Consider the following 115343-nt stretch of genomic DNA (forward strand, 5'->3'; position numbering starts at 1 on the left):
ACGCCTCTTCCGCCAGCTTTTGCAAAACACCTTTCAAGATGAGCTTTCAAAACCTGTGTTTCCGAATGAACGCATTCTCTATTTATTAAAAAGGCTGCTATTAACCGATGATTATCTGAAACTGGAAGACTTGGCGGACGAGATGTATATCAGCAAGTCGACGGTTCAAAACGATATGAGAGATGTAAGAAAAAGGCTGAAACCTTACGGCATTGAGCTGGAGATCAAACCGAACTACGGCTTTAAGCTGAAAGGGGATGAAATGAAGCTGCGCTATTGTATAGCTGAGCACATTTTTCCTAAACGGGAAACGGATGTTGATATTATGAACGCTAGAATATCCATTCTTCCGAAAGAGGAATTGGGCCTTATCCGCCAGACCATTCTAGAAAAAATAAGCGAAGACCAAATCTCTCTTTCCGATATCGGCTTAAACAACCTCCTGATCCATATTGCCATCGCCTGCAGGCGGATCCGCAAGGGCAGGCATGTCTCTCTTTATTCCAAAGATATTCAAGAAATTATGAATCACAAAGAATATGAAGTGGCGCGCGCGATTGTTCGCACACTTGAACAAAAGCTGAACGTGACATTTCCGGAAAAAGAGACGGCTTATATCGCCATTCATTTGCTTGGAGCCAAAAGGACGGCGATGGCAGCTCTCAACTGCGATAAAATAGAAAGCTTCATCGATGAAAAAACCGACCGGCTGACACGATTGATCATGGAGACGATTGAAGACAAGTTCACGCTTGGCATCAAACACGACAAAGAGTTAAAAATCGGCCTCAGCCTCCACTTAAAACCTGCCTTGAATCGCTGCAGATATGGCATGAATATCAGAAATCCGATGCTTGATGCGATTAAGGCCAACTATCCTCTCGCATTTGAAGCCGGCATCCAGGCCGGTGAGGTGATCAAAAAAGAAACGGGGTTTGACATTCAGGAAAGTGAAGTCGGCTATCTCGCTTTACATATCGGCGCCGCAATGGAAAGGAGAAAGATGAATATCCCTTCAAAGCGCTGTATGATTGTCTGCGCTTCCGGAGCAGGCAGTGCCATGCTTCTGCAGGACAGACTGCGGGCAAAATTCGGCTCGAAGCTTGACATCCTTGGTACGGTTGACTACTACAAGCTCAACCAAATGCCGCTAAACACCCTCGACTTTGTGATCAGCACGATTCCTCTGCCTGAAGAGCTCCCCATTCCGGTTATCAAAGTAAATGCGATCCTGGGGGGAACCGATCTGGCGAAAGTTGAACAAATCCTTACGGCAGATCAGGAACTCGCCGCAAAATATACGAGGGAACAGCTCGTGTTCTTGCAAGAAAGCTTTCAATCAAGAGAGGACGTTCTCCGTTTTTTATGCGAAAAAGTAACACAGCTGGGGCTTGCAGACGAAGGGCTTGAAGGTTCCGTTTTTGAAAGGGAGGCCGTTGCGCCAACCTGTTTTGGCAATCTTGTGGCCATCCCTCATCCGATGGCGCCGCAAACAGCTGTGACATTTTGGGCGGTATGCACGCTGCAAAAACCGATCGATTGGGAGGATAAAAAGGTTCAGCTGATTTGCCTGCTCTGTGTTGAAAAGGATAATACATCAAATCTGCAAGGCATGTACAAGTTGCTGGGCAATGTTTTGGATGATCGGTCCATTGTCAGCGAGCTTTTAAAATGCAGATCATATCAGGAGTTTATGTCCGTTTTCCGAAAAAACAGCCCAAACCCGCCGGCGTTTGGATAAAAATGTTCCCTTGTCTTTTTTCCTCAGAGAAGAGGAAAATCATTAAGTTAATATGAAAGCGGTTTCATATTATGATGGAACTGTACAAGAAAACGAGAACTTATATGTAAAAGGGGGCCATATCAAAATGAATATCTTATTAGCGTGTGCTGCAGGGATGTCAACGAGTCTGCTCGTGACAAAAATGGAAAAAAGCGCAGAGGAACAAGGAAAAGATTATACCATTTGGGCTGTTTCCGGAGGGGAAGTCCAAAATCATATTGATAAAGCGGATGTTTTGCTGCTGGGCCCGCAGGTCCGCTATATGCTTCCGCAGCTGAAAAAATTAGGAGATTCCAAAGGAGTGCCTGTCGATGTCATCAACACGGTCCATTACGGAACTTGTAATGGAGCGGAAGTCCTAAAATCCGCAGAACAGCTTGCCGGTTCTTAAGGGAGGCGGGCGTGTGAATAAGATGAATGCCTTTTTAGAAGAGAAGGTTATGCCGGTTGCCGGCAGGATTGCCGCTCAGCGCCACTTGCAGGCTCTCAGGGACGGAATCATTCTCACCATGCCGCTCATCATCATCGGCTCGCTGTTTCTGATTTTAGCCAACTTGCCAATCCCCGGATATCCGGAATTCATGTCGGGAATCTTCGGAGACAAATGGGCTGAGAAATTAAGCTATCCGGTAGGCGTCAGCTTTGATATTATGGCGCTTATCGCGACATTTGGAATCGCATACCGCCTTGCCGAAAAATACGATATCGACGCTTTGTCATCAGGAGCGATAGCCGTGGCTGCATTCCTGCTTGCTACACCTTATCAGATTCCATTTACACCTGAAGGTTCCACTGAAGAGATTTTGGTGTCGGGCGGCATTCCGATTTCGCTGATGGGAAGCAAAGGCCTGTTTATCGGCATGCTCATCGCCATGCTGTCGACGGAAATTTACCGCTGGGTTGTGCAAAAAGACATTGTCGTTAAAATGCCTGACGGTGTGCCGCCGGCGGTCAGCAAATCATTCATCGCGCTGATTCCGGGATTCGCGGTGATTGGCCTGATCTGGATTGCCCGCCTCATTATTGAATTGACGCCGTTTGAAAGCCTCCATAATGTGGTCAATGTCATTTTGGGCACACCGCTTTCCATTCTTGGGGGAAGCCTTGGCGGGAGCCTTGTGGCGGAAACCGTCAAAATGCTGCTGTGGTCATGCGGACTGCACGGAGCAAATATTGTCGGCGGGGTTATGTCCCCCATCTGGTACAGCGCAATGGATGAGAACCGCCTTGCTTTCCAGGCTGGCGAAGCACTGCCGCACATTTTCACAACCCAGTTTTTCGAAATTTGGATCAATATCGGCGGAAGCGGTGCCACCCTGGCGCTGGTCATCACGATGTGTCTCAGGGCGCGGAGCAAGCAAATGAAGCAGCTTGGGAAACTGGCGATCGGGCCGGCTGTTTTTAACATCAATGAACCGATTATTTTCGGAATGCCGATCGTCATGAACCCGATGCTTTTAGTTCCATTCATCATATCACCGCTTTTAATGATTACGGCAACCTATATCGGAATGAGCACCGGTCTTGTCGCAAAACCGGCCGGCATCGCGGTTCCGTGGACGATGCCGCCGGGCTTCTCGGGGTATTTGGCGACGGGCGGGAAGTTTTCCGGGGCCGTCATGCAGCTGATCAACCTGACCATCTCATTCCTCGTATATTATCCGTTTTTTAGAATGTGGGATAAACAAAAATTCAAAGAGGAAAGCGAACTGGATAAGGGGACGTCTGCAAACGATAACCAGCAGGTCAGCGTATAGAAAAGAGGTGACTTAGATGTCCGCGGAATTGGAGCAAACAATTTTTCAAATTATCCTTCATGGCGGAAACGGCCGAAGCTGCTCTATGGAAGCCATTGCTGAGGCGAAGAAAGGCGATTTTTCGAAAGCGAAAGAAAAGATTCGTGCAGCTGACGAGGAATTGATTCAAGCACATCACTTTCAGACTGCGCTGATTCAAAATGAAGCGAAGGGAACAAAAACAGAGCTGTCATTATTAATGATTCATGCCCAAGATCATTTAATGAATGCGATGACCATGAAAGATTTGGCATCGGAAATCGTCGAGCTGTATGAAAAAATCAATCTTCACGGAGGTGTCAATTGATGAAGAAAGGCTTGAAAATCGTAACAATTGGCGGGGGATCAAGCTATACACCGGAGCTTGTGGAAGGACTGATCAAAAGACACGCTGAACTGCCGGTGAGCGAGCTGTGGCTCGTCGACATACCGGAAGGGCAAGAAAAGCTGAATATCGTCGGCACACTGGCAAAGCGCATGGTGGAAAAGGCCGGTGTTCCGATAGAGATCCATCTGACGCTTGACCGGAGGGCAGCCTTGAAAGACGCTGACTTCGTCACCACTCAATTCCGCGTCGGCTTGCTTGAAGCGAGGGCGAAAGATGAAAGAATTCCGTTAAAGTACGGTGTCATCGGCCAGGAGACAAATGGTCCGGGCGGTCTTTTTAAAGGGCTTCGCACCATTCCGGTCATACTGGAAATCGCAAAGGATATAGAAGAACTGTGCCCTGATGCATGGCTTGTCAATTTTACCAACCCGGCGGGCATGGTGACGGAAGCGCTTCTCCGCTATTCAAATCTGAAAAAAGTCGTCGGCCTTTGCAATGTGCCGATCGGTATGAAAATGGGGGTTGCCAAAGCGCTTGAGGTCGATGAAAGCCGCGTCGACATTCAATTTGCCGGTTTGAATCATATGGTGTTTGGCCTTGATGTCTTCCTTGACGGGATCAGTGTCAAAGACAAAGTGATCGAAGCGATGGCTGATCCGGCAAATGCGATGACCATGAAAAACATTTCCGGAGAGTCGTGGGAGCCTGACTTTATCCGCGGACTCGGCCTGATTCCGTGCGGATACCACCGCTACTATTATAAAACAAAAGAAATGCTTGAACACGAGCTTGAGGCTTCTCAAACGGAAGGAACCCGTGCAGAAGTCGTGCAGCAAGTCGAAAAAGAATTGTTCGAACTATACAAAGATCCGGATTTGGCTATCAAGCCGCCGCAGCTTGAAAAACGGGGAGGCGCATACTACAGTGATGCGGCCTGCAATCTGATCAGTTCGATCCACAATGACAAGCATGATATCCAGCCGGTCAATACGATGAACAATGGGGCGATTGCAAGCATTCCGGATGATTCCGCGGTGGAAGTCAACTGTGTCATAACGAAAAACGGGCCGAAACCGATCGCGGTTGGAGATTTGCCTGTCACCGTCAGAGGCCTCGTCCAGCAAATTAAATCATTTGAACGTGTCGCGGCCGAAGCGGCGGTAACAGGCGACCACAATACGGCGCTGGTGGCGATGACGATCAACCCGCTTGTACCATCTGACAAAGTCGCAAAACAACTCCTGGATGAAATGCTCGAAGCGCACCGGGCTCATCTTCCACAGTTTTTTAGATCAGTAGAAGCGTAAAACGATCATCAAGGCTCCGGCTATTCCCGCCGGAGCCTTCAGCCGTGAAGATACCAGAACGAAGTCTAGAGGAGGAAGGCCGGACCTCGGTAACATGGCATTCCGCGGAACGAGCCCGGCTTTCAGCGCACAGCGGTGCAGAACTGGAGTCTTACATGTTGGCGGTCGCCTCTTTTTCTTTTTTCAGATCTGATCGCTGCGCTTTGCCAAGCTGGGTAAACAGCAGGATGCCGATACCGGCGAGGACCTCTATAAAACCGCCGATTGCAATAACGTGTCCCGCGCTGAGTGCGTGTGCGGCATAGCCGCAGGCGATTGCACCCAAAGGGAGCGAAAGGTTTGTGATCGTATGTATAATGGCAAACACCTGCGGTTGATCATCCCCTTCGACAGATGTTTGAATGATCGTGAATTCCGGAACATTGATCGAGCTGATGGCTGCCCCAAATGCAAAAGCGGCGAGGAATACGAGCGGCAAAAATGTATTTAATCCCGTCATCAAATAGGCTGCACCTTCAAAAATGCCGGCCGCTATAAAAAGCAGACCATATTTGTTGATTTTGACTTTTGCGAGGATAAAGCCCAATAAAAACGCCCCTCCGGCCGTCGTCGCCTTCAATAGAGAATGGATGAACGGCGTGCCGTTTAAATCTTCGGCAACATAGACAGCCGACAGCGCCTCCCATGGAGATGCGGCCAGGTTCATGAATATGCAGTAAATGGCCAGCGGAAACAAAATTTTATGGTTTCTCACAAGTACAAACCCTCTTTTTAATCTTGCAACATATGTACCTCGTTGACCACTATCCGCGGAATTCGATGCTTTCTGTACGATTTTATACTTAATGCAAAGAACAAAGATGCCCGATATGATATAAAAGGCAAATGCCATGAACAGCGTCGTTGCGGGGCCGATAAATGTCAGAAGCACTCCGCACAGCGTCACAGCGCCGAGCCTTACGATTTCAGATGAGGATTGAAGGATCGCATTCGCTTTTTGAATCAGGTTTTCGTTTACGATTTGCGGAATCAGCGTAATGGAAGCCGGATTGTATGTGGCGCCTGTTGCTGAATGGATAATCATGAGTCCTAAAACAAACCACATCGGTGAAAAACCGTTAAAGTAACATATAGGCACAGTCACGACGACGGCAGCCCTCGTCAAATCCGAGAAATACATCCAGAATTTCAGAGCGCTTCTCTTCACCAAAGGTCCTGTCACCGGCGCTAAAAAGGCCTCGGGAAGAAAAGTGACGGCAATCAGCAGAGAGGTGCCGATAGCCCCTTTTCCATCAAAAATCAAAAACCATAAAATGGAATTGAAGGCGAAGCAGTCGCCCGAAATTTTGATCAGCCTGGAGAAGAAAAGGAATGTAAAGTTCTTTTTCCAGACGGACACGGGTTCAGTGGTCTTTTCCATTATTCAAGTCCTTTCTATATTTACGTGCTGAACATGGGGATGAGATCTTTTTTATAGATAATTTTAGCACAAAAGAAATAAAATGGTATATATTTAGTTGGCTGAAGGAAAGGGTGATGAAGAAGAGGATTGATGGACTGGAGGATATGCGGAAATCATCAGGCAAGGATTTCAGCCCCTTCTTTAAAAGGGGCTGAAAAACCGTTTTAACAGGACTGATGGACTGAATCGACTTCAACCGTCCAGCCGAACGTGTCTTGCAGTGCGCCTTTTTGAATGCCTGTGATCGTCTCGTAGAGCTTTTTGGCGATCTCTCCGGTTTTGCCGTTGTTAATCACAAGGCTTTCGTCTTTCCAGATCAGCTCGCCGACCGGGGAGATGACAGCCGCCGTTCCGGTGCCGAAGGCTTCTTCAAGCAGACCGTCTTTGTGGGCCTCGATCAGTTCGTCAACCGAAATTCTCTTTTCAGTCACGGAAAGCCCCCACTCTTTTAAAAGGTGAAGCACAGAATTTCTCGTAATGCCTTCCAGGATGCTGCCGTTTAGAGCAGGCGTGACGATTTCACCGTTGATTTTGAAAAAGATGTTCATGCTTCCCACTTCTTCAATGTATTTCTTTTCGACACCGTCAAGCCATAATACTTGTGAAAATCCTTTGCTTTCGGCGACTTCCTGAGCCTTCAGGCTTGCGGCGTAGTTTCCTGCCGTTTTGGCGTTTCCCGTACCGCCCGCAACAGCCCGGACAAATTCGTTTTCGACAGCGATTTTCACGGGATGAATGCCTTCTTTATAATAAGAGCCGACCGGCGATAAGATGATCATCATCTTATAGGTCTTGGACGGGGCGACCCCGAGGTATGGCTCAGTTGAAATGATGAACGGACGAATGTAAAGGGACGTTCCCTCCGCTTTCGGAATCCATTCCTTATCAATCTGAAGCAGCTTTTTCAGCCCTTCGAGTACCGTATCCGGATCGACCCGCGGAATGCAAAGGCGGTCGTTCGATTGATTCAGACGCTCAACGTTTTTCTCCGGCCTGAATAAAAGAACTTTTCCTTCATTTGATAAATAAGCCTTTAACCCCTCAAAAACAGATTGGCCGTAGTGGTAAACCATGGCGGCCGGATCCATTTCGACCGGCTGGTAAGGCACGATTCTCGGATCATGCCAGCCGCTTTCAACCGAATAATCCATGATAAACATATGGTCGGTGAACGTGCGGCCGAATTCGAGCTGATCGTCTGCGGGCTTTTGTTTCTTTGCTGTGCTGAGCTGTACGCTGATCGTTTGTTTTGTCATATTCATTCTCCCTGCCGTTTCTAGTCTTTTTCCAAAAAATATTTATCTTCTATTTTAAACCTTCTATTGATAATCGCAATAGATTTCAGAGAAATTTGTAAAATAGAATTTTTGGAAACTTTAAAAAATATTTTTTCGCAGTTTGCAAAACAAAAAAGGATTCCCGCTTGGGGGAATCCTTCTTACGATTTCTTATGATAAAACGCTTCGATTTCTTTATCTACATAAACCCAGCCTTTCCAGCCGAGGTGAAGGGTATCCTTCAGAAAATAAGGATCGTATTCATGGTTCGTTAAATCAGCGACTTGAAAGCCTTCTGCTTCGATTTGTTTTTTGATTTTCGCATAATAGTCCGTCCGTCCTTTTTTAGGAAATCCGGTGTAGTCGTAAAATTGGCCGTGCACCGGAACGGAGATGAACAGAGGATCTGCGCCGGATTCCTTCAGGACATCCAGCATCATTTGAAAATCGCCGAATTCCACCGATTTTGCATAGTTCATTTTTTTATTGTGGCCTTTCAGCTTGGCCAGCTTCGGCTTCATTTTTTTATAGACGCCATTTGTAATCTTAAACTTATTGTTACGGGATTCTTTTTTGCCAAGCTTTTCAGCCATATGCATTAATTCATCCCATGACTTGTTTTTGACGCTTTCTGAAATGGTGCGTTTTGGTCCTTCTCCTTCAACCATGGAATAATAGATATCCTTTTTTTCCAGAATGCTTTTGTAGCCTTTTGCAGCCGGTGTAAGCAGAGCCAGTGTCCCGCTGTCCTGATTGAGCTCAGCTCGGAAAAGAGCTGAAAGGAGGGCGTCGTTTTTGACCGCATTAAATTTCAGCATCCGCTTCATGATTTTCTTTTTCAGCCCTTGGTCGATGTCTTGGTTGAAATAGAGATCGTATGCCTGCAAGGCCGAGAAGTTCGGGGCAAAATGGGATTCATCAGACCCTTTTTTCTGAAACCATTGCGGGGAAATGATGAATACCAATTTCTTTCCCTTAAGATTTTTCGCATGGGCCGCAAAATTGATGGTGTGAATCAGGGATTGAGATCCGCCTTTACCGACGAGATAAGGCGTGAACCCCTGGTCGTTCACTTTGAAATAATTGGACGGATGAAATGGATCCAGCCGGGACAGCTCCGATGATCCGTAGATCGGCAGGTATTCCGGGTCTTCAAGCATTTTATCCTGAAGATATGTCCCCTGAAACATCATCGGATTCAATTCCGTGGCCGAAGTTGCGACCCGGTCTTTAGGAACGAACGCAGTCAGCCATGAAGCTGGAACCATGATCATCGTGAAAAAAAGTAAAAATGCCAAAATGATTGGCCCGAATAAAAAACGCTTTTTCATTATCTCAACTCATTCAGCTGCTTTATAATTTGATTTGGCGTGTTCCATGCGTCGCGGTCAAACTCGGTAATCGGAACAGTGATGTTAAAGCGGTTCTCGAACGCCAACAGCAGTTCTACAGTACCAAACGAATCAAGGATTCCTTCTTCAAAAATATCGATATCCGGATTTTCCATGACGATATCGTCCTGACATACCTCTGCTAAAACTGAAAGTACTTCCTGATTGAAATCCATATTTAAAAACTCCTTTTAGTGAAATAGTTTTCCTGAGAAAATCAAAAATCCAAAGCAGACGAAGTGGAAGGTCACCACAATGGAGACGGCTGTCGTCCACTTATTGTTCGGCCACCATTTATGCTTCTTATTCCATTTCTCAAAGAAATTGAAGCCGACCATGAGCAGTGCGTGATAGATTCCGTATATAATGTACTGAGGTGCGAGGCCGTGCCAGACACCCATCAGAAGAAACAGCAGCACATAGCCGATATTTGAAACCGCCATGCGGTTTTTGATCCATTTCTTCTTTGTCATCCAAAAGACAAAGCGCATGAACACGTAGTCTCTGAACCAAAATGAAAGCGACATGTGCCAGCGGTTCCAGAAGTCTTTAATATTGCGGCTGATAAACGGCATATTAAAGTTTTCCGGAGACTTGATCCCCATGATATAGCTGACGCCGACGGCAAAAGCCGTGTAGCCGGCGAAATCGAAGAACAAGTACAGGCTGTAGGCATACATGTATGCAAGCCCATGGGAAATGCTGCCGTGTGTGATAAACGGCAGTTTTAAAATGATATACGTGTTAATGCAATAGCCGATAATAAATTTGTATAAAAAGCCGAGAAAAATTTTGTTGATTCCCTTATACAGCAGCTCTTCATATTGCTCTTTCGTCCAGACGGTCTGCTCGTCTTTTTCAAAACGGCGGTACCTGTCAATCGGACCGGATGAAATGGTCGGAAAAAAGAGAATAAAGTACAGCAGCCTGCCGAGGGGAACCTGCTTTTTAATTAAGCCGTCCCGGGTTTCAATGATGAGCTGAACCCCTTTAAACGTCAGATATGAGATTCCAAGAAAGCTTGCCCAGTTGTCAACGGCAAAGAACGGCAGCAGCTTTGACAGCGCCAAAGGCAGAATCGACGCTGCCACCGCCAAACAAAAGACGACGCCGCTGTTGGCTTTTTGACGGTAAAAAATATAGGCTTTGATCAGCACCGTCTGCCAAAGCGTAAACAGGCACAGGGTGATGAGCCCGTGCAGGCTGTTGGAAAAAATGAGCGCCAGCACGACAACGGAAACGGCCATATTGTAAAAACGGAAACTTTTTCCGTTTAAGCCGAGGATGATCGTTGGTGCCAGCAGTATACCTAATATGATGAAGAAGAGAAATGAACCATACGGCGTCATACGGTTACCTCTTCTTTTAATCGTTTTCGGTCGATCTTACCGTTTGCTGTCATCGGAATCTCATTTTGATACATGAATTTTCTCGGAATCATATAGGCCGGCAGCTTGCTGCCAAGGTCTTTCTTAATGGCGCTCGTCAGCTGGTATTCCTTTTCAAAATCGTGTTCTTTAGGCACGATCATGGCGATCAGATACTCGATTTTCTCTTCTCTGTAGAATGGAATCACAACAGCCGACTGTACATAACGGGACTGATTGATTTGATATTCAATTTCCTCAAGCTCGATGCGATAGCCGTGCAGTTTGATTTGAAAATCAAGCCTTCCGAGGAAAAACAGCTGGCCGTTTTCGATGTAACCCGCATCCCCTGTGCGATAAGCCGGAGTTCCGTTGTAGGAGAAAAACACTTTTTCCGTCAGCGCCTTTTCGCCGAGATAGCCTTTGCTGACGCTTGCCCCGGTAATGATGATTTCTCCTTTTTCTCCTTCTTGAACGGCTTCTCCGTCTTCATTGATGATGACGATCTCAGTGTCCGGCTTTGCCGAACCGACGGGGAGGGAGGAATACCGGTCTAACACATCGTCTGTCACTTCAATCGAGGTCACGGCGACGGTTGCCTCTGTCGGACCATATGTGTTGAACACGCGCGCTTTTGGAAATCTTTCTTTCAATTGCCTTGCCACAGAAGCGGGAAGCGTTTCTCCGCAAAACATAAACACGGAGAGGCCCGGCAGCAGATCCTCTGAAAACGACGGATCCATTAAACACATCTGGGCAAACGAAGGTGTTGAAGTCCAGACATTGACATTCGATTGTTCCAGCGCTTCAAATAAAAGCTTCGGACGGTTAATCATATCTTTCGTGACGGTCCAAAGAGTGCTTCCGGTCTTCAGGCATGGATAAAGGTCCATGACCGACAAGTCAAAGGAGAACGGCGCCTGATTTAAAAACACTTGACCGTTTTCAACCGGAAAATCGTTTGTGATCCAGTCTGTAAAGCTCTGGAGATTATCGGCGGAAATTTGCACGCCTTTTGGATTTCCCGTACTTCCGGACGTGTAGATAATATAAAAGGTCTCCCCGTCCTTTACCCAATCGGCGGAATTTGTCTTAGATTCATCCCCCGGGTCAAGAGCGCCCGGTTCGATCACAGTGATCGCAGCATCTCCTGTATCGACATCAGCGCCTGAGTTGTTGAGCAAAAGCTCGGCCTTTGAGCTGCTGATGATTTTCAAAATCCGTTCTCTCGGAATGGAAACATCAACCGGGATATACGGATGTCCGGCTTTCACACAAGCGAGGAAAGAAACCGCCATAATCGGCTTCATATGACCGTAAACGATGATCGGAGAAGCATCTGTCAGCGCTTCTTTTTGCAGCTGAAGGGCAAGGCGCTCAGATTGCGACCACAGCTCTCCGTAAGTCAGCTTTTCCTCTTCATTCACAAAAGCAAGTGTATCGGGTTGTGTTTGTGCGTATTTTTGAATCGTTTCTATCAGTTTCATTGTTTTTTTCTCCATTAAAAGTCATTATAAATATATGAACCTGTATTTGCTGTATGGAATCCATAAATCAAAAACAACAGCAGCAGAATGAGAAAGTAATAGGAAGTGTTGAGCAGCCACTTCGTCGTTGTTTTTTCATACAACACTTTAAGCTTATTTAACATTGTTCTGTTCCTTTCCGTATTGAGAATTGCCTTAACAACAGTATAAGACGAATATGTTGTATAAAAGTTTCATTTGTGGAAAAGTTTTTGGAGGGACACCGCGCCAAAAAGGCCGGGAAGCCCATCAGCCTATTATAAACATTTTCCGCGGAATATCAATCTCTTGTGGAAAAAAATTCATTTATAAACGTTTGAATAGGTCAAGATCAAGCAATTTCTAGTAAATGCTGAACAATTTATGACTTTTAAAAGAAGAATAATTTTTAAAAATTGTAAATTGATATGATCGCCGCTTTTTGATCGTTCATCCTCATTCGAAACCTTACGTAAGATGTGCCCGTCTATTTTTCTGAAGAGAACGAAATCCTGGTATAAGGAGAAATCATAATGGATATTGCAATAGATAAAATGACAAGTATGCCCGCAGATCAAATCGAAGACTTAAGAAGTCTGATGGAAGACTGGAAAAACGAGCTTCTGGTTTATAAATTCGCTTTGGACCAAATGGATACAAAATTTTCGATTATCAGCCAGGAATACAATTTGATTCACGGCCATAATCCGATTGAACATACGAAATCAAGGGTGAAAAGCTTTGAAAGCTTAATCAACAAGCTGGTGAGAAAGGGATGCGATATTACGACAAGCGCGGCTAAGGAGCATATTCACGATATCGCAGGCCTGAGAATCATTTGTTCATTTTTGTCTGACATATACAACATGGTCGAAGTGCTGAAGGAGCATGAAGACATCAAAATTTTGAAAGTGAAGGACTATATCAAGAATCCGAAGCCGAACGGTTACCGGAGTCTCCACTTGATTGTTGAAGTTCCGGTGTATTTGACCAATCGCGTGGAACATGCCAAGGTGGAAATTCAAATCCGTACGATTGCCATGGATTTCTGGGCGAGTCTTGAGCATAAAATCTACTACAAGTTAAATAACGATGTCCCGAACCAGCTGACGGATGAACTGAAGGAAGCCGCGGACATTGCTCATTATTTGGATGAAAAAATGTTTAATATTAGATCAAAAGTGGATCAGTAATACAGCCGGAACGGGGCGGGCTCCGTCCGGCTTATTTTAAATACCAGCGGCCCTCAAATTCATTCTGCTTTGACATTTCCCCGCGCCTGTTCCACAATGACAATCCTGCCGAACAAGGATGGCTCGCGCGTGGTATCCGATACGAATGACATACAGGACATTTTCTAACCAATGCGTATCGAAAAAGGAGATCAAGAAAAAGATAATAGCCATGAGGAGGTCGTCGTCATATGAGCGGACTGCATATTGATTACAATAAAACCGCCTTTGTGCCCGAAATTCCTGGAGGAGATGGCGTTGTGAAACAGGCGTCCAATCGCGCTGAATTCAGTGTGTGCCATTTTACTGTGACGAAGCATCAATGGCACACTTCTTTCGGTGCGGATTTGGATCTCGAGCTTCGGCGCCGCGTTGTCGCGACAAATATCGGTGTTGAAAGCACGGCAAGGGAAGCCTGCCAGCATGGATATCAGCGGACTTTGATTTCAGATGTGATGACAACTTTCGGCGAGGAAGAGCTTCGGACGACGGAAGCGTTTAGATCACAGTTCTGATGAAAATATCTAAAAAAAGCAGGGCCTTGTTTTTAACAACCGTCGCATCCGGAACCATGCTGAATCCGCTGAACTCTTCCATGATCTCACTTGCGCTGCACAGCATTCAAAAAGAATTCCAGCTGTCGTTTTCAACCGTGTCATGGCTGATTTCATCGTTTTATTTGGCGAGTGCGGTTGCTCAGCCTGTGACGGGGAAGCTGGGGGATTTAATCGGCCGGAAAAAGATGTTTTTGTCCGGGCTGATTCTTGTGGCGATCTCAGCCATCGGCGCGCCGCTGGCCCCGGCATTTTTAGTTTTACTTGTGATGCGTTTATTTCAATCGATTGGCAGCAGTGCGATTTATCCGTCCGGAGTGGGGCTGATCAGGAGCCATATCCATGATCGCCAGGCCTCCGCGCTCGCTGTTCTTTCCATCTTTGCTTCCGCGATGACGGCTTTGGGCCCGACAGTGGGAGGGTTTTTAATCGTCTGGGGCGGGTGGCCGGCGATTTTCACCGTCAATTTCCCCTTTATCCTGTTCAGCTTTGTGTTTGGGATGTACATGTTTCCAAAGGATGAGAAAAAACCGGGTTTAAATGCCAGGACCGTCATCAAACAGCTTGATTTGACGGGAATCCTTTTATTTGCCGGCGGAATCGTCCTGTTGTTGTCTTTTTTGCTTTCTTTAAGCACCGCCCCCCATTATGCCGCAGGGATTGGCGGATTTGTTCTGCTGTTCATCTTCGTATGGTGGGAGCTGCGGACGGATCATCCGTTTATTGATATGCGGCTGTTTATATCCCACAGGACACTGTCATCGGTGTATGTCCAGTTTATTATGTTGAACATTTTTAATTACTGTCTGTTCTTCGGGCTTCCGAGTTATTTTCAGGATGAGATGGGGCTTTCCGTTCGCACAAGCGGACTGCTGATGCTGTTTATGTCAGGAATGAGCATCATCGTGTCTCCGCTTGCGGGAAGATGGATCGACCGCTCCGGGGAGACACAGCCTGTATTGATGGGGACTTGTTTGATGGTCATCGGCGCGGTTCTGATGACGCTCTTTTTCGTGGAGGCGCCGATGGTTTGGAAAGGCTTGATGCTTTCTTTATTGGGAATCAGCTACGGCCTCGGCAATGTAGCATTGCAGGCCGCCATGATCAGGACAAGCCCGGAAGATCTGGCCGGTACGACATCCGGGCTGTTTCAAACGTGCCGCTACTTGGGATCGATCTTATCATCGGTTGTTCTCGGATTGCTGTTCGGTCAAGAAATAACGTCCGGCCATTTTCAGGAGTTAGGGATGATCATGATCATCGTCGCCATCGGCAGCCTGATCTTGAGCTTCCGGTTTATCAAGCTGGTCAAGGGTTGAAAAAATGGAGCCGCATCTCGCGCTCCATTTTTTTGCTGATTGATCGGGAAAACGGTGTTGACTTGCATCTATTTATCATCTCGAACGTATCGCTTGACCAACCAGACGTTCTTATAGAAAATCAATGCTTGCGCTTTTTGGTCACAACTATTATCATCACGATGATAAAGATCAGGAAACATATCCATCATCTTCTAATAAATTTTTGAGAATATCATAAATAAAATGCTGACTGTTGCAATAATAAGCGCACCAAGGATTGCAATCATGGTCTGCGCACTCAAGTTTATCAAGTTATTTGCTAGTAAGATAAAAAAATAAACAGATATCCCATCAAAATAAAATAATGATAAAACATGGCTTTTTGTTTGATTAATTTATGGCGCTCATCATTTTTCTTAAATTGAGGATATAAATAACCTAATGTGAAAAACATGATAAATAAAGAAAAAGGCATAAAAGCCGTTTCGAAACCGAGTCTTCCATAAACCACACTACTAAAAAACTGATAGAGACTTAAAATCAACATCAAAAAACTCAATATGAAATAACCTAACCGTGAACTCATGATTTCCTCCATAAACATCTATATTTCGGCTGCTGTAGCTTCAAATTAGCTATTAGAGAACCGTTACATTCACCCGCTATTCTAGCGTAACGTAAAATGAGCTTTACGTAAAGGGAACTTTACAAAATAAGGCTCAAGGACCCAGACACCCTAGTGTCTGTGGAAAAGCCTCTCATCTTCTATGCGTAACCAGGACAAGCCTGTCTGGCTGGTGCCGCTATCCTCGGGTGGCGGAAATAAAAAATGGAACAGATCAATCCGATCTGCTCCATCCATAGATCAAAGAACTACTTTTCTTTTTTGACCAGGTCATAAATGGCCGTTCCGGCGATTTGCCCGGCTGTTTTCAGTCTGTCCTTGCTGATGTGTTCAATCGTGTCGAAAGGTGTGTGGTACCAGGGCTCCAATGCGCCGGTTCCCGGCTCTCGCCAAATATAATTGGCCGAGTCGATGCCCGCTTCATGGAATGGGACATGGTCGGATGAGCCGCCTTGGTTTAAATATAAAACATCTTTTCCAAGCTTCGCCTGAGCGGCGCGGCTTGATTGCCAGACGAGATTGGCCGAACCGTCAGGCGTGTTGATATAAAGCTGTGAGGCGTTTTCCCAGTTTGTTGCGACCATGTCGAGGTTGAAGTTGGCGGCGCTCCGTTCGATTTCCCGCTTTGACAGGTGCCCGACATAATAGCGCGATCCGACAAGCCCGATTTCTTCGGCTCCAAATGTAATAAAGCGGATTTCCTTATCAGCAGGCACATGTTTCATCAGCCGTGCGAGCTCCAGCACGGCTGATGTTCCCGACGCATTATCATTGGCTCCAGGCGCATCAGGCACACTGTCGTAATGTGAAGTCACATAGACGATCTCCGGGTTTTTCACTCCTTTTGGTTTGCGGACGCCGATGACGTTTTGCGAGGTTTGATTTGTAAAAGCCTTCAGCTGAAGTGTCGCTTCGCGTTCTGTGAGGAGCTTCTCACCGTCTTCCTTTTTGATACCGACAACCGGAATGTCAATTTGATTTCCGCTCAGGTTTGGCGTCAGCGGAACGAGGCTGTCGATGTTGTTATAAATAATAACCCCGGCCGCACCTGCATCAGCGGCGTTTTTTGCTTTCTCATAAAAAGTCAATTCTCCCCTTAAAATAACGGCAATTTTCCCTTTGGCATCCGCCGTGAAGTCACCCGGAAGACCGAGTCCCGCCTCATAGAGGGGAGCGGTCAAACCCTCGGACGCTGTCGGTGCGGAACCGGCTGCCGGCCGCGCTGCGACCTTATTTCCATTGACGGTAAGGGTTCCTTCTAATCTATCCGGAATGCTGAATGTTTGTTTGCTTACTTTCAGGCCTGATTTTTTCATCTGTTTCGCGATATATTGAGCGCTCTTTTTTTCTTGGTCGGTGCCTGTCACACGGGGCCCGATTGTTTCGCTTAAATGATGGATGGTTTGGTAAGCGCGGTTTTCATTAAACTTCTTGGCGATCTGGTCCTTATCTTTCGCACTAACGGCTTTCGGTGCCGCTTGAACCGCCTTTCCTATATCGCCGGCTGCCGGAACGGAAATTCCGCCAAGCAAAATAGCTGCAGCAGCTCCGAAAATCATCAGTTTTTTCTTCATCATCAAGCCCTCCCCAATGTTTTTGTTTGCCTTCTTGAGAAGATATTCGCACCGGGGAAAGCAAATCCTGCCACCGCAGGATAAATGAGGCGATAGACTGGTAGTTTCAAGATTGAGAAAAACAAGGTTGACTCAGGACCCTCTTTCTGTTTAGAATACGTCCGATTAATCAGAATCCTGATTTTGAATCACATATGTGAATAATGGAGGTTGTCATGTCCGTAAAATCCGCCGTACGTGTGGTGCGTATATTTGAATTGCTGTCAGTTCATCCGGAAGGGCTGACGGTAAAGGAAATCAGCAGAGAATTATCGATGCCGCAAAGCAGTACCTTTCACTTGGCCACGACTCTTTTGGATGAAGGGTATCTTCAGCAGGATGATGTAAAGCGGTACAGGCTTGGGGCGAAGCTGATTCAAATTGGAACCGCTGCCATGGAGTCGATCGATATTTCGTCCCAGGGTGTTCCTTTTTTAAAGCAGCTGATGGATGGGGTGCAGGAAACGGTATTTATGGCCGTTTTGTCCGATGATCAGCTTGTCTACATCGCCAAAATCGACAATAACAGGTCGATCAGAACAACTGCACAGCCAGGGTCGCGGAAACCGCTTTATTGCACCGGGCTCGGCAAGGCATTTTTGGCTTTTATGCCGGAAGAACAGAAGAATCGGCTTCTTGACCGCATCGAGTTCATCCGTTTTACAAGGAATACCATCACCAACAGAACTTCGTTGGAACATCAGCTGCAGCGGTTTTTCAAACAAGGGTATGCCGTTGATGATGAAGAGAATGAAGAAGGCTTGTTTTGCCTGGCGGCGCCGGTATACGGGCCTGAGGGAGAAATGAAGGCAGCGATCAGCACAGCGGGACCAAAGGATCGCATGCTCGAAAGAAAGACTGTCATTGCCGAGCAGCTGCTCTATACCGCCGCGAAAATTACAGAAAGCATTGGCGGAAAGAAGCCCGTGCACAAAGGGGGATGATTCTGATGGATGTGATAAGCATAGGAGAGACAATGGTGCTGTTTACACCCAATGAAGACGGCCCTCTCAGATATGCGAGAAATTATACGACAAGGATGGCAGGTGCAGAAACAAACACACTGATCGGACTAGCAAAGCTTGGAATGGACACCGGCTGGATAACAAGGCTCGGAAAAGACGAGTTCGGAGCGATGATTCTCTCTTCGGTCAGGGGAGAAGGAGTCGATGTCAGTCAAGTGATGTTTGATGAAGAAGCGCCGACAGGGTTGTTTTTTAAGGAGAGAAAAAGCGCGGCTAAAGTCAATGTCTTTTATTACCGGAACGCTTCAGCAGCAAGCTTTTTGCAAAAGAGCGATATCGATGAGACATACATTGAGAAAGCCGGTTTTTTATACATCACGGGCATTACTCCGGCTTTAAGTGAAAGCGCTTCAGAAGCTGTTTTTTACGCCGTGGAACTGGCCAAAAAGCACAATAAAACCGTTGTGTTTGATCCGAACTTGCGACAAAAGCTTTGGGACGGAGAGAGGGCGAGGCAGACCATGCTTGATCTGATCAAACAGTCTGATATCGTTCTTCCGGGCTTGGGCGAGGGCCGCTTTTTATTCGGAACCGATGATGAGCAAAAAATGGCCGAAGCCATTCACAGGCTTGGAGCTGAAACGGCGGTCATCAAGCTTGGCGCAAAGGGCGCCTATTACTCAAGAAGCAAAGAAAGCGGGTATGCGGCAGGCTTCGACATTCAAAAGGCCGTAGATCCGGTGGGGGCGGGAGACGGTTTTGCAGCCGGTGTGTTGTCCGGGTTGATTGAAGAGCTTCCGCTTTGTGACGCAGTCCGGCGGGGCTGTGCGATAGGCGCCATGGTAGTGGCGGTGAACGGTGATATCGAAGGCCTCCCTGACCGTGACGCACTGTTTGCCTTTATGAAGCGGTCTGAAGAAGACGATGTCAGCCGATAAAACGTGGTAACGAAAGGGTGGGAGATATGCGTGTATTATCACAAATCGAAGACGAAAAAATCATTGCGATCATCCGCGGCTACAATCCGGAGGAGGCCGTAGGCATCGCCGGAGCCTTAAAAGCGGGCGGGATCAGGCTTGTGGAGATGACATTGAATTCCCCTCAAGCGATCAAAGCAATTGAAACTGTTTCAGAACGCTTTGGAGATGACATGCTCGTCGGTGCGGGAACCGTTCTTGATCCTGAATCGGCAAGGGCGGCGCTTTTGGCTGGAGCCCGGTTTATCCTGTCACCCGTTGTCGATGAAGAGACGATCAAGATGACCAAACGGTATGGAGCGGTGAGCATTCCGGGCGCTTTTACCCCGACGGAAATTTTGGCGGCTTATGAAAACGGCGGAGACATCATTAAAGTGTTTCCGGGAACGCTGGGGCCGGGTTATATCAAGGATATTCACGGGCCGCTTCCACAGGTTCCGCTGCTGCCGACAGGAGGAGTCGGGTTGGACAATATCGGCGATTATTTGGATGCCGGGGCAATCGGAGCGGGAATCGGCGGGTCGCTTGTTCCTGCGAATGAAGAGGTCAATGACGTGTTTTTAGAAAAACTGGCCAAAAAAGCGAAGCGCTTTGTTGAGGCCGTAAAACGGCAAAAAGGGGATGAACAGACATGAAAATAACAGGGTTCGAATGTTTTCAAATACCGCCGCGCTGGCTGTTTTTGAAAATTGAAACGGATGAAGGCATCAGCGGCTGGGGAGAGCCTGTGATTGAGGGCAAAGCTGCGACGGTAAAAGCAGCCGTAGGCGAATTAATGGAATATTTAATCGGCAAAGACCCGATGAACATTGAAGACCACTGGAATGTGATGTACAGAGGCGGGTTTTATCGAGGCGGACCGATTTTGATGAGCGCGATTGCAGGCATCGATCAGGCGCTTTGGGATATCAAGGGCAAGTTTTACAATGCGCCCGTACACCAGCTGCTCGGAGGGAAGAGCAGGGAATCGATCAAAGTCTATTCATGGATTGGCGGAGACCGCCCTCAAGACGTCGGCCTCGCCGCAAAACAGGTGGTCGACAAAGGTTTTACAGCCGTCAAAATGAATGGCACAGAGGAGCTGCAATACATCGATTCGCATGAAAAAATCGATCAGGTGATCGAAAGGATCGCGGCTGTCAGAGAGGCGGTCGGACCTTATATCGGCATCGGCATCGATTTTCACGGCAGGGTGCATAAGCCGATGGCGAAAATGCTGGCAAAGGAGCTTGAGTCTTTTCGGCCGATGTTTATCGAAGAGCCCGTCTTGCCGGAAAACAACGAAGCGCTCCGCGATATCGCAAACCTCGTCTCGATTCCGATTGCAACCGGTGAACGGATGTTTTCAAAGTGGCAGTTTAAAAACCTTCTGACTGACGGTTTTGTGGATATCATTCAACCTGATTTGTCACACGCCGGCGGAATTACCGAATGTAAAAAAATCCTGTCGATGGCGGAAGCATTTGATGTCGCGGCTGCCCCTCATTGTCCGCTGGGCCCGATCGCCCTGGCGGCATGCCTCCAGGTTGATGCAACATGCCACAATGCGTTTATTCAGGAACAGAGCTTAGGGATTCATTACAACAAAGGCACGGATTTGCTCGATTATATTGTCGATCAAGAGGTGTTTTTCTATAAAGACGGCTATGTCCGGATTCCAGACGGCCCCGGCCTTGGCGTTGAAATCAATGAGAGACACGTCAGAAAAATGGCTGAAATCGGACACAGCTGGCGCAACCCCGTCTGGCGGCACAGAGACGGAAGCGTGGCAGAATGGTAAAAAATGATACCGTTTTCATATGTTCGTGAAACAAATGATTGAGAAGGAGAGGGGCCAATCATGAAAGCAGCAAATATGAAAGAGAAGCCGACAAAGGTTCGTGTGCAGGTATTATTGTTTATTTTCGTTTGTGTTGTGATCAATTATATGGATCGAAGCAATATCTCTGTGGCAGCCTCTGCGATCGGTGATGATTTGAATTTGTCCGCGGTTCAGCTGGGATTGATCTTTTCGGCATTCGGCTGGGCATATTGTGCGCTGCAAATTCCGGGCGGCGGGCTTGTCGACCGTTTTGGCCCGCGGCTTGTTTACAGCCTTAGTTTGATCACTTGGTCGCTTGCGACATTGCTGCAGGGCTTTGTCCGGGGGTTTGGTTCGTTATTCGGCCTGCGACTCGCGACAGGTGCGTTTGAGGCGCCCGCGTTTCCAACGAATAACCGGGTGGTCACTTCATGGTTTCCCGATCAGGAAAGAGCTTCCGCGATTGCTTTTTATACATCGGGGCAATTTGCCGGTCTTGCGTTTTTGACGCCGGCGCTCAGTGCGATTCAGCATGTCGTCGGCTGGCGCGGCTTGTTTATTGTCACGGGGGCGGTCGGTATCATTTGGGGTGTGGTATGGTACATCTTTTATCGAGATCCAGAGCGGCACCCTAAGGTAAACAAGGCTGAACTGGACCACATTGAAAAAGGCGGCGGGCTTGTCCGTCGGAGTCAGTCTGCCAAGGAGGAAAAAACGGCGTTGACCTGGGAGCATTTCAAACAAGTGACAAGCCGGCGGAAGCTGTGGGGGATTTATATCGGCCAGTTCGCCGTTAACTCGACGCTGTGGTTTTTCCTGACATGGTTTCCGACATACCTTGTGAAATACAGGGGGCTTGGCTTCCTGCAATCCGGTTTTCTTGCATCGCTTCCTTTTTTGGCGGCATTTATAGGAGTTCTGTTGTCCGGTTTTCTGTCCGATTTCCTGATCAAAAGAGGTGTGTCCGCCGGAGTTGCCCGTAAAACACCGATCATCACGGGGTTGTTTCTGTCCGTTTCGATCATCGGCGCCAATTATGTCAATCAAACATCCTTGGTCATTTTATTTATGACGCTTGCCTTTTTTGGGAATGGACTGGCCTCGATCACTTGGGTGCTGGTGTCGTCTCTGGCGCCCAAGCATCTGATCGGGCTGACGGGCGGAGTATTTAATTTTGTCGGCAGCCTCGCGTCGGTTATCGTTCCGATTGTGATCGGTTTCCTGGCTGATGGCGGCAGCTTTGCGCCCGCGCTTGTCTTTATCGGCATTCTTGCCTTTTGCGGCGCCCTGTCCTACATCTTTCTGGTTGGAAAAGTCGAGCGCATCGAAATCAAAGGGGATGCTGTTGAAAACCGTGATCTTTCAATATAACGTTCTTGTAAGGGTGGCCGGATTTTCGGCCACCTTTTTTAAGTTTTTGATGAATAATAATCGAGGCATGTCGCAAACTAACCATTAAAATATTTTGATGAAACAGGTGTTTGAGGATGGCGGCATATTTTCAAAAAGATTATCGGCTCGGGTCTTTTGAGCTTTTTTCAACTTCACATATTCTGACTTTACTGGTGATTGCGGCGCTTGGCGTTTGTCTGTTCGTATTTCGGAAGACGCTGCAAAAGCCCGAAATCAACCGGTTGATTCGCTATGGCTTTGTGACGGTTCTCGTGATTTCAGAAATCAGTTACCACTCCTGGTTCATTTTTGTGAGATCATGGACGCCTCGCTATTGTTTGCCGCTTCATTTAAGCGATCTTTCAGTTTATCTCATCATCATTCTGTTAATAACGAAAAACCTCAATTTGTTTAAATTTCTTTATTTTGCCGGTTTGGGCAGCGCTTTGCAGGCCATACTGACGCCTGACTTAGGAAGGTACGGATTTCCCCATTTCCGCTTTTTTGAATTTTTTATTTCCCACGGAATCGTCGTTCTCGCCTGCCTCCTGATGATAGCAGCCGAAAAGTATAAGCCGACGGTCCGCTCTCTCTGGGTCACGTTTCTTCTTGTCAATGTTTATGGCGCTCTCATTTTTTTGATCAACCGTTTGCTGAACTCGAACTATATGTACATGATGAAGAAGCCCGGCGGCGGAGCATCGCTGTTAGATGTGCTCGGGCCATGGCCATGGTATCTTTTATCAGCTGAAGCGGTCACGATTGTCTTCTTCTATCTTCTCTATTTGCCGTTTTGGATCGCCGGGAAGGTGAGAGAAAAAAAAGATCCTGCATGATCCTCAAGGTGAGGATATAATGCGCCTTTTCCATGGCTGATATTAGCGATAAACCTTTTCTATAAATAAACGTCCATATAGGGGTGGCCGTATCCCATTGGCCAAGTGAGACAAAATCGAAAGCATCAACTAATGATCATTCTAAAATTTGATCAATTTGAAACAAAATTCCATTCATATCGAAAATGAGTGATTGCGCCATAAGTGTCTCCTTTTTTACCTACCGACTTTATCTTCTAATTACGGCTATAGAATCGTTCACAGCATGATCAGGAATATGAAGCAAAAAAGCAGATCTCGTAAAAGATCTGCTTTCTATTACATACTGATTTGTTTCTTTTGTTCATAATCGATTTCTGGCTGTATTTCCTTCGTGAGTTGATGTCCTTCTATGTCTACATTCGGAATCATCTTGTCCAGCCATTTTGGCAAATACCAGGCTGCATTCCCCATCAGCTTCATCAGACTTGGAATCAGTGTCATTCGTACAATAAATGCATCAAAGAGCACACCAAAGGAAAGAGCCAACCCGTTGGCTTTAATAGAAGCTTCACCAGCAAAGATAAATCCTGCAAAAACGAATATCATGATCAGGCCGGCTGCGGTGACAACAGGACCGCTGTGTTTTAATCCAGCTTGAATCGCTTGTACTGGATTCTTTGTTCTCACATATTCTTCGCGCATTCTGCTTACAAGGAATACTTGATAATCCATCGCTAATCCGAACAGAATCCCAATGGATAAAATCGGCAGGAAGGCGAGTATCGGTCCTTTTTCAGGTATTTGGAACAAGTCGATGAGATTTCCGTCTTGTAAGACAAATACACAGACTCCAAGAGTGGCTGTCATCGTCAAAATGAAACCTGCAACCGCGACAAGAGGCACAAGCAACGAACGGAATACGATTGTCAGCAATACAAACGCAAAACCAACAATGAGTACAGCAAACACCGGTATCGCATCATTAAGGCGATCTGAAATATCAATATTCACTGCGGTCGATCCAGTGACGAGCAAATCTATCCCATTTTTATCTGATAAGCTGCGTACATCTTTTACCAAATCCTTCGTTGCTGCATCATTTGGACCTGTTTCAGGAACGACCGTAATGATGGCAAAGTTCCCTTTTTTATTAGGCATTGCAGGAGTGACACTCGCTACATGGTCTAGTTCCTTTATTTCTTTCACTGCGTCTGCGAAGGCTTCCGCTTTATTTTCTGTCACACTTCTGGCATCCGCTACGATTGTTAATTGACCATTAAATCCTTCTCCAAAACCGTCGGCAAGCAAGTCATAAGCCCGGCGATCTGGATTATCCTTCGCTTTCATCCCTGCATCAGGCAAGCCCAGCTCCAAATGCATAGATGGGATACTAATAACGAGCAAAATAAGAATGCTGCATACACTTAGCATGATAGGATTTTTTGTGACAAAGCGTCCCCAGCCATTTGTTTCAGCGCTTTGTTTTTCTTTGTTCTTGTTTGCTTTCGGAACCATCCGTTTCCCCGCTATCGACAAGACGGCAGGCACAAGCGTGATGGAAGCGAGAACAGCCATCAGTACACTAAGCCCTGCTGTCAGCCCCATTGCAGACATAAAAGGAATGTTAACGACAGTCAATCCGCAAAGTGCGACGATAACAGTAAGTCCGGCAAAAACGACTGCACTCCCAGCTGTTCCTGCAGCTCTCGCAATGGATTCATTTTTTTGTATACCTTCGCCTAAAAACTGGCGGTGCTTCGTAAAAATAAATAAAGCATAATCAATCCCAACTGCAAGGCCGATCATTCCGGCCAATGAAAGACTGACGGAAGCAATATCGAATACTTGTGTCCCAATCAAAACGAGTCCAATACTTACACCTAATCCAATCAGTGCTGTTAAAATCGGCAAACCTGCTATTAATAAAGAGCCAAACGTAATGGCCAAAACGACAAAGGCCAAAATAATGCCGACAATTTCAGAGATACCGCCTATCTCCATCTCAGCTCCCGGTACATCTCCGCTTAGCTCCGTTTGCAATCCCTCATCATCAGCCACTTTCAAACTGTCTTTTAAGTGTTTGATAGAGTCATCTTTTATATCATCTGCTGATGTTTTATACTTGATATCAGCATAGGCAACTGTGCCATCTTTCGCGATTGTTCCTGTCACAAAAGGACTTGCAATCGAGTCAACAGAACCATCTTTATCGATTTCCTTTAACGTATTTTCGATTGCTTTTTTGGCTGACTCTGCAGTCAGTTTCTCTCCATCTTCAGCACCGAAAATCACCCGTATGCTCCCTTTATCAGGGCCGTGAGGAAATTCTTTTTGAATGACATCCATCGCTTTTTCCGAAGGTGTGTCAGGTATGGACATATCCTCAGAAAAACTTGGTTTTAATGTGGTTGCAAGGCCTATCGATGCAACTAACACAACGATCCACGCGCATATAACTTTTAAGCGATTGCGAGCAACCCATCCTCCTAATTTATATAACATTTTTGACATGATAATCTCCTTTCAACACATTGCTTGATCATATTCCTTCTCATTGTAGTGGACAATGAAATAAAAAAAACGTACATTCGGACATGTACGTTTGGGCAAATTTCAAATTTGATATTATTAGTCTAATGTCAGAATACCTCTTTGCATGGCAATCGTCACTGCTTCAGTTCTTGAATTCGCGCCTAATTTATTGTAAATGGACGTTAGTCTAGACTTTACTGTTCGCTCAGAGACACCCAAATCAAAGGCAATCGCTTTGCTTTTAAGCCCTTTGGCAATGGCTTTTAGAACAATGACTTCCTTTTCTGTCAGCTGCGTATCACTGTGCTGCTTCTTCATCCGCTCTAATTGGATTTCTTGCAGACGTTTTAAGATATCAGGCTGCAATAGCACGTTTCCTCTTATTGCTGCATCCATCGTATGAAAAAGGGTTTCTGAACTTGTATCCTTCAATAGATATCCTTTCGCCCCTAATTCAATTCCTTCGATCATTAAGTGATCTTCATTATACGTAGTCAAAATAATGATGGGGATGTCGTGTTTTTCTTTTATTAGTTTAATGGCTTCTAACCCGCTCATCTCTGGCATATACAAATCCATGAGAATAATATCCGGTTTTAATTCATCTGCAAGGCGGACTGCTGATTTGCCATTTTCTGCCTCTCCTATGATGATGTAGTGATCATTCGTTTCAATTAAAAGCTTCAGACCTTCCCTCACGACAAGATGGTCATCAACGATTAAAACCTTATTCATTTTGCATCTCTCCCTGAATTGGTACAGTAATCTCAATTTGTGTTCCTATAGATTTTTTACTCTTTATATTGAATTGGCCTTTCATTGCTCTGACGCGTTCTTCTATGCCGAGAAGCCCATAATGTCCTCTCTTTTTCTTGCCCTTTTCAACATCAAATCCTTTGCCATTGTCCTTGACAGTTAAATGGAGCCTCTGCTTATCATCGTCCCAAATGGATACCGAGATTGTTTCTGCTTCAGCATGCTTTGCTGCATTCGCTATGCATTCTCCAATGATGTAATAACAGTTTTCAGCTGTTCGAACGTCCGGCACTTGATCTAATCTGTAGTCTAAAAAACAAGCCATGCCTGTCGACTCTTGAAAATGATCCATTAATGAGGTAATTCTTTCTTTTAAAAAACCGATTTCTTCTGATTTGCTGCGCAGATCGTCAATCGCTGAACGTGCATCAGCTAATGTGCTTTTCACTCTATTCATAGATTGTTGAACGATTTCTTTTGCTCTCTCTGTGTTGTCTTTGGCGAGATGAACATGAATAGCGTCCAGCTGCATATTTAAACTGACCAGCCCTTGAGCAAGCGTATCGTGTAAGTCCCGGGCCATACGCTGTCTCTCGTTTTGCAGCGTCAGCTGTTCTACCTGCTGATGAGCCAACTCCAGCCTTTCAAGAGTCAGCTGCGCTTTTATCTTTTCATCGACTTGGGAAAAAAATGTAGCGGCATATGTGATAGTCACGATCATAATAGGTACTGCTATGACAAGAAAATGCAAATATTCACCTTTGTGAATCTGATATACTACATTGATTGACAGCAGAAGCAATAAATAAAGGATGAGGAACGTCTTTCTTCTGTCTGCCATTCCTATAATCTGTCCAATCAAAAATGCATAAAGGCCAATGATGATCAGCACTAAGAAGCCAGGCATGATATTAGCAAGTGTAAAAGTGATCAGACCTTGTACTATGAAGTACAGAATCACCCTTTTCTTAACCCAGCGATATGAGTGCCAATGCAGCAAAACAAAGATGGCGGTCAATACTGTAAACACATTAAGCGATAAAATGGACCAGCTCCCATTCAGAAATTGCAGCACGATAGAGGCTACATAGATCATGAGAATAAAAGCCAGGCCCGGCACTCTGAGCGCAAGCATATTTAATGCCCGCCTATCATGTGAGTAGTACTTTTCTTTGAAAGGATTCCTTATCAGCAAACCTCATCCACTTCCTTTAACAGTTTAACCGAAAAGAGACTAATGAAAATCGATCCCATTTCATTGAACGTGCAACATACATTTATCCAATCATTTTATAGGAAGAAAAGGAACACAACAATACCAAGGTGCATTGAACCATTAGATGTTCCCAACATATGATCATTGCCCAAACGTACATATACATTCTGCCTTTATGTACGTATTATCTTTCCAAATTTACATTTAAAATAATGAGGAACTCACTATTCATTGAAGGAATGATCAACATTGAAATCGATTGATCTCATCATTTTATCATTAAAAAGAAAAGGAATCAGAACTGAGAAAGTGTTAAAAAATCAGTGCCCTGATCGATTAAGCAATGCGAACGAAAAAACAGACAAGCATAGAAACAAAAATAGTCAATCCAAGAACACGTGTAAAGAAAAAGAGGAATGAATATGTATTGGTTTTTAGGTGCTTTATTATATTTTCTCATCGGTACTTGTATATTCATTGGAGTCATTAGAGACAGTCACTCAGGCTCATGGATACTCCTTGCGTTAGCAGCCCCGCTCATTATTGTTGGCTATCCTTACTTTTATTTAAAGCAGCTTCTTGTCAAAAGATAGCCAAAATAGACGCCATACAATCTGAGGATCTTGCATGATCCTTTTTTTTTCGGCCTATCGACGGTGTTTATTTTTTGAAGAAAGGGAATAGAACAAAAAAAGAAAAGGAGATGGAAGACATATGAAAAGCGACCGAACCATGCATATTATTTCTTGTACAGACAATAACTACGCACAGCATTTAAGCGTGTTGTTCGCATCATTGCTGACGAATATGGATCAGAGGCGCGATGTGAAACTGTATGTCATCGACGGAGGGATTGAACCGGAGAATAAAAAGCGGCTGGAAGAGACGACCCTCCGATTCGGGGCTCCTATTACATTTCTTAATGTGGAAAAAAGCCAGTATGACAAAGCGGTCGAAAGCAGCCATATTACAAAAGCGGCTTACTATCGAATTTCCATTCCCGATCTGATTGATGACGAATCCGTTAAACGAATGATCTATGTCGACTGCGACGCCTTAGTGTTAGAGGATATATCGAAGTTGTGGGACAAGGACATTTCACCTTATTTCGCGGCGGCGGTTGAAGATGCAGGCCAGCATGAACGGCTGAAAAAGATGAACATCAGCGATGAAGCAAAATATTTTAACTCGGGCTTAATGATCATCGATATGGAAGCTTGGAGAAAAAACGACATTTCGAAAAAAGTCATCGAGTTTATCAATAACAACGATGAAGACATGTTTGTGTTTCATGACCAGGACGCGCTGAACGCGATTCTTTATGATCAGTGGCTCGAACTTCATCCGAGGTGGAACGCCCAAACACACATTATGTTAAAAGAAAAAACACCGGCTTCTCTCATCGATCAAAAGCGCTATATGGAAACAAGGGCAAATCCCGCAATCGTTCATTTCTGCGGCGGAAACAAGCCTTGGAATTCACAAACCTCACACCCGTACACCCGTCAATATTTTAAATATTTGCAGTCCACGGCCTTTAACCAGACGGACAAGTTGTCTAAAAACCATGTCAGCTAACATGCCAATCTTCTTTTTAAATCCCAGGATGAATCGATATAATGACAACAAACCCTGACGTATCCCCATATTCGCTTGTTTCCTTTCATCGGAAACAAGCATTTTTCTGGTCGGGAAAATTCCTGATGAATGGAGGAGAGCTTTTGCTTAAAGTGCTGTTGACGCTTAACGGACTGTTTTACCGCGCAGCGCCGCGGTTGAAAGAAAGGATCGAACAGCTCGGCGCCGAATTTATGTTTTTGGATTCAAATCGGTTGATGAGACAGGATTTACTGACTCATATCAAGGATGTCCATATTTATATCGCCGGCGTTGAAAAAGCGGACCGGGAGCTGATCGACGCCGCTCCGGGACTCCGGTATATCATGAAATTCGGCGCGGGAATCGACAATATTGATGTGGAATATGCAAACGAAAAAGGAATTCTCGTCACGAATGCACCCGGCCAAAATGCCTCGGCAGTCGCCGATTTGGCATTCGGTCTTCTGCTGTCTGGCGCCCGTTCGATCCCGCAGTCAAACGCCGCAGTCAAAGCCGGCTTATGGCAATCGGCGATGGGTTATGAGCTCGATGGAAAAACGCTGGGGCTTATCGGTTTTGGGGAAATCGGCAAAAAGGTTGCAAGGCGGGCTTCCGGGTTTAATATGAACGTTTTGGCGTACGGCACATACAAAGACTACAATGCAGCCAAACGGCTGAATGTACGGTTCGCCGAGCTTGACGATCTCCTGGCAAAATCGGACTTTGTATGTATCAGCACATCATTGAGACCTGCCACCTATCATTTGATCAATCAAGAAAAACTGGCAAAAATGAAGAAAACCGCGTACCTGATCAACATTGCCCGCGGAGAAGTGGTGGACGAAAGCGCGCTTATTCAAGCGCTTGAACAAAAACAGATCAGGGGCGCAGCATTGGACGTCTTTGAAACCGAACCGCCGGCTGCCCGGATCACCGGTCTCGGCAATGTCATTTGCACGGCGCATATCGGCGGCGCTACGTTTGAGAGCATCAGGCGTATCGAAGAGGTGACCTATCAAAACATCAAAAGGTTTATCGAAAAACAGCAGCCGGCTTTCCGCGTTCGATAAAGACCGGAAACGGCGATAAGCCGCGTCCCGGTTATGTTCTTTGAAAAAACTCAACCATTTCTCCTTCGGGGCCAAAAAGAAAAAAATAGCGGAAGCCGTTCGGCAATACGGTGATCTCATCTTCCATCAGCTTGATGCCGGCGCCTTTTACGCGAGCGAATTCAGCCTCGATATCATCGGTCGAGACGGCAAAATGATGAACTTTTCCTTCCTGGGGAAGGTTGTCGTTATATCCCTCGATCAGTTCAAGCTCTGTCTCGTCTCTGTTCTCAAAGCCTAAAAAAGCGAGTTTCATGACGCCGTTTGTGTGCGTCATTCTCCCTTTCAATGTCATACCGATCATATCTTGGTAAAAAGCGATCGATGCCTCAATGTCCTTCACCATCAGTCCTATGTGGTCGATTCTTGCCACCTTTAGGATACCTCCTTTTTTCTTATCATCATAGAAGAGTCTGAAATATCCGTCAATTTTTTCGGGAGGGAAATTCCGCTATCATGTATAGGAAGATGAACAAAGCGTTATGGTAGGATAGAACAAGACTTTAATAGAAGGACTGAACACAATGAAGACGCTAAAAATAAAACACAGCTACGCGGCGAAGATGAAAAAAGGCTATCCCTTGATTTCAAAAGATGCCGTCCTTTCGGAAGTCGGCCATTTGACAGAAGGAGAGCTGATTGAAATTTTCGATGAAAATGGAGCTTTCCTGGGGAAAGGCTATTACGGAGAACAAAACAAAGGGATCGGATGGGTGCTGACGCAAAATCGGAACGAGCCGGTCGATAAAAGCTTCTTTCTCGGCAGACTGGCAAAGGCTTTTCAGGAAAGAGAGCCGCTCTTTCAGGATCCGGAAACGACGGCCTTTCGTTTATTTAACGGTGAAGGAGACGGAATCGGCGGCTTCACGATCGATTACTATGATGGATATTATTTGCTTCAGTGGTACAGCAAGGGGATTTATACGTTTAAGGAAATGATCATCTCCGCACTTGACGAGCTTGTCGACTATAAAGCCGTCTATGAGAAAAAGCGGTTTGATGAAGCCGGGCAGTATCTCGAAGATGACGATTTTGTCAAAGGAACGCGAGGAGAATTTCCGATTATCGTGAAGGAAAACGGCATCCATTTTGCCGTTTATCTCAATGACGGCGCCATGACGGGCGTGTTCCTTGACCAGCGTCATGTCCGCAAATCGATAAGGGACCGGTATGCCGAAGGGAAAACCGTGCTGAACACATTCTCATATACCGGTGCTTTTTCCGTCGCCGCAGCCCTCGGAGGCGCCGAAAAAACAACAAGTGTCGATGTGGCCAACCGGAGCTTAAACCGGACGATCGAGCAGTTCAGCGTCAACGGTCTGGATTTTGAAGCTCATGACATCAAAGTAATGGATGTGTTTCGCTACTTTCAATACGCCGCGAAAAAACAAATCAGTTTTGACCTGGTGATTCTTGACCCTCCATCTTTTGCAAGAACGAAAAAGCATACGTTCAGCGCGGCAAAGGATTATAAAAATCTGTTAAAAGAAACGATCCAAATTACAAAAAACCAAGGGGTTATTGTCGCTTCAACAAACAGCAGCGCATTCGGAATGAAAAAGTTCAAAAGCTTCATTGATTCGGCATGCAAAGAAACGGGGACGAGCTACACGATTCTGGAAGAACATTCCTTGCCTGAGGACTTTAAGACGTTGAAAAGCTATCCCGAAGGCAATTATTTAAAAGTTGTCTTTTTGCGGATTCGCCGCTGGTGAATGACATGAAATTTTCTCGGCGATCATCATGGGGGATTTGCTATGCCTTTTGCGATCGTCCCGGTGATTGGAGAATAGAATTCGGAAAAAATAAGACAAAAGCCCGCTCCGGCGGGCTTTTTTCATTGCGCTTACCACGAAATTTCAAAAGAATCGTGATAAAAAACGATACCTGTTGGCGGATGAATCATGTATATTGATAATACGAAAAACTGAATAGGGGGAAGTTATGGATTACGGAGTTTTGATATCGATAGGTATTTACATGGCTGGAATGCTGTTCATCGGATATTTTGCCTATCGGAGAACAGCAAATTTGAATGATTATATGCTCGGGGGGAGAAATCTCGGCCCCGCCGTCACCGCTTTAAGCGCAGGAGCGTCGGATATGAGCGGCTGGCTTTTGATGGGGCTTCCGGGAGCGATGTTTGTCAACGGGCTCAGCAGCGGCTGGATTGTCGTCGGCCTGGCGATCGGAGCCTATTTGAATTGGCTGTATGTAGCCCCGAGGCTGAGAACATATACGGAAGTGGCCGGCAACAGCATCACGATACCCGATTATTTTGAAAATCGTTTTAAAGATCGCTCAAGGATTTTAAGGGTGACCTCAGCTTTTGTGATTCTTATCTTTTTTACGTTTTATACATCTTCAGGAATGGTCGCGGGAGGAGAACTGTTTAAAACCGCCTTCCATCTCGATTACCGGATCGGCATCTGGCTGACGGCCGGCGTGGTTATCCTCTATACGCTTTTCGGCGGTTTTTTGGCGGTCAGTTGGACGGATTTTGTCCAAGGAACCATTATGTTTATCGCGCTCATCTTAATGCCGATTGTCGTTTTTGTTCAATTGGGCGGAGTCGCACCCGCGTTTTCGGAAGTTCGTTCTGTGGACCCCGGCCTGCTGCAGCCGTTCAAGGGAACGACCGCGGTCGGGATCCTGTCGCTGTTGGCATGGGGGCTCGGTTATTTCGGACAGCCCCATATCATTGTCAGGTTCATGGCGATTTCAAGTGTGAAAGAGATGAAAAGAGCGCGGAGAATCGGGATGGGCTGGATGATATTTCCAATCTGCGGAGCGATGTTTACGGGACTCGTCGGCATCGCTTATTTCAGTGCGAACCATTTAACATTAAAGAATCCCGAAACGATCTTTATCGTACTTTCCGAGCTTTTGTTTCCTTCAATGATCACCGGGTTTTTGCTGGCATCGATTTTGGCGGCCGTCATGAGCACGATTTCATCACAGCTTCTTGTGACATCAAGCGCCCTGACAGAAGACTTCTATAAAGCATTTATCCGGAAAGGTGCATCTGATAAAGAACTCGTTCTTGTCGGAAGGCTGTCTGTTCTCGCGATTTCGCTGATCGCCCTCATTATGGCGCTCAACCCGAATGAAACGATACTGAACCTTGTCGGCTATGCATGGGCCGGCTTCGGCGCTGCATTCGGTCCGGTCGTCCTGTTGAGCCTGTATTGGAAGAGGATGACAAAATGGGGCGCGCTTCTAGGAATGCTCTCCGGCGCGCTGACCGTGATCGCCTGGGAACAAGTGGACGCTTTTGCCCCTGTCTATGAAATAATTCCAGGGTTCATTGTTTGTACGGCGGTCATTATTGCCGTCAGCCTGTTGACGAAAAAACCGGCGGCAGTGATTGAAGAAGAGTTTGATAGGGCAGTTAGAAAAGTTAAATAGTAATCAAAAAAGCCATTTCAAACAATAAAATGGCTTTTTACTAGTAAATTGGGAGAAAACTGAAATGATTTTCACCCAATTTACGATTTAACGATCTGGAAAAATATTTATGATATTTTGTCTTCGATAAACAATTCCCCTAAATTGATATATGACGGGTTCAAACTGTAATAAGCGAAATCAAAAACGGTGCCGCGCAAAGCGTAATGATCGCCGCCAAAATCATGGATACGCTGGAGATGGTTCCGGACACTGAACTCAGCTCAAACGCTTTTGACGTGCCGGCTCCGTGGGCGCTTGTTCCAAGGAGAACGCCTCTTGCGATTTCATTGTCGATCCGGAAATAGCGGATGACCATCGGTCCGATCACTGAGCCGAACAAAGCGGTCAAAATGACAAATACGGCGGTGACCGGAGGCATGCCGCCGATCATTTCCGACACGCTCATCGCGATCGGAGTCGTCACCGATCTTGGCACGAGGCTCTCGATCAGGTCTCCATTCAGCTTGAACAGCTTTGCGATGAAGGCTGTTGACAGGATCGCGATGCAGCAGCCGATGGTTACATTAATCATGATTTCAACAGCGTATTTTTTTAGGATCGGAAAGTATTTGTAGAGCGGAATCGCAAAAGCCACGGTAGCAGGCTGCAGCATATCGGTCAACAGCCGTCCGCCGGCGTTGTATGCTTCAAAAGGTACATTAATCAAAAGCAGAAGGCCGACCAAGATCAGCGGCGTGATCAATAAAGGTGAAGCATATACCTTTGGATGCCGGGTATATACCGCCTTCGCCCCCATATAAATCAAGACTGTAGCAATCAGGCTTATGCATCCGATGAGCATGTTTTTTTCCTTTCCTTTCTTTTAGCAATCATTTGGGTCAGCATTCCTGTCGATACCATGACGACAAAAGTGCTGAGAAGAACGACGAGCATAATGCTTGTTCCAAATTCCTTGAGAATATCTCCGTAATTTATGATCCCCACAGCGGAAGGGACAAAGAACAGAAGAAGCTCCGCAAGAAGCCACAATGCGCCGATTTCAATCCATTCGAGCTTAATAACCTTGAAATGGAGAAGCGCAAAGATCACGACGATACCAATTATACTTCCGGGTATTTTTATATGAAGAACCTCGACAATCAGATTCATCAAACGCGCAAATAAAAATAAAAGAGCGACCTGACCTAATCCTTTAATGAATGTTTTCATGTCATTATCCCCCTTTCTAAACAAGAGTGTACAGGAGAATGAGGTATAGGTAAAATACATATACAGAATAGTCATTATTCATTTTGTCTATATGAAAAAAGCAAAAACCAGGGCGAAAGAAACAGTTTATTTACTAAAATTAGAAAACGGCTGTCTGAATGGACCGGGATGATTTCTGTGACAATCAAACCTCTCAGTCCCCATGCCATTGGACTTGTCCCGACAAGCGGAGCCCTCTGATTGACTCAGGAAAGAACGGTCATAATCCATTGAATCCTCAAAAGGGTGGGCGAGATGCTGTGTACAAATCCCTAAAAACAGTATTTAAAGCCTATTCAACATCCATGCTTTTCGACTTAAACTATAAATATTGGAAATGTGCGCAAAGTCAAGTAAAAGATGTGAATCTATGTAAAAGATGGTTTAACAGCCCGAAAATCAATACTGCAATTTCAGAGGTGACAAACAATGGACTACTCAGGCACGCTGGAAAAAATACACGGTGTCCTCTCGCATAAAGCGGCCGAGCTGGAAGAACAAATTTCCCGGCTTAAGAAGGCAAAGCGGGAAGTTGAAAAGGAACAAAACCTCGGCATTGAAGAAATCAGACAGATTTTGCGTCCGAGCCTTGACAAATCGTGGACCGGAAGCCGGGCAGCCGATTTCGATGAAGCACGTCATGAAGCGCACACGGTGATGTACAGAATATTTAACGATGATTATGAACGGTATATTCATAAAATCGATTTAAAGATATTTGCTTTGGACGCTGAAAAAGGAGCGGTTGATGCCGCGAGCTGGTCGGCGGACCGGGCGGACTTTCTGCTTGAAAAGGGAGAGGAAGCCGTCGATGCGCTGCACAGTACAATCAATGGTTTAAAAGGGTGGTTGAAATGAGTAAGACAATTAAACTGAATCATGCAGCGGTCATGAAACAGCTGGATCAAGTGAAAAGCGCGCTTGACTCCCTTTCTCTAAAAGGCCCGTCAGCCGGGGATCTCGGCCAAAACAACCTTGACTTTACAAAAAAATGGCTTGAACGGGAAGGCACCATACACGACATGATCAAGCAATACAAAGAGGCTGTCGATAAAAATATTGAAGACACCCGCTCAAATGTGGATAGCTTGAAGGAACAAGATCAAGCGATTGCCAGAAAATAAGCGCTGCCGGTTTGCCGGCGGCGTTTTTTTATATGGCAGTGGCAAGGGGACGGGGGTGCAGAAAATATGAAATTTGGTTTAAAATATGAGATAAATGAAAAACAAGCATCGAAAAGCTCTGAAAGGATGTCAAACGAATGGACATACGCCACCTAACCTACTTTTTAGAGGTCGCCCGTCTGAAAAGCTTTACAAAAGCCGCTCAGTCCTTATACATCTCACAGCCGACGATTTCAAAAATGATCAAAAATCTTGAAGAAGAGCTCGGAATTGAGCTGTTTTACAGGCGCGGACGGCAGATCGAACTGACGGATGCCGGCCAAAGCATGTATGTGCAGGCCCAGGAGATCACCAAGTCGTTTCAAAATTTAACTTCAGAGCTGAATGATTTAATGGATGTCAAAAAAGGACATGTGCGAATCGGGTTGCCGCCGATGATCGGCTCCGGTTTTTTCCCGAAAGTCATCGGGGATTTCAGAGACAAATATCCGAATGTCACCTTTCAGCTTGTCGAGCACGGGTCTGTGAAAGTGCAGGAAGGTGTGGAAGATGGCTCGCTTGACATCGGCGTCGTTGTCCTGCCGGCAAAGGAAGAAATTTTTCATTCATTTACAATTGTAAAAGAAAACCTGATGCTGATCGTTCATCCTTCACACCGTTTTGCTGATGCAAAAGAAATCGAGCTTCAACAATTGAGCGAAGAACCGTTTATTTTTTTTCGGGAAGACTTTGTCCTTCATGAACGGATCATTACAGCATGTTTGAAAGCGGGCTTTCAGCCGAATGTGATTTATGAAACATCACAATGGGATTTTATCAGTGAAATGGTCTCGGCGAATCTTGGAATCGGGCTTCTGCCTGAAAGAATCTGCCGGGATCTTGATCCGGAAAGGGTGAAGATCATTCCCCTGATCAGGCCTTCCATTCCGTGGCACGTCGCTGTCATCTGGAGAAAGGACCGCTACCTTTCATTCGCGGCCAGGGCTTGGATTGACCATACAAAATCGTATATATGGAGTCATTCAGAAGCAGAAAGGGATGAAGCAAAATGAATCAACAAGATGCCGCAAAAGGAATAGAACGAGTCAGAAAACAAAAGCCGCTCGTTCACAACATGACCAACAATGTCGTCACAAACTTTACAGCAAACGGCCTGCTGTCTCTCGGCGCCTCACCGGTGATGGCTTATGCGAGGGAAGAGGCGGCGGACATGGCGAAGATCGCCGGCGCTCTTGTGCTGAATATCGGTACGCTCAGCCTGGAGTCTGTCGAATCGATGATCATTGCGGGCCAATCTGCAAATGAACATGGGGTTCCCGTCATTCTTGATCCTGTCGGAGCGGGGGCGACGCCGTTCCGAACGTCATCTGCTCAGCGGATCATGCGCAAGGTAAACGTTTCTCTCATCAGGGGCAACGCTGCGGAAATCGCCAATACACTTGGTGAAGACTGGGCGATAAAAGGAGTGGACGCCGGAGAAGATGGCGGCGACAGGATCGGCCTGGCAAAAAAGGCGGCTAAAGCCTGGAACACGGTCGTAGTGATTACCGGTGCGGAGGATGTCGTGACCGACGGGGCAAGGGTCTATACAGTGGGCAATGGCCATGAGCTTCTGACAAAGGTAACAGGAACAGGGTGTCTGTTCACCTCTGTCATTGGTGCCTTTTGCGCGGTTGAAAAGGATCATTGCAAGGCCGCTGTAGCAGCTGCCGCTTTCTATGGCCTGGCCGCGGAGTTGGCGGCGGAAAAAACCGCTCATCAAGGGCCGGGAAGCTTCCAGATTGAATTTTTAAACCAGCTTGCTGCTGTAGTCTCGAAAGACATCGAGCAGCGGGCGATCATCAGAGAGGTGAAATCGTGATGGCACAAGTGGCAAGGCAAACGATGAAAGATCTTCTTTCTGTCTATTTTATAATGGGCTCCAATAATACGGAGAAGGACCCTTTAACAGTGATCGAATCTGCTTTAAAAGGCGGGGCCACTCTTTTTCAATTTCGAGAAAAAGGAAAAGGAGCGCTGCAAGGCGAAGATCGAAAGGCTTTTGCCCGACAAGTCCAGGCGATTTGCCGCAAGGCCGGCGTCCCGTTTATCATCAACGATGATGTCGATCTCGCCCTTGAGCTTGGTGCCGATGGTGTGCACATCGGCCAGGATGACGAAAAGGCCGCCGACGTCCGCGCCCGCATCGGGGACAAAATTCTCGGCGTGTCCGCTCATACCATCGAAGAAGTCATCAAAGCCGAACAAGACGGCGCCGATTACATCGGTGCAGGGCCGGTTTATCAGACGGAAACGAAGCTTGACGCCAAAGCCGTTCAGGGCGTCAAGCTGATCAGCGAAATCCAGAGACAAGGCATTGAAATTCCTGTGGTCGCTATCGGCGGCATCACGATAGAAAACTGTGCACCAGTTATAGAAGCCGGCGCCGACGGCATCAGCATCATCAGCGCCATCAGCAAGGCCGCCGATCCAAAAGCGGCTGCCGAAGCGTTGCATGCAAAAGTGAAATCCGTCAAAAAAAGCGCAAATTCCTAGCCGGGGATTTGCGCTTTTTGCATGAAGCCGCCGTCAAAAGCTTTCATTCATAAACCGTTTCCAGAAAGCGTTCGATAACAATCGATGATACGCCCAGGGAGGAGGCGATGCGGCCGAGTGAGGAGATTTGTAAGCGATAGCCGGTCAGCGCCTCTTTTTTGCTTCGAGATGAAATGGTTTTCTTAATCGAGTCGACAATCTCCGGATGGGATTCAACAATCGTATTTCGCAAAATAATGGTGTCGGGATTCAGCGTTTTGATGATATTGAGCAGTCCCACACCGATATAGAACCCGAAGGTTTCGAACGTCTTCAGGATGTTCGGGTCCCGGCGCCCGGCGAGCTCTTTGACCGTTTGATAGAGCGGTGTCTCTCCATTTTTGAGGTAGGGTGAAAAAACGGCTTTTTCTGACGCGTATAACTCCCAGCAGCCTTTGTTTCCACATCGGCACGCCGGACCATTAAAGTCGATCGACATGTGCCCCGCTTCTCCGGAAAACCCTTCAACACCTCGAAAGAGCCTGCCGTTCATCAAAATCCCCAGCCCGATGCCGGCATTGATACTCACAAAAATCGCATGTTTCAAATCTCCTGCTTCACCATACTCTTTTTCACCAACGGCTCCCGCGTTTGCTTCATTTTCGATCAAAACAGGAACATCGAAATGTTCTTCCAGCAGCCTCTTCAATTCAATCAGATGTATCGGTTTATTTGGCGTGAACACCACACGCTCGTCATTGTCAACCAAGCCGGGAACACAGACGCCGATCCCCGTCAGGCCGTATGGGGAGGGCGGCATCTTGTCAATGGCCAAACCGATCAGTTCGATCAGCGCCTGTTCTGTCGCCGTTATGTCTTCTTCATCGAGAACCCGTTCATACTGTTCGATAATGTTACCTTCAAGGTCAGTTAATACGACGATGATGTAGTCCGTGCCGATATCGACGCCGACCGCAAACCCCGCTTTGCGGTTGAATTTCAGCATCACAGGCCGTCTGCCGCCGCTCGATTCTCCGCGGCCGGTTTCAAAAATGATGTCCTTTTGCAGCAGGGAAGATACCTGGGAGGAAACGGTTGCCTTATTTAACCCCGTTATTTCCGAAAGCTTTGCCCTTGAGATGGGGGCATTGGCGATGATCTGTTCAAGAATCAGCGCTTTATTCATTTTTTTGACAAGGGCTTGGTCCGCGGTATTCAATGACGATCACTCTCTTTTGCAATGGTATGTATCTTTTTTATTATAGTATAACAAATTTTAAAAACTCAATTTTTTCTAACATTACCAATTGAAAGCGTTTAATTTATCTTGTAAGATAAAAGTATAAAAGTTAGTTTAGTGGTTAAACAAACTTCCAGAGGAAAAATAAGGGGGAGATCGGACATGTTTTTTAAAGAGGTAGGCAAGGTCAAATATGAAGGCGCAGATTCGGAGCATCCATACGCGTATAAGTATTACAATCCTGAAGAACGTGTCGGCGGCAAAACGATGGAAGAACATCTCCGTTTTGCTGTTGCCTATTGGCATACGTTTGCTGCGGACGGGAAGGACCCTTTCGGCGATGCGACGATGAGCCGTTCGTGGAACCGGCTGACACATCCTTTAGATAAAGCAAAGGCCCGGGCTGAAGCGGCTTTTGAATTTTTTGAGAAGCTCGGCGTTCCCTATTTCTGTTTTCATGATGTGGATGTCGTTGATGAAGGCGATTCCTTGCGGGAAACGTTTATATACTTGGATAAAATGACTTCCTTTTTAAAAGAAATGATGGAGTCAACCGGTGTTAAATTGTTGTGGAATACAGCCAATATGTTTACACATCCAAGGTATGTCCATGGCGCGGCAACCTCCTGCAATGCGGATGTTTATGCACGCGCCGCGGCAATGGTGAAAAAAGGGCTGGAGATCGCCAAAGAGCTCGGCGCGGAAAATTATGTGTTCTGGGGCGGCAGGGAAGGCTATGAAACATTACTCAATACAGATATGAAGCGTGAGCTGGATCATTTGGCGCACTTTTACAGAATGGCGGTTGATTATGCTGAAGAAATCGGTTTTAACGGCCAATTTTTGATTGAGCCAAAGCCGAAAGAGCCGACAAAGCATCAATACGATTTTGACGCGGCAACATCGATTGCTTTTCTGGAAACGTATGATTTAAAAGACCATTTCAAATTGAATTTGGAAGCGAATCACGCCACATTGGCAGGACATACGTTTGAGCATGAGCTCAGAGTGGCTGCGCTTCACGACATGCTCGGCTCGATTGATGCGAATCAGGGGGATCTGCTTTTGGGCTGGGATACTGATGAATTCCCGACGGATTTGTACTCTGCTGTTTTGGCGATGTATGAAATACTGAAAGCGGGAGGCTTCAAAACAGGGGGCATCAATTTTGACGCCAAGGTAAGGCGGGCCTCATTTGCGGATGAAGATCTATTTCTCGGCCACATTGCCGGGATGGATACGTATGCGATCGGACTGAAAGTCGCTCACCGGCTTTTGGAGGACAAAGTTCTCGAACGGATGGTCGAAAAGCGCTACAACAGTTATACGGATGGCATCGGTCTGGACATTGCAGAAGGACGGGCCGATCTAAAAAAGCTTGCCGCATATGCGCTTGAGAATGATCGGATTGAAAACCTATCCGGCCGCCAGGAACATTTGAAAGCGACAGTTAACCGCTATTTATTAAACGTTTTGCGCGAAACGCCGGCAGGAAAGGAGAAACAGTAGTGGAATATGTCATCGGGGCCGATCTTGGCACAAGCGCGGTAAAAGTCATACTTGTCAATCAAATCGGAGAATTGTGTGGAGAGGCCTCAAGGCCGTTTTCAATCATACAGCCGCATTCAGGCTGCTCTGAACAGGACCCAAACGAATGGACGGAAAAAACGAAGGAAGCCATTAAGGAATTGGTCGAAAAGTCCAGCGTTGAAGCAGAGCAGATTAAAGGCATCAGCTTTTCCGGACAGATGCACGGTTTGGTCCTTTTAAACCGGGAAGGAAAAGTATTGCGAAACGCGATTTTATGGAATGACACCCGGACGACAGAGCAATGCCGGCAGATTGAAGATGTGATCGGAAAAGAGCGGCTGCTGAAGCTTGTCAAAAATCCGGCCCTTGAAGGATTCACCCTTCCGAAGCTCTTGTGGGTAAAGGAACACGAAAAGGAACTGTTTGAAAAGGCAGCCGTCTTTTTGTTGCCGAAGGATTATGTCAGATTCAGAATGACGGGCCGCATTCACAGCGAATATTCAGATGCTGCCGGGACGCTTCTGCTTGATGTAAAGCATAAAACATGGAGCAAAGAGATTTGCAGCGGGCTTGGAATACCCGAATCCATTTGTCCCGAGCTGGTGGAATCGGGCGCCTTCGTCGGCTGTCTCACTCCTGAATTTGCAGCGGAGACCGGGCTTTCAAGCCATACTAAAGTGTTCGCCGGCGGGGCGGACAATGCCTGCGGAGCCGTTGGCGCCGGAATTTTAAAGGAAGGTGATGCTTTGTGCAGCATCGGCACATCAGGGGTCGTCCTCACCTATGAAAGTGACCCGGTGCAAGAGTTTAACGGGAATATACACTTTTTTAATCACGCTGCTCCCAAGGCGTATTATTCAATGGGAGTGACGCTTTCAGCCGGTCAGAGCCTCAGCTGGTTCAAGGATGTATTCGCTGAACACCTGTCATTTGATTCCTTAATCAGCGAACTGGATGACTCACAACCGGGAGCAGGGGGACTATTGTTTACGCCATATCTTTCCGGAGAAAGAACTCCTCATGCAGACGCTGATATTCGCGCCAGCTTCATCGGGATGGACAGTTCTCATAAGAGGGCAGATTTTGTCAGGGCCGTCATTGAAGGGATTACATTTTCCCTCCATGAGAGCATTGAGCAATTTCGTGCAGGCGGTAAAGAAATCAGCCGCATCATTTCCATCGGCGGAGGCGCGAAAAGCGAAAAATGGCTGCAAATTCAAGCCGACATTTTTAATGCCGAGATCATCAGACTGACAAGCGAACAAGGACCGGCTTTTGGGGCGGCGATGCTCGCCTCGGTCGGGTGCGGCTGGTTTCCGACACTTGAATCATGCGCCGGACAATTTGTTCATGTCAAAGAGACGTTTACCCCCCGCAGAGCATTCAGCGGGCGGTATCAGGAGCTGTTTCAAATTTACCGGGATGTCTATCGAAAGACAAAATCATTGAATGAGCGGCTGGCGCGCTTTCGGATGTAGCCGAAAACCTGCGGCCGGGCCGCTCAAATGTTTACGACCGGTCCATATGGATACCAGTATGCGCTTTAACCTTGATCTCTTCAAATGCATCCTGATCAGAGGCTTTGGAAGATAAAACGGTTCCGAGATAAGCTCCTAAAAAGCCGAGCGGAATCGAGATAATTCCCGGATTTGAAATCGGGATCAGCGGGTCGCCGATAAAGATGGCATTTCCGGCCGGATCCCAAACACTCGGGCTGATGGAGACGAGAATCAGCGCGCTCAGAAGACCGGTCAAACTTCCAGTTAAAGCACCGGCCGTATTGAATCGCTTCCAGAAAACAGTGAAAACAATCAGCGGGAGGTTGGCGCTTGCCGCCACCGCGAACGCCAGTGATACAAGAAACGCGACATTCAGCGACTGAGCAAAGACAGCCAGCAGGATCGAAAGCACAGATACACCGATGGAGGCCCACCTTGCGGCGATCATTTGCTCTTTTTCCGTCGCTGCCCCTTTTCTAATAATCTGGCTGTAGATATCATGGGCAAAGGCGGACGCCGCCGAAAGCACCAATCCTGTGACAACCGCTAAAATCGTGGCGAAGGCGATCGCTGAGATAAAGGCGAACAAGAAATCTCCTCCAAGCGCCTGAGCCAAGAGCGGCGCAGCCATATTCCCCGCTTTATCCGCAGCTAAAATGTTTTCAAAACCGACAAATGCGGCAGCACCAAAACCGAGAAACACCGTCATAATATAAAATATACCGATAATCCATGTAGCGGAAATAACCGATTTTCTTGCCGTTTTGGCATCTTTCACCGTATAAAACCGGATGAGGATGTGGGGAAGCCCCGCCGTGCCGAGAACGAGCGCCAAGTTGAGAGAAAGCGTTTCAAGAGGAACCTTGTATTTATTCCCCGGATTTAAGAAATCCGCACCGAGCGGCGTGGCCGTTTTCATGTGCTCAAACATGTTTGTGAGGCTGAATCCGAATTTTGAGAAAACGAGTATCGATATGATGAGTGTTCCGGCCATTAAAAGGACCGCTTTAATGATCTGCACCCAGCTTGTCGCGATCATTCCTCCGAATACAACGTATATCGTCATTAAAACGCCGACAATGCAGACGGCCAGCGTATAGTCGATGCCAAGCAGAAGCTTGATGAGTGCTCCGGCGCCGACAAGCTGTGCGATCATATAGAATGTTGAGATGGCAATCGTGTTCAATGCTGCGACACCCCGGATTTTCTTTTGCTTGAACCGGGAGGCGATCATATCAGCCATCGTAAATTTCCCGAGGTTTCTAAGCGGCTCGGCCACGATATAAAGAACAACTAGATAAGCGACAAGAAATCCGATGCTGTAAAAAAATCCGTCAAAGCCGTTCAGCGCAATCATTCCCGCGATTCCAAGAAAAGAAGCCGCCGACATATAATCTCCAGCAATGGCCAGTCCGTTTTGAAGACCGGTCAGTCCCCCTCCTGCTGTATAAAACTCATTTGCCGTTTTGGTCCGCTTCGCCGCAAAATATGTGATGACAAGGGTGAGGCCTACAATCGCAAGAAACAAAATAAAGGCCGTGCTGCTCATGATTCAACTCCTCCAAATTCCTTTTTAAAGTCTTCAGCCATCTTGTCAAACCGATCGGCTTTTTTCATGTAGAGAGTACAGAGCGTCCAGGTCATGGCAAACTGGGCAATCGCAAACACCCACGCCCAGGTAATGGCACCCACCGCAGGACGATTCAAAAATGTAAAATAGGATGTCATGATCGGCAGAAGAAAATAAAAGAGCAGAAAGAAAATCGTCATCGGCACGATAAAAGCCCGCTTTTGCTTTAACAGCTGCTGGAACGCGGGAGAAGCCGCAGCTCTGCTGTAATCTATTTCGGCTTTTTTCATTGTTGCATCCTCCTTCATAATTGTCTGAAAAGATACAACAAAGGTATGTAACAAGCTCTGGTTTTATTCTTCGAATTTCACATGCCCCTTATTTATATAAGATGAAAGACCTGACGATTTCCATGAAATATTTCCTCCATAAAGCGCGGCGGCTCTTCGGTTGTTCTCTTTTCATTCCATCTCCCTCTTTGTTGTTTCCATCAGCTTTTGCCGAAGCTCGTTTGCGGAAAAAAGTGCGGCAGAATCGTTCAAAACGGAGCCGGGGCGATTTCCTTTGCCGATGATATAACCGCCAAATGCCATGCCCACAAAATCAAAGATATATTGAAATTGCTGAATGAGAGGAAGCACTTTGATGTGAGGCTCATCATCACCGACAGCAATGACATATGCCGTTTTCGCCGACATTTGCTGTTTGAACTGATCTCTTCCCATTTCAATTAATGTTTGTGACCAGCGGTCAATGAAATATTTCATCCGCCCTGACATGCCGAACCAGTAGATTGGAGTGGCGAAAACGACGATGTCATTTTCCAAAACTTTGTTGATCAGCTCTCTGTAGTCGTCGTCAGGATAAAACGGCCGCGCTTCAACATGCCTGTAATCCTGTACACTCTCGATATGGTAGTCGTGCAAACAGATCTTGTCGGCATCAAGGCCATCTATTAACAGATCAACAAGCGCTTCGGTATTTCCGCCTTTACGCGAACTTCCGCAGATGACTGCAATCCCCATATAAACTTACCTCCTGTTGTGAATTCTATTTCAGTTTATAATGAGGACTTACAATCAGTAAAATTGATATTTTAGATTTTTATCATCGAAAAATCCGATTTTAATGTGTGATTAAGGATTTCTCCAAAACTCTGGGTCCGGTTTAGGGAGATTGCTTTTTCGGCAATGTGGAGAATACAATCGGTGAGGTGCAGCAAGAGCGGGCATGCCGCATGTTACAGAGGGCAGTAAGAGCTGCGGCCTCCCGGCATCCCTTTAGAATGTAGAGGGCCAGCATTGACAGTGAGTGCCCTTTGAGGCGTACTATCAATGCTTTAATGAAGTGCAGCTGAAAAAGCCAGCTGTTCTTTTTTATATCAAATACAAACTGATGCACATGCATCAGTTGTGCTTGTAAACATACGTCGTTATCAAATTTTTAAACACTCTTTGAAAACAGCCGGCTGGATCATCTCGAAAATTTCAAGATTCTACAGAACCGCCTGTTTTGTGGATTGGTAAAGCCCTACTGTCTCAGCTTTCTGTCAGCTTCTCCTTGTTTGCGCTGAGCGCGAAGAAAATCTTTAACATCTTCGACATGCAGCCCCAGTTTTTTCGCCTCCTTCATCAAAATCACCCAATCTTTGTCCAGCTTGTGTTTCGTTTGAGTATTCATAGATTCCTCCAATATGATAAGACGTTGTTCATCCCAAGGAAAACCTTATTTTTGCCTTGAGATGTATCAAAGTTATAAAACAACACCCATGTGAAAACAATGACAAATTTCATAAAAAGTTCACAAAGGCAGATCGATTCAACCTACCTATTCCCTAAATAACTGACTAAAAAAACCAAAAAATCTTAGATTCTTACTTATAATAATAAACAATCAATTACTGACTGGATAGTATTCAAATAAAAATGATTACTTTTCCCTATTAAGAATTTCTCAATTGCAGCCGAGTATCCTTTGAATATTCAAAAAATAATAGTGAAAAAAGAGCTGAAAAAGATCAATTTAATAGAGGTAAATCCACAAGCAGCAAGGGATTAAGAGATTCAGGCAGCGATTTGGCGAAAGGGTTCTTTTTGCTTATATGAGAAGTGGGATCAAAAGAGGGTAATCCGATCATACTACTTTAAATGATCATTAAGTGGAAAAAAAGAACTTTGTTTTCAAAACGAGAGAGAAAAGTATAGAATTTGGACAAAAACAAGCTTCTTTTCCAAGGGTGTTACTCGATTTTGGAGGAAAATCCGAACTATTCTAACAGAGTAATAAATTGGAACACGCGAAGACGGGTGTTGTTTTTGTGAAAATATTTTGACAACAAAGGCTGGAAAAGCTGGAAAATGGTAAAATGAAGTCGCCTGGTTTTTAACGATATGTATATGTTTGCTTGGAAATCGAATTCTCTGAAAATGAAGTGTTTGATCTATTGCGGGGAGAATCATAGGCATGCCATATTTAAGACAAAGTTTGAACTGAAAAGGAGAGAGAGAAGTTGGCAATTTTAGTATGCGGAGGTGCGGGCTACATCGGCAGTCATGCTGTGGCAGAGCTGTTGGAGCGCGGTGAGGAAGTCGTCATTATCGATAATCTGCAAACAGGGCATGAGGAGGCGGCGCTTTCCGGAGCCGCTTTTTATAAAGGAGATTTGCGTGATAAAGCGTTTCTGAAAAACGTGTTTCAGGAAAACGAGATCGAAGCGGTCATGCATTTTGCCGCCGACTCATTGGTTGGGGAAAGCGTGACAGAACCGCTCAAATATTACGATAACAATGTTTACGGAGCTGTCTGCCTGCTTGAGGTGATGAGGGCGTTTGATGTGAAGAAAATCGTCTTTTCATCAACTGCCGCTACATACGGGGAGCCTGACCGGGTTCCCATTATGGAGACGGACGTGACAGATCCGACAAATCCGTATGGAGAAACAAAGCTCGCCATTGAAAAAATGCTCAAGTGGTCGGAAAAAGCGTACGGCATCCGTCATGTTGTACTGCGCTATTTCAACGTAGCCGGGGCCCATCTCAAGGGGCTGATTGGAGAAGACCATCAGCCTGAAACACACCTCATCCCGATCATTCTTCAGGTTGCACTGGGCAAACGGGACAAAATCATGATCTTCGGGGACGACTATCCGACGCCGGACGGGACGTGTATCAGGGATTATATCCATGTGATGGATCTGGTCGATGCGCATATCCTTGCGGTGGAAAGGCTCCGTGACGGCGGCGAAAGCGCTGTTTACAACCTGGGAAACGGCACGGGCTTTTCGGTCAAAGAAGTCGTCGAGACGGCCCGCAAAGTAACAGGCTGCCGGATTCCGGCCGAGATTGCCGAACGGCGCGCTGGCGATCCGGCACAGCTTATCGCCTCTTCAGAGAAAGCGATGGACGAACTTGAATGGAAGCCGAAGTACGCCGATTTGGAAACGATTATTGAAAGCGCGTGGAATTGGTTTAAAGAACACCCCGACGGCTACCGGTCCAAAAAAGAAGCGGTGTCGGACGGCAAGTAAGCGGTTTTTAAATCTAGGGCAAAAAGTGCTCTGCAATTCTTGCATTTGTTGAAGAGTCAATCAGTTTTAAGAGCTTTCAAACTTGAAAGCTCTTTTTTGTTTGTGGAAATGAACATGCGGGAATGTGAAAGAAGGATGGTCATGAATCCAGAAATGGTTTAACATGATTAAATCAATGATAAACCAAACTTTTTTATTTTGATAAACCTAAATTTGACAGATCGCCCCCGTTGGAAACCAATTACCAATGCTTGCTTTCTATGTAAAAAGAACTAAAAAATTACCAACAAATTTCCTCCGTTATTCATATTATTATGGACAAAATTTGACGATTTTATGACATTTGGGTGAAAAAAAGGTGAACTTTCGAAAAAAATAAGGCTAATTGGTGAAGATTTTGATAGCATAGCAAGGTAGAAGAAAAAGTTTCAGAATCCTTTTATTTAGATATTCTGACCAAATTTTATGCATCATTAAGGAAGGATGGTGATCCTCTTGTTCAGAGCATTCAAGCCACTGATTCTGCTTGCACTGCTTTCATCTGTATTTTTATTGGGTGGCTGCAGTCAAATTGCGGTATTAGATCCTAAGGGGCCGGTTGCTTCACAGCAAAGAGATCTTATTTTATTATCGATTGGATTTATGCTGTTTATCGTAGCGGTCGTTTTTGTCCTTTTTACGGTCATGATCGTCAAATACCGTGAACGCAAAGACCGAAAGTCACCATACAGTCCGGAAGTGGAAGGCAATACGTTTTTAGAAATTGTCTGGACAGTGGTTCCGATTTTAATTGTCATTGCGCTGTCTGTGCCGACAGTTCAAACAATTTATTCTCTAGAAGAGGCTCCAAAAGCATCAAAGGATAAAGAACCTTTGGTTGTTTATGCTACATCTGTCGATTGGAAATGGGTATTCAGCTATCCTGAACAGGATATTGAAACGGTCAACTACTTGAATATCCCGACAGACCGACCGATTTTGTTTAAAATTTCATCTGCCGATTCTATGGCATCACTATGGATTCCGCAGCTTGGCGGACAGAAATATGCGATGTCCGGAATGGAAATGGAGCAATACCTGCAGGCAGATCATGAAGGAACATATAAAGGCCGCAACGCAAACTTCACAGGCGAAGGGTTTGCGGAACAGACATTTGACGTCAAAGCGGTATCTCAAAGCGACTTCAATGAGTGGGTGCAGAAAACGCAAAAAGAAGCTCCAAAGCTGACGAAGAGCAAGTATGATGAACTGATGCTTCCTCAGAATGTGGATGAGATGACGTTTTCATCTACGCATCTGAAATACGTCAATCATGGAAATGATGCGGAATACGCCGTAAAAGCACGCGAAAGATTAGGCTGGGAGCCGAAATCTCCGCACTCCAAATCAGATCCGTTTGAAAATGTGAAGACAGAAGACAATCAAAAACAATCTGAGCACTCTAATGATTCTCACTAGGAAAGGAGGAAGCTTGCATGCATTTGAAATGGGACGAATTCATAATTACAGGTGACCCATTAATTCTCGGCGCGCAGATTTCCATTTTGCTAACATCTCTTGCAATCGTATTTGTGCTGACATATTTTAAAAAGTGGAAATGGCTTTGGAGAGAATGGATTACCACCGTCGACCATAAACGACTAGGGATTATGTACATTCTTGCCGCAGTGATTATGTTTTTCCGCGGCGGTGTCGATGGATTAATGATGCGTGCCCAGCTCACGCTTCCTAATAACAGCTTTTTAGATTCAAATCACTACAATGAAGTATTTACGACTCACGGTACGATCATGATCATCTTCATGGCGATGCCGTTTCTTATTGGATTAATGAACGTTGTCGTACCTCTTCAAATCGGTGCACGCGATGTTGCATTTCCGTATTTGAACAACTTAAGCTTCTGGACCTTCATGGTCGGAGCGATGCTGTTTAATATTTCGTTCGTGATCGGCGGATCACCGAATGCAGGATGGACCGCATACATGCCTCTTGCAGGCAATGAGCTGAGTCCTGGACCTGGGCAGAACTATTACTTGCTCGGTCTTCAGATCGCCGGTATCGGTACGCTGCTCACCGGGATCAACTTTATGGTCACCATCCTGAAAATGCGCACAAAAGGCATGACCCTCTGGCGGATGCCGATGTTCACTTGGACAACGCTGATCACTTGTGTAATTATCATTTTCGCCTTCCCTGTCTTGACAGTGGCTTTGGCGCTGATGACATTTGACCGCTTGTTCGGAACAGCCTTTTTCACGTTGGCAAACGGCGGTATGCCGATGCTTTGGGCGAACCTTTTCTGGATTTGGGGACACCCTGAGGTTTATATCGTTATTTTGCCCGCTTTCGGTATTTTTTCAGAAATTATTGCGACATTTGCAAGAAAGCAGCTGTTCGGCTATAAAGCAATGGTTTATTCGATTGTTGCCATTTCGGTTCTCAGCTTCGTCGTTTGGCTGCACCACTTTTTCACAATGGGCAACAGCGCGGCGGTCAACTCGTTCTTCTCGATTACGACGATGGCGATATCCGTACCGACCGGTGTTAAAATCTTTAACTGGCTGTTGACGCTGCATCGAGGCAGAATCAAAATCACAACTCCGATGCTGTGGTCGCTCGCATTTATTCCTAACTTCGTCATCGGCGGGGTTACGGGCGTTATGCTGGCGATGGCTGCTGCGGATTATCAATATCACAACACATACTTCCTCGTATCGCACTTTCACTATGTGCTGATTGCGGGTACTGTGTTTGCTTGTTTTGCCGGATTTATCTTCTGGTATCCGAAAATGTTCGGCCACAAACTGAACGAACGCATCGGAAAATGGTTCTTCTGGCTGTTTATGACCGGCTTTAACATCTGTTTCTTCCCGATGTATTTCCTGGGATTGCAGGGAATGCCGCGCCGTATTTACACATACGGAGCAGAAGACGGCTGGACTGCATTGAACATGATTGCGACATTTGGCGCATTGCTGATGGCCGCAGGGTTCATCGTTCTCTGCTACAACATTTTCTACAGCTTCCGTCATGCAAAACGCGAGGAATCAGGAGATGCTTGGGGAATGGGTCGTACGCTTGAATGGGCTACGTCATCTGCGATCCCGCCGCACTACAACTTTGCGGTTCTGCCTGAAGTTACATCACCTGATGCTTTTGCGCAAATGAAGGAAGACAAAGTCGATATTCATCCTGAAAGCAAGTTTAAAAAGATTCATATGCCGAGCAATTCAGGACGTCCGTTTATCATGTCGCTATGCTTCGGTTTTGCAGGATTCGGACTTGTCTTTGAATGGTATTGGATGGGAATCGTCGGTCTGATCGGTGTATTCCTCTGTATGATTCTTCGTTCATTTGAATATGACGACGGCTACTATGTAAGTGTTGAGGAAATAAAAGAGACTGAACGAAAGAATGCCAAGTAAAGGAGGCGTGACTGATGGAACATGCAGAACATAGCAATTCAAACGCTCCTATGGAATATCGGTCTGAGATAGGAAGATTGAACATCCTTGGCTTTTGGATCTTTCTTGGAGCGGAAATTGCGTTATTCTCTACGCTGTTTTCGACCTATGCTGTTCTTCATAACCGGACAGCAGGAGGCGTATTGCCGGCAGAGCTGTTTGACGCCAAGCTTGTCTTAATCATGACGTTCCTGCTGTTAACGAGCAGTTTTACATGCGGTATTGCCGTTCATGAAATGAGACGCGGAAGCTTAAAAGGTGTGATGATTTGGATGATCATTACACTCCTGCTTGGTGCAGGCTTTGTATTCTATGAGATTACGGAGTTCACACATTATGTGCATGAAGGTGCCACTTTATCAACAAGTGCTTTCTGGTCGGCGTTCTTCGTCCTGCTTGGAACGCACGGACTGCACGTGTCGATCGGTATCTTCTGGATCATCGGTATTTTACTGCAGACGAAAAAGCGCGGTCTGACGCCGCAAACTTCTGCTAAATTGTTTATTTCAAGCTTATATTGGCACTTTTTAGACGTGGTATGGATCTTCATCTTTACCGGAGTCTATTTGATAGGGTTGGTGAATGTATAATGGCGGCAAAACAATCGGCTGAACACAGCCACTTTCCTTGGAAGCATATTGTCGGGTTCGTAATGTCCATTGTGCTCACCTTATTGGCCCTATGGGTGATCTATACCGATTTAAGCATGACTGCAAAGCTGTGGATTATTTTTGGCTTTGCTATCATCCAGGCTGCACTTCAGCTCTTGATGTTTATGCATATGACTGAAAGTGACAGCGGAAATATCCAAGTCGGAAACACGCTCTTTGCTGCATTTATTGCAATTGCGATTGTAGCCGGTTCTATTTGGATCTTCGCGGCTCATACTCATCACGGAGACAATCCTGAAGGCGGATCTCCGGGTGAACATCATTCTGAGCATAGCGGACATTAATCAAATCAAGCAAAACCCTCTTGGAAACAAGAGGGTTTTTTCGTATTATCGGCTCATGTGTTTTCGAATCAATGGAAGTCCGTAAATCAAGAAGGCGGCGACATGGGCAATGATGACGTTGAGAATGAAGAGTGCGATCATGAGAGAGTGTCCTGTAGGAGAAAGACTGCTTGTCATGTAGAAAAAGAAGAATACCCACATTAAAATGATTGGCGGTATAGACGAAAGTGCGACCTTTTTGTTATCCAGCCATAAAAACAGTGGAGTGGCGCTTGCGATCAGCAAGTAAGCGAAAAACATATCCATACGTTTTCAGCCCCTTTCAATAATGATAACGCTGTCAAAACAAGCGGGTTAAATATGAATTTGTGTCTAACTGAAGAATATTTTGTGAACATTCTGTTACATTTATTATACCACGTTATTCGAAAAATGATACATAATGGAAAACATTTTCCGCTCCAACTAACGGCTCAATTTTTGCGTCAGCTCAGTAGGAAATAAAGGGCAGAAAAGAGAATATATTGTGGAATAAATATACCTTAGGAGGCTGATGATGCGAAGGTTGGCCGAATTGACGTCAGAGGCGGATATTCTGGAAGCGATCAGCCTTTCAGAATATGCTTTTCAGAGAAAGCTTTCCGAAAAAGAACTGGCAAAAGCAAAACAACTTTATCAAAAGCATGAAGTGATTGGCATCAAAGAGGGCGGAAAACTTCTTTCAAAGCTGAATATCATTCCGTTTAAAGCTCAAATCGAGCATCTCGATATGGATATGGGAGGGATTGCAGGTGTCGCGGCTTGGCCTGAGGAACGCCGAAAGGGAACGGTCAGACAGCTATTGGTGGAGTCTTTGAAAAGAATGAGGGAGAATCAGCAGACCATCAGCTTTTTACACCCTTTTAAAATCGCTTTTTACCGCAAGTTTGGCTGGGAATTGGCGTTTTATCAAAAGGTTTATCGGCTGAAGCGTGAACATCTCACACCTTTTGAACAAACGGACGGCTTTGTCAGAAGGCTGGAAAAAGCCGAAGGACAGGCTGCAGCGGGACTGCTATATGATCAGTTCCGAAGCCGCCATAATGGTTTGTTAAGGCGGGAGGCAGACTATTGGATGACAGATATTTTGGAAGATTCCGTGGTAACTGCTGTATATTATTCAAAGGAAGGCGTCCCGCTCGGCTATATGCTCTACACAATCGAAAATCGCAAAATGACGATTGATGAGCTGATTTGCATTCGGCATGAAGCGCGGATGGGACTATGGAATTTCATTTGCCAGCATGACTCGATGATCGAAGAGCTTGAAATGACAGTCCAGCCTGAAGATGGTCTCGATTATCACCTTGATGAGCCAAAAATCAAGCAGGAAATTCAGCCCTACGCGATGGCGAGAATCACCGATATCGGTTCTTTTCTGGAGCAATACCCGCTCAGACGGCGAATTGAAGAGCCGTTCATTTTTCAGGTCAAGGACAACGCGGCTCCATGGAATAACCGAACATTCAAGGTTGATAAACAGGGTGTTGAAGCCGCAGATGAAAAAAGAGATGCGGGTTGTCTCACCGGCGATATCGCGGCTCTCACGGCGTTTTTCCTTGGTGCGCGAAGCGCCCGGTTTTTATATGAGTCCGGCAGACTGACGGGAAGCGAAAAGGAAGTGATGCGGCTGGATGACACGATCAGGCCGCGGAGTCCTTGGATCAATGACTTTTTCTGAATGAAAAAGCCCTTGGAATGGAAACCAAGGGCCGTTTACTTTAAAAAATAAAGTGGGCGCACAAGACAATGATAGGCAGTGTAATCAGCGTTCGAACGATAAAAATCAAGACCAGGTCGATAAATGTCACCGGGATTTTCGAACCGAGCAGAAGGCCGCCGACTTCAGACATATAGATTAATTGAGTGACGGATACACAGGCGATGATGAAACGCGTCATATCGCTCTCAATGCCGCTTCCAAGCACAGACGGAAGGAACATGTCGGCAAAGCCGACGACAAGCGTCTGTGAGGCTTCTGCGGCTTCAGGGACCTGCAGCAGCTGAAGCAGCGGGATAAACGGCAGACCAAGCCACTTGAATACAGGCGTGTACTCGGCGACAATCAGTGCAGCCGTGCCGAGCGCCATGACGACGGGAGCCACGCCCATCCACATATCGAGTACATTTTTGGTCCCATCCTGCAAAAATTCTTTGACGCTTGAATTCTGCTTCGCCTTGGCGACAGCCTGGGTGAGACCCCATTTGAACGGTGTGAACCCTTCCGGAATCTGCTCATGGTCCTGATCTTTCTGATCTGTAATATACGTATCAGCCTTTCTTGATAAAGGCGGAATACGAGGACTGACCACGGCCGCAACGGCTCCGGCCAGCAGTATGGTCAAATAAAATGGAACAAACATATGGCCCAAGCCCACCTGCGAAATAATCACGAGGCAGAATGTGATGGAGACGACGGAGAAAGTCGTGCCGATGATGGCGGCCTCACGCTTTGTATAAAATCCGTCTTCGTATTGTTTGCTTGTGAGGAGAACGCCGATCGTTCCGTCTCCAAGCCATGAGGCCATACAATCAATGGAAGACCGCCCGGGCAGCCTGAAGACAGGCCTCATCAGTTTTTTCATCAGCGCCCCGCACAATTCCAACAGACCGAAATTCAGCAGAAAAGGCAGGAAAAGACCTGCGAAAAAAAAGACGGAAAAGAGAACCGGAAGCAGATCAAACAATAATGTTCCACCCGTGCTGTCGGCATACACGGCTTCAGGTCCAAACTTAAAATATGTCATCACTGCGAAAATCATCCCGAACAAACGGACGATGTACCAGAATAAAGATACATTCAGCAGCTTATAGAAAAATTCGCTTTTCTTGATGAAAGACGGATGGAAGGTTTTCGTGATAAAGGTTAAGATAAATGTTACGGTGACGATCAATATCATAATGAACGGCAGCTGCCGGTGAAGCAGTTCCTGCAGTGCATTAGAAAAAATCGCAATTGGAATCGTTAAATCTCCTGCAATCTGAACGGGAATCATAAATAAAATAATTCCGATAAGCGAAGGGATCAAAAACTTTATCAGATCAAGCCGTTTACGCTTTTGAAGTGCTTTATCCAAATTAAAAACTCCTTATGGTTATGCTTTCGTCAGCCCATGAATATTTGCCGACAAAAATTTAATTTTATGCAACATTACTCATTTTAATACAAATCAATCAAAAATCAATGACTTTATCAAATTCGACAATAGTTGGAAGAATCCTTTAAAATGAAGAAGGAATTTTTTTGTGTATGTTTCATTCGAAACATTTTGGTTTTTTGTACGTCATATCATTTGTGAGGAAGTTGATACTGTCTTCACTATATTGCATTGTGTCAGAAATAAGGGCGGGATTTTGAATGAGTCAGAGAAAAAACATATCAAATCCCTTTTATCAAGGCGATTTGATCTTCGTATTTATAGTCTTTTTTATCATCAGCATTGTGGCGGTATACGCCGCTCAGCAATTTAACCAATACAATGAGCCGTTTGCGATGAAGCAGTCCCTGTACTATTTGCTGGGAGCGCTCATCGTCATTCTGTTTCTATACTTTGATTTGGAGCAGCTTGAAAAGCTCAGCTTTTATTTTTACATACTCGGCATCCTGATGCTGATTGTGTTAAAATTCAGCCCCTCTTATATAGGGTCTTACAGGTTTGCTCCGGTTATCAATGGCGCAAAAAGCTGGTTTATGCTTCCCGGCTTTACATTGCAGCCGTCTGAGTTTATGAAAATCGGCTTGATCATGTATTTAGCATCGTTTATGTCCAAACATAGTCCAACCGGAAAGCGGACGTTAAAAGAGGATTGGATCTTTTTATTGAAAATCTTCGGCATCGTCATTTTGCCGGCGGGGCTGATTTTAGAACAGGACACCGGTACGGCCGGGATCGTCATGTTTGTGATTCTTGTGATGATCTTCCTTTCAGGTGTCAACTGGAAGCTCATTTCACTGATCTTCTTATCAGGCCTCAGCGTAGCCGTTTTAATATTGTATGTCATCATCAAATTCCCGGATGTTGCGGGTGCGGTCGGAATTGAGAAATACCAGATTAACCGGGTTATGACCTGGGTTAATCCGAGCGAACAAACTGCAGATGACAAAATGCAGGTCGACAGGGCGCAAATGGCGATCGGTTCAGGAAAAGTGTTCGGCAACGGTGTAAACGATCTGCAAGTATATGTCCCCGAAGCCCAAACAGACTTTATTTTTGCCGTCATTGGCGAGAGCTTCGGTTTTACCGGCTGCACCTTTGTCGTCATCATGTTTTTCTTTTTCATTTACCGGCTTGTCGTTTTAATAGACCGAATACATCCGTTCAGCAAATTTGCCTCATTTTTCTGTGCAGGTTTTACGGCGTTGATCGTCATCCATACCTTTCAAAACATCGGCATGAACATTGGAATTATGCCTGTCACAGGTGTTCCCCTGCTGTTGGTCAGCTATGGGGGGAGCTCCATCGTCGCTACTTTAATCGGGTTTGCGATCGTCTATAATGCAAGCTGCCAATTAACGAGATACCAAAGCTATATGTTTAAATAACAGCCTGTACATTCAGGCTGTTATTTTTATGGGAAGCACCCCCTTTTCGTGTATTCTTCGATACTGTTCATGTATAATGAAAGATAGTGTTTTTGATGAAGGAATAAGGCGGGGTATCATGGGTCATAAGAAAAATGAGACAAGTCCCTATTATCAGGGTGATTTGATTTTTATATTAAGTGTGTTCTTTATCATCAGCGTGATTGCTGTTTATGCAGCACAGCCGTCATTCGCTTTAAACGGCTATCCGGCAAAGCAGCTGATCTATTATTTGCTCGGCATTGCCGTGGTCGTCGGTTTTCTTTATTTTGATTTGGAGCAGCTCGAAAAGTTCAGCGTGTATATATTTGTATTTGGCATCCTGTCATTGATCATTTTGAAATTCAGTCCCGAGTCGATTGCACCGGTTAAAAAAGGGGCGAAGAGCTGGTTTCAATTTGGAACGGTGACATTGCAGCCGTCTGAGTTTATGAAAATCGGTTTGATCATGATGCTGGCTTCCGTGATTTCAAAAGCGAGTCCAAAGGGTTCTCGCACCTTGCGGGAGGATGTTCACCTTTTGCTGAAAATCGCGGCTGTATCAGCGGTTCCGATCGGCTTGATTTTGATGCAGGACGCGGGGACGGCTGGAATCTGCATGTTCTTTGTCGCCGTCATGGTGTTTTTGTCGGGAATCAATTGGAAACTGATTTTTATCATCGTCGGCAGCGGCGTTTCGCTTGTTTTGCTCGTTTTATTTCTGGTGATCCATTTTCCCGAGTTTTCGCAGAATACACTGCATATTAAGGAGTACCAGATCAACAGGGTGATGACATGGGTTGATTCTGACCAGCAGACCGCCAATGACACTTATCAGACAGAAAAAGCCGTTATGGCGATTGGATCAGGAGAAATATTCGGCACTGGTATGAACAATATGAAAGTCCATGTTCCTGAAGGCCAAACCGACTTTATCTTCGCCGTCATCGGCGAAAGCTTTGGCTTTATCGGCTGTACTTTTGTCGTGCTGATATTTTTCTTTCTCATTTACCGGCTTGTCGTTCTGATCGATAAAATACATCGGTATAATCGGTTTGCCGCTTTTTTCTGTGTCGGGTATACCGCGCTGATTGTGATTCACACGTTCCAAAACATCGGGATGAACATCGGGCTGATGCCGGTCACAGGTGTTCCTCTGCTGTTGGTCAGCTATGGGGGCAGCTCTATTTTGTCGGCCCTTATCGGCTATGCCATCGTCTATAATGCAAGCTGCCAGCTAAGCAAATATCAAGGCTATATGTTTAAATAAACGCCAAAAAAAGACAGCCGATCCGGCTGTCTTTAATTTGTATTCGGCAGCGGCCGCCACATGGAGGGTGTGAACTTCTTCTCCAAACAAAACTGTCCGGTGTTCCATCAGCACAAAAGCCCGCTGTATGCGCGTCATCTTTCTTTCGATTCAATTTATACCGCTTCCTTTCCCCGGAGAAACCGTTTCGCTTTAGAGATCATCAGATTTTGGATATGATAAAGTCATGAGGAGGTATAGCAATGAATCAAACGATTGAAACCATTTTAAATCACCGTTCGATCCGGTCCTTTACGGACCAGCCGCTGACAAAAGAAGAGGTGCATTTGCTTGTAGAAAGCGCGCAAAGCGCATCAACTTCCAGCTATATTCAAGCTTATTCGATTATCGGAGTAACCGACCAAACGAAGAAGCGCGAGCTTGCTGCTTTGGCTGGCGATCAGCCGTATGTTGAAAAAAACGGCCATTTGTTTGTGTTCTGTGCAGATCTTTACCGGCATCAGAAAATGGCCGGAGAAAAAGGGGAAGACATCCAGGGCTCTCTTGAAAGCACTGAAACGTTTATGGTCAGTGTCATCGATGCCGCTCTTGCCGCACAAAACATGTCGATTGCCGCTGAATCGATGGGGCTGGGCATCTGCTATATCGGCGGCATTCGCAACGCTCTGAACAAGGTGGCAGAGGTACTGGGTACACCTGAATATGTCCTTCCGCTGTTCGGGCTTGTCGTCGGTCATCCGGCCAATCCGTCCGCTCAAAAGCCAAGATTGCCGCTTGAGCATATTTACCACGAAAATACTTATGATATAGATGACGAAAGGTTTCACAAACAATTGCACGCGTATGACGAAACCATTTCAAATTACTATCAAAACAGAACAAACGGCAAAAGGAAAGACAAATGGACAGAGCAGATCGTCCAAAGCCTGAAGGAGCCGAAGCGAACGTATATGCATGATTTCGTAAAAGAAAAAGGGTTTAATAAAAGGTAAAGAAAAGCCCCTTCCAACAGGGGCTTCTTTCATGTTTATATCGACATGACGTGTTTCAGGAAAAAATAAAACAAGATCCAGAATGGAAGGCTGAAAAGGATTCCGAATAAACAGCCTTTGGCAAAGTTTTCTTGTACGGCTGGAGGATGCGGTTTTTGTTTCGGCTTTTGCTCATTCATCAATCCTGGTGCTCCTTTAATGATTACATGATACTATTATTTCTTTTTACGGCTAAAAAGTAAACGAAGAAATTGGAGGGAAGACGATGTTGTCGTTAAGTATACTGGATCAGTCGCCTGTTTCCGAAGGGAGCACTCCTGAAACAGCTCTCAGACAGACGGCCGAGCTTGCTCAAATGGCAGAGAAGCTTGGGTACAGGAGATTTTGGGTGTCTGAGCACCATTTTTCGAGAAATCTGGCGGGGTCAAGCCCTGAGGTTTTGCTTGGGTTTATCGCCGCGAAAACAGCAAAGATTCGTCTGGGGTCAGGAGGGGTTATGCTCCCCCACTACAGCGCTTATAAGGTGGCTGAAAACTTTCGCGTTCTGGAAGGACTTGCACCAGGCAGGATTGACGCGGGGATCGGCCGGGCGCCCGGGGGTATGCCGATCGCTTCAATGGCTCTTCAAAACGGCGGCAGGCGTCAGACGGATCAATATCCGGATCAGATTCATGATCTTGTCACATATCTGTACGATCTGGCCGATGAACACCACCGCTTTCCGCATTTAACCGCATCACCGACTGTCAGTTCCGCTCCGGAGGTGTGGCTGCTTGGTTCCTCTGGGGAAAGCGCCAGACTGGCTGCGCAAATCGGTGCGGCCTATACCTTTGCCCAATTTATCAATGGAGAGGGAGGAGCTGAAGCGGCCAGGCAATATAAGGAACGATTCCAACCTTCGGTGCTGGGCGACAAACCGAAAGTGATTGTCGCTGTATTTGTGATTTGCGCGGACACTGAAGAAGAGGCAGAACACCTCGCCAAGAGCCTTGATTTTTCTTTATTGGCAAATGAACAGGGGCTGGTAACAGACGGCTTCCCATCTTTTGAAACGGCGCAGTCATATGAATATTCATCATATGAAAAGAGAAGAATCAACGATAATCGAAATCGCATGGTGATCGGTACACAACGACAGGTGAAACAACAGCTGCTTGCTTTGGCGGACGCTTATGGAACGGATGAAGTCATGGCGGTCACAATCACACACAATTTCCAGGATAAGCTGAAATCATACCGCCTTTTAGCGGAGGCGTTTGCAGACCATCAGCGTTTTTGCTGAAAAACATTCATTAGACTGCGGATGGGGAGAAGGATGAGCAGGACCCCTATGTATACGGCGGTAAACAGCCAGCTGAGCGGCACGAGAATGATCGTGTCTACCGTATGCTCCGCCGCTTTCTGAAAAGGGTGTCGTTCGTTTGTTTGCAGGTTGAGGGTGAAATACAATACCGTGAAAAAGATAAAGCAGACCGACATGAAGGATAAGCCGAATAATACGAGAAATGAAAGCATATAAGCGAAATCCTCCGATTGGATTTTTTCGCGTTTTAAAGAGAAGGGCTTCTCCTGTGAACGCGAGGGGGTTTGATTATCCGTATTTTAACATAAAAAAGCCTTGTTGAGTGACTCTCAACAAGGCTTCCCATTATTCGACGATAAACGGCTCCTCTGTCAGCACATAGCTTGATTTTCCTTTAGAAGAGGCGTAAGCGAGCATATGATATTTGCCCGGTTTAAGGGCGGTTGTATCATTGATCTTTCCGTTCCATTGATATGTTTGATACCCTTTTCCTTGGTTTTTATAAACCCCTGCCTGTCCGATGAATTCAAGGTTTTCGTCATACACAAGAAATGCCAGTTCTTCTGCCCCTCCTGGAAGATAAGCTTCGACCGTATATGTCCCCTCTTTTGTTCCCGGTTCAACGGTTACGGATGTGACGCGCGGGTAGTCGGGCTCTTTGACAATCAAAAGGGTCGGAATTTCGGCCACTTTTCTGCTGCCGTCGCGGACATACACTGTGCCCTCATATGTTCCGGCTTTTGTTTTCGCAGCGTTGACGGTCACCTTCACATTCGCTTTACCGGTTTTCTTGGCAGGAATGACGACCCGCTGTGTTCCTTTTACAGATATGCCTTGCCCTTTGAAAGAGTACTCAAGCTGATAGGCTTTTCTGTACGATGAAAGGTTTTCGATCGTAAGTGCTTGTTTTTTCGTTTGCTTTCCTTTGTTTTTCATATAGGTGCCGAATGAATGGCTGCCAGGGCTCACAATAGATGAAGCTTTGAGAGCGTCCATGATCCGGATGCTGCCTGCGCCTTGCGTATTGTGCGGATAGGGTTTGCCGTTTTCATCCGTTAGTTTTTCGGCCGTGTTCATAAGGACGGCCTTGATTTGCTCAGGCGCCCAGTCGGGCTTGGCCTGTTTTAAAATGGCAGCGGTTCCTGCAACGTGTGGCGAAGCCATGCTGGTTCCTTGCATAGAGGCATAGCCGTAAGGGTTTTGCGGATCATGTGTAGGAACCGTACTGACAATATTGACGCCTGGTGCTGAAACGTCAGGCTTGATCATCCAAGTATCCATGACAGGGCCCCGGGATGAGAAGGATGCGATGGTTTCACCGAGCTTTTTATCCAACTTAAAAGAAAAGACAGCAGTGTGCTTCCCTTCTTTCATCTGCTGGACAAGCTTTTCTCCCTCTTCTTTCGACAGTTTGACGGTCGGTACGGCCATACCCGTCACGTTGGGCTCGATTTCTCCGGATACATTATTGTAGATCACAGCTCCAATCGCACCGGCTTTTTTCGCATTTTCGGCTTTATCCACAAACGGGAGGACACCTCTTTGGATCACCGCGACTTTTCCTTTCACATCTTTTCCTGCAAAATCGTCAGCTTGCCCAATTCCTGCTTCAACAAGCTCAACCTCTTGATTGTTCAAGGTCTGAATGTCTTTTTCTTCGTCATAGCCCATCACTTTGGCGGTCGAATAAGAGTCAAACGTTACGGAATACTCGTTATAAGGGAGCTGTGAAGCACCGACGGAAATCGCTTCCCTTGAGGTTCCGGGCGATCCGACGGTCCAGTTCTCAGGTCCGCTGTTGCCGTTGGATGTCACCGCGGTTACACCTTCTGACATCGCCCAGTCAAGCGCAATGCTCGTCGCATAGTCAGGGCTGTTGAGTGAATTTCCGAGGGAGAGGTTCATAACGTCCGCTCCGTCGGCGACGGCTTTTTCTATCCCTGCGATGACGTTTTCAGTCGTACCCGATCCGCCTGGTCCGAGTACACGGTAGGCGAGAAGTGTCGCATCAGGCGCAACCCCTTTGATCTGTCCATTTGCGGCGACTGTGCCTGCAACATGTGTACCATGTTCAGTTGCTTCTCCGCGCGGGTCGCCGGCAGGTGTTTCCTGAGGATCATAGTCGTTGTCCACAAAGTCATATCCTTTGTATGGCCCGAAGTTTTTCTTTAAGTCAGGATGTGTGTAATCAACACCTGTGTCAATGACGGCCACCTTGATGCCTTTACCGGTATAGCCCGATTTCCAGGCCTGGTCCGCTCCGATGTAAGGCGCGCTTTTATCCATCTGTGGATGAAACGCGTCTGCGGCAATTGTCACGTCTTTACCTTTTACACGGTCAGGTTTGTATGTCACATTTGGATAAACCGCTTTAACTTCTTTAACGGCAAGGAGCTTTGGAATTTCACTCGCCGGCAGCTTCATGGAAAATCCCGAAAAAACACGATCATACTCCCGTTTGATTTTCGCCTTTTTGATTGTTTTTTTCGCTTTATTTTTCGCTTTGCTGCGTTCGGCTTTTAATGAAGCTTTTGTTTGTTTTTTTCCTTCCGCTTTTGCCTCTGCCAATGATTCCTCTTTCAATTCAACGATGACTGTTGTCTGTTTATCTGATGTTACATCAATATCTCCGTAAACTTCCGCCTTCTTCAGTTCCGGAGATTGTTTTTCAGCAGCTGTTTTTGCCTGCACTCCGGAAAGGCATGTGGATAATGTGAATAATAAAATAAATACAAAAACGGCAGAACGCATAAGACGTTTTTTCAATATGTCTTCCCCCTTATGGATCAGTATTGTTTAGAGTTTCGAACTTTTAAAATATTCTCTCATTTAAAAAGAAATCCTTCTAAATATAGAAATAATTTTCAAAGATTCAATGTATTGGCCCCATCGATACATACTTATACACAATTTTCTGTGCATAAGTTGATAAAATTGTGTATAGATATAGTGGGGAATATGTGTTCTTATACTAAATATTGAATGATTATGTGGATATGTGGATATACGCTGTGGGTAATATGTGTTTATCCTTAGGATAAGCTGTGAATAAACCTCTGATACTTTATTTTGTCCACATTTGTGGCCTGTTTCCAGCAGTATTCAACAAAACTTCTAAAAACTAGAATCATTTTTCACACACATTGTGACAAACATTTTCATTTTGCCGCGATAAGATAGAGCCAGAAAGTTTAATAGAGTTGCTAGGATTCAAAATTGAAATCAGGAGGGATTGTTGTGAAAAGCTTTGTTTCATTTTTGAAATTATGGGCAGTGATGCTGTTGAATGGGCTGATGCCCGTACGGCAGAGCCAGGTCACCGTTTTAACTTCGGCCGGTGCTACATATCAACAAGCTGAACGGTTTTTAGACGGCTTTTCTGACACAGCTGTGGAGAAAAAAGAACGGACTTCAAAAGATCAGAGAGTGATTGCCGGCGCGTGGCGGAAAGAGAGGAACCTGGACGTCTATAAAAAAGCGGTGAAAAGGGTGAGAGCCGGACCTGAACTTTACATGTGCGCATAAACAAGGTAAAATCCCACACATAACGGGAAGTGGGTGACAGCCTTGAAAATATACAAAGTATTAAACAACAATGCGGCAATTATAAAGGAGGATGGTCAAGAGAAAATTGTCATGGGGCCGGGAATCGCTTTTCAAAAAGGTAAAAATGACACCATTTTGAGACAGAAGGTAGAAAAGATTTTTACCATTCATGAAGAAAATGAGAAATTTAAACAAATCCTCGAAACACTTCCGGAAGAACATATTGAAGCTGCCGAAGAGATTATCAGCTATGCGGAAGGGCAGCTGTCCGCACCGCTGAGCGACCATATCCACATCGCCCTTGTGGATCATTTATCATTTGCAATTGAACGAATCCGTAAAGGATTTGTCATTCAAAATAAATTATTAAACGAAATTAAAGCGCTTTATAAAAAAGAATATGAGATCGGTCTCTGGGCAATCGATTTGATCAAAGAGAAATTGGACATCGATTTGCCGGACGATGAAGCGGGTTATATTGCACTGCATATTCACACAGCCAAAATGGATGCGGAGAACATGCAGAAAACCCTTAAATACACGACGATCATCAAAGAGATGATCGAAAAGATCGAATGTTGCTTCAATCGGACGATCGATGAGAACAGCATCTCTTATCAACGTCTTGTCACACATCTGAGGTATGCGATTAATCGGCTGGAATCAGATGAAGCGTTTCACGTGATGGACGATGACATGCTTTATTTCATCCAGCAAAAGTATCCTGAAAGCTACCGGTGTGCGGCAGGGCTGGCGGATTACGTAAAAACCGAATATGATCTTCATCTCCCGGAATCGGAGATTGGCTATATTACGCTGCATGTCCAGCGTTTAAACGATTCCCATATATAAAACCGCCTGATACTCCCGCGATCAGGCTTTTTTAGGTCAAATTTCATATAAATATAAAAAACTAGTTGACGAAAGCGTTATCACATAATAAAATGAAAGCGTGTTAAAAAATAAATACTGGGGATTGTGACTGGTAAAGCAGGCAAGACCTAAAATTTGCTCAGATGAATGGGGAGAATGTGTCCTTTATTCGTTGGCGAATTTTAGGTCTTTTCTGCTTTTTTTAAAAAAAAAGGAGGAGTCATCATGAATCACAAAGAAATTGCCGAACGACTCATTCAGCTGCTCGGCGGAGAAGATAATATCATCAGTGCGGCTCATTGCGCTACACGGCTGCGGTTGGTCATTCAAGATGAAGCGAAAATCGACCAGGAAAAGGTTGAAGAGCTTGATGGTGTAAAAGGGGCATTTTCCAGCTCCGGACAGTATCAAATTATTTTTGGTACAGGACTCGTCAACAAAGTGTATGAACAATTTGCTAATACACTTCAGCTTGATCAAAAAGAAACAGTTCAGCACAGTGAGGCAGCGAAGCAAAAAATGAACCCTTTGGCGCGTTTTGCGAAAACGCTGTCAAATATATTTGTGCCGATTATTCCGGCGATTGTTGCAAGCGGTTTACTAATGGGACTCTTGGGAATGATGAAAGCGTTCCAATGGGTCAGTCCTGATACAGCGCTGTTTAAACTTCTTGATATGTTTTCAAGCGCCGCCTTTATCATTCTCCCGATTCTGATCGGTATCAGCGCGGCGAAGGAATTTGGTGGAAACCCGTATCTTGGGGCTGTCATCGGGGGGATTTTGATTCACCCGAGCCTGCTGAATCCTTGGGGACTCACTGAAGCAAAACCTGAGGTTATGGATTTCTTCGGCCTTCCGATTGAACTGCTGGGCTATCAGGGAACAGTCATTCCGATTCTTTTGGCCGTCTATGTGATGAGTAAAATTGAGAAGTGGACGAGAAAATTTGTACCGAATGCGATCGACCTTTTGGTAACACCGTTTTTGACCATTATTTCAACAGGATTTATCGCGTTTATTGCAATCGGGCCATTAGGAAGAGCCCTCGGTTCCGGCATCACGAATGTTTTGACCTTTGTTTACGATCATGCAGGACCGGTTGCGGGATTGATTTTTGGCGGGACATACTCCCTTATCGTGTTAACCGGAGTTCATCACAGCTTTCATGCGATTGAGGCCGGTCTTATCGCCGATATCGGACGCAACTATCTGCTTCCAATCTGGTCGATGGCCAATGTCGCCCAAGGCGGCGCCGGACTCGCCGTATTCTTCCTGTCAAAACGGGCAAAGACAAAAGAGATCGCATTACCGGCGGCTTTCTCAGCGTTTCTCGGCATTACCGAGCCGGTTATTTTCGGAGTCAATCTTCGGTACCGCAAGCCGTTCATCGGTGCGATGGTCGGCGGAGCGCTCGGCGGAGCCTATGTCGTCTTTACCAATGTCGCCGCAAACGCTTACGGCCTGACAGGCATTCCGATGATCGCGATCGCCGCGCCATTCGGAACGGCCAACCTCATCAACTATTTAATCGGAATGGCTATCGCTGTTATTGCGGCATTTATCACAGCCTATTTCTTAGGGATTAAAGAAGATGAAAAGAAGAACTAAGGAGGCTAGCTTATGAATCTGCGGGACAAGGAACTTCGCGAACAAGCCATTGACCGGGTTGAAAAATATCAAACCGTTGTCAATCAGGATCCTTATCGTCTCCATTATCACATCATGCCGCCTGTCGGACTGCTGAACGATCCAAACGGGTTCATTCATTGGAAAGGGACATACCACCTCTTTTATCAATGGATGCCTTTTAAGACGGGGCACGGGGCCAAGTTTTGGGGGCATTATGCTTCCCGTGATCTTGTCCGCTGGCGTCATGAAGAGATCGCCCTTACACCGAGCGATTGGTATGACAAAAATGGATGCTACTCAGGAAGTGCGATTGTTGAGAATGATTTGCTCCATGTTTTCTATACGGGGAATGTCAGGAACGATGAAGGAGACCGCGAAACCTACCAATGCCTCGCCGTCTCAAAAGATGGCATTTCTTTTGAAAAACAGGGGGTTGTCGCAAGGCTTCCGAAAGGTTATACGGCTCATTTCCGCGATCCGAAAGTCTGGAAAAAGAACGGGCGCTGGTACATGGTACTCGGTGCCCAGACTGAGCGTCTTGAAGGAAGGGCTGTGCTCTTTACTTCAGACAATTTGAGGGATTGGTCGTTTCTCGGCGACATAACCGGCTCGAATACGGATCAGCTTGATGAGTTTGGATATATGTGGGAATGTCCGGATATGATATCGCTTGGCGGCAAAGATGTTTTAATCGTCTGCCCGCAAGGCTTAAAAGCAGATGGTTTCCGCTATCAAAACGTTTATCAGTCAGGTTATTTTGTCGGTGAACTAGATGAAGGGAAGCCGGAATTCAAGCATGGAGAATTTACAGAGCTTGATCAGGGCTTTGATTTTTATGCACCGCAGACGACATTAGATGAATCAGGGCGGCGGATTTTAATCGCCTGGATGGGGGTTCCCGACCAGGATGAACAGCAACATCCGACCATCCCGAATCAATGGGTTCACTGCATGACATTGCCAAGGGAATTGACATTAAAAGAAAACAAGCTCATTCAAAAACCGGTTCAAGAACTTAAAACGTTGCGAAGGGAACAAAAAACGGTTGAGGTTTCACTTCGCCAGGCCGCAGAACAATTGGACCTCGACCATCCCGACAGCGCTGAGCTGTACATTGAACCGTCGCATATTGAGGAAGGCTTTGAAATCTCATTCAGGGGAGCGGCTCGTCTTATATACAGCAAAGCGGACGGCGTCCTCACCCTGGAAAGAAACAGCTGTGTTGACGGAAGAGTGGAATCAAGGCATTGCAGTTTAAACGAACTCCGCGATTTAAACGTCTTTTTAGACTCGTCTTCAATCGAAATTTTCGTCAACGGCGGTGAAGAAGTATTTTCAGCGAGATACTTTCCTTACCCGGGAAATAATGATGTATCGATTAGCGGCAGAAAAGAAACCGTCATGAAAGTTACATCATGGACGATGTCCTGATCCTATTTTCTGTACAATCCCTTTATGATATGCTTTTTTTAGATACTGTGCAGTTGTAAAGGAGTTGTTTGCTTGGATCAGAACCAACAAAAGTCGACAGCCATGCGGTTGAAAAAAATAGCAGATCATATTGAGGATACGAGGGAAGAGTATCAACATTTGCTCCTTCAGGTGAAGCAAATGATCAGAGACATCGAAGATAAAACAATTTCGAATGATGAAGAAGCGCAAAAAAAGCTTTCAAGCACTTATGATCAAATGAAGGAATATGCGCTTTTTGTGGAATCGATCGAGTCTTTTTTAAAATCCTCGGCGAGAAATATCAAAACAAAGCGGGAAAGCTGATAAAACCCCTTTTACTTGTTTAAAAGTAAGAGGGGTTCTTTTTGTTTTATTTTCCGTTAAGCCGCCAGGCGGAGTGTTTTGTTGGACCGACGTATTGATTTAATCGGAAAGATCCGCGTATGGCTTCGGTAATGAAATCTTTTGCCGAGTAAATGGCATCCTTCACACCGGCTCCTTTTGCAAGCTCAGCCGTGACCGCCGCTGAGTAGGTGCAGCCCGCTCCGTGGGTGTACGGGGTGTCAATTCTCTCCCCTTCCAAAACTTCTGCTGTCTGACCGTCATATAAAACATCGACTGCTTTTTCGTGGGCCAGTTTGCCGCCTCCTGTAATGAGGACGTATTTGGCGCCAAGGTCATGAATAGCTTTGGCAGCATCCTTCATTTGTTCAACGGTTTTAATTTCTCCGAAACCGCTGAGCTGTCCGGCTTCAAAAAGGTTTGGCGTAATCACCGTTGCAAGGGGAGCAAGAAGTTCCCGCAATGCCTTGGCATGTTCCGGATACAGCACTTCATTCGCTCCTTTGCAGACCATGACGGGGTCGATGACGACGTTTTTCATGTTGTGCTCTTTGATCGTTTTCGCCGTCAGCTCTATAATCTCAACGGTCGGAAGCATGCCGGTTTTCATGGCGTCTACTCCGATCCCGTTTACGATCGTGGACAGCTGGGCGCGAATGACATTGGTCTCAATTGGGAATACCTGGTGATTCCAGCTGTTGTCGGGGTCCATGGCGACGACAACCGTAAGGGCCGTCATGCCGTATACATTCTTTTCCTGGAAGGTTTTTAAATCGGCTTGAATACCAGCTCCTCCGCTTGAATCTGAGCCGGCAATTGTGAGCGCTTTGTGCATTGTCATGTTCAGTCAATCCTCCACCTTAAAAAATTCCATCTATAGATTGGTTTAGTTTTTATTATAGACAGCTTTTCAAATGATCACAAATCATGGAGACCGGCGGTCATGCCCGCCTGGTTCTGGCGATGGAATGACTGATCAGCAAAAAATTATTTGAAAGTCTGCACAAAAAGTCCGTCACCTTCCAGCCACTCAGCTAAAAAAATATTTTTATAGTCAGTCGGAACGCCTTGAGATCTGATTTGCGTTTTTAACCAGGCTTCATTAAAACCCAGATCGTTTAATTCATCCCATAAGACTTTGCCGTCGCGTATGAGCGTGACAGGTACATAAACGGATTTTGCAGGCATATTGAAGTCTTCCTGGGTCGTTTTTTGATATTTTGCTTTTTTTAAGATGCTGATCGAACCGTTCGCCTCTAAATAACAAAAAGCAACTTCCCGAATGGAAAACGTTTCGCTTTGCCGAAGCAGGCTTTGCAGCTGATTGATATTCATGCGGTTTTTCTTCAATTCTTCGCGATCGACCTTCCCATTTTTGATAAGTGCGGACGGTTTTCCTTCAAATAATCCGCGAAAAGACAGGAACTTTTGTGTCAGAAATTCGGCCGCAAAAATCATTAATCCCCATAACGCCATGGAGTAAAGAATATATAAAACTCCTGTTTGCTTGTCATATAAAGCATTTCCCAGCAATTCTCCCAATACGATAGACGCGATAAAAGTGAAGGGTGTAATTTGATCGATGATCTTCTTACCGACAAATTTAACGATGAGAAAAAGAAAGATAAATCCTGTTAGCAGTTCAATCGTAAGATCGATGATGTTCATATGTAGAAATGCCCCTATCTGCTCATCTGTTATGATTAACTTTTATATTTCCAAATGCCCATCCTTTTCATGCATCATCATCTTCTGTGGGTCTGGGAGGAAATCGATCCTAAAGCCCATATGCAGGAAAAAAGAGGGAAATGGAAAAATGTCCGACTTTTGTTCATATCAAATCGTTCGTTTTGTGATTTATAATGGAAAAGTAAATTTGAAAAAGGAGCGCTCATAGCAAATCATGAACATTTCGATCGTTATCGTAACCCACAATCGGATTTCCCCATTGTGTGAGTTGCTTGAATCCATTGCAAAACAGTCCATCAAACCATTTGAAATCATTATTGTCAATGATGCGGGGGAGCCGGTCGACATTGTTCAGCGGCTCTATTCAGACCTGCCGATCAAGGTGCTTCACCTGACTGAGAATGTCAAGCATGTGAAAGCGAGAAACATAGGGGTGAAAGAAGCGTCAGGAGATGTTATCATGCTGTGTGATGACGATGATTTTTTCACTCCATGCCATATGGAAAGAATGGCAAAAGCGCTGGAAACGGCAGATTTTGTGTATTCCGATGCTGAGATTGTGTCCTTTAAAGAGGAAGAAGACACAAGAATCCCAAAAAACCGGCATCTTTTCGCTTATACGTTTGACTTAGAGGAGATGAGGAAATTTTCTACATATGTTCCTTCGGGAAGCATGTATAAACGTTCGCTTCACATTGAAATCGGTTATTTTGATCCCGGTGTTCATAATTATTGGGACTGGGACTTTTTTCTGCGTGCAGCCGAACAGTTTCGCGTGAAAAGAGTTCCTGCCGCAAGCGTGATCTACGCATTTTCAGAACAAGGCGACAATCAGTCCAGCAACCTTGACGGCAAGAGGCAGTACTATTTAGATGTCTTGAGTGAAAAGCATCAGCTTGGAAAGCTGCCGACGAAAAACTTTTTTGTGCTTCTTGAAGAACCTGCTATGAAGAAGAGGGAGGCCGAAAGCAAAATTGTATGGGACGGCGAACCTGTCGTTTCCAGGCTTGTTCGCGAAAGGCAATTTAGTTAAAGGAGGCTGAACCATTGAAACAGATTTTGAATGACAGCTGGTGGGAGCAGCTGAAAAATGAATTCGCAAAGCCCTATTATCAAGAGTTGAGAGAAATGCTGAAAAGAGAGTATGTCGAGCATACGGTGTATCCTGAACCCAACGATATTTACAATGCTTTTCACTACACTTCCTATGAAAAAGTCAAGGTCGTCATCCTTGGTCAGGATCCGTACCACGGACCGGGTCAGGCGCACGGCTTAAGCTTTTCCGTAAAGCCGGGGGTGAATCCGCCGCCATCTTTGAAAAATATTTTCATAGAATTGCAAAGTGACATTGGCGCAGACATCCCCAATCACGGTTCACTTGTCAGCTGGGCCAAGCAGGGGGTCCTCCTCTTAAACACCGTTTTGACCGTGCGTCGGGGACAGGCGAATTCACATAAAGGAAAGGGCTGGGAGCAGCTGACGGACAGTGTCATCGATGTTTTGAACAAAAGGGAGAAGCCGGTGGTCTTTATTCTTTGGGGCCGCCATGCCCAAGCGAAGAAAGAAAGGATCGACACTTCAAAGCATTTTATTATTCAGTCGCCTCACCCAAGTCCTTTCTCGGCAAGAAACGGATTTTTTGGAAGCAGGCCGTTTTCCAGAGCAAACCAATGTTTGCAAAAAATCAATGAAGAACCCATCGACTGGTCAATTCCCAATTTGGAAAATCTGGAGAACCGCTAAACTCAGGATGGCGGTTCTCGGTTTGTTTTTTCTTGCATTATGCGTGAACTCACGTTCGCCCGTCAACTCTTGAGGTGAAAGAAAAAAGGATTTTAGGCTGAGTTGATGCTCGCTTTTTGTTTTTTGAATTGGAAAACAAGGACCTGCTGTTTCGAAAAATATCCTTTTGGGATTGAAAAATCGGAAAGTGCTTTCAGCACGAGAGAATGTAATTTGTTAAAATGAAATGGAAAATCGAAACGGTTTGGAGGATCGAATGGATGAACATACATATATCAAGCTTGCTGGAAAAGATGGAGGATGAATTAAAAAAAGCGAAGGACAGCGCCCATGAGAACGAGTTAAAAATGCATGTGGCGGTCATTCGTTCCCTCTGCGACGTCATCGTTGAACAGCAGAGACCGACAGCTCAGCCGTCCCCATATCTTCAGCCGGCAAAAAAATCTTCGAGCGACCAGCTGATGCTGGAAAAAATGATGGGAGCCGCCGGAGCTGAACAGTATCAAAAAAAAGAGAAACAAAAACATGAGGAAGACGCTAACGGGGACTCAATTTTTGATTTCTAGGAGCCGTTTGCTTTTTTGAAAAAGAGAGGTTGATAAACTTGAAACTGCTTTTTGGGGCTTTACAATGGACGGCATTTATTATCGCTTCCGCCATCGTGGTGCCCATCGCGATCGGGCAGTCATTTGAGCTGAATCAGACGGAGACGGCGGGGCTGATTCAAAGCACGTTTTTCGTGTTGGGGACAACGGCATTCATCCAAACATTGCTGGGCCACCGTCTGCCGATTAATGAGAGCCCTGCCGGCCTTTGGTGGGGAGTATACACGATTTATGCGGGACTGACCGGAACCGTGTTCGCCGCTTATGGTGAAACGCTTCAGGCGCTTCAGGGGGCAATGCTTCTAAGTGCGGTCTTCTTTTTTATTTTTAGCCTATTTAAAGTCATCGACAAGCTGGCTGTCATGTTTACGCCTGTTGTGACGGGCGTTTATCTCTTGCTCTTGGTCATTCAGCTTTCCGAGCCGATTGTGAAAGGAGTCATGGGGATCGGCTACCGCCAAAACGATCTTGATGTTCCTGTCTTTTTGCTTGCGGCCGTCATTATGCTGACAACATTTCTGATGAGCAAATCGCATGTTCCGTTTCTTAAACAATACTCGATTTTGATAGCGCTTATTGGCGGCTGGATTCTGTTTGCCGTGTTTGGCGTCGCAAAGCCGCCGGAACATGCGGATAAGCTTTTTCATCTGCCCGATATCTTTCCGTTCGGCGTTCCGCTGTTTGACAGCGGTTTAATCGTCACATCCTTGTTTATTACGGTGTTATTGATTGTCAACATGCTGGCCAGCATCCGGGTGGTTGAAGGGGCCGTTAAACAGTTTGAAAAGCTTGAAGAAAGGAAGCGGGCCCGACCGGCGGGCTTCATCGCCTCAGTCAGCCATTTGCTGAGCGGTTTGCTCGGCGCTGTAGGGACGGTGCCGATTTCCGGAGCGGCCGGGTTTATTCAAACGACGCGGGTCTCTTCGAAGAAACCTTTTTTACTCGGAAGTCTGATTGTGATTTTCATCAGCTTTTTTCCGTATATCATGAACGTATTTGCGAGCCTCCCGTCTCCGGTTGGTTTTGCCGTTAATTTTGTCGTGTTTTCGACGATGGTCGGTATGGCTTTCGCTGAATTTGACGCTTATGGGAAGAACGAGGCCGGCCGCGTCCGCTTTGTTACAGGAATTGCACTTCTGGCGGGCGTCGGTGTGATGTTTGTTCCTGAAAGCGCCTTGGCGGGGATGCACCCTGTTGTTGTCTCCCTTTTAAGCAATGGTCTTGTACTGGGGACGGTCATAGCGATTGCGGTGGAACAGATCCAGCTTAGAAAAAAGAAATTTGACAATCTTGTGTCATGAGGTTCAGTCAGTTGAAATCTTGAGTTTGTACGCTATGATGAGAAGAGAAAGGCGGGCGAAAATATCATGAAATTATTCCTCATTTTAGGTTCGATAAACGCAATGATTGCGGTTGCTCTAGGGGCGTTTGGGGCTCATGGGCTTGAAGGGAAGATCCCTGAAAAATATCTTCAAATCTGGCAGACTGGTGTTCAATATCATATGTACCATGCACTTGGGCTGATCGCCGTCGCCCTGATTGCCGGAAAGCTTACAGGCGCGGGGAGCGTGACGGCTGCGGGCTGGCTGATGTTTGCCGGCATCGTCTTATTTTCCGGCAGCTTATATGTCCTCAGCCTCACGCAAATCAGCGTCCTCGGCGCCATCACTCCGCTCGGCGGCGTGGCTTTCATCGCAGCGTGGATCATGGTTGTTGTATCTGCGGTAAAATACCTCTAATCGTTAAAAATCCAATCCTTTAGAAGGATTGGATTTTTTTATTTTAACAGTCCCGTTTTCATGATAAATTAAATGGTATTAACCGGTTCGGCCTTTTTTATTAAAGAAGGGATGTGCACATGCGGAGAATCCGGTCTCCGTGTAAACAAAGCGATGAAAATAAAAGTGATCATAGCGGATGATAACTCATTTATAAGAGAAGGCATGAAAATTATTTTGAGCACTTACGATGAATTTGAAGTGATGGCAACTGTCGGGGACGGCCGCGAAGCTGTTGATTACTGCATGGCCCATCAAGTGGATGTTGCTTTGCTCGATGTCCGCATGCCGGATATGAACGGGGTTGAGGCTGCCAAGCTGATTTCCACACAAACGCAGGCTGCTCCGTTCATCTTAACGACGTTTGATGATGATGAATATATTTTGGCCTCCATCCAAAACGGAGCGAAGGGCTATTTGCTAAAAAACACTGAACCGGAACGGATCAGAGATGCGATTAAAAGTGTATACCACGGCCATACCGTCATGCAGGATGTTGTGCTTGACAAAATCAAGTCAAATTTAAAAAGCAATCAAGAGCCGGAACTCAAAATCGATAAGAGCCTGTTCACTGAAAGGGAGCTGCAAATTATGGCTTTAATCGCCAGAGGATGTTCAAATAAAGAGATTGCCAAAGAGCTGTTTATATCAGAAGGAACGATTGCCAATTATATATCTTCGATTTTAGGGAAGACGGGGCTTGAGCATCGAACGCAAATCGCCATCTATTATCTAACCGGAAAAACCGATTTGAGCTGAGGAATGATCATGGAACTTTGGGTCATTATCATCAAACTGATTCTGCTTGGATACATTTCGTTCAACTGCATCCTATCACCTGTCAGCAGCTTAAGCTGGGTTGTTTTTTATATCGTCCTTTATTTCTCCATCAATATCCTGGCTGCCATCTTACAGCAAGAAGCGCTTAAAAAGACAACTATCGCCGTATCGATCTTCATGACGCTTGTATTCTGCCGGCATGAGCCTTTATTTATTTTATTATTGCCATTAAACGTGTACGAATTGTTGTTTGATTATCTTCGTAACAAGTGGCTGATTTTGGCCGTTTCGCTTTTACCTGCTCTGTCTCTCGATACGTCATGGCTGCCTGTATACGGTCTCACTGTTTCCTTTACGTTTCTTATGTTTACGGTCGCCAAACAATATTCAGCGCGGATTAGATCGCTGGAAGACAAAATTGATGAAACAAGAAAAGCGATGCAGACATTAACGAAGGCGCTTCATAACAACAAGGAATATATCAGACAATCTGAATATACCTTTAAATTGGAGGAACGCAACAGGCTTTCCCAGGAAATACATGATAAAATCGGCCATTCGATGACTGGCGCGCTCATCCAGCTGGAAGCGGCGAAACGGCTGCTTGATATCGATAAAAACAAGGCGTCCGAGCTGCTGCAAAATGCGATCAATATTTCTAAAGACGGAATCGAAAAAATCAGACTGACATTGAAAAATATAAAACCGCCGAAAGAGCAGATGGGCATCCATAGGTTGAAGCTGTTTATCGATGAATGTTCGACACGTCATCAGATGAATATTTCTTTTCTGTATAAAGGCGATTTAGATGTAATTTCTCATATTCAATGGAAAATCATGTTTGAAAATATAACGGAGGCGCTGACCAATTCTGTGAAGTATGCCGAAGCGACGCACGCTTCGATCGAAATCCACGTCTTGAACAAACTCATTAAAGCCGAAGTGAAAGACAATGGAAAAGGACAGGAGAAGATCAAAAAAGGCATGGGAATCATCGGAATGGAAGAGCGGGCTGCTTCTGTCAACGGCAAGGTCATTGTCGACGGTTCAAATGGATTTTCGGTGACAACGCTGTTGCCGAAGCATGAATGAGTTCATCGTTAAAACGTGAATAATCTCATGTGAAAAAGGTGAATTGCTGCACTGCCGCGGCATTCATCTTTTTTTTATAATGACATCGTAAAGCAAAATGAGGTGAAAACATGAATGTATTGGAAATCAAAAATCTGACCAAAAAGTTTGGGGATTTTGTTGCTGTTGATCATATATCACTATCGATAGCCGAGGGTGAAATATTCGGACTTCTCGGGGCAAACGGCGCCGGCAAAAGCACAACCATCAATATGATCTCAAGTTTATTGAGAAGCAATGAGGGCGAGATTTTCATTCTTGGAAAAAACATCGCGAAAAACCGGAAAAACGCTAAAATGAACATCGGCATCGTTCCTCAGGATCTGGCGATTTATGAGGATTTAACCGCATATGAAAACGTGAAATTTTTTGCGGGACTCTACGGACTGCGAGGGGCCCATCTGCATGAGCGCGTTGAAGAGGCATTGCGCTTTGTCGGATTGAGCGATAAGCACAAAAGCTTTCCGAAAAACTTTTCCGGCGGGATGAAAAGAAGGCTCAACATCGCCTGTGCGATCGCACACAGGCCAAAGCTGATCATCATGGACGAACCGACGGTGGGAATTGATCCGCACTCCAGAAATTATATATTGGAGTCAGTCAAAAAGCTGAATGAGATGGGCTGTACGATTATTTATACGAGCCATTATATGGAGGAAGTGGAGGAAATCTGTTCGCGGATTGCCATCGTCGACCACGGAAAAATCATTGCGGAAGGGACAAAGGAGCAGCTAAAGGCGATCATCACGGATACGAAAGATATTTGGATTCATGTCAAATCAGCTGACAATATCGATATTGACGGGCTAAAAACGATCAGCGGAGTCGAGACGGTTTCGCTGGAAGAAAATATGATGAAAATCAACTCGGATGCGGGCGTCAATAATTTAAACCAGATCATTGAACGACTGCTGGCAGAAGGTGTTGAAATCCGTTCATTGGAAGAAAAAGCGCCGAACTTGGAGACCGTGTTTCTGACCTTGACCGGAAGAAATTTACGGGATTCGTAAGGGGGACATCAGCTTGAATACATTCATCATAGCAAAAAAAGAAATCATATCAGCTTTTCGGGATAAACGAACACTTGCCTTCATGCTGGCGTTTCCAATTGTGCTGATCATGATTTTGGGAACCGCGCTGACAAATGCTTTTGATCATGAAGTTTCCGTCGGTAAAATCCATGTTTTATACAAAGACAAGTCTGATGGGGAGTTCTCGCAAGGGTTTAAAACATTTGCGAAAGAAGCGAAAACGTCCGGTGTCTATTTTGAAAAAGTGTTAAGTGATATGGACGCAAAAACAGAAGTCAAAAAAGGACATTATGATGCTTATCTTGAGGTCACCGGCAGCGGAATGAAGTTTTATAAAATGGAGAAAAACAGTGTGAAAAACAGCATCATTCAAGGGATGCTGACAGCGTTTGCCAACCGGTATCATGCGGTGGCGGAGATTGTAAAAGTCAGCCCGAAGCAAGCAGGCGAGGCGTTTGTAAACAGCTCTCATGACGATTATATTAAAGAAACGTCTCTCAACTCTGATAAAAAACCGGGTTCCATGGACTATTACGCGGTGACGATGACCACGCTGATCGCGCTTTACTCGGCAATACACGCCAGTTATTTAATCCGCGGGGAAAGGCTTAGAAAGACGGCGGACCGGCTGGTTGCCGCCCCCGTTCATAAGGCTGAGATTTTTGCCGGAAAATTGATTGGCGGCCTTGGGGCAAATCTGCTTTGCATCTTGATCGTCATCGCCGTCAGCATGTTTTTATTCAAAGCCAACTGGGGAGAGCACCTTTGGCTTGTGCTTGTTGTGGTGCTCACCGTTGTGTTGTTTGCCGTCAGCTTTGGCCTTGGGATCAGCTATTTGACGAACACAGGAGAAGCTGGGGTTGCCATCATCAATGTGCTGATCCCGCTGGTCGCTTTTTTTGGCGGCGCTTATTTTCCCGTTGAGGATGTGCAAGGTGCTTTAGTTGTCATCAAAGATCTTTCCCCGCTCACTTGGACGAACGAAGCCATTATCAAAATCATATATACAAATGATTTAGCGGCGGGATGGCCCGCGATCTCTCTGAACGTAGGCTTATCTGTATTATTCCTGCTGATCGCCGTTGTCTCAATGAGAAGAAGGGAAGGGCTGTAAATGAAAGAAATGCTTTGGTTAGTCAAAAATACATTGAATGTCACGTTTCGAAAAAAGATCAATATTTTCTTGTTTATGATTCTTCCGCTGATTGGAATCTTTGTCTCGCTGTTAACCGGTACTGATGAACAGGGGGATTTGCGTATTGGGGTGGTCGATCATGACAAAGGGGAAATCGCGGCGGATACGGCCCGCTTTTTGAAAGGTATTGACGATATTAAGGTTGTGAATGTCAGCAAGTCAAAAGCGGACAGCCAAATCGCCTCGGGAGAGCTTGACGGCGCCATTACGTTTGATCAAGGATTTTCCCAAAGCGTGCGCGGCGGAAAACCCGGCCATATCGAAATCGCCTCTGTCAAAGGTGCTGAAATCACAGGCTTTGTGAAGTCATATTTATATCATTACATTGACAATATTGCGGCGCTCGGTCAATCTGCCAATGGAGATCAGCAATTTCAGACGATGTATAAAAACTACCAGAACTCAAAAGTTCCCCTTACGGCTCACAAGCTTGAAGATTCGGCGCAAAGCAAAAACATGACGGACCGGACGGTTGGTTTTCTGCTGATGGCCATGCTCTTTTCGGCGGGAAGTTTAACCGAACTACTGGTGAAAGAAAAGGAGAACAGAACCTATTTCAGGCTTTTGACAACACCGATTACCGCAAAGCAGTACGTCTTGGCAAATATTGTGGTAAGCATGCTTGTCATCACATTCCAAGTCTTTTTTACACTTGTGATGGCAACATATGTTTTTCATATTGAAACAGGCATTTCCTTTTGGGAAATGGCGGCGGTGTTGCTGATATTTGCGTTAAGCGCCGTCGGACTGGCGTTAATCACGGTTGTCTTTGCGAACAGTTCCAAAGCTGCGGGAGCATTGAAGAATTTAATCTTCATGCCGACGATTATGCTCTCCGGATGTTTTTGGCCGATTGAAATTATGCCGTCATTCGTGCAGAAAATCGCTGATTTTCTTCCGCAAACATGGGTTTTGGAAACATTGGCGAAACTTCAGGAAGGCCAGCATCTTCACAATCTGTATTTGAATATCTTGATATTGTTTGCTTTTGCGGCAGCCTTTTTCTTAATCGTCATTTATAAATTCAGCCGCAACAATGAGGCGAGAAATTTCGCCTAATTCTTTAGGAACAAAAAAAGGGTTCGGTTTCGCAAACCGAACCTTTTATCTTGGGGTATAGGAGGCCATTGAATACGGATAATCGTAAGCAATCGGTTCATCAAAGGTAATGTAATCAAGGTAGACCATCAAAAGCAAATAGCGGGTGCCCGTTTTTCTGTCGCTTAAAATGATATGATCGCGCCCGGCAGCTTCAATTTCTCCCCGAAAGACTTTTGCATTCCACTCCGGATTGTTTTCAAATGTCATGTAGACGGTCGCAACCTTTCCGCGGTTGAGACGCAAAATATTTTCAATATACGATTGCTCAAGCGGCAGCATGCCGGGAATGCTCGGGGAAGGCACCTGCGCTGTAGGCATTTGCGGAACCTGAACTCCCGCCGGCTGCGGCTGGGTCAGCTGTACGGAAGGCTGCTGATAGGTTTGCTGCCCGCCCATTTGCGTTTGTGTATACGGCTGCATTTGCTGCTGATACATGTGCCCGCCCATCTGTGGATAAGGGTTGGCGCTTGCCCGAAAATCCGGCATTTCAAGCTCTTGGAGCGGCTGAAATTGATTTTTTTTAGGTTTCATTTCGTTCCTCCTCATTTCTTAACGTCAAGAAATTATACTCCAATACATGTATGGCATTGAAAACACGATTGCTGGAAGATCTACATATACCTTATCCCTTTAACAGTATGTGGATGCCATGTTTAATATGACGAGAAAGAAAAAAACAGACCGCTCTATGGGAGCGGTCTTTCAGCCGTTTATCCTGTTATGACTTCATCTTCCGGATGACGGATCGGCGCTTTTTTAGGTTTTGCCAAGGTGAATGCCATGGTCAGCGGACCGACCCGGCCGATGAACATCATCACCATGATGACGGCTTTGCCGACGGTTGTTAAATCAGGCGTCAGTCCCATTGACAAGCCGACAGTCCCAAATGCGGAAACCACTTCAAAGACGATGTCCAAAAATGGAGCATTTTTTTCTGTAATAGTTAAAATAAACATTGTGACAAGCACAAATAAAAAGCTGATGACGATGATGGCCAACGCTCGCAAAATGGTTTTCATTTTAATGGCCCGATGAAACACGACCGTCTCGCTTTTTCCTCTTAAAAAGGTAATCGTTGCTAAAATCATCACAATAAAGGTTGTCAGTTTAATTCCGCTTCCCGTTGATGCACTGCCTGCGCCAATAAACATCAGTACGATGATGATGAGCAGGGAAGGGGTTGTCATATGTGCGATATCCAGTGTGTTAAAGCCGGCAGTTCTAGGTGTGACACCTTGAAAATAAGCGCCCCATATTTTGTCTGCCAAAGGCAGTCCTCCCAAGGTATCGGGGTTGGCATACTCCAATATAAAAATCATCAGTGCGGACACTATGTTGATGATCAATGTTCCGACAATCATTAATTTGGAGTGGAGCGACAATTTGTGAAAGTTTCGTTTGGTCCATAAATCCAAAAGAACGGTAAACCCGATTCCTCCGGTGATAAACAGACCTGTAATGACTAAATTGACGATCGGATCGCCCACATATTGCGACAAGCTGTCCGACCAAAGGGAAAAGCCTGCGTTATTGAAGGCTGAAATCGTGTTAAACAAACTATGAAACAAGCCTTTCTGCAAGCCGTATTCAGGCACCCATCTGATCGAGAGAATCAAAAAGGCGACAAACTCAATAACGATCGTGAAAATAAACAAGTGCTTGACTAAACGGACAAGCCCGCCCAAAGATGTCTGGTTAAAAGCCTCCTGAACGAGAATCCGCTGCTGCAGGCCGATTTTTTTGCCGATCATCATAACGACGAGAACGGCAAACGTCATCAAGCCCAATCCCCCGATCTGAATCAGGCACATGATGACGGTTTGTCCAAAAACCGTATAATCCGTTCCGGTATCGACGACAACCAATCCTGTTACAGTTGTTGCCGAGGTTGCTGTGAACAGAGCGTCCACCCACGAGATATAGGTGGTGGAGGCGATCGGCAGCTTTAATAAACAAGCGCCGGCCGCGATGATGATTAAAAAGCTGAGCGCCAGTGTCTGCGGCGGATTGATGTTGAGCATCTTTCCTTTTACAAGATTTGTAGAACCCAATTTAGGCATGTTTTCTATATCCTTTCTTCACATATGCAAAGCTATAGATTTCACCAGATTCTGATAGATGAAATAATGTCAATAATGTACTGTCATATGCCTGGTTTGTCAACATCAAAACATACGTTTTTCCGGGTGTTGGAAACCCGAAAGTAGGGCATTAGGCCTTTATTGGCTCTGATCGGAAAAAATCAAGAGGAACGGCGCATAGTTAAATTCTATTATTTTGAATTAAATTTAAAAATATCCCATGGAAAACATTTACTATCATTTTGAAAAATGGTAGTTTTTAAGAGAAATGATGTTGGAAGGAGGCGTTGCCTTTCTATTGCGTCTAATGTTGTCCGCTGCCGTGCTGTTTACAATTTGAAAATGATGAGTAGGGGGAATTGCTATGTTAAAAAGTGTGTTTCGTTTTAAATTCTCGGTCTTGACGGCCGCTCTCGTGATCATGGCTTCGGTTTTTCTGCCGTCGCTTCATGCCGATGCCCAAACGGTTAAAACGGAATCTGTGAACCGTCCGGCTGCAAAGGCCTCATTGTATTCGATCATCACAGGGGACAGCAAACAGGAGTGGTCATACTCCGACATTGAGCTTACATACAGACCAAATTCCATTTTGGCGCTGGGAACGGTTGAATTCACATTGCCGTCCGGGTTTTCCGCGACAACGACAGACACGGTTAATGGAAGGGCGTTGACAACCGGTCAAATCTTGAACAACGGAAGAACGGTCAGACTTCCGCTGACGATCGATTTATTGGGGATCGCGGAGTTCAAGCTGAAGTTGAATCATAAAACCTTGCCGGCCGCCGGAAAATATACATTCAGAGCGGAAAACAGAGTGCTGGGCCTTGGATCCACATTCTATGCCGAGTCCTCCATTGAGGTGCTGAAAAGACCGACTCCGCCTACACCGCCATGCGGCTGTAATTAAAAGCAGAAGCTCCAAAGATCGTCTTTGGAGCCTCTTTCTTTTATACGTATAAAAATGCGGGCAGCTGTTCATTGGAGAGACGGTTGCCGACAAAGAACGAACCGAATTCTCCGTAACGTGCGCTGACTTCGTCAAAGCGCATTTCATAGACAAGCTTTTTGAACTGGAGCACATCATCGGAGAAAAGTGTTACACCCCATTCGTAATCGTCAAAGCCGATGGAACCCGTAATGATCTGCTTGACTTTGCCTGCATAGCCGCGTCCGATCATGCCGTGGCTGCGCATTAAGTTTCGCCGCTCTTCCATGGACAGCATGTACCAGTTATCATTGCCCGATCTTCTTTTATCCATCGGATAGAAGCAGACATACTTGGCATCAGGCAGTTCCGGATAGAGGCGGGCGCGCACCTGCGGATTTTCATAAGGATCTCCGTCACCGCTTCCCATATAGTTGCTGAGCTCGACGACAGATACGTATGAATAAGCGGGAATGGTAAATTCCGCCAGCTTTGATTTATTGAATTCAAGTTCGATCTCGTTTAATTCCTCCATCGTCGGACGCAAAATCATCAGCATGAAATCGGCTTTCTGGCCGACGATGCTGTGCAATGTGTGGCTTCCGTTTCCTTCTTTTTGCACCGCGCCCCATTTTTCAAGGAGACCGGTAAATTCGCTGATGATGATCTGGCGTTCGTCGCTTGAAAGCAGCTTCCATGCAGACCAGTCCATCGTTCGGAAATCGTGAAGGGCATACCAGCCGTCAAGCGTTTGTGCGGCTTCATTCGTTTTCTGCTGTTCGCTCATTTTGCATTCACTCCCAATTTATATGTAATTGATTTCATCATATCATAGTTTGCCCTATTTCATCTGTTTCAAGGTCCTCGAATAAAAACTGCGGCACCCTGAGGCAGCCCCGTATAAGCGGAGAAGGCTGTTGCATAATAATAACGAATACGTACTAAGGCAAGGTACTGAATCTCCATTTTCCATTGACTACATGAAAATATTTCCGCTTAATTTAATTAAAAAAAAGCGTTTTTAATATGTAAGCGTTATAATTGAGGCTGAAGGATTGAATTTATATCTCAAAAGAGTATGCTAAATAGAGAAGTTTTTTGCAATCTTCAAGGAGGGTATATAGTGGCAGATTTATTTACAACAGTGCAGGAAAAAGTAGCAGGAAAAGGAGTTAAAATTGTATTTCCGGAAGGCTTGGATGAACGCATCCTGACAGCGGTCAACAATTTGGCCGGAAATAACGTCTTAAAGCCGATCCTCGTCGGAAACAAAGAGGACATTACGGAGAAAGCAAAAGGATTGAACTTAACACTTGATGGTGTTGATATATATGATCCTCATACATATGAAGGAATGGAAGAGCTTGTGCAGGCTTTCGTTGAGCGCCGTAAAGGAAAAGCGACGGAAGAGCAGGCGCGCCAAATTCTTTTAGATGAAAACTATTTTGGAACGATGCTTGTTTATAAAGGACTTGCCGACGGTCTTGTCAGCGGTGCGGCTCATTCAACAGCGGATACGGTCCGCCCGGCGCTGCAGATTATTAAAACAAAAGAAGGCGTCAAAAAAACATCCGGAGTTTTCATCATGGCTCGCGGCGAAGAGCAGTATGTGTTCGCAGACTGCGCGATCAACATTGCGCCTGACAGCGAGGATCTTGCCGAAATTGCAATCGAAAGCGCCAATACAGCGAAAATGTTCGACATTGAGCCGCGCGTGGCGATGCTCAGCTTCTCAACAAAAGGATCGGCTAAATCTGATGAGACTGAAAAGGTGGCCAACGCTGTAGCCATTGCCAAAGAAAAAGCGCCTGAGCTTACGCTTGACGGTGAATTCCAATTTGATGCGGCATTTGTTCCGTCTGTCGCTGAGAAAAAAGCGCCGGACTCCGTTATTAAAGGCGATGCAAATGTGTTTGTATTCCCAAGCCTGGAAGCAGGAAACATCGGCTACAAAATCGCGCAGCGCCTCGGCAATTTTGAGGCGGTCGGACCGATCTTGCAAGGTCTGAACATGCCTGTGAACGATCTGTCCAGAGGCTGCAACGCAGAAGATGTTTACAACCTTGCCCTTATTACGGCAGCACAAGCGCTATAATATTGCCAGAAAGGTGGACCTTATCCAAGGTCCACTTTTTTTATGCTTTCACTTTTACATTCAGCAAAGCTTCAGCACCTTTTTGCCCGATGTCGGCAGGCGGCCATTCGCAAAGGTCAAAAGGAAAGTCGGAACCTGGTACGATCCGTTCTTCTCCGACAAGCTTTATTAAATATGCCGCACTCTCTTTGTTCCATAGCACACTGTCAAACCAAAAGCTGGGCAAATATTCCTCCGGCGCGGCCGAGATCGAAGCGGAAACATCTGTCCACTTTTCATACCCTTTGTTCAGGCGGCCGATTTGATATGGCAGATAGCCCCCTCCATGAGCCAAAAGGATTTTTACATTTGGAAATCGGTCTGTAACACCGCTGAGCAGCAAGTCAGCCGCACAGACAGTCGTTTCCCAAGGAACACCGATTAAATTTGGCATCATTTTCCGGCGCAGCCGCGGATCTTCAGAAAGAAGGGGATGGATAAATATGATCGCTTTTCGTCTGTTGGCTTCTTCCCAAAGCGGTGTAAAAACTTCATCTGAGAGAAGCCTGCCGGATGCGCCCGGTCCGATGATCGCGCCTTTGAGCCCAAGATCCATCGCCTCACCTAAACGCTGGCAAGCCTTCAGCGGACTGTTGAGCGGAATGGTCCCGAGACCTGAAAGACGATGACTGTTGTGTTTTGTCCATATGGACAGCGCATTGTTATAGACAGAAGATAATTCATCTGTTATCTCCTCGGGAAGATCGTAAAGAAAAAGCTGGGGGACAGGAGATGCGAGCGAATGGGAGACACCGGCTTTTTTTTGCGCCTCCAAATATAAGGTTTCTTTAAAAAACAACTCTTTTAATTCAAATCCCCATTTGCGGTTGACTGTCAAAAACGCTGCTTGATCAGGCGATCTTTTTTCCCAGACGGCGCCGACCGCGTTTTGATTGTCTTTCAGCCATTGCAGGACATCGTCCGGGATGAAGTGTGTATGAAGATCAAACAAAGCGGATTCCCCCATTTCTTTGGCATCATTTCCAATATCCGAGTTTTTCTGAAATGTCGCGGGCAGCTTCTTTCACTTTATGTATGATTTTAGCTTGTGAGGCCTTCATGCGTTTGGTTGGGCCGACGACGCTGACGGCATACATGACATGACCGAGATAGTTTCTGACAGGAGCGGAAACCGATGTTACGCCATCGATGAATTCTCCGTGGCTGACGTCAAATCCGTCCGCTTTTACAGCTTCAAGCTTGCCCTTCAGCTTTTTTTCATCTGTAATCGTTTGCTTTGTCACGCTTTTCAAGCCATGTTTGAGATAGCATTCCAACAGCCCGTCCCTGTCATAAGCGAGCAGCACCTTTCCGGAGCTCGTACAGTGCATGGGATTTTGCCGGCCGATGTAAGACAGGATTTCAACAGGACGCGGGGATTCCGTCCGATTGATGTAGACGACGCTGAATCCCCTGCGCATGGCGATGTGGGATGTTTCACCGGTATCATCTGTCAGCCTTTCGAGTACCGGCTGGGATTCCTTGTTGATTTCAAGGGTGGAGTTGACAATGGTGTTTAACTGTAAGACGGACAATCCTAGCTTATATCTTTTCGATTCCGGATCCTTCATGACAAATCCTTCGCTCTCCAGTGTGTTCAGGAGCCTCCAGACCGTGCTTTTTCCAAGGCCGAGCGATAAGGCGAGCTCGGTTACCTTCTTTTCCGGTGAATCCAAGGTAAACGATTGAAGCAGCCGAAGCGCATTTTTAACCGAATTGAGCAGATCTGGCTGCTTTGTCTCAACAGTCATTGATTCCTCAACTCTTTCCATTGGATTTGTTTCCTTTTATTACATAATATAACACGAATTTGAATTAAAGAACGAAAAATATCAAATTTTCGGAAAAAATATCCGGTTTGTTCCGCATAGAGGAACAATGCTGTTTTCAAGTGATTGAAAATCCTTTAATTTAATGGAAAGGATTTGAAAAGGAGGCTGTTTATTGATATGAGTGTTCACACCCCGTCGGCTAAAATTGTAAAACCGTTTGACTGCCGTCATTTTATCAACGGCAGATCTTTCTCCTCGGAAAACGGGAGAACGTTTGACAACATCAATCCAGCTACACAGGAAGTGATCGGAAAAGTAGCCGAGGGAGGGCAAAAAGAGGTGGATCTGGCTGTCGCGGCTGCAAGGCGCGCACTAAATGGACGCTGGAAAAACATGACCGCTGATGAAAGAATTCATATCATCCGCAAGGTCGGCGACATCATTCTTCAGCGAAAGGATGAACTGGCAAGGCTTGAGACATTGGATACCGGAAAGCCGCTTTCACTCTCAAGCACTTTGGATATTCCCCGGTCTGCTTTCAACTTTCATTTCTTTGCCGATTTTATGAGGGGAGTCGGGACGGAAGCCTATCAGACGGATGATGCTGCAATCAATTATGCGATCCGCCGCCCGGTCGGTGTCGTCGGATTGATCAATCCCTGGAATTTGCCGCTTCTTTTACTGACGTGGAAATTAGCGCCATGCTTGGCAGCGGGGAATACCGCCGTCATCAAACCGGCCGAACTGACGCCGATGACGGCCACGCTTCTCGGGGAAATCTGCCGTGATGCAGGTGTTCCTGATGGTGTCGTCAATATCGTCCACGGATTTGGACCTGATTCCGCCGGTGCGGCACTATCTGCACATCCGGATGTTGATGCGATTTCCTTCACTGGAGAAACGGCAACCGGAAAAGTCATTATGGAAGCCGCCTCCAAAACATTAAAAAAGCTCTCATTTGAATTGGGAGGGAAAAACCCAAATATCATTTTTGCCGATGCCGACATGGATGAAGCGGTCAATACCACATTGAAATCAAGCTTTATCAACCAAGGCGAAGTATGTATGTGCGGTTCCCGCATCTATATTGAACGGGAAGCGTATGATGAGTTTTTGGACAAGTTTATTCATAAGACAAAGGAACTTAAGGTCGGCGACCCTTTTGATCCGAATACGAATATCGGAGCCTTGATTTCGGCGGAACATACTGAGCGGGTGCTGAACTACATCGCATTGGCGAAAACCGAAGGCGGCGATATTTTAACAGGAGGTAAGCGTTCTGAAGGCCAGGCTTCCGGATGTTATCTTGAACCGACAATCATCACGGGGATCTCCCGGAGCTCGAGGGTTGTCAAAGAAGAAATCTTCGGGCCGGTTGTGACGGTGATTCCATTTGATGATGAAGATGAAGTCATCGCACAAGCAAATGACACCCATTACGGGTTAAGTGCAACCGTATGGACGAACGACCTGCGCCGGGCACACCGTGTTGCCGGACAAATTGAATCGGGAATGGTTTGGGTCAACACCTGGTTTCTCCGCGATTTGCGGACGCCGTTCGGCGGCATGAAGCAAAGCGGGCTTGGCCGTGAAGGAGGCATTCACAGTTTCGAGTTTTTCAGTGAATTATCAAATATTTGCATCAAGCTGTAAGGGGGAAGAATGCGATGAACGCGACAGCACTCAAGGAAACGGCTCATCTGCTTTATCTCGCTGAAGTAGAAAAGCGGGAAATCGAAAGAATCACAAAAGACCATCCGGAGCTGACGGTTGAAGATGCCTATGAAATACAAAAAGAGTTGATTTTGCTGAAAGCAAAGCAGGGCAGCGGGATTATCGGTCCGAAAATGGGCTTGACGAGCCGGGCGAAAATGCAGCAAATGAATGTGGAAGAACCGATCTACGGATATATTTTTGAAGATATGCTCGTACCCAATGGCGGGGCGCTCCAAATGGAACAGCTGATCCACCCAAAAGTCGAAGCTGAGATTGCCTTTTTGCTGGGGGAGGATATAGAAGGTCCAGGTGTTACAGGTGAGCAAATCCTCGCCGCGACCGATTTTTTTCTTCCCGCTCTTGAAGTGATTGACAGCCGCTATGAAAATTTTTCTTTTACCCTGCCAGATGTTATAGCGGATAATGCGTCATCTTCCAGAGTCGTGTTTGGTGAAAAAATCAGAAAACCGGACGGTCTAAGGCTCGATTCGGTAAAAGTCTCATTAATGATCAACGGCGAGGTCAAAGAGCAGGGGACAGGCGCTGCAGTCGTGGGACACCCCGCCAATTCGGCAGCGATGCTCGCCGATATGCTCGCCCGGAAAAACGAAAAGCTGAAAGCGGGAAGCATCATTTTGACCGGCGGTGTTACGGGAGCTGTCATGCTGCATCGCGGGGACCGTGTTTCAGCACATGTTGAAGGTCTTGGCGATGTTTCGTTTACAGCCTGTTGAAAATGGAGGAGATAGGTTTGCCGATTATTCACATTCAAATATTAGAAGGCCGGCCGCCGGAAAAAGTGGAGGAAGTCATTCAGCATGTGACAGATGCGGTCAGCACCACGTTGGATGCGCCTAAAGAAAATGTCCGTGTTCTTGTTACAGAGATTCCGAAAACACACTGGGGCATAGGCGGCAAGCCGGCTTCAAAAGCGAAGCCGTAAAAATTAGGGTTGGGAGGAATATACATGTCGATTGAATTGGCGGCACTTGTTCCGCATACACCGAGAATGTGCTTTGAAGAAAGAACGCCTGAGTTTCAAAAGGAGCTTGTCAAAGGCATGAAGCGGCTTTCCGGAATGATTGAACGAATTCAGCCTGACGCGATTGTCATCATTTCCTGCCACTGGACGTCAAGCTTTGACCATCTTGTCGATGCGGCCCCGGAACATCGAGGTGTGTTGACGGCGCTGGAATGCCCGAATTTAATATCAGATGTTCCGTATTCCTATCCAGGAGATACCGAGTTGGCAATTGAATTGGCGGAAGCGGGCATCAATGGAGGGCTGCCCGTTATTCCCGTCAATGACCCGGTATATTGCTGGGATTACGGTACAGTCGTTCCACTTCGTTATCTCGTGCCAAACGGCGATATTCCGGTGATCGATTTATCGGTTACATTAGCCGCCAATTTAGAGGAAACGTATTTGTGGGGCCAGCTGGCCGGAAGAGTGCTGAAAGAAAGCGGGAAAAAAACCGTATTTATCGCCAGCGGGGCTCTCAGCCATCATTTGGTGAGGGGGCCGGAATGCATGCCAACCCTTGCAGAGCAGGCGCTTGACGGGCAGTTCTTAACGTATCTGACAGACAATGATTTGGTATCCGCAAAGCTCATGCTTCCTCAATACGCGAAAAACGCCGGTCTTGAAGCAGGCGGCCGGCATATTGCCATGCTGCTGGGCGTGCTGGAGGATGGCTGTAAAAGCACGTATTACGGATATGGCCAATCATCAGGCAGCTCCAATGTTGTCATGGCTTTTGAACCGATGTGTTCAGCGACCCGGTCCGCCAGGCTCACTGAAAAAAACACTGTGCGTTAATATCAATCGATCTGGAGGCGGAGGAATAAATGATAAATCGTTCAGTTGATCCCGGAGAAGTCATGGCGAGAAGCAAATGGAATAAAGTGCATATGACCGTTTTCTTCTGGTGTTTTTTCGCCGTCGCCTTTGATGGCTATGATATTGCCATGTACGGTGTCAGCCTTCCGTGGCTGATGGAGGAATGGAACTTAACAGCGATTCAGGCCGGAGCGATCGGCAGCTACACATTGGTCGGCATGATGCTGGGCGCGCTGATCTTGTCACCTTTCGCCGATAAGTTTGGCCGCAAAAAAATGCTTGGCCTTTGCATCCTTCTGTTCAGTCTGTTTACCGGCGCATCCGGAATGGTTGATGACCCCCTGCCGTTTGCAGTCATGCGTTTCATTGCGGCGCTCGGCATGGGGGGATTGATGCCCAATGCCATATCGCTGATGACCGAGTATTCACCGAAAAAAAACAGAGCGATGATTGTCGCAGCCATGTATTGCGGCTATTCCGCCGGCGGAGTGCTGGCTTCCCTCGTCGGCATGCTTGCGGTTCCGGGAGCGGGCTGGAGAGTGCTGTATTGGCTCGGCGCCATTCCTTTGATTGCGCTGCCTTTCTTTTTCAGGCAATGTCCCGAATCGCTATCATTTTACATGTTAAAAAAACAACCGAAAAAACTGGCCGGGATTCTCAACAAGGTGCATCCCGACGGACAATACAACGAACATGACGATTATCAGTTATCCGCTGCCGCAGAACAAACAAAGGGCTTTCCGGTCAAAAAATTGTTTGAACAAAAACGCGCCGCCAGCACATTTGCTTTTTGGCTGTCTGTATTCAGCTGTCTTTTAATGGTGTACGGGTTGAACACATGGCTGCCGAAAATGATGCAGGCTTCAGGTTACGGGTTGAAATCCAGCCTGTCCTTCAATCTCGCGCTGTGCATCGGACAAGCCGCCGGCGCTTTGATCGGCGGCAGCCTGGCCGATAGAGCCGGACATAAAAAAGTGCTCACCGGTATGTATGTCCTTGGAGCTGTCTGTTTTGCCGCCTTTGGACTAACAGTGAATCCGTATGTTTTGTACTTGCTGATTGCTTTGGGCGGGGCGTGCACCGTCGGTACGCAAAATATTGCGAACCCGTACATTTCCGAGTTTTATCCGAAAGAAATCAGAGCAACCGGCATCGGCTGGGCGCTTGGGATCGGCAGGATCGGCGCCATCATCGCTCCTTCCTTGTTCGGATTGATTCTCGCGGCCGGCATTGATCCGAAGCAGTCGTTTATCATCTTTGCCGTCCCAAGCCTTTTTGCCGCACTCGGCATCGTGCTCGTTCAGGAACACCATGCAAAATTTGACCTTGGATCGGCCGAAAAGCAACGGAATCAAGTGAGAAGCGAAATCAAAATCTAAACCAATGGGAGGAAAACGCATTGCGGACACAAGTGGGAATTATCGGTGCAGGTCCCGCGGGGCTTATGCTGGCACATCTGCTTCACCGCCAAGGGATCGAAGCGGCAGTCATCGAATGCCGTTCCCAGGAGGAGATCGAAAAGACCATCCGGGCTGGCGTCCTTGAACAGATGACCGTAGATTTGCTGAATGAAACAGGTGTCGGAGAAAGAATGATGAAAACGGGCATGTTTCATAAAGGAATTGAAATCCGCTTTCATGGCAAACGGCACAGAATTGATCTGCATCGCTTGACAGGCGGGAAATATATTACGATCTATCCCCAGCATGAAGTGATAAAAGATTTAATCACCGCCGGCATGAAAGCGGGCGGTGACATCCATTTTAATGTGTCTGATGTACGCCTATCCGATCTTGAGACATCCGCACCTGTCATTTCATATCGAAATGAAAACGGGGAGAGAAAAAAGCTGACCTGTGATTTTATTGCCGGATGCGACGGCTTTCACGGTCCAAGCAGACAAAGCATTCCGAAAGAGATCCGCAAAGAATATCAAAAAACATACCCTTACGGCTGGCTTGGCATTTTGGCTGAAGCGCCGCCGTCCGCTCCCGAGCTTGTCTATGCCCATCATGAAGATGGTTTTGCCCTTCTCAGCACCAGAACGCCGGATATACAGCGTCTTTATTTGCAGGTCGATCCGTCTGATTCGATCCGCGGCTGGACGGATGAGCGAATCTGGGAGAAGCTTCGTCTCAGGCTGTCGGCCGATGATGGCTGGCAGTTGATTGAAGGTAAGATTATTCAAAAAAACATTGTGTCGATGAGAAGCTTTATATGTGATCCGATGCAATACGGGCGGCTGTTTTTGGCGGGAGATGCCGCACATATCGTCCCGCCGACCGGAGCAAAGGGACTGAATCTCGCCATGGCGGATGTGCAGTTGCTTGCAAGGGCGCTGAAGGATTATTATGCCGCCGGCAATACAGAGCGGCTGACGCGATATTCAGCCGCATGTCTCCGCCGCGTTTGGAAAGCGGAGCGCTTTTCCTGGTATATGACTTCTCTGCTTCACCGCCGCCATGAAGACACGCCTTTTGATTACCAAATCCAGCTGGCGGAACTGGATCATGTGACGACATCAAAAGCGGCCGCACAAAGTCTGGCGGAAAATTATGTCGGACTGCCGCTGGAATTTGAAGAGCCGTCTAAAGGAACGCTTTTCGTATAAGAAGTTTTTGCGTGCGGAAAATGTCCGCATCGCTTTTCTCAAAATGGTATAATGGGTACTTGAGATGTATGACGAAAGGGTTTGCAATTAAAATGGCAAAGCAACTGATAGATCTACTGATCCAGCCGAAATGGAGAATCATTGACCAATCCAGTCTCGGCCCGTATTTTGACGCAAAACAATCATTTGCGATCGATGACACACTGTGCGCCTCTGTCGGAAAGGAAAAGTCTCCGGCGACGGCCCGTTCCTGGGTGCACCATGACACGATCGTGCTCGGAATTCAGGATACGAGGCTTCCGTATGTAGAGGAGGGCATTTCGTTTCTTGAGCAAGAGGGTTTCAAAGTCATCGTCCGCAATTCAGGCGGACTCGCCGTCGTTCTGGACAGCGGGGTATTAAATGTATCGCTGATTTTCCGGGACAAGAAAAACGGCATCGACATCGACCGCGGCTATGAGGCAATGTATGAGCTGATCAAAAGAATGCTGGCGCCTTACGATGCGGAAATCAAAGCCTATGAAATCGAAGGCTCCTATTGTCCGGGCAGCTATGATTTGAGCATAGGCGGAAGGAAATTCGCCGGCATTTCACAAAGGCGTTTGAGAGGCGGAGTGGCGGTGCAGATTTATCTGTGTGCCGATGGAAGCGGAAGCGAGCGCGCAGAGCTTATCAGACGCTTTTACAATATTGCTTTAAAAGAACAGCGCGGCCAGACGAAAGCCGTTTATCCGGATATCCGTCCGGAAACGATGGCGTCGCTCTCAGAGCTTCTCGCCCAAGAGGTCTCGGTACAGGACCTGATGCTTGCGCTTTTGACGGAGCTGAAAGAGCTCAGCGGAGATATTTTTCAGGCGCCGCTCTCCGCTGAAGAAGAGATCGAGTATGAGAAAAATCTGCTCCGCATGATCGAGCGGAATGAAAAGCTGGCACCGCGCTCTTAGCCGTTGAATAGAGCGGCAAGCGAACCGCTTCGGAGGGAATCCGAGGCGGTTTTATAGTGTGTGCAAAGACCTTTTTCGTTTGAGATATGTTTTGATGAGAAGATATGCTGCCAAGGCTGTGATATAAGCCAGGCTTACAGCCATTAAAATGATTGAGGCGGGCGCGTGTTTTGCCGCGTAAACGAAAAAATCAAGCTGTGAAATGTCGCTCGCGTCTTTGATCGAATCCGCTCCATGCAGCAGCTTTGTGAATCTTGCTGAATAATTCCATTCCCACCGGTCTCTTAAAAGCTCGCTGCCCTCATACCAGCTTGCCAATGCGGAAAATAAAAATAAAAGGGCTGCCGTTCCGAACTGGACGGCATATAAAACAAATCTCATCAGTCATACCGCCTTTAATGTTGGACTAGCTTTATTATGAAATTTTTCCCGGTTGAAATCAAGGTCTTAAAAAGGGGAAATCCCCCATTGAAAAGGGGGAGAATTCTGTTATTCAGCCATTTTTTCTAAATTCCCATTCCGGTCCATTTTGAATGCCGGAGCGGCGTGCTCGTCATCCTCGAATAAAACTAGTTTTCTTGCACGGTTCATGATTTTGACGAGCGTTTCGTAGTCTTCCTGGATGGTCGTTTGGTCTTTTTCCAGCTTTTTGACTTCCGCTTCAAGCTTTTCCACTTTTTTCGTCAATTCTTCATTTTCCCTTTTTAAACGCTCGTTTTCCATTTTTAATGCATCAGATTGTTCCTGGCTTCCCGTATATTGCTGCAAAAAGCGGATGACATCATCCATCGTCATCTTTGCGGCCGTTTCGGCAGGCTTGGCGGCCTGCGGCTGATTTGGCGATAGCAGGTGAGACAAACTAGCTAACTCTTCTTTAAAGCTTTCATCAACATAAGGCAGATTTTCGCTTGAGATCGGAGCTTGTTCTTTGCTTGCTTCCTCCTCTTTCGGCTTCTCTTGAACAACAGCTGTTTCGGCAGCCTCAATCGCCTCTGTTTCGACAGGCGGTTTGTAGAGCAGGCGCTTCTTCGCCGGCTGGCCTTTTCCGAGGGCGCGCATTCTCTGCTTGCGCTGTTTTTTCGCCAGCTGCAAGGCTTTTTCATATTGGTGGCGGACAACCGCGTTCCATCTAAAACCGCAGGCGGCTGAAGTCCGGTTCAGTCTGTCTCCGACTTCTTCAAAGGCGTTCAGCTGTGTGCTCCCTTCTCTGACATGCCGCAAAACGGTTTCAGCCAGCAATAAATCATTTTCCTCAGACCAGGCGTCTTGTCTTTGTTTCATCACTTCTCAACTCCCAATGTAAGTATTGGTATTAGATTGTCCAATTTGGAAAATATTTATACAAGTTTGCTAAAAGAATAGGAAGTGATTTTTTTAGCGCGCTTCTTGCAGGAATGAAAGAATCCTTGTAAAATGAAGGATGGTGTCATTTTTAAAGCTCGGCAAAATTGAATGCCTTCCATAGAGACAGATGAACAAAACGAAAGGAAGCGTATGAAATGGCTAATGAATTTCGAGTGTGCGACGATTGTCAGGCCACGAATTTAAAGACGCTTTTGCCCCGCCTGAAGGAAATTGATCCGGATGCGAAAGTGGAAATCGGCTGTCAGTCTTATTGCGGGCCGGGACGGAAAAAATCGTTTGCATTTGTCAATAATCGTCCGCTGTCAGCTCCTACCGAAGATGAGCTGATCGAAAAAGTGAAAAAGAAAGTCAAAAAATAACCGCCTCCCGCATGGGTCAGGCGTTTTTGCATTTTGGAACAAATTCGCCGGCAAATTCAAGAATGTTTTCAAAAAACAGACCCGATATAATAGAAACAGACCTTAAAGAAAACAGAAGATCGGGCAATACTTCCAATATAGAGATGCAGTTTTCCGAAAAAGAGACGTATTGGCAGCAATCTGTTTGCCTCACGTTTAAAAAAAGAGGGACAAAAATGGCGTATCCAAACGGAAAATTATCAGAAGAAAAAGTGTTTAAAGACCCTGTTCACCGCTATGTCCATGTGCGGGACAAGCTGATATGGGATTTGATCGGAACCCGTGAATTTCAAAGGCTTCGCAGAATCAAGCAGCTGGGAACGACCTATTTGACATTTCACGGAGCCGAACACAGCCGCTTCAACCATTCACTCGGTGTCTATGAGATTGTCAGAAGAATGGTTGACGACGTTTTTAAAGGCAGGAAGGAGTGGGATGACAGCGAACGCGATTTGTGCCTGTGCGCTGCATTGCTGCACGATTTGGGACACGGTCCGTTTTCCCACTCGTTTGAGAAAGTGTTCCGGCTTGACCATGAAGATTTTACGAGAGCGATCATTCTAGGCGATACAGAGGTGAATAAGGTGCTGGGAAAAGTGGGCCCGGGATTTGCCAAGGACGTCGCAGAGGTCATCGCCAAAACCTATCCAAACAAACAGGTCGTCAGCCTTATTTCAAGTCAGATCGATGCTGACCGGATGGACTATCTCCAGCGCGATGCCTACTATACCGGCGTCAGCTACGGCCATTTTGATATGGAGCGGATTCTCCGCGTCATGCGTCCGCGCGAAGAGCAAATCGTCATCAAGCAGACCGGCATGCACGCTGTCGAAGATTATATTATGAGCCGCTACCAGATGTACTGGCAAGTCTACTTTCATCCGGTGACAAGAAGCGCGGAAGTCATTTTGACGAAGATCCTCCACCGCGCGAAACAGCTTCATCAGGAAGGCTATATTTTCGCGCACGCTCCTGTCCACTTCTATTCGATTTTTGAAGGAAGCGTCACACTGGAGGATTATTTGAGCTTTGATGAATCGATTATTCTCTATTACTTCCAGGCATGGGAGCATGAAGAGGATGAGATTTTGTCCGATTTGTGCCGCCGTTTTATCAACCGCAGATTGTTCCAGTATGCGGAATTTAATCCGAATGAGGAGATGGCGACCTATTTTGAACTCACCGCTTTGTTTCAAGAATCAGGAATCGATCCCGATTATTATCTTGTGGTGGATTCCTCTTCAGACCTACCGTATGACTTCTACAGGCCGGGAGAGGAAGAAGAGCGCCTCCCGATCCAATTGCTGACCCATAACGGCCAGATTAAGGAGCTGTCGCGGCAGTCCGACATTGTCGACGCGATTTCCGGCAAGCGGAGAACGGACCATAAATTGTATTTCCCGCTTGACCTGATTGAAGAACTGCCGGACGGATTGAAAGCAAAAAGAATGAAAGAACTGCTCGGACTGACATAGATAGAAAAGGATGAAGGAGATGTCGGGGATTTGTTAAAAGAACACGCAAAACTGATGAAGGTCTTCTCAGATTCGGGAGAAATTATCGGGCGAAAAAAGCTGCAGAAAATCATTTATATTTTGAAGAAATTGGAGCTCCCCTTTTATGAGAAGTATGATTTTCATTTTTACGGGCCGTACTCAGAGGAACTGACGCTTCAGGTAGAAGAACTTTGCAATCTCGGATTTCTCCATGAAGTCAAAGAAAAAAAAGGCGGGTATTATCAATACCGTTATTCTCCAACTGAGGCGGGAAGTCAATTTCTTAAGCAATGCGAGCTGGACATGCGCGATATCAAACCGTATATAGAAGATGTCAACCGCCAATCTTCGCGGTTTCTGGAGCTGGTTTCCACCATTCTTTATTTTGAAGGATTGGACCAGAAAGAGATTAGGGAAAAAGTGTTTACGATCAAAAGCAAACAGCGGTATACAGACGAAGAATTTGATGAGGCTGTCGCCTACATAAAGAAACTTAGAGATCTTTGTTGAGAAGGCCTGTCCAAGGGACAGGTTTTTTGTTTTGCTTTTTTGTAAGAAAATTGGAATGGATAGGGGGATCGAAGGGCACGGGTAGAAAGAATATGTGTAATTTTTCCTCTTTTTGGATGAAATAAAGGGTTTTTTAGTTAACTAGAAGAATATTTATTTCGTTCATAAACAAGGAGGGGCTTCATATGAAAAAACGTTCTTTATTCTTAACTCTATTACTGTCTGCAAGTTTAATTCCCGGTGCGGCCGCCAGCGCTGTCGATAGCAGCGCCATGAACACAGAGCAGCGGGAACGAAGGTCGAAGCATTGCCGAGAGCAAAAGGCTTCAAAGATCTAAAAGGAAGCGTTCAAATCGAAAGAACGACTAAAACTAAGATATTGGATGAAAAAGGAAATGTCACAGGGGCAAAAACCTTTAAAAAGAATACAAGTACATTTTCTACCCAAGCGAGCACAGGAACGCAAAAGATCAGCGTGCTTGCCGTGGCTGACAAGCAATACCGGAAAAAACATAAAGATTGGAAGACGAGAATCGTTCAAACCGTCGAGCAGGCCGATGTGATGTTCAATCGCGATCATCAAATTGATTTTGTTGTCGAAGCCGTCGGGCCGTGGACGTCATCAGGAAAAAACAGCGAACAGATTCTCGACAATTTGGCCGAGAAGTACAGTGATGCAGATTATCAATTCGTTGTCGGCTTTACGGACAATCAAAACTTTGAAGCCGGAGGCATCGCATTCCAATACGGCAGCAAGCCGGCTGGCCCCGCGTTCAGCGTGACCTTTGATATGGGAACCGAATATACCGCACAAGCGGCTACACACGAATTATCCCATAATTTCGGGCTGGAGCACGATCCGCAGGGGAGCGGGATCCGCTGCATTATGAACTATGATTTCGCATACACCGTCGATGTTTGGGATGAAGAGCATAATCAACAGATCGAGAGAAACAAAGCTTGGTATCAATAATTGAAAAAGGCGTCCCCAGACGCCTTTTTTATTACATGTCGCTGATTCGTTTGCCTGCGACGCCATAGTGTTCTTTTTTCATTTCTTCAATCATGACCGCGATTTTTTCCGCCGGTGCCCCTGTCGTCTCAGAGACGGCTTCCGTTACTTTTTTCACAAGGTTTCTTTTCTGCTCGTCGGTGCGGCCTTCCAGCATTTTTACGGTTACGTATGGCATGTTGGTTCCTCCTTTTAAAAAATACTTGCTCACTTTAGGATCGGTTGCTCTTATAGTATACTGAAGTTAGTAAATCTTTGTATATGAGAAAGAGGGAAATTCCAATTTTAGAACGGTTTCTAATTTATCCGCTGGACATGATTCCATATGTTGTGTTGACGCTTGCCGCTGCGTTTACGGTGCATGAGGTCGCCCATGCGTATGTGGCGTACAAATTCGGTGATGAGACGGCCAAACGCCAGGGACGGCTGACTTTGAATCCTCTCAAACACCTTGATCCGTTTGGGACGATTTTAATTTTTTTGATGGGATTTGGCTGGGCGAAGCCTGTCCCCGTCAACCGCTTTTATTTTAAAAAGCCGAGGCTTGCCGGGTTTCTCGTTTCGATAGCCGGCCCGATCAGCAACCTGATTCTTGCTTTGCTCGGTTTTATTTTGTTACTGTTATCTGCAAAGCTGTCATCAGTGCTGCCCTTGAGTTTTTATACGGGGCTGCTTCAATTCTTTACGCTTTGGGTCAATTTAAATCTGCTTTTATTTCTTTTTAATCTGATGCCGTTTCCGCCGCTTGACGGATTTCGGATCATCCAGGACGTTGTCGCGCCTGATGTCCGGGCGAAGCTGACGAAGTATGAAGCTTACGGTGCGCTCGTTTTTCTGATTATCGTCATCACGCCGCTCGGTCAATACGTATTCTGGCCTTTTCTGAATGAGGGGCGGGAATTCATCATATTGATATTCAACAGCGTTTTCCGGCCGCTGATGTAGGAGGTATTTTTGATGGAACAAGGGAAAAAGAAGAAAACAATCGGTTTCAACATCATTAAAAAAACCGATCCGACGGACGGACACGGGGGATTTGGCGCAGGGGCTTTGAGCCTTGACAACATCTCTCCGGTCATCGTCGATGTTGAGGAGAAAGAAGCATTCGTCGATATCGGTGCCATGCACGCCCGCAGCACCGTGGAAAAAGGGATTAAATTTCTCCCGAATAAAGACGAAGTGCCAAACGGAAAGCCTTACTGGCTCGTCTGGGTGACGATCGACCGCAGGGAAGAAGGCCCTTATTATGCGGGTGTGACGGCTTGTGAAATGACCGTTGACAGAAGCATCCGCCGCGGTTATAAATCGCTTCCGGAGCATGTCAATTTAATGGATAAGTCGATGAAGCGGAAGATTATCGTCGAGCATATGGATGATGGCTCAAAGCGGGTCCTGGCCGACTTTCTGAAACATCATGATCAAGCGCTGTGGGAGCGTTCCTCAGAAGAACTGAAAAAAGGATTGCTGCAGGAATAGAAGAAATCCCCCGGACATATCGGTCCGGGGGATTTCAGCGTGTCGACAAACCCTCGCATTCGTTGTCAGGCCTGCTAAGTCGGTGCTCATGCAGAAAGTAAGACGGCGGCTAACTGCTCAGGCGTCCTGCCTGAACGCCGCCGTCATCACATCCTGTGAAAGTCCGCTCCGATGCTCGGCCTTCCTAGACTGCAAGGGTTGAGGGTCACGCTGAAAAGATGACAAAATCCCAAAACTAAAAGCTGTTTTGGGATTTTTGCTTCCGCCGTCTTTATTCTACTTTTTTAAGCCACTTTTCCCACCATTTCATCCGCTTGTGGGGTTTGGCCGGCTTTTCCGGTTCTTTCTTGTCTTGATAGGTTTCCTTTCCATAGCATACCTGGTCAGGCTCGGTTCCGTCGACAAAATAAGCGACATGTTTGGCCGGACAGCCGGGAGCGGCGGCATAGCCTGTAGCCGGGTCAATATTTATGGCTGTCACACCTTCAGGCGGCATCAGCGCCGCGTGAGGCTGGCCTTCAAGCGCTTTTTCCATAAATTTGGCCCAGATTTGTTTGGCGTAGTTTTTTTCGGCCACGGCGTCAATGGTCCGCGCTTTATCGTATCCGGTCCAAACACCTGAAGCAAGGCCCGGATAAAAGCCGATCATCCAGCTGTCTGTGCTGGTCGTCCCTGATTTTCCGGCATATGTGCGCGTCAGTTGATCGGCGATCGTCCGGCCGGTAACCGATGTATAGCCGTTAAGCGACTTGTCAAACATGCCGGTCATCATGTCTGCCGTAATAAAAGCGGCTTTTGGATCGAGCGCCTGCTTGTGCCGCTTCGGTTTTTCATAAAGCACTTTGCCGCTTGGGTCCGTGATTTTCGTAATGAAAGACGGTTCGATTTTTTTCCCGCCGTTGGCAAACATCGCGTATCCGTTCACCATTTCAATCGGTTTGACGGGAGACGTTCCGAGAGCGAGTGACGGCACTTTTTGCAGCGGGCTTTTGATGCCGAACTGTTTTGCCGCATCAATTAGTTTGTCCATGCCGAGAAAGAGGTGTGTTTTCACCGCGTAAATATTGTCGGACAGGGCCAAGGCCTGCAAAAGGGTAATGGGGCCGTCAGCGTAATAGCCGTGGTAATTGCCCGGGGAATAGGCGTTTCCCTGTCCAAGCTCAAATGTCGTTTCCGCGCTCCTCAGCCGTGTTGCCGGTGTAAAGCCGTTTTGTATGGCCGAATAGTAAAGGAAAGGCTTCATCGTTGAACCCGGCTGCCGCCTTGCTTGTGTGACGCGGTTGAATGGGCTTTTTTGATAGTCGCGTCCGCCTACAAGGGCAAGAACGCTGCCGTCATAAGGGTCGACCGCGGCAAACCCGATCTGGATGCCTGACTTTGAGTCGATCGTTTTCTTGATTGTGTTTTCGGCGATTTTTTGCAGGCGGGGGTTGAGCGTCGTGTAGACCTTGAAGCCGCCGGTTTCCGCCTCCTCCGGTGTCAGGTGCAGCAGCCGAGCCATTTCTTTTACGGCTTCGTCATAAAAGTATGGGGCTTTCTTTTCCGCTTCCTGCTCCGCTTGTTTTCGATATGTCAAAGGCTCCTTTTTCAAAGTTTCCGCCTGCTTTTTCGTCAGCTTTTGTTCTTTGGCCATCATCGTCAGGATCATTTCCTGCCGCTCTTTTGCTTTTTTTTCATTCACTAAAGGAGAATAAACAGACGGCCCCTTGGGGATGCCGGCGAGCATGGCGGCTTCCGCCGTGTTTAAATCTTTGGCCCGCTTGCCGAAATACAAGCGGGAAGCGGCCTCAATCCCGTAAGCTCCGTGTCCGTAATAAATGGTATTTAAATAGCCTTCCAGGATTTCTTTTTTTGAATAGTTTTGCTCGAGGCGTATCGTATAAAAAGCTTCATTCCACTTTCTTTTCCACGTTTTATCATGGCCGAGATAAAGGTTTCTTGCGTACTGCTGGGTAATGGTGCTCGCTCCCTGAACCTTGGACATCGCTTTCAGATCGGCGATGACGGCTCCGGCCATTCGCACAAAGTCAAAACCGTGATGTCGGAAGAAATTCCGGTCTTCAACAGTAAGCGTCGCATCAATGACTGCTGGATTTATATTGTCGAGTGAAACCCAATACCGTTTTTGCCCATAATGGGTTTCGCCCATCTGTTTTCCATTTCCGTCGTAAAGCACAGTGGATCTTGGCACCTGAACGGAAGGAGCCCCTTGCCATTTAGCGGCCAGTACCACCGTCATGACGATGATTGAAAGGAAGATCAGCAACAATGCTCCCATGAACAAAAAAGCCCGTATCGTCTTGATGGTTAAACGGACCCGCTTGTCCGTCATCATGTCCATGCCTAAATCTCCTCCCGGAAAAATAAAATGTTCTTATCATTATGAGGAAAAAGAGGAGGATTTAAACAAACGAAAAAAGAAAAAACGCATGAAATACATGCGTCTCAGCGTTCCCAGGCAGAAACTACGGTTTTAGTGCACGGCCGTCCTGTTTCCGCGCGCAATGACCGCGTATAATAGGCACCACAAGATCAAAACCGCGCCTTCATTTACTGACGTGATCAAGAAAGGCGAAGCCCCGTTTGCATGGACGGACAGCAGCATGCCTTCCGCAGGCAGCAGCCCTTTGAAGGAGATGTTGAATGTAGACAGGACGATTAAGCCGATCGTCCAGATCAGCGGCAGCCATACAAAGGCTCGGCTTTTTTTGACGGCCGCTGCCGCCGCCAGTCCCAGAAAGATCAGAAAACAAAGCGACCACCAGTCAATAAACAAGCGCGCAGCAACAAATAAAGAAGGAGAGTCTGCCAGTTCAAAAAAGGGATGAATATGTTCCGGACCATATCCGTTAAATTTAAACCAGCCGATGATCACGCTCCACAGCAAGATGCTGACCATAACAAAAGCGGCGACGGCCGTTCCGAGGATGATATAAGCAAAAAAGACGCCGCGCTCAGGAAGCGCAAACCCGGATGTCGACAGCCATTGGATGGCGCCAAAACATAAAAACATCGCAGCTGAAACGGCAATCACATGGTTCAAAAAGAGAGAGCCGCTGACTTCCAGCAGCCAATCGGGCAATGACGGGGCAGCTGAATCCCAGATATAGACCGGGCGAAAAAAACAAATGCTTGCGCCGATCAGCAGAAAGGCGATGAAAAACCTTTTGCGCCGGCCGGCTATGTACTGGGTTAACATTCGATTGATCATGAAAGCAATACCTCCAAGGCGCACGCGAATATAAGCTTAGCCATTATAATAGAAATGCCGACCTATGGGAATATTTTTATCTCAGAAACGGCACTTTTAAAATGGATCGATCTGTCTTTACAATTACCCTCAATTCCTCTATACTTTTTCCTTAGGCAAAAGCCGATTTTAACGGGCAGAATAATCGTCGCAACAGGCGAGAAAAATAGATGGGAATACAGCTCATAATGAAAGGAAGATGACGCTTTGAGCGGACTTTGGTATACAGAGAAGCAAACGAAAAATTTCGGCATTACAATGAAAATCAATAAGACTTTACATACAGAGCAGACAGATTTTCAAAAACTAGAAATGGCGGAAACCGAAGAATTCGGCAACATGCTGTTTTTGGACGGCATGGTGATGACATCTGAAAAAGATGAATTCGTTTACCACGAAATGGTGGCGCACGTGCCCCTGTTTACACATCCGAATCCTGAGCGGGTGCTCGTTGTCGGCGGCGGTGACGGCGGCGTCATCAGAGAAATTTTAAAACATCCAAGCGTAAAAAAGGCGACGCTTGTCGATATCGACGGCAAGGTCATTGAATACTCCAAAAAGTATTTGCCTTCCATTGCCGGCAAGCTTGACGATCCGCGCGTCGAAGTGAAGGTTGATGACGGCTTCATGCACATCGCCAAATCGGAAAACGAATACGATGTGATCATGGTTGATTCAACAGAGCCGGTAGGGCCTGCTGTTAACCTGTTTACAAAAGGATTTTACGCGGGGATTGCAAAAGCGCTGAAAGAAGACGGCATTTTCGTCGCTCAGACGGACAACCCTTGGTTTACACCGGAGCTGATCACAAACGTTCAGCGCGATGTAAAGGAAATCTTCCCGATCACCAAGCTGTATTTGGCCAACATTCCGACATACCCAAGCGGACTGTGGACGTTTACGATCGGTTCGAAAAAATACGATCCTCTCGAAGTGGAGGAGAGCCGTTTCTTTGATATCGAGACGAAATACTATACAAAAGAGATTCATAAAGCGGCATTTGTCCTTCCGAAATTCGTCAGCGATTTAATCAAATAAAACAGTTTGGCGCAGGATGAGATTCTGCGCTTTTTTTCAGGGAGGTTTTTGAAGATGAGATTTGATGAAGCATATTCCGGAAAAGTATTTATTGCAAGCCGTCCCGACTGGGAAAAGGCGGACGCCATTCTTTACGGCATGCCGATGGATTGGACGGTCAGCTACCGCCCCGGCTCCCGCTTCGGTCCGGCAAGAATCCGCGAGGTATCCATCGGACTTGAAGAATACAGTCCATATTTGGACAGGGAACTTGACGAGGTTCATTTCTTTGACGCAGGCGACATTCCCCTGCCTTTTGGAAATCCGCAGAAGAGCCTCGATATGATTGAACAATATGTGGACGGCATTTTGGAAAAAGGAAAATTTCCGCTCGGAATGGGTGGAGAGCATCTTGTTTCCTGGCCGGTCATAAAAGCGATGTACAAAAAATATCCGGACCTGGCCATCATCCATATGGATGCGCACACAGATCTGCGCGTCGAATACGAAGGTGAGCCGCTTTCCCATTCAACTCCGATTCGCAAGGCGGCGGAATTGATCGGGCCGGAAAATGTGTTTTCATTCGGAATCCGCTCCGGGATGAAAGAGGAATTTGAATGGGCAAAAGAAAACGGCATGCACATTTCCAAGTTCGAAGTGCTTGAGCCGCTCAAAACAATCCTTCCAAAGCTCGCCGGACGTCCGGTCTATGTAACGATTGACATCGATGTGTTGGATCCGGCCCATGCGCCTGGAACGGGAACGGTGGACGCCGGAGGCATCACTTCCAAAGAGCTGCTTGCTTCGATTCACGAAATCGCCCGTTCGGATGTTAAGGTCGCCGGCGCGGACCTGGTGGAAGTGGCGCCGATCTATGACCATTCGGAGCAAACGGCCAATACGGCAAGCAAGCTGATCCGCGAAATGCTGCTCGGCTGGGTAAAATAAGGCAGGCCCAGCGCGTCGACAAACCCTCGCATTCGTTATCAGGCCTCACCAAAGGCGGAGCTTGCGAATAGAAAAAGGAACGGCGGCTAATGGCTCAGGCGTCCTGCCTGAACGCACGCCTATCACATGGAACGACGGTTAAACGCGACCGGACGTCCTGTCCGAACACCGTCGTCATCACATCCTGTGAAAGTCCGCTGCTCGGCCTTCCCAGACTGCAAGGGGGTTCGGGTCTGCTAAAGGCTGACAAAAAACTTTGTCAACAATCTGAGCTGTCCCATAATGGGACGGCTTTTTTCTTAGAAAAATTGTTTATCTTCCGTGCCGTTCTGTTAAGATGGTATAAAGGGGCTGCGGTTGAACTTTTTTCTTTGAATGATTATACTAATCAAGTCAAATCGGATCAAAAAAGGAAGTGTCGGAATGGATCAGGAGACACCCGTAGACATTCATGTGAAATCTGTAATCCGCGAAGGATCGGAAACCGAAACGATTGAATTCCGGACAACGGGATTTTATTATACGAAAAAAGATAAAATCTATCTTTCCTATCATGAAGAGCATGAGGCGGGAAAGGTGAAAACGATTGTCAAAGCAAGCGACAGCGAAGTTCTGGTCATGCGTTCCGGCGCCATTGAAATGAAGCAGCGCTTCAGGCCGGGCAGACGAACCGTCACCCATTATAAAATGCCTTTCGGAGAGCTCGAGCTGGGTGTTGACACAAAGGATATATCAGTCAATCACGAGTCCCGGGAAGGAAAGATCAGCATAGAGTACGATATGATTGTAAGAGATGATCAAAAGCATTTACATAAGATGTCGATTTCGTATAGAGGAGGACAAGAGTCATGAACATAGTCGAACAGATGAAAGATGTGCTGAAGCAGGAAATCAAAGAGGCCGTCATCAAAGCAGGGCTCGCTGAGGAAAAGGATGTTCCTGAAGTCGTTTTGGAACTGCCGAAAGATAAAGCTCACGGGGACTATTCCACTAACATGGCGATGCAGCTGGCGCGAATCGCGAAAAAGGCGCCGCGCATGATTGCCGAGGATATTGTCTCATCATTCGATAAAGGAAAAGCATCGATTGATAAACTTGATATTGCGGGCCCTGGCTTCATCAATTTTTATATGGATAATCAATATTTAACAAAGCTGATTCCCGCTGTCATTGAAGCGGGGGAGGCTTATGGCGAAACGAATACCGGCGGCGGAGAACGCGTTCAGGTCGAATTCGTCTCTGCAAACCCGACGGGGAACCTCCATCTCGGTCACGCCCGCGGTGCGGCGGTCGGCGACTCGCTTTGCAATGTGCTTGAAAAAGCCGGCTATGAAGTAAGCCGCGAATATTACATTAATGATGCCGGCAATCAAATCAACAACCTTGCCTTATCTGTCGAAGCCCGCTATTTTGAAGCGCTCGGTCAGGAAAAGCCGATGCCTGAAGATGGATACCGCGGCGAGGATATTAAAGAAATCGGCAAAAAGCTCGCCGAAGAGTACGGCGACCGTTTTATCCATGATGAAGAGAGCGAACGCCTTGCATTTTTCCGTGAGTATGGTTTGAAATACGAGCTGGGGAAACTCCGCGAGGATCTGGAAAACTTCCGTGTACCGTTTGATGTATGGTATTCGGAGACATCGCTTTATCAAAACGGCAAAATCGATCAGGCGCTTGAAACCCTCCGGGAAAAAGGGCACATCTATGAAGAGGACGGTGCGACATGGTTCCGTTCGACTGCATTCGGCGATGACAAAGACCGCGTGCTGATCAAAAAAGACGGATCATATACCTATCTTCTGCCTGATATCGCCTATCACAAAGACAAGCTTGACCGCGGCTTTGATAAATTGATCAACGTGTGGGGAGCCGATCACCACGGCTATATCCCGCGGATGAAAGCGGCCATTGAAGCGCTCGGCTATGACAAGGAAACGCTTGAGGTCGAGATCATCCAGCTCGTCCATCTTTATAAAAACGGCGAAAAAATGAAGATGAGCAAACGTACCGGAAAAGCCGTCACCATGCGCGATCTCATTGATGAGGTCGGCCTTGACGCGGTTCGCTATTTCTTTGCGATGCGCAGCGCCGACACACACATGGACTTTGACCTTGACCTTGCCGTTTCGACATCAAATGAAAACCCGGTTTACTACGCGCAATACGCCCATGCGAGAATTTGCAGCATGCTCCGCCAAGGCGAAGAAAAAGGCATGTCATTTGAAGGCAGCCTTGATCTGACGAAAATCGGATCTGAGAAAGAGTATGACCTGCTGAAAGTGATCGGCGCGTTCCCTGAAGCTGTCGCCGATGCTGCGGAGAAGCGGATTCCGCACCGCATCACAAACTATATCTTCGAGCTGGCATCCGTGCTCCACAGCTTTTACAATGCTGAGAAAGTTCTCGACCCGGCGGATGAAGAAAAAAGCCGCGCGCGTTTATCATTGATGAAGGCAACACAAATTACGCTAAATAACGCGCTGAAGCTGATCGGTGTTTCCGCCCCTGAAAAAATGTAAAAAGCAAAATCCCTCATCCAAGATGGGGGATTTTTGTTTTTTTCGGGGGAGACTGAATGGCTTATGGTTGGATATGAGTCTCCGAGAGAATCGACTTTGCTTTCTTGATCAGCGCTTGCGCTTCTTTTCCCTCGATGACAACAAGGCATTCTTTTTCTCTGTTGGCCATTCTGAACATTTCCAGTTCGATCAAATCTTTCATTGTGCACATCGTTTTTTTCGTGCAGATATAAAGCTGATGTCTTGCTGAGCGGCAGAGGCGGTACAGTTCAATCAGGTTTTTCAAGGTTAAGGACTGCGCGCTCAGTTTGATGGATTCTGCTTGATTCATATGGCATCCTCTCCGATATGTAAATATTCATTTTGATGAATTGTTACCCCAGATGTTGATCCAGTAAACGCGAATTCACAAAAAATAGGCGACCGATTTTGCCAGCCATTCCAAGGGGCGCTGGATCACAGGCCGCTTCGCGTACCGTTCCTTCGTCAGCAGCTCTGACTGTTCAATGCTTTCTTGAACAACGGAGAGAAACTGTTTGGACCATTCTTTATCATGGATGACGACACTGACTTCATCATTGAAAAACAAGCTGCGAAAATCAAAATTTGCTGTCCCGATCATGACGTGCTTGTTATCCACAATCACTGCTTTGGCATGGTAAAACCCCTTGTAATATCTGTAAATGAAGCAGCCGGCCTCCAAAAGCGCGGAAAAATGCACAAAGGCGGCTTCTTTGACCAGCGGGTGATCGGCTTTCATCGGGATGAGAATCGAAACGATCACGCCCCGTTTTCTTGCTGAGAGCACAGCCTGCTCTAAAGCGGGGCTCGGGATGTAATAAGGTGTGCAGATCATGATTCGTTCTTTTGCCTGGTCAATCAGTGACACGTAGCGTTTTTCGAGCGAAAATCCCTTGGTAGCGTGCATCGTATGGGTGACGGCTCCTTTGTGCAGGGCGGGAAATGGATTGCTTTTCAGTTTTATCAAAGGCGCATTTCTTTTTAAGTCTGTTAAAAAAATGTGCTGCAGATCAGCAACGCCTTCTCCCGTCATTCGCAAATGATAATCTTTCCACGGACCGAATTTTTCTTCCTTCCCGAGGTATTCCATTCCGATATTAAAGCCGCCCACATAACCGATTTTTCCGTCAATGATCGTGATTTTCCGGTGATTTCTCGCATTCAGCCGATAAAGGAAAAAAGGAAAAGCCGGGAGATTTGTAAAATGGACATGCGCCCCGCTTTCCTCCAGCATTCGCATCGTTTTTCTCTTCACTTTCATGGAGCCGATCCGGTCGATCAGTAAATATACGGGAACTCCTGCTTCCGCTTTATCCTTCAGCAGCCGGAAAAATTCGAGGCTGATAGCGTCGTGCTTCATCATATAAAACATGACATGGACCGATGATGCAGCTTGCCGTATATCGTGCATCAGCCGCTCGCACAGGTCTTCTCCGTTGTGAATCAGTTCAATGTCGCTTCTTTTCTCCGAAAATACAGGTTCATAAGCCCTTTTTTTCAATGCTTTTCGGCCGAAATAAAAGTCGAACACCGCCAGCAGAATGAGCAGAAACAAAATCATCATGAACGGAATCACGAAAGAGGACACTCCTTTAAGACATGTAGAGAATTAGTGTACCCTTATTTTCCGGATTTATGAAAAAACATTGACTGAACACTCATTCATTATTTAAGATAAAGGTAGTTCGGAAGGGGATTGGGACATGAAAGGGGGAGCTGCAGTTGAATGATTTGTTATGGTTGAATTTTCTTGCATTTTTAGGTGTAACCGCTTACGCCGTTTATCTGTTCATTTATCTGGTTAAAACGAGAGTCAGCTACATCAGGCTCGGGCAAAAAGAGGTTTTTGATAAAAGGATAAAGGAACGGCTTCAAAAGATATGGGTGAATGTGTTCGGCCAAAAAAAACTGCTCAAGGATAAAAAAAGCGGCATCATTCATGTGATGTTTTTTTACGGATTTATTCTCGTCCAGTTTGGCGCGATTGATTTTATTGTGAAAGGGCTTTTGCCGGACAGGGGGCTGCCGCTCGGCAAAGCGTACCCGGCGTTTACTTTCTTTCAGGAAATTGTGACGCTGTTGATTTTGATCGCGGTCGTCTGGGCTTTTTACAGACGGTATATCGAAAAGCTCGTCAGGCTGAAGCGGAATGTAAAGTCCGGGATCGTGCTCATCTTGATCGGCGGTTTAATGTTTACCGTATTGCTCGGCAACGGGATGAACATCATCTGGCACGGTCATTCGCTGTCATGGCATGAACCGATGGCGTCTGCCGCAGCCTTCATTTTCGGCTTTATCGGTGAAACCGCGGCCGCCGTTGTGTTCTATGCTGCCTGGTGGGCCCACCTTTTGATTTTGCTGACGTTTTTGGTCTATGTTCCGCAGTCCAAGCATGCCCACTTGCTGGCTGGTCCGGCGAACGTGTTTTTCAGCCGTCTGACAAATCCGGGCAAGCTTGAAAAAATCGATTTTGAAGATGAATCAAAAGAAACATTTGGGGTCGGGCGCATTGAGGAATTCAGACAGTCCCAGCTGATCGATCTTTATGCATGTGTGGAATGCGGCCGCTGTACAAATATGTGTCCGGCGACAGGGACCGGGAAAATGCTGTCGCCGATGGATTTGATTTTGCGTCTCAGAGACCATTTGACAGAGAAGGGCGCTGCTGTCACTTCAAAAACCCCGTGGGTTCCCGCGGCGTTTTTTAAACATACAAAGGGCAATCAGCTTGCCATGGCCGCCGGCGGTGAAGGATCGCGGGAAGCCGCTGCAGCAGAGCTTTACAATCCAAGCCTGATCGGCGACATCATCACCGAAGAAGAAATCTGGGCCTGCACAACATGCCGGAACTGTGAAGACCAATGTCCGGTCATGAATGAACATGTCGATAAAATCATCGATCTCCGCCGTTATCTCGTGCTCACAGAAGGCAAGATGGATGCCGATGCCCAGCGGGCCATGACCAGTATTGAAAGGCAGGGCAACCCTTGGGGGCTGAACAGGAAAGAACGGGAAAACTGGCGCGATGCGAGAGAAGACGTTGAGATTCCGACAGTCAAGGAAATGAAGAAAAAAGGAGAAGCATTTGAATACCTGTTTTGGGTCGGATCGATGGGGTCGTATGACAGGAGAAGCCAAAAGATTGCGCTGGCTTTTGCGCGCCTCCTCAACCAAGCGGGTGTTTCCTTTGCGATATTAGGCAATAAAGAAAAGAATTCCGGCGATACGCCGAGACGGCTCGGCAACGAGTTTTTATTTCAGGAGCTGGCCGTTAAAAATATCGAGGAATTTGCGAAAAACAATGTTCAAAAAATTGTAACCATCGACCCTCATGCATACAATGTTTTTAAAAATGAGTATCCTGATTTCGGCTTGGAAGCAAAGGTTTATCATCATACAGAATTACTCGCCACCCTCATTAAAGAAGGCAGGCTCAAGCCGGAGTTCCCGGTCCATGAAACGGTCACCTTCCATGATTCCTGCTATTTGGGCCGTTACAACGAAGTATATGACCCGCCGCGGGAGATTCTGCGCTCGATCTCAGGAATCCGCCTGGTGGAAATGGAACGCAGCCGTGAAAACGGGATGTGCTGCGGAGCCGGGGGCGGCCTCATGTGGATGGAGGAGGAGACGGGCGCGAGAATTAATGTGGCCCGAACAGAGCAGGCTCTCAGCACCTCACCTTCGGTTATCAGTTCGGGATGCCCGTATTGCTTAACAATGCTCGGCGACGGGACGAAGGCAAAGGAAATCGAGGATCAAGTCGGCACATATGATGTTTGTGAGCTGCTCGTACGCGCTGTATTTGGATCAGAAGAGAAAGAACATGCTTCCTAGAAAGGTTGAATAAAAGAAGGTGTGAGCTTTATCTCCGCCTTCTTTTATCGTCAATATTCAAAAGACAAAGCGGGGGGAGTATAAATGGTCAGAACGGTTATTGCAGGCGGTGCGCGGACGCCATTTGGAAAGCTGGGGGGCGCGCTTCAGACAAAAACGGCCGCCGAACTCGGAGGTATTGCCATCAATGAAGCGTTACAGCGGTCCGGGGTAAGACCGGAGGATATTGATGAAGTCATCATGGGATCCGTTCTCCAGGGAGGGCAGGGACAGCTGCCGTCAAGGCAGGCGGCCCGGCATGCAGGGCTTCCGTGGGAGGTTAAAACAGAAACGGTCAATAAAGTATGCGCATCCGGTTTACGAAGCGTCACCATGGCCGATCAAATCATCCGTGCCGGCGATGCGGAAGTCATTGCCGCCGGCGGGATGGAATCGATGTCAAACGCCCCCTATATGCTGGACAAAGCGAGATGGGGCCTGCGGATGGGAAATGGAACTGTTCGGGATTCAATGATCACAGATGGCTTGACATGTTCATTTACGGGTGTGCACATGGGCACATACGGGAATGCCGCGGCAAAAGAATTAGAGATTACAAGGGAAGAACAGGATCGGTGGGCGCTGCGAAGCCATATGCGGGCTGTACGGGCGGCCTCATCAGGTATCTTTGGAGAAGAGATCGTTCCGGTCAGGATTCAAGAAAAGCGGGGAAGGGAAATAACGGTTGACCAGGATGAAGCTCCCCGGGCTGATACATCGCTGGAACGTCTCGGGAAGCTGTCGCCCGTCTTTGATATGGACGGCACGATCACAGCGGGCAATGCGCCAGGTGTAAATGACGGGGCCTGTTCTTTCGTCATGATGAGCGAAGAAAAAGCGAAAGCCTTGAAGCTGTCGCCCGCCGCCGTCATAACTGCGCATACATCGATTGCTGTCGAAGCCAAAGACTTTCCAAAAACGCCGGGCCTTGTCATTCAGGAGCTCTTGAAAAAAACGGGGGCTGAGCTTGCCGACATCAGCCTGTTTGAAATCAATGAGGCCTTTGCCGCGGTCGCTTTGGCCAGCGCACGGATCGCCCGCCTTGATACGGAAAAAATCAATGTCAACGGCGGTGCCATTGCCCTCGGCCATCCGATCGGTGCAAGCGGAGCCAGAATCATTTTGACGCTGATGTACGAATTAAAACGGCGCGGAGGCGGTACGGGCATTGTGGCGATTTGCAGCGGAGGCGGCCAGGGAGATGCCGTTATGATTGAAGTTTAAAAAGGGGGATTTTGATATGAGAAATGACACGGTCATGGTCATCGGCGCAGGTCAGATGGGGTCCGGAATCGCCCAGGTGTGCGCCCAGGCCGGCTACAATGTTGATATGCATGACGTATCAGAAGAACAAATTCAAAAAGGAATGAAGCGAATTTCCGACCAGCTTGTCAAACAGGCGGAAAAGGGGAAAATGCCGCACCGAGATGTGAAACAAATCTATCAGCGTTTATCCCCCGCAGCGTCGCTTGAAGATGCCGCGGACGCTTTCCTTGTCATCGAAGCCGCCGTCGAGCAAATGGACATCAAAAAAGAGATTTTCAAGCGCTTGGACGATATAACCGGAGATTCAGCGATATTGGCCAGCAATACATCGTCCCTGTCGATTACAGAGCTTGCGTCGGTCACGCAAAAACCGCAGAATGTCATCGGCATGCATTTTATGAATCCCGTGCCGATCATGCAGCTCATCGAGGTGATCAGAGGCTTGGAGACGAGTGATGAGACCTATCAAACCGTTGTCACATGCGCAAAGAAGCTGAACAAAGTGCCAATTGAAGTCCATGATTTTCCGGGGTTTATCTCCAACCGGATTTTAATGCCGATGATCAATGAAGCGGTGTTTGCCCTTTATGAGGGAATCGCGGAAAAGGAAAGCATTGACGGAATCATGAAGCTCGGCATGAACCATCCAATGGGGCCGCTGGCCCTTGCCGACCTGATCGGGCTCGACACTTGCCTGTATATTATGGAGACGCTGCACAAAGGCTTCGGAGATGATAAATACAGGCCGTGCCCCCTCCTAAAGCAATATGTCAGTGCCGGACGCCTTGGCAAGAAAACGGGCAAAGGCTTTTATACGTACAGAGAAGCCTAAAGGAGGGACGGATATTGAACCTTCGTTTTACAGAGGAACAAAGCCGCATGCAGACATTCATCAGGCAGTTTGTCCAACAGGAGGTCGCTCCCTTTGTGCCGGAAATGGAAAAGGGCCGTTTCCCCGGAGAGATTTTAAGAAAAATGGCGGAACGCGGCTTGATGGGGCTTCCGGTTCCGGAAAAGTACAACGGAGCGGGCAAAGACTTTGTTTCGTACATCATGACGATTCATGAACTGTCAAAGGTAAGCGCCGTTTTGGGCGCGGTTTTATCTGTCCATACATCGATTGTCACGATTCCCATTCTTTTATACGGCACTGATGAGCAAAAAGGGCAATACGTCAAAAAGCTCGCTTCCGGGCAATATTTGGGGGCATTTTGTTTAACAGAGCCAAGCGCCGGATCTGATGCCGGAAGTTTAAAAACAAGGGCGGAAAAGCGCGGAGACACCTATGTGCTGAACGGATCAAAGGTGTTTATTACCAACGGCGGCCGGGCGGATGTGTACCTCGTATTTGCCTCAACAAATCCGGAGGCGAAAACAAAGGGTATTTCCGCCTTTATCGTAGAAAAAGGCACACCTGGCTTTCAGATCGGAAAAAATGAAGACAAAATGGGCCTGCACGGGTCGCAAACCGTCACTTTGAATTTTGATAACGCTGTCATCCCGGCCCGTCAGCTGCTTGGCGAGGAAGGCAAAGGGTTTAAAATGGCCTTGGCAAATCTGGACACCGGCAGGATCGGCATCGCCGCGCAGGCTCTTGGGATTGCCGAAGGAGCGCTTGCTTATGCCATTGACTTTTTGAAAAAGCGCTATCCGAAAGGAGAGCTGCATCAAAAGCGGCAGGGAGCGGCTTTTAAGCTGGCCGATATGGCGACGAGGACGGAGGCCGCGAAGCTTCTCGTTTACCGGGCCGCTTGGCTGAAGGAACAAGGGATGAAAACCGGGCAGGCGGCGTCAATGGCCAAACTGTTCGCCTCAGAAACGGCGCTGTATGTCGCTGATGAAGCGGTGCAGCTGCTCGGCGATTATGGCTATACAAAGGATTTCGACGCTGAACGGTATTTCAGAGATGCAAAAGTATGCGAAATCTACGAGGGAACGAGCGAGATTCAGAGAATCGTCATCAGCAAGCATTTATAAGGTGACAGAGGAGGAAAGAGCGATGATCTTTACGCTGTCAGAAGAGCATCAAATGATACAGAAAATGGTGCGTGACTTTGCAAAGCATGAGGTGGAGCCGACAGCAAAGGAGCGGGATGAGGAAGAAAGGTTTGACAGAGGGCTGTTTCAAAAGATGGCAGAACTGGGGCTGACAGGAATTCCGTGGCCTGAGGAATACGGGGGAATCGGCAGCGATTATTTGGCATATGTTATGGCGGTTGAAGAGCTTTCCAAAGTCTGTGCATCAACCGGCGTCACTTTGTCCGCTCATACGTCGCTTGCCGGCTGGCCTATCTATGCTTTTGGAACGGAAGAGCAAAA

At 46.5% G+C, this 115343-nt stretch carries 113 protein-coding genes and 2 pseudogenes (2 of these 115 cut by a window edge); 76 read left to right on the plus strand and 39 right to left on the minus strand.

The window, feature by feature from the left end:
* The 5 genes from M654_RS01985 to M654_RS02005 all read left to right on the plus strand — a co-directional run.
* Positions 1-1741 carry the 3' portion of a BglG family transcription antiterminator gene (locus M654_RS01985; protein ID WP_026589225.1) on the plus strand. The gene continues 206 nt to the left of window position 1, outside the view, so 1741 of the gene's 1947 nt are visible here — the last part of the coding sequence; the start codon falls outside the window, past its left edge; its stop codon occupies positions 1739-1741.
* A 127-nt stretch (positions 1742-1868) separates the two neighbouring features.
* Positions 1869-2174: a PTS lichenan transporter subunit IIB gene (licB, locus tag M654_RS01990; protein WP_026589224.1), complete on the plus strand. Its 306-nt coding sequence runs from the start codon at positions 1869-1871 to the stop codon at positions 2172-2174.
* Between the two features lie 13 nt (positions 2175-2187).
* A complete protein-coding gene (gene celB, locus M654_RS01995) occupies positions 2188-3540 on the plus strand; it encodes a PTS cellobiose transporter subunit IIC (RefSeq protein ID WP_077735996.1) in 1353 nt (450 codons plus the stop codon).
* A 16-nt stretch (positions 3541-3556) separates the two neighbouring features.
* On the plus strand, positions 3557-3886 hold the full coding sequence (locus tag M654_RS02000) for a PTS lactose/cellobiose transporter subunit IIA (protein ID WP_026589222.1): 330 nt from the start codon (positions 3557-3559) through the stop codon (positions 3884-3886).
* Positions 3886-5214 (plus strand): 6-phospho-beta-glucosidase, encoded by a 1329-nt coding sequence (locus tag M654_RS02005; RefSeq protein ID WP_026589221.1) that lies wholly within the window; start codon positions 3886-3888, stop codon positions 5212-5214. Before M654_RS02000 ends, M654_RS02005 begins: the two co-directional genes overlap by 1 nt.
* A gap of 151 nt (positions 5215-5365) precedes the next feature.
* Here the strand turns inward: M654_RS02005 and M654_RS02010 are convergent, their stop codons facing one another.
* From M654_RS02010 to M654_RS02040, 7 genes are all read right to left on the minus strand, one after another.
* On the minus strand, positions 5366-6634 hold the full coding sequence (locus M654_RS02010; protein ID WP_026589220.1) for an MFS transporter: 1269 nt from the start codon (positions 6632-6634) through the stop codon (positions 5366-5368).
* A gap of 206 nt (positions 6635-6840) precedes the next feature.
* Positions 6841-7932, minus strand: coding sequence for a branched-chain amino acid aminotransferase (locus M654_RS02015; protein WP_026589219.1), 1092 nt, complete (start codon positions 7930-7932; stop codon positions 6841-6843).
* A 182-nt stretch (positions 7933-8114) separates the two neighbouring features.
* Positions 8115-9284, minus strand: coding sequence for a D-alanyl-lipoteichoic acid biosynthesis protein DltD (gene dltD / locus M654_RS02020; RefSeq protein ID WP_026589218.1), 1170 nt, complete (start codon positions 9282-9284; stop codon positions 8115-8117).
* Positions 9284-9520 (minus strand): D-alanine--poly(phosphoribitol) ligase subunit 2, encoded by a 237-nt coding sequence (gene dltC / locus M654_RS02025; RefSeq protein WP_026589217.1) that lies wholly within the window; start codon positions 9518-9520, stop codon positions 9284-9286. Before dltC ends, dltD begins: the two co-directional genes overlap by 1 nt.
* A gap of 15 nt (positions 9521-9535) precedes the next feature.
* A complete protein-coding gene (gene dltB, locus M654_RS02030) occupies positions 9536-10693 on the minus strand; it encodes a D-alanyl-lipoteichoic acid biosynthesis protein DltB (RefSeq protein ID WP_026589216.1) in 1158 nt (385 codons plus the stop codon).
* Complete coding sequence (dltA, locus tag M654_RS02035; protein WP_026589215.1) at positions 10690-12198, minus strand: D-alanine--poly(phosphoribitol) ligase subunit DltA; 1509 nt, start codon at positions 12196-12198, stop codon at positions 10690-10692. The genes dltB and dltA overlap by 4 nt, the downstream gene beginning before the upstream one ends.
* Positions 12199-12212: 14 nt before the next feature.
* Complete coding sequence (locus M654_RS02040) at positions 12213-12362, minus strand: teichoic acid D-Ala incorporation-associated protein DltX (protein WP_026589214.1); 150 nt, start codon at positions 12360-12362, stop codon at positions 12213-12215.
* A gap of 417 nt (positions 12363-12779) precedes the next feature.
* Between M654_RS02040 and M654_RS02045 the strand changes: the two genes are divergently transcribed.
* The 3 genes and pseudogenes from M654_RS02045 to M654_RS02055 all read left to right on the plus strand — a co-directional run bounded on the left by M654_RS02045 (position 12780) and on the right by M654_RS02055 (position 15321).
* Positions 12780-13409, plus strand: a complete 630-nt coding sequence (locus M654_RS02045; RefSeq protein ID WP_179115692.1) for a GTP pyrophosphokinase YwaC — start codon at positions 12780-12782, stop codon at positions 13407-13409.
* Between the two features lie 266 nt (positions 13410-13675).
* Positions 13676-13963: pseudogene (locus tag M654_RS24275) on the plus strand (isochorismatase family protein); the annotation flags it as partial.
* Entirely contained in the window at positions 13963-15321 is a 1359-nt protein-coding gene (locus tag M654_RS02055; protein ID WP_026589211.1) for an MFS transporter, read from the plus strand. The pseudogene M654_RS24275 and the gene M654_RS02055, both read left to right, overlap by 1 nt.
* 301 nt (positions 15322-15622) lie before the next feature.
* Here M654_RS02055 and M654_RS23750 read toward each other — a convergent pair whose 3' ends face one another.
* Together M654_RS23750 and M654_RS02065 are read right to left on the minus strand one after the other, a co-directional pair.
* The gene (locus M654_RS23750; protein WP_236251191.1) at positions 15623-15889 is read right to left on the minus strand and encodes a hypothetical protein; all 267 of its coding nucleotides are present in this window, start codon (positions 15887-15889) and stop codon (positions 15623-15625) included.
* 287 nt (positions 15890-16176) lie between these two features.
* On the minus strand, positions 16177-17502 hold the full coding sequence (locus tag M654_RS02065; protein ID WP_026589209.1) for a M28 family peptidase: 1326 nt from the start codon (positions 17500-17502) through the stop codon (positions 16177-16179).
* A 215-nt stretch (positions 17503-17717) separates the two neighbouring features.
* Here M654_RS02065 and M654_RS02070 point away from each other — a divergent pair, with 215 nt between their 5' ends.
* From M654_RS02070 to M654_RS02095, 6 genes are all read left to right on the plus strand, one after another.
* The gene (locus M654_RS02070) at positions 17718-18485 is read left to right on the plus strand and encodes an IclR family transcriptional regulator (RefSeq protein ID WP_026589208.1); all 768 of its coding nucleotides are present in this window, start codon (positions 17718-17720) and stop codon (positions 18483-18485) included.
* 5 nt (positions 18486-18490) lie between these two features.
* Positions 18491-19444, plus strand: coding sequence for a sugar kinase (locus tag M654_RS02075; protein ID WP_026589207.1), 954 nt, complete (start codon positions 18491-18493; stop codon positions 19442-19444).
* Between the two features lie 26 nt (positions 19445-19470).
* Entirely contained in the window at positions 19471-20118 is a 648-nt protein-coding gene (locus M654_RS02080; protein WP_026589206.1) for a bifunctional 4-hydroxy-2-oxoglutarate aldolase/2-dehydro-3-deoxy-phosphogluconate aldolase, read from the plus strand.
* Complete coding sequence (dgoD, locus tag M654_RS02085) at positions 20115-21263, plus strand: galactonate dehydratase (RefSeq protein WP_026589205.1); 1149 nt, start codon at positions 20115-20117, stop codon at positions 21261-21263. The genes M654_RS02080 and dgoD overlap by 4 nt, the downstream gene beginning before the upstream one ends.
* A gap of 60 nt (positions 21264-21323) precedes the next feature.
* Positions 21324-22655 carry an MFS transporter gene (locus M654_RS02090; protein ID WP_026589204.1) on the plus strand — a complete coding sequence of 444 codons (1332 nt, stop codon included), beginning with the start codon at positions 21324-21326 and terminating at the stop codon, positions 22653-22655.
* 116 nt (positions 22656-22771) lie between these two features.
* Positions 22772-23512 (plus strand): YwaF family protein, encoded by a 741-nt coding sequence (locus M654_RS02095; protein WP_026589203.1) that lies wholly within the window; start codon positions 22772-22774, stop codon positions 23510-23512.
* A 318-nt stretch (positions 23513-23830) separates the two neighbouring features.
* Here the strand turns inward: M654_RS02095 and M654_RS02100 are convergent, their stop codons facing one another.
* The 3 genes from M654_RS02100 to M654_RS02110 all read right to left on the minus strand — a co-directional run bounded on the left by M654_RS02100 (position 23831) and on the right by M654_RS02110 (position 27977).
* Entirely contained in the window at positions 23831-26005 is a 2175-nt protein-coding gene (locus M654_RS02100; RefSeq protein ID WP_026589202.1) for an MMPL family transporter, read from the minus strand.
* A gap of 117 nt (positions 26006-26122) precedes the next feature.
* The gene (gene ydfI, locus M654_RS02105) at positions 26123-26761 is read right to left on the minus strand and encodes a two-component system response regulator YdfI (RefSeq protein ID WP_026589201.1); all 639 of its coding nucleotides are present in this window, start codon (positions 26759-26761) and stop codon (positions 26123-26125) included.
* Positions 26754-27977 carry a two-component system sensor histidine kinase YdfH gene (locus M654_RS02110; protein WP_035428551.1) on the minus strand — a complete coding sequence of 408 codons (1224 nt, stop codon included), beginning with the start codon at positions 27975-27977 and terminating at the stop codon, positions 26754-26756. Before M654_RS02110 ends, ydfI begins: the two co-directional genes overlap by 8 nt.
* 270 nt (positions 27978-28247) lie before the next feature.
* Between M654_RS02110 and M654_RS02115 the strand changes: the two genes are divergently transcribed.
* The 4 genes from M654_RS02115 to M654_RS02130 all read left to right on the plus strand — a co-directional run bounded on the left by M654_RS02115 (position 28248) and on the right by M654_RS02130 (position 30667).
* Positions 28248-28418, plus strand: coding sequence for a hypothetical protein (locus M654_RS02115; protein ID WP_142246068.1), 171 nt, complete (start codon positions 28248-28250; stop codon positions 28416-28418).
* Positions 28415-28591 carry a hypothetical protein gene (locus M654_RS02120; RefSeq protein WP_142246069.1) on the plus strand — a complete coding sequence of 59 codons (177 nt, stop codon included), beginning with the start codon at positions 28415-28417 and terminating at the stop codon, positions 28589-28591. Before M654_RS02115 ends, M654_RS02120 begins: the two co-directional genes overlap by 4 nt.
* 121 nt (positions 28592-28712) lie before the next feature.
* A complete protein-coding gene (locus M654_RS02125; RefSeq protein ID WP_026589198.1) occupies positions 28713-29576 on the plus strand; it encodes a glycosyltransferase family 8 protein in 864 nt (287 codons plus the stop codon).
* 41 nt (positions 29577-29617) lie between these two features.
* A complete protein-coding gene (locus M654_RS02130; RefSeq protein WP_236251192.1) occupies positions 29618-30667 on the plus strand; it encodes a phosphoglycerate dehydrogenase in 1050 nt (349 codons plus the stop codon).
* 31 nt (positions 30668-30698) lie between these two features.
* Here M654_RS02130 and M654_RS02135 read toward each other — a convergent pair whose 3' ends face one another.
* Complete coding sequence (locus tag M654_RS02135) at positions 30699-31079, minus strand: VOC family protein (protein WP_026589196.1); 381 nt, start codon at positions 31077-31079, stop codon at positions 30699-30701.
* A gap of 151 nt (positions 31080-31230) precedes the next feature.
* Here M654_RS02135 and M654_RS02140 point away from each other — a divergent pair, with 151 nt between their 5' ends.
* Positions 31231-32421, plus strand: coding sequence for a class I SAM-dependent rRNA methyltransferase (locus M654_RS02140; protein ID WP_026589195.1), 1191 nt, complete (start codon positions 31231-31233; stop codon positions 32419-32421).
* A 229-nt stretch (positions 32422-32650) separates the two neighbouring features.
* Positions 32651-34114: a sodium/proline symporter PutP gene (putP, locus tag M654_RS02145; protein WP_026589194.1), complete on the plus strand. Its 1464-nt coding sequence runs from the start codon at positions 32651-32653 to the stop codon at positions 34112-34114.
* A 160-nt stretch (positions 34115-34274) separates the two neighbouring features.
* Here the strand turns inward: putP and M654_RS02150 are convergent, their stop codons facing one another.
* Positions 34275-34958, minus strand: a complete 684-nt coding sequence (locus M654_RS02150; protein WP_026589193.1) for a CidB/LrgB family autolysis modulator — start codon at positions 34956-34958, stop codon at positions 34275-34277.
* Complete coding sequence (locus tag M654_RS02155) at positions 34940-35326, minus strand: CidA/LrgA family holin-like protein (RefSeq protein WP_026589192.1); 387 nt, start codon at positions 35324-35326, stop codon at positions 34940-34942. Before M654_RS02155 ends, M654_RS02150 begins: the two co-directional genes overlap by 19 nt.
* A 468-nt stretch (positions 35327-35794) precedes the next feature.
* On the opposite strand from M654_RS02155, the gene M654_RS02160 reads away from it, so the two are divergent.
* The 5 genes from M654_RS02160 to thiE all read left to right on the plus strand — a co-directional run bounded on the left by M654_RS02160 (position 35795) and on the right by thiE (position 39024).
* Positions 35795-36223 (plus strand): YwqH-like family protein, encoded by a 429-nt coding sequence (locus M654_RS02160; protein WP_026589191.1) that lies wholly within the window; start codon positions 35795-35797, stop codon positions 36221-36223.
* Positions 36220-36489: a YwqI/YxiC family protein gene (locus M654_RS02165; RefSeq protein WP_026589190.1), complete on the plus strand. Its 270-nt coding sequence runs from the start codon at positions 36220-36222 to the stop codon at positions 36487-36489. The genes M654_RS02160 and M654_RS02165 overlap by 4 nt, the downstream gene beginning before the upstream one ends.
* Positions 36490-36626: 137 nt before the next feature.
* Positions 36627-37541 carry a cidABC operon transcriptional activator CidR gene (cidR, locus tag M654_RS02170; protein ID WP_026589189.1) on the plus strand — a complete coding sequence of 305 codons (915 nt, stop codon included), beginning with the start codon at positions 36627-36629 and terminating at the stop codon, positions 37539-37541.
* Entirely contained in the window at positions 37538-38350 is an 813-nt protein-coding gene (gene thiM / locus M654_RS02175) for a hydroxyethylthiazole kinase (RefSeq protein ID WP_026589188.1), read from the plus strand. Before cidR ends, thiM begins: the two co-directional genes overlap by 4 nt.
* A complete protein-coding gene (thiE, locus tag M654_RS02180; RefSeq protein WP_026589187.1) occupies positions 38350-39024 on the plus strand; it encodes a thiamine phosphate synthase in 675 nt (224 codons plus the stop codon). Before thiM ends, thiE begins: the two co-directional genes overlap by 1 nt.
* A gap of 43 nt (positions 39025-39067) precedes the next feature.
* On the opposite strand, the gene M654_RS02185 is transcribed toward thiE, so the two are convergent.
* Complete coding sequence (locus tag M654_RS02185) at positions 39068-40222, minus strand: ROK family transcriptional regulator (protein WP_026589186.1); 1155 nt, start codon at positions 40220-40222, stop codon at positions 39068-39070.
* Between the two features lie 183 nt (positions 40223-40405).
* Here M654_RS02185 and xylA point away from each other — a divergent pair, with 183 nt between their 5' ends.
* Both xylA and xylB read left to right on the plus strand, forming a co-directional pair.
* Positions 40406-41752, plus strand: a complete 1347-nt coding sequence (gene xylA, locus M654_RS02190; RefSeq protein WP_026589185.1) for a xylose isomerase — start codon at positions 40406-40408, stop codon at positions 41750-41752.
* On the plus strand, positions 41752-43251 hold the full coding sequence (xylB, locus tag M654_RS02195) for a xylulokinase (protein WP_026589184.1): 1500 nt from the start codon (positions 41752-41754) through the stop codon (positions 43249-43251). The genes xylA and xylB overlap by 1 nt, the downstream gene beginning before the upstream one ends.
* A gap of 31 nt (positions 43252-43282) precedes the next feature.
* On the opposite strand, the gene M654_RS02200 is transcribed toward xylB, so the two are convergent.
* The 4 genes from M654_RS02200 to M654_RS02215 all read right to left on the minus strand — a co-directional run bounded on the left by M654_RS02200 (position 43283) and on the right by M654_RS02215 (position 46522).
* Positions 43283-44821: a solute symporter family protein gene (locus M654_RS02200; RefSeq protein WP_026589183.1), complete on the minus strand. Its 1539-nt coding sequence runs from the start codon at positions 44819-44821 to the stop codon at positions 43283-43285.
* The gene (locus tag M654_RS02205; protein WP_026589182.1) at positions 44818-45132 is read right to left on the minus strand and encodes a DUF485 domain-containing protein; all 315 of its coding nucleotides are present in this window, start codon (positions 45130-45132) and stop codon (positions 44818-44820) included. The genes M654_RS02200 and M654_RS02205 overlap by 4 nt, the downstream gene beginning before the upstream one ends.
* Before the next feature lie 171 nt (positions 45133-45303).
* Positions 45304-45867, minus strand: a complete 564-nt coding sequence (locus M654_RS02210; protein WP_026589181.1) for a flavodoxin family protein — start codon at positions 45865-45867, stop codon at positions 45304-45306.
* 505 nt (positions 45868-46372) lie between these two features.
* The gene (locus M654_RS02215; protein WP_035428549.1) at positions 46373-46522 is read right to left on the minus strand and encodes an anti-repressor SinI family protein; all 150 of its coding nucleotides are present in this window, start codon (positions 46520-46522) and stop codon (positions 46373-46375) included.
* A gap of 829 nt (positions 46523-47351) precedes the next feature.
* Between M654_RS02215 and galE the strand changes: the two genes are divergently transcribed.
* From galE to qoxD, 5 genes are all read left to right on the plus strand, one after another.
* Complete coding sequence (gene galE / locus M654_RS02220) at positions 47352-48368, plus strand: UDP-glucose 4-epimerase GalE (protein ID WP_026589180.1); 1017 nt, start codon at positions 47352-47354, stop codon at positions 48366-48368.
* Between the two features lie 486 nt (positions 48369-48854).
* A complete protein-coding gene (qoxA, locus tag M654_RS02225) occupies positions 48855-49826 on the plus strand; it encodes a cytochrome aa3 quinol oxidase subunit II (RefSeq protein WP_142246070.1) in 972 nt (323 codons plus the stop codon).
* Between the two features lie 17 nt (positions 49827-49843).
* Positions 49844-51793, plus strand: a complete 1950-nt coding sequence (qoxB, locus tag M654_RS02230) for a cytochrome aa3 quinol oxidase subunit I (protein WP_026589178.1) — start codon at positions 49844-49846, stop codon at positions 51791-51793.
* Between the two features lie 14 nt (positions 51794-51807).
* Positions 51808-52422, plus strand: a complete 615-nt coding sequence (qoxC, locus tag M654_RS02235; protein ID WP_026589177.1) for a cytochrome aa3 quinol oxidase subunit III — start codon at positions 51808-51810, stop codon at positions 52420-52422.
* Positions 52422-52787, plus strand: coding sequence for a cytochrome aa3 quinol oxidase subunit IV (qoxD, locus tag M654_RS02240; RefSeq protein ID WP_026589176.1), 366 nt, complete (start codon positions 52422-52424; stop codon positions 52785-52787). The genes qoxC and qoxD overlap by 1 nt, the downstream gene beginning before the upstream one ends.
* Positions 52788-52832: 45 nt before the next feature.
* Here qoxD and ywcE read toward each other — a convergent pair whose 3' ends face one another.
* Positions 52833-53093: a spore morphogenesis/germination protein YwcE gene (gene ywcE / locus M654_RS02245; protein ID WP_026589175.1), complete on the minus strand. Its 261-nt coding sequence runs from the start codon at positions 53091-53093 to the stop codon at positions 52833-52835.
* Positions 53094-53343: 250 nt separating this feature from the next.
* On the opposite strand from ywcE, the gene M654_RS02250 reads away from it, so the two are divergent.
* On the plus strand, positions 53344-54507 hold the full coding sequence (locus tag M654_RS02250) for a GNAT family N-acetyltransferase (protein WP_051290441.1): 1164 nt from the start codon (positions 53344-53346) through the stop codon (positions 54505-54507).
* A 40-nt stretch (positions 54508-54547) separates the two neighbouring features.
* On the opposite strand, the gene M654_RS02255 is transcribed toward M654_RS02250, so the two are convergent.
* Positions 54548-55903: a YjiH family protein gene (locus M654_RS02255; protein ID WP_026589173.1), complete on the minus strand. Its 1356-nt coding sequence runs from the start codon at positions 55901-55903 to the stop codon at positions 54548-54550.
* Positions 55904-56184: 281 nt separating this feature from the next.
* On the opposite strand from M654_RS02255, the gene M654_RS02260 reads away from it, so the two are divergent.
* The 3 genes from M654_RS02260 to nfsA all read left to right on the plus strand — a co-directional run bounded on the left by M654_RS02260 (position 56185) and on the right by nfsA (position 59649).
* Positions 56185-57369: an FtsW/RodA/SpoVE family cell cycle protein gene (locus M654_RS02260; RefSeq protein WP_026589172.1), complete on the plus strand. Its 1185-nt coding sequence runs from the start codon at positions 56185-56187 to the stop codon at positions 57367-57369.
* Positions 57370-57487: 118 nt separating this feature from the next.
* A complete protein-coding gene (locus tag M654_RS02265; protein WP_026589171.1) occupies positions 57488-58657 on the plus strand; it encodes an FtsW/RodA/SpoVE family cell cycle protein in 1170 nt (389 codons plus the stop codon).
* Positions 58658-58899: 242 nt separating this feature from the next.
* Positions 58900-59649, plus strand: a complete 750-nt coding sequence (gene nfsA / locus M654_RS02270; RefSeq protein WP_026589170.1) for an oxygen-insensitive NADPH nitroreductase — start codon at positions 58900-58902, stop codon at positions 59647-59649.
* 35 nt (positions 59650-59684) lie between these two features.
* Here nfsA and M654_RS23455 read toward each other — a convergent pair whose 3' ends face one another.
* Positions 59685-59828 (minus strand): hypothetical protein, encoded by a 144-nt coding sequence (locus M654_RS23455; protein ID WP_201278488.1) that lies wholly within the window; start codon positions 59826-59828, stop codon positions 59685-59687.
* A gap of 86 nt (positions 59829-59914) precedes the next feature.
* Here M654_RS23455 and M654_RS02275 point away from each other — a divergent pair, with 86 nt between their 5' ends.
* Complete coding sequence (locus M654_RS02275; RefSeq protein ID WP_026589169.1) at positions 59915-60931, plus strand: LLM class flavin-dependent oxidoreductase; 1017 nt, start codon at positions 59915-59917, stop codon at positions 60929-60931.
* On the opposite strand, the gene M654_RS02280 is transcribed toward M654_RS02275, so the two are convergent.
* Positions 60916-61164 (minus strand): hypothetical protein, encoded by a 249-nt coding sequence (locus tag M654_RS02280; protein WP_026589168.1) that lies wholly within the window; start codon positions 61162-61164, stop codon positions 60916-60918. The two genes, M654_RS02275 and M654_RS02280, sit on opposite strands and share 16 nt — an antisense overlap.
* A 133-nt stretch (positions 61165-61297) precedes the next feature.
* Positions 61298-63703 carry a S8 family peptidase gene (locus M654_RS02285; protein WP_442858861.1) on the minus strand — a complete coding sequence of 802 codons (2406 nt, stop codon included), beginning with the start codon at positions 63701-63703 and terminating at the stop codon, positions 61298-61300.
* Between the two features lie 486 nt (positions 63704-64189).
* On the opposite strand from M654_RS02285, the gene M654_RS02290 reads away from it, so the two are divergent.
* The 5 genes from M654_RS02290 to M654_RS02310 all read left to right on the plus strand — a co-directional run bounded on the left by M654_RS02290 (position 64190) and on the right by M654_RS02310 (position 68776).
* Positions 64190-64477, plus strand: coding sequence for a hypothetical protein (locus M654_RS02290; protein ID WP_026589166.1), 288 nt, complete (start codon positions 64190-64192; stop codon positions 64475-64477).
* 42 nt (positions 64478-64519) lie between these two features.
* A complete protein-coding gene (locus tag M654_RS02295) occupies positions 64520-65350 on the plus strand; it encodes a PRD domain-containing protein (RefSeq protein WP_026589165.1) in 831 nt (276 codons plus the stop codon).
* 246 nt (positions 65351-65596) lie between these two features.
* Positions 65597-66979 (plus strand): sucrose-specific PTS transporter subunit IIBC, encoded by a 1383-nt coding sequence (locus M654_RS02300; protein WP_026589164.1) that lies wholly within the window; start codon positions 65597-65599, stop codon positions 66977-66979.
* A 12-nt stretch (positions 66980-66991) separates the two neighbouring features.
* On the plus strand, positions 66992-68431 hold the full coding sequence (locus M654_RS02305; RefSeq protein WP_026589163.1) for a sucrose-6-phosphate hydrolase: 1440 nt from the start codon (positions 66992-66994) through the stop codon (positions 68429-68431).
* A gap of 72 nt (positions 68432-68503) precedes the next feature.
* Positions 68504-68776: a hypothetical protein gene (locus M654_RS02310; RefSeq protein ID WP_026589162.1), complete on the plus strand. Its 273-nt coding sequence runs from the start codon at positions 68504-68506 to the stop codon at positions 68774-68776.
* 46 nt (positions 68777-68822) lie between these two features.
* Here the strand turns inward: M654_RS02310 and M654_RS02315 are convergent, their stop codons facing one another.
* Both M654_RS02315 and M654_RS02320 read right to left on the minus strand, forming a co-directional pair.
* Complete coding sequence (locus tag M654_RS02315; RefSeq protein WP_026589161.1) at positions 68823-69635, minus strand: bifunctional hydroxymethylpyrimidine kinase/phosphomethylpyrimidine kinase; 813 nt, start codon at positions 69633-69635, stop codon at positions 68823-68825.
* Positions 69636-69781: 146 nt separating this feature from the next.
* Positions 69782-70462, minus strand: a complete 681-nt coding sequence (locus M654_RS02320; RefSeq protein ID WP_026589160.1) for a DUF421 domain-containing protein — start codon at positions 70460-70462, stop codon at positions 69782-69784.
* Positions 70463-70697: 235 nt separating this feature from the next.
* Here M654_RS02320 and M654_RS02325 point away from each other — a divergent pair, with 235 nt between their 5' ends.
* The 10 genes from M654_RS02325 to M654_RS02370 all read left to right on the plus strand — a co-directional run bounded on the left by M654_RS02325 (position 70698) and on the right by M654_RS02370 (position 79805).
* Positions 70698-71516 carry a glycosyltransferase family 2 protein gene (locus M654_RS02325; protein ID WP_026589159.1) on the plus strand — a complete coding sequence of 273 codons (819 nt, stop codon included), beginning with the start codon at positions 70698-70700 and terminating at the stop codon, positions 71514-71516.
* 14 nt (positions 71517-71530) lie between these two features.
* Positions 71531-72226: a uracil-DNA glycosylase gene (locus M654_RS02330; RefSeq protein ID WP_026589158.1), complete on the plus strand. Its 696-nt coding sequence runs from the start codon at positions 71531-71533 to the stop codon at positions 72224-72226.
* 260 nt (positions 72227-72486) lie between these two features.
* Complete coding sequence (locus M654_RS02335) at positions 72487-72792, plus strand: YwdI family protein (protein ID WP_026589157.1); 306 nt, start codon at positions 72487-72489, stop codon at positions 72790-72792.
* Positions 72793-72830: 38 nt separating this feature from the next.
* Complete coding sequence (locus M654_RS02340) at positions 72831-74132, plus strand: purine/pyrimidine permease (protein ID WP_026589156.1); 1302 nt, start codon at positions 72831-72833, stop codon at positions 74130-74132.
* A gap of 66 nt (positions 74133-74198) precedes the next feature.
* A complete protein-coding gene (locus M654_RS02345; protein WP_026589155.1) occupies positions 74199-74570 on the plus strand; it encodes a DUF423 domain-containing protein in 372 nt (123 codons plus the stop codon).
* 153 nt (positions 74571-74723) lie between these two features.
* On the plus strand, positions 74724-75368 hold the full coding sequence (locus M654_RS02350; protein WP_026589154.1) for a response regulator transcription factor: 645 nt from the start codon (positions 74724-74726) through the stop codon (positions 75366-75368).
* Positions 75369-75377: 9 nt separating this feature from the next.
* Complete coding sequence (locus M654_RS02355; protein ID WP_026589153.1) at positions 75378-76481, plus strand: sensor histidine kinase; 1104 nt, start codon at positions 75378-75380, stop codon at positions 76479-76481.
* 110 nt (positions 76482-76591) lie between these two features.
* Positions 76592-77530, plus strand: coding sequence for an ABC transporter ATP-binding protein (locus tag M654_RS02360; protein WP_026589152.1), 939 nt, complete (start codon positions 76592-76594; stop codon positions 77528-77530).
* Positions 77531-77543: 13 nt separating this feature from the next.
* Positions 77544-78665: an ABC transporter permease gene (locus M654_RS02365; RefSeq protein ID WP_026589151.1), complete on the plus strand. Its 1122-nt coding sequence runs from the start codon at positions 77544-77546 to the stop codon at positions 78663-78665.
* Positions 78666-79805, plus strand: coding sequence for an ABC transporter permease (locus M654_RS02370; RefSeq protein ID WP_026589150.1), 1140 nt, complete (start codon positions 78666-78668; stop codon positions 79803-79805).
* A 45-nt stretch (positions 79806-79850) separates the two neighbouring features.
* Here the strand turns inward: M654_RS02370 and gerQ are convergent, their stop codons facing one another.
* Positions 79851-80378 (minus strand): spore coat protein GerQ, encoded by a 528-nt coding sequence (gene gerQ / locus M654_RS02375; protein ID WP_026589149.1) that lies wholly within the window; start codon positions 80376-80378, stop codon positions 79851-79853.
* A 179-nt stretch (positions 80379-80557) separates the two neighbouring features.
* Positions 80558-81907, minus strand: coding sequence for a TrkH family potassium uptake protein (locus M654_RS02380; RefSeq protein WP_035428545.1), 1350 nt, complete (start codon positions 81905-81907; stop codon positions 80558-80560).
* Between the two features lie 385 nt (positions 81908-82292).
* On the opposite strand from M654_RS02380, the gene bslA reads away from it, so the two are divergent.
* Positions 82293-82835 carry a biofilm surface layer hydrophobin BslA gene (bslA, locus tag M654_RS02385; RefSeq protein WP_026589147.1) on the plus strand — a complete coding sequence of 181 codons (543 nt, stop codon included), beginning with the start codon at positions 82293-82295 and terminating at the stop codon, positions 82833-82835.
* A gap of 40 nt (positions 82836-82875) precedes the next feature.
* On the opposite strand, the gene hemQ is transcribed toward bslA, so the two are convergent.
* Complete coding sequence (gene hemQ / locus M654_RS02390; protein WP_026589146.1) at positions 82876-83640, minus strand: hydrogen peroxide-dependent heme synthase; 765 nt, start codon at positions 83638-83640, stop codon at positions 82876-82878.
* Between the two features lie 336 nt (positions 83641-83976).
* Between hemQ and pta the strand changes: the two genes are divergently transcribed.
* Entirely contained in the window at positions 83977-84948 is a 972-nt protein-coding gene (pta, locus tag M654_RS02395) for a phosphate acetyltransferase (RefSeq protein ID WP_026589145.1), read from the plus strand.
* Positions 84949-84988: 40 nt separating this feature from the next.
* On the opposite strand, the gene M654_RS02400 is transcribed toward pta, so the two are convergent.
* Positions 84989-85939, minus strand: coding sequence for an amidohydrolase family protein (locus M654_RS02400; RefSeq protein WP_026589144.1), 951 nt, complete (start codon positions 85937-85939; stop codon positions 84989-84991).
* Between the two features lie 25 nt (positions 85940-85964).
* Positions 85965-86738 carry an IclR family transcriptional regulator gene (locus M654_RS02405; protein ID WP_026589143.1) on the minus strand — a complete coding sequence of 258 codons (774 nt, stop codon included), beginning with the start codon at positions 86736-86738 and terminating at the stop codon, positions 85965-85967.
* A 198-nt stretch (positions 86739-86936) separates the two neighbouring features.
* Between M654_RS02405 and M654_RS02410 the strand changes: the two genes are divergently transcribed.
* From M654_RS02410 to M654_RS02440, 7 genes are all read left to right on the plus strand, one after another.
* A complete protein-coding gene (locus M654_RS02410; RefSeq protein ID WP_026589142.1) occupies positions 86937-88412 on the plus strand; it encodes an aldehyde dehydrogenase in 1476 nt (491 codons plus the stop codon).
* A gap of 14 nt (positions 88413-88426) precedes the next feature.
* Positions 88427-89209, plus strand: coding sequence for a 2-keto-4-pentenoate hydratase (locus M654_RS02415; RefSeq protein ID WP_026589141.1), 783 nt, complete (start codon positions 88427-88429; stop codon positions 89207-89209).
* 17 nt (positions 89210-89226) lie between these two features.
* Positions 89227-89418, plus strand: a complete 192-nt coding sequence (locus M654_RS02420; RefSeq protein ID WP_026589140.1) for a 4-oxalocrotonate tautomerase — start codon at positions 89227-89229, stop codon at positions 89416-89418.
* 24 nt (positions 89419-89442) lie between these two features.
* The gene (locus tag M654_RS02425; protein WP_026589139.1) at positions 89443-90294 is read left to right on the plus strand and encodes a DODA-type extradiol aromatic ring-opening family dioxygenase; all 852 of its coding nucleotides are present in this window, start codon (positions 89443-89445) and stop codon (positions 90292-90294) included.
* Between the two features lie 29 nt (positions 90295-90323).
* Entirely contained in the window at positions 90324-91694 is a 1371-nt protein-coding gene (locus tag M654_RS02430; RefSeq protein WP_026589138.1) for an MFS transporter, read from the plus strand.
* A 20-nt stretch (positions 91695-91714) separates the two neighbouring features.
* Positions 91715-92926, plus strand: coding sequence for a 4-hydroxybenzoate 3-monooxygenase (locus tag M654_RS02435; RefSeq protein WP_026589137.1), 1212 nt, complete (start codon positions 91715-91717; stop codon positions 92924-92926).
* 92 nt (positions 92927-93018) lie between these two features.
* Entirely contained in the window at positions 93019-93870 is an 852-nt protein-coding gene (locus M654_RS02440; RefSeq protein ID WP_026589136.1) for an octanoyl-[GcvH]:protein N-octanoyltransferase, read from the plus strand.
* A gap of 51 nt (positions 93871-93921) precedes the next feature.
* Here the strand turns inward: M654_RS02440 and M654_RS02445 are convergent, their stop codons facing one another.
* On the minus strand, positions 93922-94251 hold the full coding sequence (locus M654_RS02445) for a YjdJ family protein (protein ID WP_026589135.1): 330 nt from the start codon (positions 94249-94251) through the stop codon (positions 93922-93924).
* A gap of 108 nt (positions 94252-94359) precedes the next feature.
* Positions 94360-95154, minus strand: a complete 795-nt coding sequence (locus M654_RS02450; protein ID WP_026589134.1) for an RsfA family transcriptional regulator — start codon at positions 95152-95154, stop codon at positions 94360-94362.
* Positions 95155-95369: 215 nt separating this feature from the next.
* Here M654_RS02450 and M654_RS02455 point away from each other — a divergent pair, with 215 nt between their 5' ends.
* The 4 genes and pseudogenes from M654_RS02455 (at position 95370) to M654_RS02470 (ending at position 98612) form a co-directional block, all read left to right on the plus strand.
* The gene (locus M654_RS02455; RefSeq protein ID WP_026589133.1) at positions 95370-95594 is read left to right on the plus strand and encodes a YuzB family protein; all 225 of its coding nucleotides are present in this window, start codon (positions 95370-95372) and stop codon (positions 95592-95594) included.
* A gap of 215 nt (positions 95595-95809) precedes the next feature.
* The gene (locus M654_RS02460) at positions 95810-97108 is read left to right on the plus strand and encodes an HD domain-containing protein (protein WP_026589132.1); all 1299 of its coding nucleotides are present in this window, start codon (positions 95810-95812) and stop codon (positions 97106-97108) included.
* A 30-nt stretch (positions 97109-97138) separates the two neighbouring features.
* Positions 97139-97639 (plus strand): YwgA family protein, encoded by a 501-nt coding sequence (locus tag M654_RS02465; RefSeq protein ID WP_026589131.1) that lies wholly within the window; start codon positions 97139-97141, stop codon positions 97637-97639.
* Between the two features lie 185 nt (positions 97640-97824).
* Positions 97825-98612 (plus strand): annotated as a pseudogene (locus M654_RS02470) (zinc-dependent metalloprotease).
* 31 nt (positions 98613-98643) lie between these two features.
* Here M654_RS02470 and M654_RS02475 read toward each other — a convergent pair.
* Entirely contained in the window at positions 98644-98829 is a 186-nt protein-coding gene (locus tag M654_RS02475) for a 2-hydroxymuconate tautomerase (protein WP_026589130.1), read from the minus strand.
* Between the two features lie 83 nt (positions 98830-98912).
* Between M654_RS02475 and M654_RS02480 the strand changes: the two genes are divergently transcribed.
* The gene (locus M654_RS02480; RefSeq protein WP_035428675.1) at positions 98913-99596 is read left to right on the plus strand and encodes a site-2 protease family protein; all 684 of its coding nucleotides are present in this window, start codon (positions 98913-98915) and stop codon (positions 99594-99596) included.
* Between the two features lie 12 nt (positions 99597-99608).
* Positions 99609-100127 carry a YwhD family protein gene (locus M654_RS02485; RefSeq protein WP_026589128.1) on the plus strand — a complete coding sequence of 173 codons (519 nt, stop codon included), beginning with the start codon at positions 99609-99611 and terminating at the stop codon, positions 100125-100127.
* 271 nt (positions 100128-100398) lie between these two features.
* Here M654_RS02485 and M654_RS02490 read toward each other — a convergent pair whose 3' ends face one another.
* Both M654_RS02490 and M654_RS23755 read right to left on the minus strand, forming a co-directional pair.
* A complete protein-coding gene (locus M654_RS02490; protein ID WP_026589127.1) occupies positions 100399-102468 on the minus strand; it encodes a transglycosylase domain-containing protein in 2070 nt (689 codons plus the stop codon).
* A gap of 132 nt (positions 102469-102600) precedes the next feature.
* Positions 102601-103338 carry a hypothetical protein gene (locus M654_RS23755; protein ID WP_236251193.1) on the minus strand — a complete coding sequence of 246 codons (738 nt, stop codon included), beginning with the start codon at positions 103336-103338 and terminating at the stop codon, positions 102601-102603.
* A gap of 246 nt (positions 103339-103584) precedes the next feature.
* Here M654_RS23755 and speE point away from each other — a divergent pair, with 246 nt between their 5' ends.
* The 4 genes from speE to argS all read left to right on the plus strand — a co-directional run bounded on the left by speE (position 103585) and on the right by argS (position 107861).
* The gene (gene speE, locus M654_RS02500; protein WP_026589126.1) at positions 103585-104415 is read left to right on the plus strand and encodes a spermidine synthase; all 831 of its coding nucleotides are present in this window, start codon (positions 103585-103587) and stop codon (positions 104413-104415) included.
* Positions 104416-104469: 54 nt separating this feature from the next.
* Entirely contained in the window at positions 104470-105342 is an 873-nt protein-coding gene (gene speB, locus M654_RS02505) for an agmatinase (protein ID WP_026589125.1), read from the plus strand.
* A gap of 423 nt (positions 105343-105765) precedes the next feature.
* Positions 105766-106194 carry a YwiB family protein gene (locus M654_RS02510; protein WP_026589124.1) on the plus strand — a complete coding sequence of 143 codons (429 nt, stop codon included), beginning with the start codon at positions 105766-105768 and terminating at the stop codon, positions 106192-106194.
* Positions 106191-107861 (plus strand): arginine--tRNA ligase, encoded by a 1671-nt coding sequence (gene argS, locus M654_RS02515; RefSeq protein ID WP_026589123.1) that lies wholly within the window; start codon positions 106191-106193, stop codon positions 107859-107861. Before M654_RS02510 ends, argS begins: the two co-directional genes overlap by 4 nt.
* 61 nt (positions 107862-107922) lie before the next feature.
* On the opposite strand, the gene M654_RS02520 is transcribed toward argS, so the two are convergent.
* Together M654_RS02520 and cls are read right to left on the minus strand one after the other, a co-directional pair.
* Positions 107923-108192, minus strand: coding sequence for a hypothetical protein (locus M654_RS02520; protein WP_026589122.1), 270 nt, complete (start codon positions 108190-108192; stop codon positions 107923-107925).
* A 75-nt stretch (positions 108193-108267) separates the two neighbouring features.
* Positions 108268-109446 carry a cardiolipin synthase gene (gene cls / locus M654_RS02525; protein WP_035428671.1) on the minus strand — a complete coding sequence of 393 codons (1179 nt, stop codon included), beginning with the start codon at positions 109444-109446 and terminating at the stop codon, positions 108268-108270.
* Between the two features lie 158 nt (positions 109447-109604).
* On the opposite strand from cls, the gene M654_RS02530 reads away from it, so the two are divergent.
* The 5 genes from M654_RS02530 to M654_RS02550 all read left to right on the plus strand — a co-directional run.
* Complete coding sequence (locus tag M654_RS02530) at positions 109605-111719, plus strand: (Fe-S)-binding protein (RefSeq protein ID WP_026589120.1); 2115 nt, start codon at positions 109605-109607, stop codon at positions 111717-111719.
* A gap of 84 nt (positions 111720-111803) precedes the next feature.
* The gene (locus M654_RS02535; protein ID WP_026589119.1) at positions 111804-112982 is read left to right on the plus strand and encodes an acetyl-CoA C-acetyltransferase; all 1179 of its coding nucleotides are present in this window, start codon (positions 111804-111806) and stop codon (positions 112980-112982) included.
* A gap of 16 nt (positions 112983-112998) precedes the next feature.
* Complete coding sequence (locus M654_RS02540; RefSeq protein WP_026589118.1) at positions 112999-113856, plus strand: 3-hydroxybutyryl-CoA dehydrogenase; 858 nt, start codon at positions 112999-113001, stop codon at positions 113854-113856.
* A gap of 14 nt (positions 113857-113870) precedes the next feature.
* Entirely contained in the window at positions 113871-115001 is a 1131-nt protein-coding gene (locus M654_RS02545; RefSeq protein ID WP_026589117.1) for an acyl-CoA dehydrogenase family protein, read from the plus strand.
* A 22-nt stretch (positions 115002-115023) separates the two neighbouring features.
* Positions 115024-115343, plus strand: the 5' end (the start) of a protein-coding gene (locus tag M654_RS02550) for an acyl-CoA dehydrogenase (protein WP_026589116.1). The gene runs 820 nt beyond the window's last position; only the first 320 of its 1140 coding nucleotides appear in the window; the start codon lies at positions 115024-115026; its stop codon lies off the right edge, out of view.

The sequence above is a fragment of the Bacillus sp. NSP9.1 genome (assembly GCF_000465465.2).
Classification (GTDB): Bacteria; Bacillota; Bacilli; order Bacillales; family Bacillaceae; genus Bacillus; species Bacillus sonorensis_A.

Excerpts from the sequence above, each read along its gene's own strand:
- licB (WP_026589224.1), top strand. The coding sequence starts at position 1,869 with ATGAATATCTTATTAGCGTGTGCTGCAGGGATGTCAACGAGTCTGCTC.
- M654_RS02000 (WP_026589222.1), top strand. The coding sequence starts at position 3,557 with ATGTCCGCGGAATTGGAGCAAACAATTTTTCAAATTATCCTTCATGGC.
- M654_RS02005 (WP_026589221.1), top strand. The coding sequence starts at position 3,886 with ATGAAGAAAGGCTTGAAAATCGTAACAATTGGCGGGGGATCAAGCTAT.
- M654_RS02010 (WP_026589220.1), bottom strand. The coding sequence starts at position 6,634 with ATGGAAAAGACCACTGAACCCGTGTCCGTCTGGAAAAAGAACTTTACA.
- M654_RS02015 (WP_026589219.1), bottom strand. The coding sequence starts at position 7,932 with ATGACAAAACAAACGATCAGCGTACAGCTCAGCACAGCAAAGAAACAA.
- dltD (WP_026589218.1), bottom strand. The coding sequence starts at position 9,284 with ATGAAAAAGCGTTTTTTATTCGGGCCAATCATTTTGGCATTTTTACTT.
- dltC (WP_026589217.1), bottom strand. The coding sequence starts at position 9,520 with ATGGATTTCAATCAGGAAGTACTTTCAGTTTTAGCAGAGGTATGTCAG.
- dltB (WP_026589216.1), bottom strand. The coding sequence starts at position 10,693 with ATGACGCCGTATGGTTCATTTCTCTTCTTCATCATATTAGGTATACTG.
- dltA (WP_026589215.1), bottom strand. The coding sequence starts at position 12,198 with ATGAAACTGATAGAAACGATTCAAAAATACGCACAAACACAACCCGAT.
- M654_RS02040 (WP_026589214.1), bottom strand. The coding sequence starts at position 12,362 with ATGTTAAATAAGCTTAAAGTGTTGTATGAAAAAACAACGACGAAGTGG.
- M654_RS02045 (WP_179115692.1), top strand. The coding sequence starts at position 12,780 with ATGCCCGCAGATCAAATCGAAGACTTAAGAAGTCTGATGGAAGACTGG.
- M654_RS02055 (WP_026589211.1), top strand. The coding sequence starts at position 13,963 with ATGAAAATATCTAAAAAAAGCAGGGCCTTGTTTTTAACAACCGTCGCA.
- M654_RS23750 (WP_236251191.1), bottom strand. The coding sequence starts at position 15,889 with ATGAGTTCACGGTTAGGTTATTTCATATTGAGTTTTTTGATGTTGATT.
- M654_RS02065 (WP_026589209.1), bottom strand. The coding sequence starts at position 17,502 with ATGAAGAAAAAACTGATGATTTTCGGAGCTGCTGCAGCTATTTTGCTT.
- M654_RS02070 (WP_026589208.1), top strand. The coding sequence starts at position 17,718 with ATGTCCGTAAAATCCGCCGTACGTGTGGTGCGTATATTTGAATTGCTG.
- M654_RS02075 (WP_026589207.1), top strand. The coding sequence starts at position 18,491 with ATGGATGTGATAAGCATAGGAGAGACAATGGTGCTGTTTACACCCAAT.
- M654_RS02080 (WP_026589206.1), top strand. The coding sequence starts at position 19,471 with ATGCGTGTATTATCACAAATCGAAGACGAAAAAATCATTGCGATCATC.
- dgoD (WP_026589205.1), top strand. The coding sequence starts at position 20,115 with ATGAAAATAACAGGGTTCGAATGTTTTCAAATACCGCCGCGCTGGCTG.
- M654_RS02090 (WP_026589204.1), top strand. The coding sequence starts at position 21,324 with ATGAAAGCAGCAAATATGAAAGAGAAGCCGACAAAGGTTCGTGTGCAG.
- M654_RS02095 (WP_026589203.1), top strand. The coding sequence starts at position 22,772 with ATGGCGGCATATTTTCAAAAAGATTATCGGCTCGGGTCTTTTGAGCTT.
- M654_RS02100 (WP_026589202.1), bottom strand. The coding sequence starts at position 26,005 with ATGTCAAAAATGTTATATAAATTAGGAGGATGGGTTGCTCGCAATCGC.
- ydfI (WP_026589201.1), bottom strand. The coding sequence starts at position 26,761 with ATGAATAAGGTTTTAATCGTTGATGACCATCTTGTCGTGAGGGAAGGT.
- M654_RS02120 (WP_142246069.1), top strand. The coding sequence starts at position 28,415 with ATGAATATGTATTGGTTTTTAGGTGCTTTATTATATTTTCTCATCGGT.
- M654_RS02125 (WP_026589198.1), top strand. The coding sequence starts at position 28,713 with ATGAAAAGCGACCGAACCATGCATATTATTTCTTGTACAGACAATAAC.
- M654_RS02130 (WP_236251192.1), top strand. The coding sequence starts at position 29,618 with ATGACAACAAACCCTGACGTATCCCCATATTCGCTTGTTTCCTTTCAT.
- M654_RS02140 (WP_026589195.1), top strand. The coding sequence starts at position 31,231 with ATGAAGACGCTAAAAATAAAACACAGCTACGCGGCGAAGATGAAAAAA.
- putP (WP_026589194.1), top strand. The coding sequence starts at position 32,651 with ATGGATTACGGAGTTTTGATATCGATAGGTATTTACATGGCTGGAATG.
- M654_RS02150 (WP_026589193.1), bottom strand. The coding sequence starts at position 34,958 with ATGCTCATCGGATGCATAAGCCTGATTGCTACAGTCTTGATTTATATG.
- M654_RS02155 (WP_026589192.1), bottom strand. The coding sequence starts at position 35,326 with ATGAAAACATTCATTAAAGGATTAGGTCAGGTCGCTCTTTTATTTTTA.
- M654_RS02160 (WP_026589191.1), top strand. The coding sequence starts at position 35,795 with ATGGACTACTCAGGCACGCTGGAAAAAATACACGGTGTCCTCTCGCAT.
- M654_RS02165 (WP_026589190.1), top strand. The coding sequence starts at position 36,220 with ATGAGTAAGACAATTAAACTGAATCATGCAGCGGTCATGAAACAGCTG.
- cidR (WP_026589189.1), top strand. The coding sequence starts at position 36,627 with ATGGACATACGCCACCTAACCTACTTTTTAGAGGTCGCCCGTCTGAAA.
- thiM (WP_026589188.1), top strand. The coding sequence starts at position 37,538 with ATGAATCAACAAGATGCCGCAAAAGGAATAGAACGAGTCAGAAAACAA.
- thiE (WP_026589187.1), top strand. The coding sequence starts at position 38,350 with ATGGCACAAGTGGCAAGGCAAACGATGAAAGATCTTCTTTCTGTCTAT.
- xylA (WP_026589185.1), top strand. The coding sequence starts at position 40,406 with ATGTTTTTTAAAGAGGTAGGCAAGGTCAAATATGAAGGCGCAGATTCG.
- M654_RS02200 (WP_026589183.1), bottom strand. The coding sequence starts at position 44,821 with ATGAGCAGCACGGCCTTTATTTTGTTTCTTGCGATTGTAGGCCTCACC.
- M654_RS02205 (WP_026589182.1), bottom strand. The coding sequence starts at position 45,132 with ATGAAAAAAGCCGAAATAGATTACAGCAGAGCTGCGGCTTCTCCCGCG.
- M654_RS02210 (WP_026589181.1), bottom strand. The coding sequence starts at position 45,867 with ATGGGGATTGCAGTCATCTGCGGAAGTTCGCGTAAAGGCGGAAATACC.
- M654_RS02215 (WP_035428549.1), bottom strand. The coding sequence starts at position 46,522 with ATGAATACTCAAACGAAACACAAGCTGGACAAAGATTGGGTGATTTTG.
- qoxB (WP_026589178.1), top strand. The coding sequence starts at position 49,844 with ATGCATTTGAAATGGGACGAATTCATAATTACAGGTGACCCATTAATT.
- qoxC (WP_026589177.1), top strand. The coding sequence starts at position 51,808 with ATGGAACATGCAGAACATAGCAATTCAAACGCTCCTATGGAATATCGG.
- qoxD (WP_026589176.1), top strand. The coding sequence starts at position 52,422 with ATGGCGGCAAAACAATCGGCTGAACACAGCCACTTTCCTTGGAAGCAT.
- ywcE (WP_026589175.1), bottom strand. The coding sequence starts at position 53,093 with ATGGATATGTTTTTCGCTTACTTGCTGATCGCAAGCGCCACTCCACTG.
- M654_RS02250 (WP_051290441.1), top strand. The coding sequence starts at position 53,344 with ATGCGAAGGTTGGCCGAATTGACGTCAGAGGCGGATATTCTGGAAGCG.
- M654_RS02260 (WP_026589172.1), top strand. The coding sequence starts at position 56,185 with ATGAGTCAGAGAAAAAACATATCAAATCCCTTTTATCAAGGCGATTTG.
- M654_RS02265 (WP_026589171.1), top strand. The coding sequence starts at position 57,488 with ATGGGTCATAAGAAAAATGAGACAAGTCCCTATTATCAGGGTGATTTG.
- nfsA (WP_026589170.1), top strand. The coding sequence starts at position 58,900 with ATGAATCAAACGATTGAAACCATTTTAAATCACCGTTCGATCCGGTCC.
- M654_RS23455 (WP_201278488.1), bottom strand. The coding sequence starts at position 59,828 with ATGAATGAGCAAAAGCCGAAACAAAAACCGCATCCTCCAGCCGTACAA.
- M654_RS02275 (WP_026589169.1), top strand. The coding sequence starts at position 59,915 with ATGTTGTCGTTAAGTATACTGGATCAGTCGCCTGTTTCCGAAGGGAGC.
- M654_RS02280 (WP_026589168.1), bottom strand. The coding sequence starts at position 61,164 with ATGCTTTCATTTCTCGTATTATTCGGCTTATCCTTCATGTCGGTCTGC.
- M654_RS02285 (WP_442858861.1), bottom strand. The coding sequence starts at position 63,703 with ATGCGTTCTGCCGTTTTTGTATTTATTTTATTATTCACATTATCCACA.
- M654_RS02300 (WP_026589164.1), top strand. The coding sequence starts at position 65,597 with ATGAATCACAAAGAAATTGCCGAACGACTCATTCAGCTGCTCGGCGGA.
- M654_RS02305 (WP_026589163.1), top strand. The coding sequence starts at position 66,992 with ATGAATCTGCGGGACAAGGAACTTCGCGAACAAGCCATTGACCGGGTT.
- M654_RS02315 (WP_026589161.1), bottom strand. The coding sequence starts at position 69,635 with ATGACAATGCACAAAGCGCTCACAATTGCCGGCTCAGATTCAAGCGGA.
- M654_RS02320 (WP_026589160.1), bottom strand. The coding sequence starts at position 70,462 with ATGAACATCATCGATCTTACGATTGAACTGCTAACAGGATTTATCTTT.
- M654_RS02325 (WP_026589159.1), top strand. The coding sequence starts at position 70,698 with ATGAACATTTCGATCGTTATCGTAACCCACAATCGGATTTCCCCATTG.
- M654_RS02335 (WP_026589157.1), top strand. The coding sequence starts at position 72,487 with ATGAACATACATATATCAAGCTTGCTGGAAAAGATGGAGGATGAATTA.
- M654_RS02345 (WP_026589155.1), top strand. The coding sequence starts at position 74,199 with ATGAAATTATTCCTCATTTTAGGTTCGATAAACGCAATGATTGCGGTT.
- M654_RS02350 (WP_026589154.1), top strand. The coding sequence starts at position 74,724 with ATGAAAATAAAAGTGATCATAGCGGATGATAACTCATTTATAAGAGAA.
- M654_RS02355 (WP_026589153.1), top strand. The coding sequence starts at position 75,378 with ATGGAACTTTGGGTCATTATCATCAAACTGATTCTGCTTGGATACATT.
- M654_RS02360 (WP_026589152.1), top strand. The coding sequence starts at position 76,592 with ATGAATGTATTGGAAATCAAAAATCTGACCAAAAAGTTTGGGGATTTT.
- M654_RS02370 (WP_026589150.1), top strand. The coding sequence starts at position 78,666 with ATGAAAGAAATGCTTTGGTTAGTCAAAAATACATTGAATGTCACGTTT.
- gerQ (WP_026589149.1), bottom strand. The coding sequence starts at position 80,378 with ATGAAACCTAAAAAAAATCAATTTCAGCCGCTCCAAGAGCTTGAAATG.
- M654_RS02380 (WP_035428545.1), bottom strand. The coding sequence starts at position 81,907 with ATGCCTAAATTGGGTTCTACAAATCTTGTAAAAGGAAAGATGCTCAAC.
- bslA (WP_026589147.1), top strand. The coding sequence starts at position 82,293 with ATGTTAAAAAGTGTGTTTCGTTTTAAATTCTCGGTCTTGACGGCCGCT.
- hemQ (WP_026589146.1), bottom strand. The coding sequence starts at position 83,640 with ATGAGCGAACAGCAGAAAACGAATGAAGCCGCACAAACGCTTGACGGC.
- M654_RS02405 (WP_026589143.1), bottom strand. The coding sequence starts at position 86,738 with ATGACTGTTGAGACAAAGCAGCCAGATCTGCTCAATTCGGTTAAAAAT.
- M654_RS02410 (WP_026589142.1), top strand. The coding sequence starts at position 86,937 with ATGAGTGTTCACACCCCGTCGGCTAAAATTGTAAAACCGTTTGACTGC.
- M654_RS02415 (WP_026589141.1), top strand. The coding sequence starts at position 88,427 with ATGAACGCGACAGCACTCAAGGAAACGGCTCATCTGCTTTATCTCGCT.
- M654_RS02425 (WP_026589139.1), top strand. The coding sequence starts at position 89,443 with ATGTCGATTGAATTGGCGGCACTTGTTCCGCATACACCGAGAATGTGC.
- M654_RS02430 (WP_026589138.1), top strand. The coding sequence starts at position 90,324 with ATGATAAATCGTTCAGTTGATCCCGGAGAAGTCATGGCGAGAAGCAAA.
- M654_RS02440 (WP_026589136.1), top strand. The coding sequence starts at position 93,019 with ATGGCAAAGCAACTGATAGATCTACTGATCCAGCCGAAATGGAGAATC.
- M654_RS02445 (WP_026589135.1), bottom strand. The coding sequence starts at position 94,251 with ATGAGATTTGTTTTATATGCCGTCCAGTTCGGAACGGCAGCCCTTTTA.
- M654_RS02455 (WP_026589133.1), top strand. The coding sequence starts at position 95,370 with ATGGCTAATGAATTTCGAGTGTGCGACGATTGTCAGGCCACGAATTTA.
- M654_RS02460 (WP_026589132.1), top strand. The coding sequence starts at position 95,810 with ATGGCGTATCCAAACGGAAAATTATCAGAAGAAAAAGTGTTTAAAGAC.
- M654_RS02475 (WP_026589130.1), bottom strand. The coding sequence starts at position 98,829 with ATGCCATACGTAACCGTAAAAATGCTGGAAGGCCGCACCGACGAGCAG.
- M654_RS02480 (WP_035428675.1), top strand. The coding sequence starts at position 98,913 with ATGAGAAAGAGGGAAATTCCAATTTTAGAACGGTTTCTAATTTATCCG.
- M654_RS02485 (WP_026589128.1), top strand. The coding sequence starts at position 99,609 with ATGGAACAAGGGAAAAAGAAGAAAACAATCGGTTTCAACATCATTAAA.
- M654_RS02490 (WP_026589127.1), bottom strand. The coding sequence starts at position 102,468 with ATGGACATGATGACGGACAAGCGGGTCCGTTTAACCATCAAGACGATA.
- M654_RS23755 (WP_236251193.1), bottom strand. The coding sequence starts at position 103,338 with ATGATCAATCGAATGTTAACCCAGTACATAGCCGGCCGGCGCAAAAGG.
- speB (WP_026589125.1), top strand. The coding sequence starts at position 104,470 with ATGAGATTTGATGAAGCATATTCCGGAAAAGTATTTATTGCAAGCCGT.
- M654_RS02510 (WP_026589124.1), top strand. The coding sequence starts at position 105,766 with ATGGATCAGGAGACACCCGTAGACATTCATGTGAAATCTGTAATCCGC.
- argS (WP_026589123.1), top strand. The coding sequence starts at position 106,191 with ATGAACATAGTCGAACAGATGAAAGATGTGCTGAAGCAGGAAATCAAA.
- M654_RS02520 (WP_026589122.1), bottom strand. The coding sequence starts at position 108,192 with ATGAATCAAGCAGAATCCATCAAACTGAGCGCGCAGTCCTTAACCTTG.
- cls (WP_035428671.1), bottom strand. The coding sequence starts at position 109,446 with ATGATGATTTTGTTTCTGCTCATTCTGCTGGCGGTGTTCGACTTTTAT.
- M654_RS02535 (WP_026589119.1), top strand. The coding sequence starts at position 111,804 with ATGGTCAGAACGGTTATTGCAGGCGGTGCGCGGACGCCATTTGGAAAG.
- M654_RS02540 (WP_026589118.1), top strand. The coding sequence starts at position 112,999 with ATGAGAAATGACACGGTCATGGTCATCGGCGCAGGTCAGATGGGGTCC.